100 protein-coding genes (1 of these 100 cut by a window edge) are annotated in these 111,367 nt (G+C 70.2%); 58 read left to right on the forward strand and 42 right to left on the reverse strand.

The genetic code is table 11. The annotated features are described in order from the left end of the window. The 3 genes from O9Y01_RS05645 to O9Y01_RS05655 form a co-directional block, all read left to right on the forward strand. Positions 1–525 (forward strand): tyrosine-type recombinase/integrase (locus O9Y01_RS05645; RefSeq protein WP_269630558.1); only part of this gene is annotated, 525 nt, incomplete at its 5' end. A 222-nt stretch (positions 526–747) separates the two neighbouring features. Then, positions 748–1,026, forward strand: a complete 279-nt coding sequence (locus tag O9Y01_RS05650; RefSeq protein ID WP_269630559.1) for a hypothetical protein — start codon at positions 748–750, stop codon at positions 1,024–1,026. 341 nt (positions 1,027–1,367) lie between these two features. Further along, entirely contained in the window at positions 1,368–1,988 is a 621-nt protein-coding gene (locus O9Y01_RS05655; RefSeq protein WP_269630560.1) for a hypothetical protein, read from the forward strand. 304 nt (positions 1,989–2,292) lie between these two features. Here the strand turns inward: O9Y01_RS05655 and O9Y01_RS05660 are convergent, their stop codons facing one another. Continuing rightward, positions 2,293–2,595 carry a hypothetical protein gene (locus tag O9Y01_RS05660; protein ID WP_269630561.1) on the reverse strand — a complete coding sequence of 101 codons (303 nt, stop codon included), beginning with the start codon at positions 2,593–2,595 and terminating at the stop codon, positions 2,293–2,295. 143 nt (positions 2,596–2,738) lie between these two features. Between O9Y01_RS05660 and O9Y01_RS05665 the strand changes: the two genes are divergently transcribed. Further along, positions 2,739–3,305, forward strand: coding sequence for a hypothetical protein (locus tag O9Y01_RS05665; RefSeq protein ID WP_269630562.1), 567 nt, complete (start codon positions 2,739–2,741; stop codon positions 3,303–3,305). A gap of 136 nt (positions 3,306–3,441) precedes the next feature. On the opposite strand, the gene O9Y01_RS05670 is transcribed toward O9Y01_RS05665, so the two are convergent. The 3 genes from O9Y01_RS05670 to O9Y01_RS05680 form a co-directional block, all read right to left on the reverse strand. Beyond that, positions 3,442–3,876: a hypothetical protein gene (locus O9Y01_RS05670; protein ID WP_269630563.1), complete on the reverse strand. Its 435-nt coding sequence runs from the start codon at positions 3,874–3,876 to the stop codon at positions 3,442–3,444. 236 nt (positions 3,877–4,112) lie between these two features. Then, complete coding sequence (locus O9Y01_RS05675) at positions 4,113–4,685, reverse strand: YceI family protein (RefSeq protein WP_269630564.1); 573 nt, start codon at positions 4,683–4,685, stop codon at positions 4,113–4,115. Between the two features lie 171 nt (positions 4,686–4,856). After that, positions 4,857–9,230: a chemotaxis protein CheB gene (locus O9Y01_RS05680; RefSeq protein ID WP_269630565.1), complete on the reverse strand. Its 4,374-nt coding sequence runs from the start codon at positions 9,228–9,230 to the stop codon at positions 4,857–4,859. A 229-nt stretch (positions 9,231–9,459) separates the two neighbouring features. Here O9Y01_RS05680 and O9Y01_RS05685 point away from each other — a divergent pair, with 229 nt between their 5' ends. The 4 genes from O9Y01_RS05685 to O9Y01_RS05700 are packed head-to-tail and all read left to right on the forward strand — an operon-like array spanning position 9,460 to position 13,634. Then, complete coding sequence (locus O9Y01_RS05685; protein ID WP_269630566.1) at positions 9,460–10,146, forward strand: ABC transporter ATP-binding protein; 687 nt, start codon at positions 9,460–9,462, stop codon at positions 10,144–10,146. Beyond that, positions 10,143–11,549, forward strand: a complete 1,407-nt coding sequence (locus tag O9Y01_RS05690; protein WP_269630567.1) for an ABC transporter permease — start codon at positions 10,143–10,145, stop codon at positions 11,547–11,549. The genes O9Y01_RS05685 and O9Y01_RS05690 overlap by 4 nt, the downstream gene beginning before the upstream one ends. After that, the gene (locus O9Y01_RS05695; protein WP_269630568.1) at positions 11,542–12,342 is read left to right on the forward strand and encodes an outer membrane lipoprotein-sorting protein; all 801 of its coding nucleotides are present in this window, start codon (positions 11,542–11,544) and stop codon (positions 12,340–12,342) included. Before O9Y01_RS05690 ends, O9Y01_RS05695 begins: the two co-directional genes overlap by 8 nt. A 5-nt stretch (positions 12,343–12,347) precedes the next feature. Continuing rightward, a complete protein-coding gene (locus O9Y01_RS05700; protein ID WP_269630569.1) occupies positions 12,348–13,634 on the forward strand; it encodes a hypothetical protein in 1,287 nt (428 codons plus the stop codon). A gap of 9 nt (positions 13,635–13,643) precedes the next feature. On the opposite strand, the gene O9Y01_RS05705 is transcribed toward O9Y01_RS05700, so the two are convergent. Then, positions 13,644–14,291, reverse strand: coding sequence for an NAD(P)-dependent oxidoreductase (locus O9Y01_RS05705; RefSeq protein ID WP_269630570.1), 648 nt, complete (start codon positions 14,289–14,291; stop codon positions 13,644–13,646). Between the two features lie 199 nt (positions 14,292–14,490). Between O9Y01_RS05705 and O9Y01_RS05710 the strand changes: the two genes are divergently transcribed. From O9Y01_RS05710 to O9Y01_RS05720, 3 genes are read left to right on the forward strand one after another with little or no spacing between them, the layout of a single operon-like run. Then, a complete protein-coding gene (locus O9Y01_RS05710; protein WP_269630571.1) occupies positions 14,491–15,423 on the forward strand; it encodes a LysR family transcriptional regulator in 933 nt (310 codons plus the stop codon). Next, entirely contained in the window at positions 15,420–16,607 is a 1,188-nt protein-coding gene (locus tag O9Y01_RS05715) for a CaiB/BaiF CoA transferase family protein (RefSeq protein ID WP_269630572.1), read from the forward strand. Before O9Y01_RS05710 ends, O9Y01_RS05715 begins: the two co-directional genes overlap by 4 nt. A 16-nt stretch (positions 16,608–16,623) precedes the next feature. Then, the gene (locus O9Y01_RS05720; protein WP_269630573.1) at positions 16,624–17,292 is read left to right on the forward strand and encodes a CAAX prenyl protease-related protein; all 669 of its coding nucleotides are present in this window, start codon (positions 16,624–16,626) and stop codon (positions 17,290–17,292) included. Between the two features lie 70 nt (positions 17,293–17,362). Here the strand turns inward: O9Y01_RS05720 and O9Y01_RS05725 are convergent, their stop codons facing one another. Together O9Y01_RS05725 and O9Y01_RS05730 are read right to left on the reverse strand one after the other, a co-directional pair. Then, positions 17,363–17,962 carry a TMEM175 family protein gene (locus O9Y01_RS05725; RefSeq protein ID WP_269630574.1) on the reverse strand — a complete coding sequence of 200 codons (600 nt, stop codon included), beginning with the start codon at positions 17,960–17,962 and terminating at the stop codon, positions 17,363–17,365. Positions 17,963–17,983: 21 nt separating this feature from the next. Beyond that, complete coding sequence (locus O9Y01_RS05730; protein WP_269630575.1) at positions 17,984–18,736, reverse strand: helix-turn-helix domain-containing protein; 753 nt, start codon at positions 18,734–18,736, stop codon at positions 17,984–17,986. 98 nt (positions 18,737–18,834) lie between these two features. Here O9Y01_RS05730 and O9Y01_RS05735 point away from each other — a divergent pair, with 98 nt between their 5' ends. The 7 genes from O9Y01_RS05735 (at position 18,835) to O9Y01_RS05765 (ending at position 27,195) form a co-directional block, all read left to right on the forward strand. Beyond that, positions 18,835–20,136, forward strand: coding sequence for an amidohydrolase family protein (locus O9Y01_RS05735; protein WP_269630576.1), 1,302 nt, complete (start codon positions 18,835–18,837; stop codon positions 20,134–20,136). A 101-nt stretch (positions 20,137–20,237) separates the two neighbouring features. Then, positions 20,238–20,708 carry a YiaA/YiaB family inner membrane protein gene (locus O9Y01_RS05740; RefSeq protein WP_269630577.1) on the forward strand — a complete coding sequence of 157 codons (471 nt, stop codon included), beginning with the start codon at positions 20,238–20,240 and terminating at the stop codon, positions 20,706–20,708. Positions 20,709–20,737: 29 nt separating this feature from the next. Next, a complete protein-coding gene (locus O9Y01_RS05745) occupies positions 20,738–21,160 on the forward strand; it encodes a hypothetical protein (protein WP_269630578.1) in 423 nt (140 codons plus the stop codon). Next, positions 21,157–21,942 carry a DUF2145 domain-containing protein gene (locus O9Y01_RS05750; protein ID WP_269630579.1) on the forward strand — a complete coding sequence of 262 codons (786 nt, stop codon included), beginning with the start codon at positions 21,157–21,159 and terminating at the stop codon, positions 21,940–21,942. Before O9Y01_RS05745 ends, O9Y01_RS05750 begins: the two co-directional genes overlap by 4 nt. A gap of 11 nt (positions 21,943–21,953) precedes the next feature. Beyond that, positions 21,954–23,867, forward strand: coding sequence for an MFS transporter (locus O9Y01_RS05755; protein WP_269630580.1), 1,914 nt, complete (start codon positions 21,954–21,956; stop codon positions 23,865–23,867). A 178-nt stretch (positions 23,868–24,045) separates the two neighbouring features. After that, positions 24,046–24,921 (forward strand): phosphate/phosphite/phosphonate ABC transporter substrate-binding protein, encoded by an 876-nt coding sequence (locus O9Y01_RS05760; RefSeq protein WP_269630581.1) that lies wholly within the window; start codon positions 24,046–24,048, stop codon positions 24,919–24,921. Positions 24,922–24,924: 3 nt separating this feature from the next. Continuing rightward, positions 24,925–27,195 carry a PAS domain-containing sensor histidine kinase gene (locus O9Y01_RS05765; RefSeq protein ID WP_269630582.1) on the forward strand — a complete coding sequence of 757 codons (2,271 nt, stop codon included), beginning with the start codon at positions 24,925–24,927 and terminating at the stop codon, positions 27,193–27,195. A 25-nt stretch (positions 27,196–27,220) separates the two neighbouring features. Here O9Y01_RS05765 and O9Y01_RS05770 read toward each other — a convergent pair whose 3' ends face one another. Next, entirely contained in the window at positions 27,221–27,751 is a 531-nt protein-coding gene (locus O9Y01_RS05770; protein WP_269630583.1) for a hypothetical protein, read from the reverse strand. An 89-nt stretch (positions 27,752–27,840) separates the two neighbouring features. Then, entirely contained in the window at positions 27,841–29,001 is a 1,161-nt protein-coding gene (gene tgt, locus O9Y01_RS05775) for a tRNA guanosine(34) transglycosylase Tgt (protein ID WP_269630584.1), read from the reverse strand. Positions 29,002–29,222: 221 nt separating this feature from the next. Between tgt and O9Y01_RS05780 the strand changes: the two genes are divergently transcribed. Together O9Y01_RS05780 and O9Y01_RS05785 are read left to right on the forward strand one after the other, a co-directional pair. After that, positions 29,223–30,095 carry a substrate-binding periplasmic protein gene (locus O9Y01_RS05780; RefSeq protein ID WP_269630585.1) on the forward strand — a complete coding sequence of 291 codons (873 nt, stop codon included), beginning with the start codon at positions 29,223–29,225 and terminating at the stop codon, positions 30,093–30,095. Further along, a complete protein-coding gene (locus O9Y01_RS05785; protein ID WP_269630586.1) occupies positions 30,095–30,694 on the forward strand; it encodes an IMPACT family protein in 600 nt (199 codons plus the stop codon). Before O9Y01_RS05780 ends, O9Y01_RS05785 begins: the two co-directional genes overlap by 1 nt. Positions 30,695–30,712: 18 nt before the next feature. On the opposite strand, the gene queA is transcribed toward O9Y01_RS05785, so the two are convergent. Both queA and O9Y01_RS05795 read right to left on the reverse strand, forming a co-directional pair. Continuing rightward, on the reverse strand, positions 30,713–31,777 hold the full coding sequence (gene queA / locus O9Y01_RS05790) for a tRNA preQ1(34) S-adenosylmethionine ribosyltransferase-isomerase QueA (protein ID WP_269630587.1): 1,065 nt from the start codon (positions 31,775–31,777) through the stop codon (positions 30,713–30,715). 109 nt (positions 31,778–31,886) lie between these two features. Further along, positions 31,887–33,797: a S8 family peptidase gene (locus tag O9Y01_RS05795; RefSeq protein WP_269630588.1), complete on the reverse strand. Its 1,911-nt coding sequence runs from the start codon at positions 33,795–33,797 to the stop codon at positions 31,887–31,889. Positions 33,798–34,007: 210 nt separating this feature from the next. Between O9Y01_RS05795 and O9Y01_RS05800 the strand changes: the two genes are divergently transcribed. Together O9Y01_RS05800 and O9Y01_RS05805 are read left to right on the forward strand one after the other, a co-directional pair. Beyond that, positions 34,008–34,403: a TraR/DksA family transcriptional regulator gene (locus O9Y01_RS05800; RefSeq protein WP_269630589.1), complete on the forward strand. Its 396-nt coding sequence runs from the start codon at positions 34,008–34,010 to the stop codon at positions 34,401–34,403. A gap of 43 nt (positions 34,404–34,446) precedes the next feature. Next, positions 34,447–34,827, forward strand: a complete 381-nt coding sequence (locus O9Y01_RS05805; protein ID WP_269630590.1) for a hypothetical protein — start codon at positions 34,447–34,449, stop codon at positions 34,825–34,827. Positions 34,828–34,876: 49 nt separating this feature from the next. On the opposite strand, the gene O9Y01_RS05810 is transcribed toward O9Y01_RS05805, so the two are convergent. Next, the gene (locus tag O9Y01_RS05810) at positions 34,877–35,425 is read right to left on the reverse strand and encodes a DUF2799 domain-containing protein (protein ID WP_269630591.1); all 549 of its coding nucleotides are present in this window, start codon (positions 35,423–35,425) and stop codon (positions 34,877–34,879) included. Positions 35,426–35,529: 104 nt separating this feature from the next. On the opposite strand from O9Y01_RS05810, the gene recG reads away from it, so the two are divergent. Then, entirely contained in the window at positions 35,530–37,689 is a 2,160-nt protein-coding gene (gene recG / locus O9Y01_RS05815; protein ID WP_269630592.1) for an ATP-dependent DNA helicase RecG, read from the forward strand. A 46-nt stretch (positions 37,690–37,735) separates the two neighbouring features. On the opposite strand, the gene O9Y01_RS05820 is transcribed toward recG, so the two are convergent. Next, positions 37,736–38,956 (reverse strand): cytochrome-c peroxidase, encoded by a 1,221-nt coding sequence (locus O9Y01_RS05820; RefSeq protein WP_269630593.1) that lies wholly within the window; start codon positions 38,954–38,956, stop codon positions 37,736–37,738. A 175-nt stretch (positions 38,957–39,131) separates the two neighbouring features. On the opposite strand from O9Y01_RS05820, the gene O9Y01_RS05825 reads away from it, so the two are divergent. Next, positions 39,132–40,787 carry a hypothetical protein gene (locus O9Y01_RS05825; RefSeq protein WP_269630594.1) on the forward strand — a complete coding sequence of 552 codons (1,656 nt, stop codon included), beginning with the start codon at positions 39,132–39,134 and terminating at the stop codon, positions 40,785–40,787. Between the two features lie 28 nt (positions 40,788–40,815). Here O9Y01_RS05825 and O9Y01_RS05830 read toward each other — a convergent pair whose 3' ends face one another. After that, on the reverse strand, positions 40,816–41,361 hold the full coding sequence (locus O9Y01_RS05830) for a peptidylprolyl isomerase (protein WP_430765612.1): 546 nt from the start codon (positions 41,359–41,361) through the stop codon (positions 40,816–40,818). 492 nt (positions 41,362–41,853) lie between these two features. On the opposite strand from O9Y01_RS05830, the gene O9Y01_RS05835 reads away from it, so the two are divergent. Beyond that, positions 41,854–42,204 (forward strand): FKBP-type peptidyl-prolyl cis-trans isomerase, encoded by a 351-nt coding sequence (locus O9Y01_RS05835; protein ID WP_269631373.1) that lies wholly within the window; start codon positions 41,854–41,856, stop codon positions 42,202–42,204. A gap of 22 nt (positions 42,205–42,226) precedes the next feature. On the opposite strand, the gene panC is transcribed toward O9Y01_RS05835, so the two are convergent. After that, positions 42,227–43,060 carry a pantoate--beta-alanine ligase gene (panC, locus tag O9Y01_RS05840; RefSeq protein WP_269630596.1) on the reverse strand — a complete coding sequence of 278 codons (834 nt, stop codon included), beginning with the start codon at positions 43,058–43,060 and terminating at the stop codon, positions 42,227–42,229. A gap of 31 nt (positions 43,061–43,091) precedes the next feature. After that, positions 43,092–43,901 carry a 3-methyl-2-oxobutanoate hydroxymethyltransferase gene (gene panB / locus O9Y01_RS05845; protein WP_269630597.1) on the reverse strand — a complete coding sequence of 270 codons (810 nt, stop codon included), beginning with the start codon at positions 43,899–43,901 and terminating at the stop codon, positions 43,092–43,094. A gap of 126 nt (positions 43,902–44,027) precedes the next feature. On the opposite strand from panB, the gene O9Y01_RS05850 reads away from it, so the two are divergent. The 3 genes from O9Y01_RS05850 to O9Y01_RS05860 all read left to right on the forward strand — a co-directional run bounded on the left by O9Y01_RS05850 (position 44,028) and on the right by O9Y01_RS05860 (position 46,826). After that, positions 44,028–44,948: a LysR substrate-binding domain-containing protein gene (locus O9Y01_RS05850; RefSeq protein ID WP_269630598.1), complete on the forward strand. Its 921-nt coding sequence runs from the start codon at positions 44,028–44,030 to the stop codon at positions 44,946–44,948. A 136-nt stretch (positions 44,949–45,084) separates the two neighbouring features. Beyond that, positions 45,085–45,933 carry a methylated-DNA--[protein]-cysteine S-methyltransferase gene (locus O9Y01_RS05855; protein WP_269630599.1) on the forward strand — a complete coding sequence of 283 codons (849 nt, stop codon included), beginning with the start codon at positions 45,085–45,087 and terminating at the stop codon, positions 45,931–45,933. A gap of 65 nt (positions 45,934–45,998) precedes the next feature. Further along, positions 45,999–46,826: a substrate-binding periplasmic protein gene (locus O9Y01_RS05860; protein WP_269630600.1), complete on the forward strand. Its 828-nt coding sequence runs from the start codon at positions 45,999–46,001 to the stop codon at positions 46,824–46,826. Positions 46,827–46,895: 69 nt separating this feature from the next. On the opposite strand, the gene O9Y01_RS05865 is transcribed toward O9Y01_RS05860, so the two are convergent. Beyond that, positions 46,896–47,147 (reverse strand): hypothetical protein, encoded by a 252-nt coding sequence (locus O9Y01_RS05865; protein WP_269630601.1) that lies wholly within the window; start codon positions 47,145–47,147, stop codon positions 46,896–46,898. 238 nt (positions 47,148–47,385) lie between these two features. Between O9Y01_RS05865 and O9Y01_RS05870 the strand changes: the two genes are divergently transcribed. Then, positions 47,386–47,712 carry a hypothetical protein gene (locus O9Y01_RS05870; RefSeq protein WP_269630602.1) on the forward strand — a complete coding sequence of 109 codons (327 nt, stop codon included), beginning with the start codon at positions 47,386–47,388 and terminating at the stop codon, positions 47,710–47,712. Between the two features lie 63 nt (positions 47,713–47,775). Here the strand turns inward: O9Y01_RS05870 and katG are convergent, their stop codons facing one another. Both katG and O9Y01_RS05880 read right to left on the reverse strand, forming a co-directional pair. Further along, entirely contained in the window at positions 47,776–49,980 is a 2,205-nt protein-coding gene (gene katG / locus O9Y01_RS05875; RefSeq protein ID WP_269630603.1) for a catalase/peroxidase HPI, read from the reverse strand. 167 nt (positions 49,981–50,147) lie between these two features. Next, entirely contained in the window at positions 50,148–51,482 is a 1,335-nt protein-coding gene (locus O9Y01_RS05880; RefSeq protein WP_269630604.1) for an aminotransferase-like domain-containing protein, read from the reverse strand. A 116-nt stretch (positions 51,483–51,598) separates the two neighbouring features. Here O9Y01_RS05880 and O9Y01_RS05885 point away from each other — a divergent pair, with 116 nt between their 5' ends. Next, positions 51,599–52,486: a DMT family transporter gene (locus tag O9Y01_RS05885; protein WP_269630605.1), complete on the forward strand. Its 888-nt coding sequence runs from the start codon at positions 51,599–51,601 to the stop codon at positions 52,484–52,486. A gap of 7 nt (positions 52,487–52,493) precedes the next feature. Here O9Y01_RS05885 and O9Y01_RS05890 read toward each other — a convergent pair whose 3' ends face one another. Continuing rightward, positions 52,494–53,162: a LysE family translocator gene (locus O9Y01_RS05890; RefSeq protein WP_269630606.1), complete on the reverse strand. Its 669-nt coding sequence runs from the start codon at positions 53,160–53,162 to the stop codon at positions 52,494–52,496. Positions 53,163–53,262: 100 nt separating this feature from the next. Here O9Y01_RS05890 and O9Y01_RS05895 point away from each other — a divergent pair, with 100 nt between their 5' ends. The 4 genes from O9Y01_RS05895 (at position 53,263) to O9Y01_RS05910 (ending at position 59,293) form a co-directional block, all read left to right on the forward strand. Next, positions 53,263–54,252, forward strand: a complete 990-nt coding sequence (locus tag O9Y01_RS05895; RefSeq protein WP_269630607.1) for a helix-turn-helix transcriptional regulator — start codon at positions 53,263–53,265, stop codon at positions 54,250–54,252. A gap of 149 nt (positions 54,253–54,401) precedes the next feature. Then, positions 54,402–55,946 (forward strand): methyl-accepting chemotaxis protein, encoded by a 1,545-nt coding sequence (locus O9Y01_RS05900; protein ID WP_269630608.1) that lies wholly within the window; start codon positions 54,402–54,404, stop codon positions 55,944–55,946. Positions 55,947–55,973: 27 nt separating this feature from the next. Beyond that, positions 55,974–58,601 (forward strand): 2-oxoglutarate dehydrogenase E1 component, encoded by a 2,628-nt coding sequence (locus tag O9Y01_RS05905; RefSeq protein WP_269630609.1) that lies wholly within the window; start codon positions 55,974–55,976, stop codon positions 58,599–58,601. A gap of 182 nt (positions 58,602–58,783) precedes the next feature. After that, complete coding sequence (locus O9Y01_RS05910) at positions 58,784–59,293, forward strand: Dps family protein (RefSeq protein WP_269630610.1); 510 nt, start codon at positions 58,784–58,786, stop codon at positions 59,291–59,293. Positions 59,294–59,359: 66 nt separating this feature from the next. On the opposite strand, the gene O9Y01_RS05915 is transcribed toward O9Y01_RS05910, so the two are convergent. Next, entirely contained in the window at positions 59,360–61,168 is a 1,809-nt protein-coding gene (locus O9Y01_RS05915) for an OPT/YSL family transporter (RefSeq protein WP_269630611.1), read from the reverse strand. 155 nt (positions 61,169–61,323) lie between these two features. Continuing rightward, positions 61,324–63,750 (reverse strand): Ig-like domain-containing protein, encoded by a 2,427-nt coding sequence (locus O9Y01_RS05920; RefSeq protein ID WP_269630612.1) that lies wholly within the window; start codon positions 63,748–63,750, stop codon positions 61,324–61,326. 336 nt (positions 63,751–64,086) lie between these two features. On the opposite strand from O9Y01_RS05920, the gene O9Y01_RS05925 reads away from it, so the two are divergent. Beyond that, on the forward strand, positions 64,087–65,634 hold the full coding sequence (locus O9Y01_RS05925) for a methyl-accepting chemotaxis protein (protein WP_269630613.1): 1,548 nt from the start codon (positions 64,087–64,089) through the stop codon (positions 65,632–65,634). A 140-nt stretch (positions 65,635–65,774) separates the two neighbouring features. After that, a complete protein-coding gene (locus O9Y01_RS05930) occupies positions 65,775–66,470 on the forward strand; it encodes a hypothetical protein (RefSeq protein WP_269630614.1) in 696 nt (231 codons plus the stop codon). Between the two features lie 117 nt (positions 66,471–66,587). Here O9Y01_RS05930 and O9Y01_RS05935 read toward each other — a convergent pair whose 3' ends face one another. Next, a complete protein-coding gene (locus O9Y01_RS05935; RefSeq protein WP_269630615.1) occupies positions 66,588–68,060 on the reverse strand; it encodes an aminotransferase-like domain-containing protein in 1,473 nt (490 codons plus the stop codon). Between the two features lie 151 nt (positions 68,061–68,211). Between O9Y01_RS05935 and O9Y01_RS05940 the strand changes: the two genes are divergently transcribed. After that, positions 68,212–68,532, forward strand: a complete 321-nt coding sequence (locus O9Y01_RS05940) for a DUF2917 domain-containing protein (RefSeq protein ID WP_269630616.1) — start codon at positions 68,212–68,214, stop codon at positions 68,530–68,532. A 94-nt stretch (positions 68,533–68,626) separates the two neighbouring features. After that, positions 68,627–70,255: a peptide chain release factor 3 gene (locus tag O9Y01_RS05945; protein WP_269630617.1), complete on the forward strand. Its 1,629-nt coding sequence runs from the start codon at positions 68,627–68,629 to the stop codon at positions 70,253–70,255. A 72-nt stretch (positions 70,256–70,327) separates the two neighbouring features. Here O9Y01_RS05945 and O9Y01_RS05950 read toward each other — a convergent pair whose 3' ends face one another. From O9Y01_RS05950 to O9Y01_RS05960, 3 genes are all read right to left on the reverse strand, one after another. Beyond that, positions 70,328–70,873 (reverse strand): porin family protein, encoded by a 546-nt coding sequence (locus tag O9Y01_RS05950; RefSeq protein WP_269630618.1) that lies wholly within the window; start codon positions 70,871–70,873, stop codon positions 70,328–70,330. A 561-nt stretch (positions 70,874–71,434) separates the two neighbouring features. Beyond that, the gene (locus O9Y01_RS05955) at positions 71,435–72,289 is read right to left on the reverse strand and encodes a substrate-binding periplasmic protein (protein ID WP_269630619.1); all 855 of its coding nucleotides are present in this window, start codon (positions 72,287–72,289) and stop codon (positions 71,435–71,437) included. A 178-nt stretch (positions 72,290–72,467) separates the two neighbouring features. Further along, on the reverse strand, positions 72,468–73,439 hold the full coding sequence (locus O9Y01_RS05960) for an MBL fold metallo-hydrolase (RefSeq protein WP_269630620.1): 972 nt from the start codon (positions 73,437–73,439) through the stop codon (positions 72,468–72,470). A gap of 175 nt (positions 73,440–73,614) precedes the next feature. On the opposite strand from O9Y01_RS05960, the gene ubiA reads away from it, so the two are divergent. Next, complete coding sequence (ubiA, locus tag O9Y01_RS05965) at positions 73,615–74,517, forward strand: 4-hydroxybenzoate octaprenyltransferase (RefSeq protein WP_269630621.1); 903 nt, start codon at positions 73,615–73,617, stop codon at positions 74,515–74,517. Between the two features lie 12 nt (positions 74,518–74,529). Here ubiA and O9Y01_RS05970 read toward each other — a convergent pair whose 3' ends face one another. The 4 genes from O9Y01_RS05970 to proC all read right to left on the reverse strand — a co-directional run bounded on the left by O9Y01_RS05970 (position 74,530) and on the right by proC (position 77,524). Beyond that, positions 74,530–74,982, reverse strand: a complete 453-nt coding sequence (locus tag O9Y01_RS05970; RefSeq protein ID WP_269630622.1) for an anti-virulence regulator CigR family protein — start codon at positions 74,980–74,982, stop codon at positions 74,530–74,532. Positions 74,983–75,193: 211 nt separating this feature from the next. After that, positions 75,194–75,736: a chorismate--pyruvate lyase family protein gene (locus O9Y01_RS05975; protein WP_269630623.1), complete on the reverse strand. Its 543-nt coding sequence runs from the start codon at positions 75,734–75,736 to the stop codon at positions 75,194–75,196. A gap of 109 nt (positions 75,737–75,845) precedes the next feature. After that, positions 75,846–76,661, reverse strand: a complete 816-nt coding sequence (locus tag O9Y01_RS05980; protein WP_269630625.1) for an alpha/beta hydrolase — start codon at positions 76,659–76,661, stop codon at positions 75,846–75,848. A 14-nt stretch (positions 76,662–76,675) separates the two neighbouring features. Continuing rightward, entirely contained in the window at positions 76,676–77,524 is an 849-nt protein-coding gene (proC, locus tag O9Y01_RS05985) for a pyrroline-5-carboxylate reductase (protein WP_269630626.1), read from the reverse strand. A 198-nt stretch (positions 77,525–77,722) separates the two neighbouring features. Between proC and O9Y01_RS05990 the strand changes: the two genes are divergently transcribed. Then, positions 77,723–78,415 carry a nitroreductase family protein gene (locus O9Y01_RS05990; RefSeq protein WP_269630627.1) on the forward strand — a complete coding sequence of 231 codons (693 nt, stop codon included), beginning with the start codon at positions 77,723–77,725 and terminating at the stop codon, positions 78,413–78,415. A gap of 61 nt (positions 78,416–78,476) precedes the next feature. Here the strand turns inward: O9Y01_RS05990 and O9Y01_RS05995 are convergent, their stop codons facing one another. Continuing rightward, the gene (locus O9Y01_RS05995) at positions 78,477–82,076 is read right to left on the reverse strand and encodes an L-glutamate gamma-semialdehyde dehydrogenase (RefSeq protein WP_442952717.1); all 3,600 of its coding nucleotides are present in this window, start codon (positions 82,074–82,076) and stop codon (positions 78,477–78,479) included. Positions 82,077–82,182: 106 nt separating this feature from the next. Between O9Y01_RS05995 and O9Y01_RS06000 the strand changes: the two genes are divergently transcribed. Next, entirely contained in the window at positions 82,183–82,656 is a 474-nt protein-coding gene (locus O9Y01_RS06000; protein ID WP_269630628.1) for an Lrp/AsnC ligand binding domain-containing protein, read from the forward strand. Between the two features lie 138 nt (positions 82,657–82,794). Next, on the forward strand, positions 82,795–83,589 hold the full coding sequence (locus tag O9Y01_RS06005) for a substrate-binding periplasmic protein (protein ID WP_269630629.1): 795 nt from the start codon (positions 82,795–82,797) through the stop codon (positions 83,587–83,589). A 21-nt stretch (positions 83,590–83,610) separates the two neighbouring features. On the opposite strand, the gene O9Y01_RS06010 is transcribed toward O9Y01_RS06005, so the two are convergent. Continuing rightward, complete coding sequence (locus tag O9Y01_RS06010) at positions 83,611–85,089, reverse strand: hypothetical protein (RefSeq protein WP_269630630.1); 1,479 nt, start codon at positions 85,087–85,089, stop codon at positions 83,611–83,613. Positions 85,090–85,399: 310 nt separating this feature from the next. Here O9Y01_RS06010 and O9Y01_RS06015 point away from each other — a divergent pair, with 310 nt between their 5' ends. Further along, entirely contained in the window at positions 85,400–85,588 is a 189-nt protein-coding gene (locus O9Y01_RS06015) for a hypothetical protein (RefSeq protein WP_269630631.1), read from the forward strand. A gap of 25 nt (positions 85,589–85,613) precedes the next feature. On the opposite strand, the gene O9Y01_RS06020 is transcribed toward O9Y01_RS06015, so the two are convergent. From O9Y01_RS06020 to O9Y01_RS06045, 6 genes are all read right to left on the reverse strand, one after another. Further along, the gene (locus O9Y01_RS06020; RefSeq protein WP_269630632.1) at positions 85,614–86,378 is read right to left on the reverse strand and encodes a hypothetical protein; all 765 of its coding nucleotides are present in this window, start codon (positions 86,376–86,378) and stop codon (positions 85,614–85,616) included. A gap of 191 nt (positions 86,379–86,569) precedes the next feature. Next, on the reverse strand, positions 86,570–87,202 hold the full coding sequence (locus O9Y01_RS06025) for a hypothetical protein (protein WP_269630633.1): 633 nt from the start codon (positions 87,200–87,202) through the stop codon (positions 86,570–86,572). 706 nt (positions 87,203–87,908) lie between these two features. Then, a complete protein-coding gene (locus tag O9Y01_RS06030; RefSeq protein ID WP_269630634.1) occupies positions 87,909–88,931 on the reverse strand; it encodes a hypothetical protein in 1,023 nt (340 codons plus the stop codon). A gap of 8 nt (positions 88,932–88,939) precedes the next feature. After that, positions 88,940–89,242 (reverse strand): hypothetical protein, encoded by a 303-nt coding sequence (locus O9Y01_RS06035; protein WP_269630635.1) that lies wholly within the window; start codon positions 89,240–89,242, stop codon positions 88,940–88,942. 588 nt (positions 89,243–89,830) lie between these two features. Further along, positions 89,831–92,104: a putative bifunctional diguanylate cyclase/phosphodiesterase gene (locus O9Y01_RS06040; protein WP_269630636.1), complete on the reverse strand. Its 2,274-nt coding sequence runs from the start codon at positions 92,102–92,104 to the stop codon at positions 89,831–89,833. Positions 92,105–92,318: 214 nt separating this feature from the next. After that, positions 92,319–94,391 (reverse strand): oxidoreductase, encoded by a 2,073-nt coding sequence (locus O9Y01_RS06045; RefSeq protein WP_269630637.1) that lies wholly within the window; start codon positions 94,389–94,391, stop codon positions 92,319–92,321. A 328-nt stretch (positions 94,392–94,719) separates the two neighbouring features. On the opposite strand from O9Y01_RS06045, the gene O9Y01_RS06050 reads away from it, so the two are divergent. The 8 genes from O9Y01_RS06050 (at position 94,720) to O9Y01_RS06085 (ending at position 103,009) form a co-directional block, all read left to right on the forward strand. After that, a complete protein-coding gene (locus O9Y01_RS06050; RefSeq protein WP_269630638.1) occupies positions 94,720–95,994 on the forward strand; it encodes a DUF4397 domain-containing protein in 1,275 nt (424 codons plus the stop codon). A 125-nt stretch (positions 95,995–96,119) separates the two neighbouring features. After that, on the forward strand, positions 96,120–97,064 hold the full coding sequence (locus O9Y01_RS06055) for a DMT family transporter (RefSeq protein ID WP_269630639.1): 945 nt from the start codon (positions 96,120–96,122) through the stop codon (positions 97,062–97,064). An 11-nt stretch (positions 97,065–97,075) separates the two neighbouring features. Beyond that, entirely contained in the window at positions 97,076–97,849 is a 774-nt protein-coding gene (locus tag O9Y01_RS06060) for a hypothetical protein (protein ID WP_269630640.1), read from the forward strand. A gap of 60 nt (positions 97,850–97,909) precedes the next feature. Beyond that, positions 97,910–98,665 carry a cytochrome b/b6 domain-containing protein gene (locus O9Y01_RS06065; RefSeq protein WP_269630641.1) on the forward strand — a complete coding sequence of 252 codons (756 nt, stop codon included), beginning with the start codon at positions 97,910–97,912 and terminating at the stop codon, positions 98,663–98,665. Between the two features lie 23 nt (positions 98,666–98,688). Beyond that, a complete protein-coding gene (locus O9Y01_RS06070) occupies positions 98,689–99,357 on the forward strand; it encodes a response regulator (RefSeq protein WP_269630642.1) in 669 nt (222 codons plus the stop codon). Positions 99,358–99,368: 11 nt separating this feature from the next. Next, complete coding sequence (locus tag O9Y01_RS06075; RefSeq protein ID WP_332108744.1) at positions 99,369–100,745, forward strand: ATP-binding protein; 1,377 nt, start codon at positions 99,369–99,371, stop codon at positions 100,743–100,745. 114 nt (positions 100,746–100,859) lie between these two features. Then, entirely contained in the window at positions 100,860–101,270 is a 411-nt protein-coding gene (locus O9Y01_RS06080; RefSeq protein ID WP_269630643.1) for a GNAT family N-acetyltransferase, read from the forward strand. Positions 101,271–101,419: 149 nt separating this feature from the next. Then, positions 101,420–103,009 carry a thioredoxin family protein gene (locus O9Y01_RS06085; protein WP_269630644.1) on the forward strand — a complete coding sequence of 530 codons (1,590 nt, stop codon included), beginning with the start codon at positions 101,420–101,422 and terminating at the stop codon, positions 103,007–103,009. 70 nt (positions 103,010–103,079) lie between these two features. Here O9Y01_RS06085 and gstA read toward each other — a convergent pair whose 3' ends face one another. Next, a complete protein-coding gene (gene gstA / locus O9Y01_RS06090; protein WP_269630645.1) occupies positions 103,080–103,688 on the reverse strand; it encodes a glutathione transferase GstA in 609 nt (202 codons plus the stop codon). Positions 103,689–103,965: 277 nt separating this feature from the next. Between gstA and O9Y01_RS06095 the strand changes: the two genes are divergently transcribed. Genes O9Y01_RS06095 through O9Y01_RS06105 form a run of 3 tightly spaced genes read left to right on the forward strand, consistent with a single transcriptional unit; the run spans position 103,966 to position 107,479 of the window. Next, positions 103,966–105,444, forward strand: a complete 1,479-nt coding sequence (locus O9Y01_RS06095; RefSeq protein WP_269630646.1) for an alpha/beta fold hydrolase — start codon at positions 103,966–103,968, stop codon at positions 105,442–105,444. Beyond that, positions 105,441–106,250 carry an ABC transporter ATP-binding protein gene (locus tag O9Y01_RS06100; RefSeq protein ID WP_269630647.1) on the forward strand — a complete coding sequence of 270 codons (810 nt, stop codon included), beginning with the start codon at positions 105,441–105,443 and terminating at the stop codon, positions 106,248–106,250. The genes O9Y01_RS06095 and O9Y01_RS06100 overlap by 4 nt, the downstream gene beginning before the upstream one ends. Continuing rightward, positions 106,247–107,479: an ABC transporter permease gene (locus tag O9Y01_RS06105; RefSeq protein ID WP_269630648.1), complete on the forward strand. Its 1,233-nt coding sequence runs from the start codon at positions 106,247–106,249 to the stop codon at positions 107,477–107,479. Before O9Y01_RS06100 ends, O9Y01_RS06105 begins: the two co-directional genes overlap by 4 nt. An 83-nt stretch (positions 107,480–107,562) precedes the next feature. Here the strand turns inward: O9Y01_RS06105 and O9Y01_RS06110 are convergent, their stop codons facing one another. Then, positions 107,563–107,868 carry a hypothetical protein gene (locus O9Y01_RS06110; RefSeq protein ID WP_269630649.1) on the reverse strand — a complete coding sequence of 102 codons (306 nt, stop codon included), beginning with the start codon at positions 107,866–107,868 and terminating at the stop codon, positions 107,563–107,565. A 237-nt stretch (positions 107,869–108,105) separates the two neighbouring features. On the opposite strand from O9Y01_RS06110, the gene O9Y01_RS06115 reads away from it, so the two are divergent. From O9Y01_RS06115 to O9Y01_RS06125, 3 genes are all read left to right on the forward strand, one after another. Then, positions 108,106–108,825 carry a helix-turn-helix transcriptional regulator gene (locus O9Y01_RS06115; protein WP_183102512.1) on the forward strand — a complete coding sequence of 240 codons (720 nt, stop codon included), beginning with the start codon at positions 108,106–108,108 and terminating at the stop codon, positions 108,823–108,825. A gap of 101 nt (positions 108,826–108,926) precedes the next feature. Further along, positions 108,927–109,127 carry a hypothetical protein gene (locus O9Y01_RS06120; RefSeq protein WP_269630650.1) on the forward strand — a complete coding sequence of 67 codons (201 nt, stop codon included), beginning with the start codon at positions 108,927–108,929 and terminating at the stop codon, positions 109,125–109,127. Positions 109,128–109,197: 70 nt separating this feature from the next. Continuing rightward, complete coding sequence (locus O9Y01_RS06125) at positions 109,198–109,635, forward strand: cysteine peptidase family C39 domain-containing protein (protein ID WP_269630651.1); 438 nt, start codon at positions 109,198–109,200, stop codon at positions 109,633–109,635. A 70-nt stretch (positions 109,636–109,705) separates the two neighbouring features. Here O9Y01_RS06125 and O9Y01_RS06130 read toward each other — a convergent pair whose 3' ends face one another. Together O9Y01_RS06130 and O9Y01_RS06135 are read right to left on the reverse strand one after the other, a co-directional pair. Further along, positions 109,706–109,984 carry a YkgJ family cysteine cluster protein gene (locus O9Y01_RS06130; protein WP_269630652.1) on the reverse strand — a complete coding sequence of 93 codons (279 nt, stop codon included), beginning with the start codon at positions 109,982–109,984 and terminating at the stop codon, positions 109,706–109,708. Further along, entirely contained in the window at positions 109,984–110,358 is a 375-nt protein-coding gene (locus O9Y01_RS06135) for a MerR family transcriptional regulator (RefSeq protein ID WP_269630653.1), read from the reverse strand. The genes O9Y01_RS06130 and O9Y01_RS06135 overlap by 1 nt, the downstream gene beginning before the upstream one ends. 91 nt (positions 110,359–110,449) lie before the next feature. On the opposite strand from O9Y01_RS06135, the gene O9Y01_RS06140 reads away from it, so the two are divergent. Continuing rightward, positions 110,450–111,367, forward strand: partial view of an NAD-dependent epimerase/dehydratase family protein gene (locus O9Y01_RS06140; RefSeq protein ID WP_269630654.1) — the 5' portion only. It continues 186 nt past the right edge of the window; 918 of the gene's 1,104 nt are visible here — the first part of the coding sequence; the start codon lies at positions 110,450–110,452; the stop codon falls past the right edge of the window.

Genomic DNA, 111,367 nt, shown 5'->3' on the forward strand with positions numbered 1-111,367 from the left:
AACTCGGCGACGGCGGCCTGGCGCTGCTTGCTCCATAGTGCGTACGTACCCATCAAGTCGTTGATGGATACGAGCATCCTAGGCGCGGCTCAGCGGATCAACATGACATGCCAGGACGCTTACGATCAGATGGCAACACGTGCCGTCGTCATGCAGCACAAGACGCAGCGACCGGTGCAGTTCGAAATCACGCAGGCCGCTCGGGAAGCGTTGCAGGCCTCGATCAAGCATGCCGGGCTGAAGTCGGAGGACTTCCTGTTCCCGAGCCGAATGCACGGCTCGCCTCCTCTGGGGGCTCGACAGTACGCACGGATCCTCGGGCATTGGGTCGACGAGCTCGGCCTGGATCGCGCCAACTACGGGACGCACTCGATGCGCAGGACCATGGCAACACTGATCTACCGGCGCACGAACCTGAGGGCTGTTCAACTGTTACTCGGGCACTCCAGACTGAAATCGACCGTGAGATACCTTGGCATCGAAGTCGATGACGCGCTGGAAATCGCCGAGCAGACCGAGATCTGACGCAATCGATGGCGGCTGCACCGACATCTTGTTCGGGCGGCCGCCCAGACTGACCGCTTTCTGTAGTCGGGCCGAGCTGGCTTTCCGGCCAGGGCCCCTCGTTATGCGGGCGTCGTATTTCGGTTAGGCTGCCAGCGGTCGGTCAACTGGCTGATGGAAACGAACTGCATTGGGTGCGCTGAACGTTGTGGCATGGGGCCGCATCCTACGAGGAACCTATCGATGCCGCTATTCACATTCATCGTCGACTTCGAGGGTGGGACATACGTTTCTCAGGTCATAGGAAGCACGCACTTCGAAGCCGCGTCCATGTGGGCTCGGGGCCAAGGTGGCAGCACATTTCATGAGGTGGCCGCGTTCAGCAAGGCCGCGGAGCCGGAACTGATCGACGCGATTGAGCGGGGGCCGACGCCGTTGGCCGGCCTGAGGCACGTCTGGTGCTACGAGGGACTGCTCGATGACAGACTCTTCCTGATCAACTGCGTTCAAACTGAGCAGTGAAAGACAAGGAGTCGGAAGAACTCGACAGGCCAGCGACAACGGCAAAGCGCGTTGCCTTGTTGCTCATTGGCCGGATGATGCTCCTGCGGCAGGTGTCGGCCAGAAGCGGAAGGCTGGCAGTGACTGCTTTGCCGCCGCATCAGCTTGGGGCCTTGATGCGTCGCAGCAGTTGCAACCCGTGCCGCATTTATCGAATTCTTAGTACCCTGGGCGCGACTGCAGACTGGGAGAAATCGCCAATGAATCAAAGGCTTGTGAAAGCTTGCTGCGGTGTTGTTATACGGACAGCGCCGATGTTATGCAGCAGTGTCTGTCTCCCCATAACACGTTAGACCAATCACATGACCGACTTCAAACTACCCGAAGAGTTCGTCAAAAACTCCAGGCTGATGCACGTTCAAAGCGTGCGAACTGCAACATCTATCGGTCTATTGGTCATGCAGTTCAATCGATTCGAGCATGACCTTGGAGAATTTCTCGCTGTATTTATGAAAAGAGAAAGTCAAGAACAATACTTTGAAAACATTGCGATCATGACAGCAGCACTAAGTTTTGGGCAAAAGCTAGACTTGCTTTCAGCTCTTTACTTAAATCGATACGAAGATCAATCGGCTCAATGTGACATTTTCAAGAGAATAATTTCTCAGCTTTCGAAATTTGAGGAGTACCGAAATGCGCTCATACATTCTCGATGGGGAACTCACACGTTCGGCGATTCGGAGTTCAAGCGCTTTAAGCCAAACATCAAAGGACGAAAGGGCTTGAGACAGGTTGCTGCGCTTGCCGATTGGCGTCAGATTCGAATGATGTGCAAGGAAATGCAGGAGTTCAATTGCACAGAGATGTTCGAGGTATACCGCGGCTGCGTCAAATACGAAGCAATGTCTGTCGAAACAATTGACAAGTTGAGCGAGCGTCTAACTGCACGCTCAAACGGACCGCTGCAAGCAGCGGCCGCTTAGCTGCACGTGGAATGGCTGCTCTGGGGCAGTGAATTCGCCACATCGTTTGCCCGCTCCGGGTCGATCTGAAACAGTCGCAGGACCTTGAAGCAGCCGCTCGGACGACCTGAGTGCAGGCGGAAGCATCGAACGACCGCTCCAACCGTCAGACCAGTCGGTCGGGACCTGTGCCGGCCAGCACCTGGATGACCGGGACGGCTCAGGGCCGGTCGTACGAAGTGCAGCACCGAGTGACCGAGGTCGCTGCAATGCCACCATTGGCAACGTGCGCTCCCTCAACTCGCGCCGCGAGCTCCGTCTAGCGCTAGCTGAAGACCGGCAAGCCCGTCAGCAGTTCAACGTCTTCAAGCTCTGCCTTGAACACTCGCCGAAGGGGCTCTCCACACCGCAAAGAGCCCAAGCCTGCTTCCTCGATGAGCTGCGCGATGAGGCGATGCAACTCTTCGGGGCTTCCTGCCTTGGGCGTCAGCGAGTGCCGCGATACATTGACGATCGACGTTTCGACATCCAGCGCCCTCTCTCTGACAGCGCATCGCCACTCCGCCGGGTCACTTTGCAGCACGCAAACGCCGGGCATGACTTTTCCGCGCCCATCCAGCCGCTTCATCCGTGCCTTCTGCTGCAACGGTCCAAAGCCACCACCCTCACGCCCCGGGCCGGCCGCCGAATGAGCCGGCATGTCTTCTGCCCCCGCGCTTCGCAGGCAAGACCTGACCCCGCCGCCCTGTCGCCCCCGGCAGAATCGACCGCATGACCCACCTCTCCATGACTCGCCGCCGGATGGCCGGGGCGCTGGCCCTGTTGTGCGTCGGCTCACCGGCAAGGGCGACGATGCAGGCCTCGATGCGGATTGAGGAACTCTTTGCAGAAGCCTACGCTGTAGGCGTCGTGAAGGTCCTGGAGGCTCGCGAAGTCTCGGCAGGCGGGCAGCCCTGCGGTGCGCGGTACCGGGGTCGCGTGGAGGGCGCCATCAAGAACACCGCAGATGGGGCCTTGTTCGAGTTCGGCTATGTCCCCTTCCTGAAGGTGGGGGCGAGCTATCTGCTGTTCCTGCGCCGGTACGCAGACATTCCCGTCGAGACCGCTCCGGCGTTCGCCGCTCGCTGCGAGTCGGTGCTGCCCTCTGCAGCGATCGTCGGGCAATGGCGTGGAGCGATGGAAGTGGCCGGCGACACCAGCTCGCCCGGCCAGCGGGACCGCTGGCTGATCCGCCCGCCCCGGCTCGTGGTGTTCCCCCCCGCCACCCGAAGCACGCTCGTGAATGGCCAGAAGCACCTGTACCTGGGCGACCTGCTCAAGCGCATGCCCGGGCCCTGAATGTAGGCCCTGAGTGATCGCCTGGAAGGCGAGCCGAAAAGTCGGGCATGACGGTCCGGCATGAAGTTCGGGTCGGACGGTCGGGCCGGACGCCCAGGCCGCGGCAGCAAGCCGTGGCCTGGGCTCCGCGAGGCGCTTACTTGGTATTCGGCGGAATGAACATCTCGCCGACCTTCTCCTTCTGGCCCTCGAAGGTGTTGAAGACCGTGAAGCGGATGCCGCCATCAGGCAGGCGGCCGCCCCACTTGCAGGTCAGGGTGTGGACCCAGGGCATCTTGGTGACGGTGGTCTGATCGAACTTGCAACGGTCAACGGGCTTGTTCTGGGCGTCCGTCCATTCGATGGAGGGCGTGTGCTTGCCCAGCTTCTTGTACGCCACATAGGCCAGCACATAGGCTTCCTCGGCCGGGTCGTTGACGTTGTAGACGGTCCAGATCACTTTGGGATTGACGAAGTTGTTGACTTCCACCGTCCCGGAGGTGTTCATGATGCCCACCAGGCCGGCGGTGTCCCCGGCCCAGGCGCCTTGTGCGGCGAGAAGTGCAATTGCTGCGCTGACCAGTCTCTTCATCGATGTCGTCCTGCTTGGTTCGTGATGACCAGGGCAGTCTAGGAGGGGCGGCGAGCGCCCCGGCCCGATAGGCGACGAAATGGAGAAAATCTTCACGCGCAGGTCACGCCCGGGCCGACGCAAGACCTGACCCCCGTGTCTTTGCACAACACTGCATGCGGCAGCCGGCTGCGTCCAGGCAGGGTGCCGCAGCAAGAGCCTGGCCCTGACGACCCGGCCCCTGCCCTGCCCGCGGTTCACTCGCGCGCCACGGCCTCCACCTGGATGCGCAGGTTCACGTCCATCTTGAAGCCCCAGTCCTTGCCCGCGGCCAGGCCGAAGGACTCGCGGTTGAAGCTGCCGGAGGCGTCCGCGCCGCAGAAGTCGCGCTTGAGCATGGGGTGCGGCATGCACTTGAGCTGGTGGATGGCCAGGACCATGGGCCGGGTCTGGCCGTTGAGGCTCAGCTCGCCCACCACCTGGGTCGGCACGCCGCCCTGGGCGCCCCCCTCGAAGCGGCCCTTGAAGACGGCGCGGGGGTGCTTCTCGACGTTGAAGAAGTCCTTGCCCGTGGCCCAGGCGTTCATCGCGTGCAGGCCGAAGTCGATGCTGGCCAGGTCCATCGTCACCTCCACGCTGCCGGCGCCGCTGGCCTTGTCATAGACGATGGTGCCGGCGCTTCGATTGAGCTTGCCGCGCCAATAGGACATGCCCATGTGGTCGGCCTCGAAGCTGGGGTAGGTGTGGGTGGGGTCGATCTCGTAGCTCACGGGAGCGGCCTGCGCAGCGGCAGCAACGAGCAGGGCGGAGACGAGCAGCAGGGGTTTCATCGTGGATCCTTGTGAAGCGGCTTGGCAGGGTCGCCATCCCTACGACGAAGCGGGGCGGCGGTTCTCGACAAGCCCGCATCATCGCCCGTCCACGAAGAAGGCAAAACGGCCGGCAGGGCTGGGTGCTGGCACCCGCCCGCGCCCGGCACGAGCGCCGGGCAAGCGGCAGGGTCAGGGGCTGCGCTGTGGCGCCTGCTCGATGCGCTGCAACAGGGCATCCGCGTCCACGGGCTTGACGAAGTGCGTGTCGCATCCGGCGCTGCGGGCCCGGTCCACGTCCTCCTTCAGGCCGTAGCCCGTGAGTGCGATGAGGGTCACGCCGGACATCGCCGCGCGTCCACGCAAGGTGCGCGCGACCTGGTAGCCGTCCAGCCCGGGCAGCCCGATGTCCAGGATGATCACGTCGAAAGGCTGCTGATCGGCCAGGGCCAGGGCGCGTGCGCCGTCAAAGGCCAGACACACCTCATGGCCGTGCAGTTGCAGGATGGCGCCCAGCATCTGCGCCGCGTCGACGTTGTCGTCCACCACGAGAACCCGCCGCGCCAGCGCGCTGGCACGCGGGGCTGCCGGCGAGGCCTGGGCCTGGGCGGGCGACTTCGGCAGCGGCTCCAGCAGGGGCAGATGCACGCTGAAGGTGCTGCCCTTGCCCAGGCCGGGGCTGGACGCGGTCACCTCGCCGCGGTGCAGCTCCACGAGCTGGCGTACCAGCGTCAGCCCCAGGCCCAGGCCGCCCTTGGCCCGGTCCAGGGTGCGGTCGGCCTGGCTGAACAGGTCGAACACGCGCGGCAGCATGTCCGCCGAGATGCCCGCGCCGTTGTCGCCGACCTGCACCAGCACCTGCCGCCCTTGCACACAGGCCTTGACCTGGATCTCGCCGCCTTCGTCGGTGTACTTCGAGGCGTTGTTCAGCAGATTGGCAAAGACCTGGGTCAGGCGCACCAGGTCGCCATTGATCAGCAGCGCTTCGTCCGGCAGCTCCACGCGCAGCACCTGGCCTCGCGAGTCGATCAGGGCCTGGCTGACTTCGATCGAACGCTCGATCACGACGCGCAACTCGACCGGCGCCAGCTCCAGCTCGGTCTTGCCGCGCGCGATGCGCGCCACGTCCAGGAGGCTGTCCAGCAGACGGCTCATCGCCTGCGTCTGCCGCTCGATCACGCCCACGGCCCAGGCCGCCGTCTCGCCCGAGGCGTCCTGGCGCGACAGCAGCTGCGCCGCATTGCGGATGGGGGCCAGCGGATTGCGCAGCTCGTGAGCGAGCATCGCCAGGAATTCATCCTTGCGGCGGTGCGCGTCCATCAGCTCGCGCTCCGCGAGCTTGCGGTCGTCGATGTCCAGCATCAGGGCCACATAGCCGGCGAACTCGCCATCGCCGCCGACATGCGGCACGCTGATGGAGCGCGTCCAGCGCGGCACGCCGTCATGGCGGCGCAAGCGGATGTCGATCTCCAGGCGCGCGCGCGCCGCATAGGCGCGGGTCTGCTCGGCCAGGTAGCGCTGGCGATCCTGCGGATGGACGAACTCCAGCCAGCCGCTGCCCAGCAGCATGTCCATCGTGGCCCCGGTGAACTCGGTGCAGGCGCGGTTGACGAACTGCGCCAGGCCCTGCCTGTCTTCCACCCGCAGCAAGGCGGGAATGTCGTCGGCCAGGCGGCGGAAGCGGACCTCGCTTTCGATGCGCCGCCGCTCGGTGATGTCGCGCTCGGTGGACAGGAGCGCCGCCGGCATGCCCTGCTCATTGCGCAGCGCGGACATGACCACCGACACATTGATGCGGTGGCCACCCCGCGTGCAGCGCAGGACATCCGCCGGCCCGGCAGCGCCCGCCTCCAGGGCCCGCCTCATCAGCCGCCGCGTCCCGTCCTGGTATTCGGGCGGCACGAGGTCGAAGATCGTCAGCTGCCGGGCCTGCGCCGCGGTGTAGCCGAAGATCCGCTCCGCCCCCTGGTTCCAGTTGAGGATGAGCCCCTGCGGGTCCAGCGTGAGCACCGCGTCGTTGGAATGGTCCAGCACCGAGGCCAGCTGGCGCACCTGCTGCGCGGCGTTGCGGATCACCGTGATGTCGATGTAGGTGGCCACCACGCCATCGACTTCACCGGTCTGGGTCAGGAAGGGCTGCAGGCGGCGCAGGTACAGCCGCCCGTCCGGGCTCGAGATCTCGGCGTCCGAGGTCTGGCGCAGGTCGAAGGTGCGGCGCGCCTCCTGTCCGAACTGCGGGTCCTCGACACGGCTGGCGATGTCGCTGAGCAGGCGGCCCTCATCGCCGGCACGCAGGCTGAACAGCTGCATGGCCGCGGGGGTGAAGCGCCGGATGCGCATCTCGCTGTCCAGCAGGATGGCGGCCAGCGCGGTGCTTTCCAGCAGGTTGGACAGGTCGTCGGCATGGCGCGCCATCTCGGCCATGCGCTCCTCGAGCTGCGCATTGACGGTGGCCAGCTCTTCGTTGAGCGACTGCAGCTCCTCCTTGGAGCTTTCCAGCTCCTCGGTCGAGGACTGCAGCTCCTCGTTGAGCGAGGACGCCTCCTCGCTGGCCAGGCGCAGCTCCTCGTTGCTGCGCTCCGCATCTTCCAGGGCCTGCGCCAGCTCGCGCCGGCTTTCTTCCAGCTCGCTCAGCCCCTCGCCCGCAGGCGGGACCGGCGCAGCCGGCCCAGGTGCGCGGCCCGAGGCGGTGAACGTCACCACGAAGGCACCTCGGCCCGCCTTGCCCTGCACGGGCTCGGCCTGGATGAGCACCTGCTTCGTGAGCAGGCCGTCCTGCAGGGCGATCTGGCGCGAGGTGGCCGCGCCCTCGGAGAAGGCCTGCCGGATCAGCAGGCGCATCGCGGGCTTCAGCTCCGACCGGACGGTGCGCAGCAGCTCCTGGGTGGCATCGCCCTGCGGTGCCAGGAAGCGCCCGGTGTCGCCGTGGTAGTGCAGGGCCCGGCCCTCGCGGTCGATGAGGACCGCCGCGCTGACCTCGCGGCCCGTCAGGTGCAGGCGCAACACATCGCCGGCCGCCAGCGAGCGGTCGGCGGCCCGGTAGGCCGATTCCGCGGCGGGGCTGAGCGGCGCCATGAAGCCTCGCGGAAGGTGGGAGCGCCCCCCCAGGCGCCGGTACACGCGCATCGGGCGGGAGACCGGCTCGAACAGGCTGCCGTGCCCGGTGAGGGACTCGGCCTTGCCCAGCCACAGCAGCCCGCCGGGCTTGAGCGCGAAATGGAAGAGCTGCACGATGCGGTCCTGCAGCGACTGCTCCAGGTACATCAGCACATTGCGGCACAGCAGCAGGTCCAGGCGCGAGAAGGGCGTGTCCCGCGCCAGGTTCTGCGGCGCGAACATGACGCTGTCCCGCAGCGGCTTGCACACGACGAAGTCGTCTCCCCGGCGGTCGAAGAAACGTGCGAGGCGCTCAGGCGGCATCGCGGCATCGATCGAGGCCGGATAGACGCCGCGCCGGGCGACGGCCAGCGCCTCCAGGTCGATGTCCGTCCCGAACACCTGCACGGCCGGCGGCAGCCCGCGCTGCTCCAGGGCCTCGATCAGCAGCATGGCAATGGAATAGCTCTCCTCGCCGGACGAGCAGCCGGGCGTCCAGACGCGCAGCGGCGGGGCGTCGGGCTGGCGCTCGGCCAGCAGGGCCGGCAGGAGGGTGTCCGCCAGCTCGTCCCAGGCCTCGCCATCGCGGAAGAACTCGGTCACGCCGATGAGGAACTCGGCGGCCAGGGCGGCGCTCTCCTCGGGGGTGTCGCGCAGCAGCTGCAGGTACTCGCTCAGCTGCTGGCAGCGGCTGCGCACCATCCGCCGGCGCAGACGCCGCCGCAGCATCCCCGGTCGATAGAGCTGGAAGTCGTGCCCCGTGCGATCCAGCACCAGGGCCAGGGCCTCATGGAGCAGGTCCTCGCTTTCGGCGCTGACGTCGTCGTCGCCGGCAGCATCGTCGGGGAGCGGCTGCGGCTGGCGCTTCAGATAGTCCAGCAGAGCCAGGGCCATGGCGCGCGGCGCCATCACCTCGTCCGCCGCGCCGGCGGCGATCGCGCTCTGCGGCATGCCGGGGAACTCGGCCGTCGCGGGCGTCTGGGCGAAGGTCCAGCCGCCTGCGGCCTTGATGGCCTTGAGCCCCGCGGTGCCATCGTGTTCGGTGCCGCTGAGCACGATGCCGATGGCGCGGGCGCCGGCATCCTCGGCCAGGCTGGCCATGAAGTGATCGATGGGGCGCAGGCCGGCGGCCCTGTCGACGGGCTTGTCCTCGAAGGACAGCACATTGCCCTGCACGCTCATCCAGCATCCGGGCGGCATGACATGGACGCGCCCCCCGCGGATCCTGTCGCCCGCCTGCACCTCCTGGGCGGGCAGCATGCCGGCACGCTGCAGCAGCTCGGCCAGGTAGCTGACGTGGTGCGGCGGCAGGTGGGTCAGCACCACGAAGGCCAGCCGCTCGTCCGGCACCATGGCGCCGAAGAACTCGCGCAACGCCTCCAGGCCTCCCGCAGAGGCCCCGAGTGCCACGATCATCGGGGGCCCCGGCGGGGAAGAGGAATCAGCGGGGATGTCGAGGGGCTCGTTCACGGTGCTCCGGGTGAGGGTTGCACCGCGCGCATGACGCCGTTCGCTGCGGAGGCCGCCCCGGATGGGTGGTTCTCGCACTGTGCCTATGCCTGTGCCCGGGCAGTCTACTCCCTGCGTGGTTCGCCTCGCCGGCATGCCCCACTTCGCGGGTGGGCCTCTGTCGACTCCATTCAATACCCCAGCCGCCCGAGCTGCGAGACTGCTGCGGCCGACACCATCACCCTCCACCATGGCCCCCATCGTTCTCCAGCAGGTCCAGAAGACCTACCGCATGGATGCCGTCAGCGTTCCGGCGCTGCGCGACATCAGCCTCCAGCTCTCATCGGGGCGCTTCAGCGTGATCGCTGGCGCCTCGGGCAGCGGCAAGACCACCCTGCTCAACATCATCGGCTGCCTGGACCAGGCGGATGCGGGCGAGGTGCAGGTGCTGGGCGAGTCCGTGCGCAGCCTCAGCGACAACCAGCTGGCCGACCTGCGCGCGCGGCGCCTGGGCTTCGTGTTCCAGAACTTCAACCTGCTGCCGGTGCTGAACGCCTACGAGAACGTCGAGTACCCCACGCTGCGCCTGGGCCTGTCCGCGGCGCAGCGCCGTGAGCGCGTGGGCAGCCTGCTGGAGGCCGTGGGCCTGGCCGAGTTCGCCCGGCACCGCCCGGGGCAGCTGTCCGGCGGGCAGCGGCAGCGGGTGGCCGTGGCCCGCGCCCTGGCCAACGAGCCCGAGCTGGTGCTGGCCGACGAGCCCACGGCCAACCTGGACAGCAGCACCGGCGCCACCATCATCGCGCTGATGCGCCGGCTGCAGCGCGAGCGTGGCGTGAGCTTCGTGTTCTCCTCGCATGACCAGCAGCTGCTGGCCGAGGCCGACGAGGTCTTCCACATCAAGGACGGCGTCATCGACCGCCAGGAGGTCCGCGCATGAACGCCACGACCTTCAAGCTGGCCCTGCGCAACCTGCTGCGCAACCGCCGCCGCTCCCTGACCACCCTGCTGGCCATGGTGGTGGGGCTGGGCGCCATCCTGATCTTCGGCGGCTACAGCCGCAATGCCATCCTGGGCATGGAGACGGGCTTCATCCAGCTCCACGGCCATCTGCAGGTGCAGCGCCAGGGCTACTTCCTCTACGGCAGCGGCAATCCGGCCAGCTACGGCATCAAGGATTACGAGGCCCTGATGCAGCGCATTCGCGGCGATGCGGTGCTGGGCCCCATGGTCAGCGTGGTGACGGCCAAGCTGGAGCTGGGCGGGCTGGCCGGGCATTTCGCCGCCAACCAGTCCACGCCGGTGGCCGCCGCCGGCATCGAGCCCGAGGGCCAGGCCGCGCTGCGCCGCTGGGACGAGTACGGCGCCGCCATGTACTCCGCCCCGCGGGACCTGCGCGGCAGCCCGCCCAATGCCGTCGTCATCGGCCTGGGCGTGGCCCGCAAGCTGCAGCTGTGCGCGGAGCTGCAGGTGGCCGACTGCCCGCCGCCGCCCGAGGCGGAGCCGAGCGGCACGCAGGAGGGCATCCCCGCCGACATCGCGGCCCTCAGCAGCGAGCAGGCCCAGGCGCGGCAGGCGGGCCCGCAGGATCCGGTGCAGATCGAGATGCTGGCCTCCAGCCTGCGCGGTGCGCCCAATGTGGTCGCCCTGCAGGTGCTGCGGGCCGAGAACTTCGGCCTCAAGGAATTCGATGACCGCGCCACCGTGATGCACCTCGCCCAGGCGCAGAAGCTGGTCTACGGCGGGCAGGCGCCGCAGGTGACGGCGCTGCAGATCCAGCTGAAGCACACCGCCGGGCTGCCACTGGCGCAGGCGCGGCTGAACGCCCTGCTGAAGGAGCCGGGCGTGAGCACGCAGGCCCTGGAGGTGCTGGACTTCATGACCCTGGCGCCCATGTACCGCCAGAGCCTGGAGTTCTTCGATTCCATGTTCGGCTTCATCGCCGTGCTGATCGGCGTCATCGTGCTCTTCACCGTGGGCAACACCATGAGCACGGCGGTGATGGAGCGCACGGTCGAGATCGGCACGCTGCGCGCCATCGGCGACCGCCGCAGCGGCATCCGCGGCCTTTTCCTGGCCGAGGGCCTGCTGCTGGGCCTGATCGGCGTGGTGCTGGGCCTGCTGGTGGCCCTGGTCGTCGCCGCGCTGATCAACCGCGCCGGCCTGAGCTGGACGCCGCCCGGCTATGTCTATGCCTACCCCATCCGCGTGCGTCTGCTGGGCGACTGGGGCCTGCTGCTGGGCAGCGCTGCGGGCCTGCTGAGCGTGGCCCTGCTCTCGGCCTGGTGGCCGGCGCAGCGGGCGGCGCGGCTGCAGATCGTCGAGGCCCTGCGCCATGTCTGAGGAGAAGACCGTGCCGATACTTCCATCCCGTCGTGAGTGCCTGGCCCTGGCCGCCTTGCTGTGTGCCGGAGGCCTGGCCCACGCCGCCACCGATCCCCAGGCCCTGCTGGCCGCCAGCGACGCGGTGCGCAACCCCGATCACGGCTTCGGCCTGACCAACACCCTGCTGGAGTACCGCCAGGGCAAGCAGACCGACAGCAGCACGCTGGCCGTCTATTCCAAGGCCGACGCCAGCGGGCAGTTCCGCAGCCTGGTCCGCTTCATGGCCCCGGCGCGCGACACCAGCAAGCTGATGCTCTACAGCGGCAAGGACCTCTGGTTCTACGACCCCGCCAACCGCGCCAGCATCCGGCTCTCGCCCCAGCAGCGCCTGCTGGGCCAGGCCTCCAACGGCGACGTGGTGACGGTCAACCTGGCCCGCGACTACCAGGCCACCGAGGCCGTGGAGGAAGAGGTCAGCGACGGCGACCGCCAGAAGCGGCGCAGCTACCGACTGAGCCTCTCCGCGCGCAATGCAGACGCCAGCTACCACCGCATCCTGCTGTGGATCGCCGTGGACGGCCTGCGGCCGCTGAAGGCGCAGTTCATGGCCGAGAGCGGCGCCCTGCTCAAGACCGCCTTCTACCGCCGCTACCAGACGCAGCTGGGCGCCGAGCGGCCCACCGAGACCGTCATCATCGATGGCCTGGACCCCAGCTGGGTCACCGTCATGCGCCTGAGCGACTGGGCGCGGCGGGACGTGCCCGAGGCCTGGCTGCAGCGCGACTACCTGCCGCGCTTCAAGCCGGAATGAGGCCCATGCCACGACACAGAGGCCTCGCCCTGGCCCTGGCCCTGATGGCTGGCACCGCCGCGGCGCAGGGCACGGTCCCCCCTGACGAAGACCAGGCCCTGCGCCTGGCCGACCTCGCCCCCGACGCGCCCGCCCCTCCTTCGGGCAAGACCTGGCACGGCCATGCCGAACTGGCCTGGGGTCGCGCGCTGCAGCGCAGCCTGGCGGGCCCGGAGACCTGGCAGGCGCAGCAGCGCCAATCCCTGCTGGTGCAGGGCGAGGTCCAGGCCGGCCCGGACCTGCGCTGGCTGGGCACCGCCCGCCTGGATCACAGCGATCCCGCGCAGGCGCCCTACCCTCAGGCCCTGCTGAGCCTGCAGGAGGCCTATGCCTCCTGGCGCATCAGCGAGCAGCTGCTGCTGGACGCCGGCCGCATCAACGCCCGACAGGGCCTGGGCACGGGCTACAACCCCAGCGACTTCCTGCGCAGCGGCGCCCTGCGCTCCCAGATCTCGGCAGACCCGGCCAGCCTCAAGACCAACCGCCTGGGCACGGTGATGCTGCGTGCCCAGCGCCTGTGGGAAGGCGGTGCGCTGACGGCGCTCGTGGCCCCCAAGCTGGCCGAGGCGTCCAGCCAGGCCGGGCTCAGTGCCGATCTGGGTGCCACCAACGAGCGCAGCCGCTGGCTGCTCAGCTGGAGCCAGCGCTGGAGCGAGGACCTGCAGCCGCAGTGGTCCCTCTATGGCGCGGACGGCCAGTCGCCGCAGCTGGGCTTCAACCTCAGCAGCCTGCTCGGGCAGGCCACCGTGCTCTACCTCGAATGGGCCGGCGGGCGGGCGCCCGACGCCATCGCGCAAGCCCTGACCCCGCCCGGCGCACCTCGCCACTGGCAGCAGCGCCTGGCCACCGGCCTGCGCTACACGGCCGGCAACAAGCTCTCGCTGACCCTCGAATGGGCCCACGACAGCGCCGCCCCCGATCGCCAGGGCTGGCAGCAGCTGCAGACCCAGCCCGCGGCCTACCTTGCCTACCGCCGCTGGGCCCACACGGCCCAGGCGCTCAACACCCGCGGCCAGTGGGGCCTCTACGCCAACTGGCCCGACCTGCTGGGCTGGCAGCATCTGGACCTCAATGCCCTGCTGCGCCTCAACCCCGAGGACCACAGCCGCATGCAGTGGCTGGAGCTGCGCTACCGCTGGCCGGGGCTGGACCTGGCGCTGCAGTGGCAGGCCCAGCAGGGCCGGCCGGGCAGCGAGTACGGCAGCCTGCCGCAGGCGCGGGCCTGGCAGCTGAGCGTGCGGGGCTATTTCTGACGGCAGCGTTCAATAGCCCAGCGTGAAGCGCTGGCGCACGAACTGCGGCTGCTCGGCCTCGGCCACCAGGGCGGCGGCCAGGTCGGCCACGGTGACGCGGCTGTGGCCTTCGGCGTCGAAGACCGGCTCGTCACGGCCGAGGCGGTAGACGCCCGTGCGATCGCCCGGCTCCAGGTGCATGGCGGGGGACAGAAAGGTCCAGTCCAGGCCCGCGCCCTCCTCGCCCTTGAGGCGGTTCAGGGCCTCGCGGGCGGCCAGGGCGCCGGCCTTCCATTCGGCCGGGAACTCCGGTGTGTCGACCAGCTGCACGCCCGGCGCGATGAAGAGGCTGCCGGCGCCGCCGACCACCAGCAGGCGCTTGACGCCCGCGGCCTTGACGCCGGCATTGATGGCGGCGGAGCCGCGCAGGAACTCGTCGTGCAGGTCGGCATGGCCCCAGCCGGGGTTGTAGGCGCTGATCACGGCGTCCACGCCACGCACGGCGGTGGCCACGGCGCTGGCGTCGGTGACGTCGGCCTTCACGGCCTGCAGACCGGGCTGGGCGGCCAGCTTGCCCGGGTCACGGACCAGGGCCCGCACCTCGTGGCCGCGGGCCAGGAGTTCCTTCAGCAGCGCGCTGCCCACAAAGCCGGTGGCGCCAATCAGAGCGATCTTCATACGATGTCCTTTCAGTGGGCGACCGCCATGGGTGACTGCGGCGGCCGCGGTGTTGCGATGGGATGAACTTTAAAAACTTCACAGTCCCGTGATAAGACGGCAGAATTCGCCAGCACTGTTTAGAAAATCTTCATGCTTGAGCTGTCGGAACACATGGAAAGCGCCATGCTTGAGCCGTTGAAACGCAGGGGGAGACGCCATGCTTGATCAGTTGAAGCGCATGGCCGTGCTGGCCACCGTCATCGAGCAGGGCAGCTTTGCCGGTGCCGCCCGCCAGCTGCAGACCAGCACCTCGGCCGTCAGCCAGCAGGTGCGGGCCCTGGAGCGGGACATGGGCGTGACCCTGCTGCACCGCTCCACCCGCAAGCTGAGCCTCACCCCCGCCGGCAGCCGCTTCCACGAGGGCTGCGCCGCCATGCTGGCCGCCGCGCGCGAGGCCCAGACGCAGCTGCACCAGCTGCGCGACGCGCCCGAGGGCGAGCTGCGGGTGGCCGCGCCCGTGGGCTTTGCCCGCCAGCTGGGCCCGGCCCTGGCGCCACTGCTGGCCACGCATCCCGCCCTGCGCCTGCACCTGGAGGTGGATGACGGCTTCACGGATCTCGTCGAGAAGCGCATCGACCTCGCCATCCGCTTCGGCCGTCTGCCCGACAGCGCCTGGGTGGGCACGCGCATCGGCGAGAAGGGCGTCTCGCTCTATGCCGCGCCCGCCTACCTCGCCCGCCACGGCGTGCCCACGCTGGAGACCCTGCCCGCGCACGACTGGCTGCTGCTGCGCCCCGACGCCGGCAGCCGCCACCGCCTGCCGCTGCCCGGGCCCGGCAGCCGGGTGCTGGAGGTCCAGGCCCGCGCCACCAGCAACAATCAGCTGAGCCTTCAGCAGCTCTGCGAGGCCGGCCTGGGCCTGGCCCTGCTGAGCCCCGGTGACGTGGGCGAAGCTGCGCAGTCCGGCCGCCTGCTGGCCCTGCTGCCGGAGCTGGCCTGGCCCGCCCTGCCCATCCACGCCCTGAGCCCGCAGCGCGACGCCCAGCCTGCCAAGGTGCGGCATGCCATCGCGGCGCTGCGCCAGTTCTTCCAGGCGGGCGGGCAAACTGCCGGCAAGCCCGCCACCGATCCCCATCGAGAAACCCCATGAACACCGACGCCCCCCTGCACGACGGCCCCCTGGCCGGCCTCAAGGTCCTGGAACTGGGTCAGCTGATCGCCGGCCCCTTCGCGGGCAAGACCCTGGCCGACTTCGGCGCCACGGTGATCAAGGTGGAGCCCCCCGGCAGCGGCGACCCGCTGCGGCAGTGGCGCATGCTCCATGAGGGCGAGAGCGTCTGGTGGCAGGTGCAGAGCCGCAACAAGCAGAGCATCACCCTGGACCTGCGCGAGCCCGCCGACCGCGCGCTGGCCCGCCGCCTGGCGGCCGAGAGCGACGTGCTGATCGAGAACTTCCGCCCCGGCCTGATGGAGGAATGGGGCCTGGGCTACGACACGCTCGCGGCCGACAACCCCGGGCTCATCATGCTGCGCATCAGCGGCTACGGGCAGACCGGGCCCTACCGCGACCTGCCCGGCTTCGCCGTGGTGGCCGAGGCCATGGGTGGCCTGCGCCACCTGATGGGCGAGCCGGGCCGGCCGCCGGTGCGCGCGGGCGTGAGCCTGGGCGACACCCTGGCGGCGCTGCACGGCGTGATCGGCGTGCTGCTGGCCCTGCAGGCGCGCCAGCGCACGGGGCGCGGGCAGGTGGTGGACGTGGCGCTGTACGAGTCTGTCTTCAACTGCATGGAGTCCCTGCTGCCCGAGTACAGCGCCTTCGGGGCGGTGCGCGAGCCCGCGGGCTCCGCCCTGCCTGGCATCGCGCCCAGCAATGCCTACCGCTGCGCCGACGGGCAGGTGGTGATCGGCGGCAACGGCGATTCCATCTTCAAGCGCCTGATGAGCGCCATCGGCCGCGAGGACCTGGGCCAGGACCCTGGCCTGGCCGGCAATGCGGGCCGCGCCGCCCGCGCGGACGAGCTGGACGCCGCCATCACCGCCTGGACCGTGCAGCGCCCCGTGGACGAGGTGCTGCGCCTGCTGCAGGCGGTGCGTGTGCCGGTGGGCCGCATCTACACCGCACGGGACATCGCCGAGGACCCGCACTACCGCGCCCGCGGCATGATCGAATCCATCACCACGGCCCGGGGCCTGGCGCTGGAGGTGCCGGGCGTCGTCCCCAAGCTCAGCGACACGCCGGGCCGGCTGCGCAGCCTCGCGCCCGCGCTGGGTGAGCACAATGCCGCCGTGCTGGACGCCTTGAACAGGCCACCGGCTGAACCCGGCAAGACCTGACCCCATCAACACCGCCATGAACCTCAGCCCCGCGGCCTGGGCCCGCATCCTGCCCTTCCTGCTCTTCCTGGGCCTGCTGGCCCTGCGCGGCGTCATGGCCGACATCGGCTGGCTGGACGCCCGCTGGATCTACGCCCTGAACCTGCTGCTGGTGGGCGGCCTGCTGGCCTGGAGCTGGCGCAGCTTCGGCGAGCTGCACCGCCAGAACCGGCCGCAGGGGCGCGAATGGCTGTGGAGCGTGGGCCTGGGCCTGCTGGTGTTCGTGGCCTGGATCCACCTGGATGCGCCCTGGATGCAGATCGGCGAGCCCACCGCCCCCTTCGTGCCCACCCAGGCCGACGGCAGCCTGGACTGGCCCCTCATCGCGGTGCGCTGGCTGGGCGCCACGGCCCTGGTACCGGTGATGGAGGAGCTGTTCTGGCGCAGCTTCGTGATGCGCTGGCTCGAGCATCCGCAGTTCGAGTCGGTGCCGCCGCAGCGGGTAACGATCAAGCCCGTGCTGATGGCCACCTTCGCCTTCATGCTGGTGCACCCGCTGTGGCTCGCCGCCATCGTGGCCGGCGTGGCCTATGCCTGGATCTACGTCCACACCGGCCGGCTGTGGAACGCGGTCATCGCCCATGGCGTCACCAACGGCGCGCTGGGAATCTGGGTGGTGGTGACGGAGAACTGGCAGTTCTGGTGAGCGCCACCCGGTAAGTGCCACCCGGTAAGCGTCACCGGGTAAGCGTCACTGGGTAGGGGCCCGGGCAGGGTCAGTGCGGGCCGCCCTGGGGCTCGTGCGCCTGCAGGGCCCGCTCGATGCGCCGGTCCGGCACCAGCCACACGATGGCCACGCCCACGAAGACGGCCTGCGCCAGCGCCGGCAGCACGAAGGCCAGGGGCAGCGCCAGGGCGTAGGCCACGGCGGACCAGCTCCCCTTGCGGTCCCGCCCCAGGGCGCGGGCCACGACCGAGTCCGGCCCCTCCAGCGCCAGGATGCAATGCGCCAGCAGCCAGTAGGCGATGGCCGCCATCAGCAGCACGAAGCCGTAGACGGCGGTGGGCAGGGCGCCGAAGTGGTTCTCGCCCATCCAGCCGGTCACGAAGGGCAGCAGGGACAGCCAGAACAGCAGGTGCAGATTGGCCCACAGCACGCCGCCGCTGACCTTGCGCACCGCATGCAGCAGGTGGTGGTGGTTGTTCCAGTAGATGCCCACGTAGACGAAGCTCAGCACATAGCTCAGCAGCACCGGCAACAGGGGCCACAGGGCCGCCAGGCTGTCGCCGTGCGGCACCTTCAGCTCCAGGACCATGATGGTGATGATGATGGCGATGACGCCATCGCTGAAGGCTTCGAGGCGGGACTTGTGCATGCGGGGCTTCCTCTCAGGTGCTCAGGACTGGACGTTCGGGCGGCGCTGCAGGTGGCGGAAGCGCTCGAAGAGCCAGCCGCGCATGCCCATCAGCAGGGTGTACTGGCGCTTCTCGGCGTCCGGCAGCTTCTGGTCCAGCAGGTGCTGGCGGGCGAAGTCCTCCGCCACGCGCTGCAGGCGCTCGTTGAGCTCGCGCGCCTTGGCCGGCGCCAGCTGGCCGTGGACCAGCATCAGCAGCTCGCCCTCGCCGTCGAAGCCACCGGCGTAGAAGTCCTGCATCACCTCCTCGCGGAAGTACTGCATCACCGGGCCCTGCGGCCGCCAGCGGAAGGTCTTGGCCACCTGCAGCTTGTAGCGGTTGAGCGGGCGCAGCTCGATGATGCCCAGGCGGTCCAGCTGCGCCAGGTAGCGCGTCACCTCGGCCTCGTCGAGGCGGTAGTGGGCGCCGATCTGCTCGGCCGTCCACTGGCTGAGGCAGCAGATGGCCATCAGCAGGAGCTTGTCGTCGGCCACCACGGCGCGCTCCTGGGCCAGTGTCAGCTCGCGGCGCAGGGGTCGGGCCTCGACCAGCCGGCGTGAGAGCTCGGCGAAATCGCAGCGCAGCACGCGGCAGATCTCGTCCACACGCGACAGCGGCATTTCGCCGCCGCTGGCGAACATGCGCTTGACGCTGGACTCCGACAGCCCCAGCGCCTCGGCCAGCTGGCCATAGCTGATGGACTGGGCCTTGAGTTCAGCCTTGATGAGGGTGAGCAGGTCGTGGGTACCGGACATGGCGCAACGGTAGCAGCAGACGCTACCGCCGGTGCCCCGGGATGGCCCGGCCTTGCAAATCCGGCGGCGGGCAAGGCCTGGCCCCCCAGCATGCCGGCATGACAGCGCATGAGCACCCCGCCGCCACCCGTGCCCACTTCCGCCCCGACCGCCGCCGCCTGCTGTGCTGCGGTGCCGCCGCCCTGGGCTTCTTCACCAGCCTCGCGCCTGCGCCCGCCCAGGCCTCCCCGTGGACCTCGCCCTGCCCCGACACGCCGCCCCGGCCCGCCCTGGACAGCGCGCTGCAGGACCTGCTCGCCCGCTGCTGGGACGGCCTGGACCCGGCCCGCGTGTGGGACGTGCACACCCACCTGCTGGGCAGCGGCGATGCCGGCAGCGGCTGCCGCCTGAGCCCCGTCATGGACCAGTGGTGGCACCCCATGGAGGTGGTGCGCAAGCGGGTGATCATGGACGCCGCCTGCGCCCGCCCGGCCGGCACCGGCCCGGCCGCCAGCACCGATCGCGCCTATGTGCAGCGCCTGCGCCAGCTGGCCGCCGACTTCCCGCCCGGGGCGCGCTGGCTGCTCTACGCCTTTGACGAGGCCCTGGATGCGCAGGGCCGTCCCCGCCCGGACTGGACCACCTTCCACACGCCCGACGCCTATGCGCAGGGCGTGGCCGCGGCCCATCCCGAGCGCTTCGGCTGGGTCGCCTCCATCCACCCCTACCGGCCGGACGCCCTGGAGCGCCTGGCCCGGGCACGGGCCGGGGGCGCCGTGGCGATCAAGTGGCTGCCCAGCAGCATGGCCATCGACCTGCGCGACACACGGCTGCGGCCCTTCTACGAGCAGCTCGCCGCCAGCCGCCTGCCGCTGATCGTGCACTGCGGCGAAGAGCACGCCGTGCCCGGCGCCGGCCGCGAGGACCTGGGCAATCCGCTGCTGCTGCGGGAGCCCCTGCGCCATGGCGTGCGCGTGATCGCCGCACACTGCGCCTCCCTGGGCCAGGCGCTGGACCTGGACCGGTCGCGCCCCCGGCGTGGCCCCGCCTTCGAGCTCTTCGCCCGGCTGATGGACGAGGCGGACGGGCGCCAGCGCCTGCTGGGCGACGTCTCGGCGGTGTTCCAGTTCAACCGCGAGCCCGAGGTCTGGCACACCCTGCTGAGCCGGCAGGACTGGCACGAGCGCCTGCTGCACGGCTCCGACTACCCGCTGCCGGCCGTGCGCCCCCTGCACCGGCTGGGGCGCCTGGTCGCGGCGGGCCTGCTGGAGAGGGCGGAGGTCCCCCACCTGGAGCGGCTGCGGGACGCCAACCCCCTGCTCTTCGACTTCGCGCTCAAGCGCAGCGTGCGCTGGGAGGGCCAGGTCTTGAGCCCGCGGGTTTTCGCCAGCGCCCACCATTTCGGGGCGGCGGTGTCATGAGGCGATACTTCGCCGGCCGGCTGGCAGTACTGACCAACATAGCGGAGGACCGGGCCCCGCGGCCGGCAGATCATGGGCCCAGCGACCTCCGGGAGGATCTTATGCAACACACCCAGTCCATCGTCCGCCGCGACACCGCCGCCTGGCGCCTGCAGGTCTGGATCTCCTTCGGCCTCAGCGTGAGCCTGTGCGCCATCGGCCTGGCCTGGCTGCCCGGCGAGGACCTGGACCGCGCCTTCATGGTGATGGGCTACATCTTCTGCCTCTCCACCGCCTTCGTGCTGGCCAAGTTCATCCGCGACAACCAGGAGAAGTCCGTCGACACGCCCATGTGGCGGGTGGTGGTCTGGAGCGCCTTCTTCCTGGCCATGGGCCTGACGGGCTGGGGCCTGTGGCGCATGGAGATCCAGCCGGTGTGGAAGGCCTACCTGCTGGTCTGCTGGTTCTACCTGATCTCCAACGTCTTCACCCTGGCCAAGATGCTGCGCGACGCCCATGACGCCGACATCGCCGAGGCCCGCTACCACGGCCGCCGCCCGGTGATGCACGAAGACACCACCCCGGCCGCCTGAGGCCTGGCCGCCGCTTGAAAGGACCGCTCATGACGCCCCTGCACCACCGCCTGCAGGCCTGTGCCCTGCTCTGCGCGGCCTTGAGCCTGCCGCTGGCCAGCCAGGCCCATGACCCTTCCGCGGACCTCAGCCTGGTCTCCATGCTGCCCGTGGCCGTCTCGGTCGCGGCGCCGGTGGCGATGCTCTCGGCCGGCACAGTGTTGACCGTGGTGGCCGTCGAGGCCAGCGCGCAGGGCACCGTCTGGATCCTGGAGCGGGCCTCGGACGGCGCCCGCATCAGCATCCGCTTTGCCGGCAAGGTGCTCAAGGGCGCGGCGCTGTCGGCGGGCACGGCGGTCACCGTCTCGGTGATCGCCACGGGCACCGTGCTGTCCATCGCGGGCGAGGCCATCTGCTTCATCCCCAACGAGATCGGCGCTTCTCTGCTTTACAACGAGAAAGTCAGCAAGTGAAGGCCGCCACCACCGCCCTGCTGCTGGCTGTGGTGGTGAGCACGGCCCAGGCGGGCCGCCCCTGCGAGGAGAAGCCCCTCACCCGGCCGCAGATCGAGCAGGGCATGGCCCTGGCCCAGCGCACGGCCCAGCAGCTGGACGCCAGCGGCGCACAGGTGCTGGTGCTGGCCCGCGCGGGGCAGGACCTGTCCAAGTACGGCCTGCAGTGGTCCCACCTGGGCCTGGCCTACAAGACGGAGCAGGCGGGCAGGCCGGTGTGGCGGGTGCTGCACAAGCTCAACCACTGCGGCACGGCCGATGCAGCCCTCTACCGCCAGGGCCTGGGCGAGTTCTTCCTGGACCGACCGCACCGCTACGAGGCCGCCTATGTCGTGCTCAGCCCCGCGCTGCAGCAGGCCCTGCTGCCGCTTCTGCGCGATCCCCAGCGCCTGCTGACGGTGCACGAGCATCGCTATTCCATGGTGGCCTACCCCTGGGCCACCCGCTACCAGCAGAGCAACCAGTGGGTGCTGGAGTCCATCGCCCTGGCCGCCGAGCCCGGCCTGCAGGGCCGCGCCCAGGCCCAGGCCTGGCTGCGCGCCCAAGGCTACCAGCCCAGCGACCTGCGCATCTCCACGCTCTCCCGCCTCGGGGCGCGCGTCGGCATGGCCAATGTGGCCTTTGACGACCACCCCAATGCCCAGCGCTTTGCCGGTCACATCGAGACCGTCACCGTCGATTCCATGTTCGCCTGGCTGCCCCGTGCGGGCCTGGGCGAGCGCGCCGTCCTCATCAAGCCCTGAAGAAGTCCGCCATGTCCGACGCCCACAACGCTCAAGACGACCACGCCCACGGCAACCAGTTCAGCCTGCTCGCCCAGCGCCGCTTCGCGCCCTTCTTCTGGACGCAGTTCCTCGGCGCGGGCAATGACAACCTCTTCAAGTTCGCCTTCACGGTGCTGATCACCTACCAGCTGCAGCTCACCTGGCTGCCGCCGGCGCAGGCGGGGCTGGCCATCGGCGCGCTGTTCATCCTGCCCTTCGTGCTGCTCTCGGCCACCAGCGGCCAGCTGGCCGACAAGCTCGAGAAGGCCGGCCTGATGCGCCGCATCAAGGAGCTGGAGATCGCCATCATGGCCCTGGCCGCCTGGGGCTTCTGGACGGTCAACGTGCCGGTGCTGCTGGCCTGCGTCTTCCTGATGGGCCTGCACTCCACGCTCTTCGGCCCGGTCAAGTTCGCCTACATGCCCCAGCACCTCGACGAGCGCGAGATCACCGGCGGCAACGGCATGGTGGAGATGGGCACCTTCGTGGCCATCCTGCTGGGCAATGTGGCCGGCGGCCTGCTGATCGCCACGCCGGAGGTGGGCCGGCATCACGTGGCGCTCGCCGCCCTGGGCCTGGCCGTGCTGGGCCGGCTCACGGCGCAGCTGATTCCTCACAGCCCCTCCACCGACCCGGGCCTGAAGATCAACTGGAACCCCTTCACTGAGACCTGGCGCAACCTGGTGCTGGCGCGCGAGCAGCTGGCGGTGTTCCGCTCGCTGCTGGGCATCTCCTGGATGTGGTTCTTCGGCGCCGTCTTCCTGGCCAACTTCCCGGCCTTCGCCAAGGAGGTGCTGCATGGCAATGAGCAGGTGGCCTCGCTGCTGCTGGTGGTGTTCTCCATCGGCATCGGCACGGGCTCGCTGCTGTGCGAGATGCTCTCGCGCCGCCACGTGGAGATCGGCCTGGTGCCGCTGGGCGCCATCGGCATGAGCGTCTTCGCGCTGGACCTCAGCGCGGCCTCGCAAGGCCTGCCGGCCGTCGCGCAAGCCCTGACCCTCTCCGAGTTCCTGGCCCAGCCGGCCCATTGGCGCGTGCTGGTCGACCTGTGCCTGCTGGCGCTCTTCGCCGGGCTGTACAGCGTGCCCATGTACGCGCTGATCCAGATGCGCTCGCAGCCCAGCCACCGGGCGCGCATCATCGCGGCCAACAACATCCTCAATGCGCTGTTCATGATCGCCAGCTCGCTGATCTGCGGCGTGCTGCTGGGCGCGGGCCTGAGCCTGCCGCAGCTCTTCGGCCTGCTGGGCCTGGCCAACGCGGTGGTGGCGCTGTACATCTTCCTGGTGGTGCCGGAGTACCTGCTGCGCTTCTTCGCCTTCTGCCTCTCGCGCCTGATCTACCGCTTCAAGCTCAAGGGCGACGAGCACATCCCGCTCAAGGGCGCGGCCGTGCTGGTGTGCAACCACGTCAGCTTCATCGACGCCGTGCTGGTGATGGCCGCCAGCCCCCGCCCCATCCGCTTCCTGATGGACCACCGCATCTTCCGCATGCCGGTGCTGGGCTGGCTGTTCCGCCTGGCCAAGTGCATCCCCATCGCCCCGCAGAAGGAGCACCCCGCCATCTACGAGGCCGCCTTCAAGGAAGCGCAGGCCGTGCTGGCCGACGGCGAACTGCTGGGCATCTTCCCCGAGGGCGGCATCACCCGCGACGGCCAGCTGCAGCCCTTCAAGGGCGGCATCATGAAGATTCTCGAGGCCCAGCCCGTGCCCGTGGTGCCCCTGGCGCTGCAGAACCTCTGGGGCTCCTACTTCTCGCGCATCGAGCAGGGCCAGGCCATGGTGCGGCCCTTCCGCCGCGGGATCTTCAGCCGCGTCGGCCTGGTGGCCGGGCCGGCGCTGGCGCCTGAGCAGGTGACGCCGGAAGGGCTGCAGCAGCAGGTGGGGCAGCTGCTGAGCGCCTGAACCCGCCGGCAGGGCTGCCAATGCCCTCTGTGGCCTCCTGCTGACAGCGCAGCGCCAGGCCGCGGCAGCCACCCCCTGCCCTGGTCAGAAAAGTCGCGCTTTTGCAGGGGCCGTGAGGCGGCCTGGCCGGCAGTTGGGGGCATCATGGCTGCTTCAAGAGCCGCCACCGAGGTGATGCATGCCCCGCGCCACGCTTCCTGATGCCGCCCGCCGCACCGTGCTGCGCCAGCTGGGATCGACCCTGGGCCTGGCGGCCCTGGGCGCGCCCGCCCTGGCGCAGGAGAAGGTCTACAACTTCTCTCCCGTCAACCAGGCCAGCATCCCGCTGATGGCGAGCTACTGGAACCCGATCATTGCCTACGTGTCGGAGAAGAGCGGGGTGAAGCTGGCGCTGAAGCTGGGGCGCACCTCGGCGGACACCACCAGCTATGTGCTGGCGCAGGAGGTGGACTTCGTCTTCAGCAACCACCTCTTCAGCCCTGAGCGCGAGCAACTGGGCTGGCGGGTCTTCGGCCGGCGCCAGACGCCGCCCATCCACGGGCAGATCATCGTGCCGGCCGACTCCCCCATCAAGGAACTGGCCCAGCTGGAGGGCAAGGACGTCGCCTTCCCCGGGCCCGAGGCCCTGGTGGCCTACAAGTTCCCCTATGCCCATCTGCTGAGTCGCAAGATCAATGTGCGGGTGGTCTTCGGCGGCAACATGGACGGCGCCCTGACCCAGCTGTACAGCGGCAAGGTGGCGGCCTGCGGCGTCAACTCCCAGCTGGCGGAAAGCCACGCCCGACGCGAAGGCAAGGCCTACCGCGTGCTGTGGAGCTCGGACGCGCTGCACGACCTGGCCCTGATGGCCTCCGCCCGCGTGCCGGACAAGGACATGCAGGCCGTGGCCCGCGCCTTCGTCAACATGCACAAGGACCCCCGCGGCCTGGCCATCCTGGAGCAGGGTTCGCAGGCCCTGGGCCTGACGGGCGAGGCGCATTTCATCGCCTCCGACGGCAGCGAGTACGCCGCCTACCGCCGCTTCTACCAGAGCGCTCCCGCCCAGTTGCGCTGAACCATGGCCCTCCGCTTCGGCGCCCTGCTGCCCCAGAGTCTGGTGGCCCGGGTCTTCCTGCTGCACTCGGCGGCGATGCTGCTGTTCGTGGGCCTGGGCTTCGGCGGCTTCGCCTGGTACACGGCGCGCAGCAGCATGGACCAGGCCATCATCGAGGTGGACACCCTGGGCGCGGTGATCAGCCCGGCGGTGGGCGAGTCCGCGGTGATCGGCGACTACGACACCATCAAGCGCCAGCTGGAACGCGCCATCGACCACCCGGCGCTGGACCGGGCCCAGTTCATCGACATGAAGGGCGCCCTGATCGACGTGCGCCGCCAGGAACACCCGGGCCTGGGTGCCCCGCTCTGGCTGCTGCAGCGGGTCAACGCGGAGCTGGTGGATGCCAGCCTGCCCATCAGCGTGGGCGGCCGGGACTACGGCGTGCTGCGCCTGAGCTTCCACACCCGGCGCGTGGCGGGGGAGATCTGGCGCCAGGCCCTGCTGTCCCTGGCCCTGGGCCTCACCGCCCTCGCCAGCGGCGTGGTGCTGGTGTGGTTCCCGCTCAAGCGCTGGCTGGGCAATCTGGGCCGCATCCAGGCTTTCGGCCAGCAGCTGCAGACGCAGGGCGGCGCCCTCGCGAGCATGGCCGACGACGACGCCGCGCCGCTGGAATTCCGCCAGACCTTCGAGATCCTCAACAAGGCCGCGGTCTCGCTGCAGGCCGAGCGCGCGCAGGCGGCGGTGACGCTGTCCGCCATTGCCGACGGCATCGCGACCACCAATGCGCAGGGCGAGCTGGTGCTGGTCAATCCGGTGCTGGCCGACTGGCTGGGCAGCAGCCCCCAGGAGCTGCTGGGCCGCCCCCTGCAGTCCCTGGTCCCGTACCTCCATGACGAGAAGGAGGAGGGCGACGAGGCCGGCGGTCTCATGGTGCTGGCGCGGCCGCGGGGGGCACCCCTGATCGTCTCCGTCAGCCGCTCCTCGGTGCGGGCGGGCGACGGCCAGGTGGCCGGCTGGGTCTACGCCCTGCGCGACGTCAGCGAGCAGCAGCGCCTGGCCGCGCAGCTGCAGGAAGAGCTGGCTGCCCGCGCCGCCGCCATGCGTTCGATGCGCGAGCTGCTGGAGCAGCACCGCAGCCGCGGCAACCTCTCCCACCTGCTGCAGCTGCATGACGACGAGGCGCCGTCCGAGATCGAGCACCTCTCCCGTCTGGTGGCCGATCTCGTCCAGCAGCTCAGCGGCCAGTCCGCCCAGCTGGAGGCGATCTTCGCCCTGAGCCCGGACGCCTTCGTGGCCTTCGACGCCGACGGCACGGTGCACTACGCCAGCCCCGCCTTCGAGACGCTCACCGGCAGCGAGATCGCCGACATCCTCGGGCTGGACACCGCCGGGCTGTCACGCGCGCTGCAGGCGCGCTGCGTGGATTCGCAGGCCGCGCTGTCCATCGATCAGCTGGCCGGGCGCCGTCAGACCATCGAGCTGGCCCAGCCGCGCGACCGCGTGCTGGAGCTGGCCCTGCACCGCGGCAGCGGCAGTTCCATCCGCCAGGTGCTGCACATCCGCGACCTCAGCCACCAGGTCGCGCTGGACCGGCTCAAGAGCGAGTTCGTCACCACCGCCGCCCACGAGCTGCGCACGCCCATGACCAGCATCTACGGTTTCTCGGAGCTGCTGCTGATGCGCACGCCCTCGCCAGAGCGCCTGAAGGAAGTGCTGGGCCGCATCCACCGCCAGAGCGAGGCGATGATGCACATCCTCAACGAGCTGCTGGACCTCTCGCGCATGGAGGCGCGGCGCGGCAAGGACTTCCAGTTCGAGCAGCTGGCCCTGGCGCCGGTGCTGACCGAGCTGGTGCAGGACTTCCAGCCTGCGGACGGCCGCGAACCGCCGCGGCTGCAGCTCGCCGCGGACGTGGGCGGCGCGCAGGTCCGCATCGACCGCGCGAAGCTGCTGCAGGCCCTGCGCAATGTGCTGTCCAACGCCTACAAGTACTCGCCGGACGGCGGCGAGGTGCGGGTGACGCTCTCGCGCACCCTCCGCGAGGGGCGGCCGGCCCTGCTGGAGATCGCGGTGCAGGACCAGGGCATCGGCATGACGGCCGAGGAGCTGAGCCATGTCAGCGAGCGTTTCTACCGCGCGGACAAGTCCGGCGCCATTCCCGGCACCGGCCTGGGCATGGCCATCGTCAAGGAGATCGTCGATCTGATGGAGGGCAGCCTCTCGCTGAGCAGCGAGCCCGGCGTGGGCACCTGCGTGACGCTGGCGCTGCCGGAGCGCTCGCTCATCGCGTGAGCCAGGGCGGCCCCCCGGGGCACGCTCAGGACGAGGCGCCCCCGTGCATCATGGCCCGCCACTGCTGGCGCCAGCGCTTGAAGAGCTGCTTGAGCTGGCGCTTGAGCGCGCGGGCCTGGCGCCACAGCAAGGTGGCATGCAGCCAGTCCAGCACGCCCTGCTTCCAGGCGGTCCAGCGCCCGTAGAGCCGTGCGAACCAGGGCAGGGCCATCAGCGTGGGCTGGGTCAGGTGGAAGAGGCGGGCCAGCAGGGCCGTGCCGCCGAACTTGACCGAGAGGATCAGGAGCAGGCCCAGCAGGGCCCGGCCCGAGGCCATCAGCCAGACCGCCAGCAGCTTGACGGGGATGGCCAGCAGGAAGGGCAGCGCCAGCACCACCAGCGCCGGCTTGGGCGGCAGGGCCCGTATGCGGTCTTCCAGCCACTTCAGCGGCGGCCACTGGGCCAGCCAGGCCATGAAGCGCTGCAGGGGCACCCAGCCCCATTCCTCGAAGAGGATGACGAGGGCCATCAGCAGACGGCCCAGCCAGCGCAGCGGTGCGATCAGCAGCTTGAGCATGAGCCCATGATGCGCCGCAGGGCGCCCTCTGCCAAAAGCCATGCGCGCGAAACGGAGGTGGCACTCATGGCTTCAGGCGTCGAGACGACTCAGACGCCGCGCGCGCGATCCGCCGTGAAACGGGCGCGGAAGCCTTCGAAGTCGCCGGCATCCAGCGCGTCGCGCACTTCCTGCATCAGGTTCAGGTAGTAATGCAGGTTGTGGATGCTGGTGAGCATGGGGCCCAGCATCTCGCCGCAGCGGTCCAGGTGGTGCAGGTAGGCGCGGCTGAAGCCGCCGCTGACCGTGCCGTCGGCGTTCGTCACGCCCTTGCAGGTGTAGCAGCTGCAGGTCTCGTCCACCGGGCGTTCGTCGCTCTTGTAGCGGCTGTTGCGCAGGCGAAGGTCGCCGAAGCGGGTGAAGAGGTGGCCGTTGCGTGCATTGCGGGTGGGCATCACGCAATCGAACATGTCGATGCCCTGGCGCACGCCTTCCACGAGGTCCTCGGGCGTGCCCACGCCCATCAGGTAGCGCGGCTTGTTCGCGGGCAGCTGGTGGCCGGTGTGGTCCAGCACGCGCAGCATGTCGGCCTTGGGCTCGCCCACCGAGAGGCCGCCGATGGCATAGCCCGGCAGGTCCAGCGCCACGAGGCCGGCCAGGGAGTGGTCGCGCAGGTTCTCGTACATGCCGCCCTGCACGATGCCGAACAGCGCGTTGGGGTTCTGCAGGCGGCTGAACTCGTCCTGGCAGCGCTTGGCCCAGCGCAGGCTCATCTCCATGGATTTGCGCGCTTCCAGCTCGGTGGTGATGTGGCCCTTGGTCTCGTAGGGCGTGCATTCGTCGAACTGCATGACGATGTCGGAGTTCAGCACCGTCTGGATCTGCATGGAGATCTCGGGCGTGAGGAAGAGCTTGTCGCCGTTGACGGGCGAGGCGAACTTGACGCCTTCCTCGCTGATCTTGCGCATCTCCCCAAGGGACCAGACCTGGAAGCCGCCGGAGTCGGTGAGGATGGGCTTGTCCCAGCGTTCGAAGCGGTGCAGACCGCCGAACTGCTTCATGATGTCCAGGCCCGGGCGCATCCAGAGGTGGAAGGTGTTGCCCAGGATGATCTGGGCGCCCATCTCCTCCAGCGAACGCGGCATCACGCCCTTGACGGTGCCGTAGGTGCCCACGGGCATGAAGATGGGGGTCTGGACCACGCCATGGTTGAGCGTCATGCGGCCGCGGCGGGCGCGGCCCTCGGTCTTGAGGAGTTCGAACTTCAGCATGGCGCGATTGTCGCAGGGGTGGTCCGGGGCGCGGCAAGCGCGGCGCGGACCGGCATCACCCGCGAATGGACGGAGGTGACTTTCCACACCCTGCAGCCGCTCCTACACTGGGAGAAACAGGGAGACACCCGGCGGCGGCCTGCGGCTCGCGGCCCTCATGGCGGTGCGCGCTCATGCGTCTCTTCTCCCTGACTTCCCTCACTTTCCTGGCGGCCCTGGCGATGGCAATGCTTGCGGCCCTGCTGCCGGCCGGCGCGTCGGCGGCAACGCCCACAACGGCCTCGTCGACGCCCCCGCCGCCCTGCGGCCCCTTCACCCTGGCCTTCTACGAGCTGGGCCTGCTCTACCACCATGACGAGGCCGGCGGCTTCTCCGGCATCGACAAGGACGTGGTGCAAGCCCTGCAGGCGCGCAGCCAGTGTGAGTTCAGGACCCTGCTGGAATCGAGGGTGCGGATCTGGGACCGCATGGCGGCTGGCAGCCTGGATCTCAGCGTGTCGGGCATCCCCACACCGGAGCGCGAGCGCTTCGCCGACTTCGTGCCCTACTTCCAGACCCGCAACTTCGCCCTGATGCGCCGGGAGCTGGCCCAGCGCCTGCCCACGCCCGAAGCCTTCCTGGCGGACAAGGCGCGGCGGGCCGTCGTGGTCAAGGCCTTCCGGCATGGCCCGGGCTTTGACAGCTTCATCGGCCAGTTGCGAGAGCAGGGTCGCCTGCTCGAGGCGGCGGACTTCGACACCGTGCTGCGCCTCTTTCTGGCCCGCCGGGCGGACCTGATGCTGGCCCTGCCGACCTCCTGGAGCCCCATGCTGCAGAAGCCCTCGCTGATGAGCCAGCTGAGCGTACTGGACTGGGCGCCTCAGGACCGCGTCGTCCACGGCCTGATCATGTCGCGGGCCCGGCTGCCGGAAGCCGAACGCCAGCACCTGCGTCAGGCCCTGGAATCGCTGGTTGCCGACGGCACCATCGACGCCATCATCCGCCGCCACGTGGGCGAGCGCATGGCCCGGGAAATGCGCCTGGACCTGCCGCCGCCAGGTGCGGGTGTGCGCAAGGGCAAGGGCGGCGAGGCCGGTGGAGGGACAATGCCCTGATGCCCTTCAGCCTGGCCACCCCCGTCCACAGCGAACTGATCATCAAGAAGAGCCGCTTCCTCGGCTGCGTCGAGCCCTGTGCCGACCGCAGCCGCGCGCAGGCCCGCGTGGCCGAGCTGAAGCAGCAGCATCCCGGCGCCGCCCATGTCTGCTGGGCCCTGCTGGCCGGCGGCCAGTCCGCGGCCAATGACGACGGCGAGCCCGGCGGCACCGCCGGCCGCCCCATGCTGGACGTGCTGCGCCACCAGGACCTGGACGGCGTGCTGGCCACCGTGGTGCGCTATTTCGGCGGGGTCAAGCTGGGCGCGGGCGGCCTGGTGCGGGCCTACACCGACAGCATCGCCCAGGCCCTGCTGCAGGCGCAGAAGATCCCCCGCGTGCGCCAGACCCGGCTGCGCTGCACCCTGCCCTATGCGCTGGAGGGCCTGCTGCGCCGCGAGATCGAGCTGGCGCAGGCACAGCTGCTCGATGTGCAGCATGGCGCCATGGTCGAGATGAACCTGTCCCTGCCCGAGCCGCAGGCCGCCGCCTTCCAGGCCCGGCTCAACGAGGCCTGCCAGGGCCGCCTGGGCTGGCTGGCACCGGACGACGGCGCCTGAGCCCGGCCCGGGCGGCGCTCAGCCCTCGCGCCGCTCCAGCAGCATCGCGTCTCCGTAGCTGAAGAAGCGGTAGCCCTGGGCAATGGCGTGGCGGTAGAGTGCCATGATGTGCTCGTAGCCCGCGAAGGCCGAGACCAGCATCATCAGCGTGCTCTTGGGCAGGTGGAAGTTGGTGACCAGGCGGTCCACCACGCGGAACTGGAAGCCCGGCGTGATGAAGATGCTGGTCTCGCTGGCGCCCGCCTGCAGGCTCCCGCCGCGGGCCGCGGACTCCAGCGCGCGCAGCGTGGTCGTGCCCACCGCGACGACCTTGCCTCCTCGGATGCGCGTCCGGGCGATGGCCTCCACCGTGGACGCGGGCACCTCGAAGCACTCGCTGTGCATCTGGTGCTCGGCGATCTTCTCCACCCGCACCGGCTGGAAGGTGCCTGCGCCCACATGCAGGGTCACATGGGCCGTGTCGACGCCACGGGCGGCCAGCGCGGCCAGCACGCCTTCATCGAAGTGCAGGGCGGCCGTGGGGGCGGCCACCGCGCCGGGCTGACGGGCGAAGACGGTCTGGTAGCGGCGCACGTCGTCCGCGCTGTCCTCGTGGCTGATGTAGGGCGGCAGCGGCACATGGCCGTGCCGCTCCAGCAGCTCGAAGGGATCGCCCGAGAGGCGCAGGTGGAAGAGCCCGTTGTCGGGGCCGCAGCGGCCCAGCACCTCGGCGTCGAAGGCCTCGGCGAAGCGCACGACGGCGCCCGGCTTGGGGCTCTTGCTGGCCCGCATGTGGGCCCAGACCTCGCGCGTGCCGGGCAGCACGCGCTCGATGAGGGCCTCCACCGCGCCGCCGCTGGCCTTGGCGCCGTACAGGCGGGCCTTGATGACCTTGGTGTCGTTGAACACCAGCAGGTCGCCGGGGTTCAGCAGCCCGGGCAGTTCGCGGAACACGCGGTCCACCGGGGGCAGGCTGCGGCCGTCCAGCAGGCGCGAGGCGCTGCGCTCAGGCGCAGGATGCTGGGCGATGAGTTCAGGCGGGAGTTCGAAGTCGAAGTCGCTGACGCTGAATTCGCGCGCCGCGTCGAGGGGGGTGCTGCTCATGGGATTGAGGGCCGGACAGACCCGTGCCAAACAGGGAAGGCCCGGATTGTTCCATGTCCTGGGCACCCCAGGCTCGACCTGGGGGCTCAGGAAGCCCCCAGGATCTGTCTTACTTCAGCTGCACGCTGACCGAGTTGGTCGTGCACACCGTCTGGTTGCTGACGGGATCACGGACCTCGATGTAGCGCGTGTAGTTGCCGGCCCAGGAGGCCTGCGTGACGAAGGAGAAGGTGCTGGGCACCGGACCTGCCAGGGCATTGCTGGTGTCCGTCACACCGTTCTTGGTGCCGTACCAGTAGCCCTGGGCGCCCGAGGGCAGGTTCTGGCCGTTCACGAAGTAGGACACCGTCTGTCCCGCCGATGCCACCGTGGTGTTGGTGGACAGGCTGCAGGACGGCGGTGCGACCAGTTCCACCTCCACGGTGTTGGTGCTGCAAAGCGGTGCTCCGTCGGCGCTGCGGATCTCCATGCGGCGCGTGTAGTAGCCCTGGTCCACCGGACGGTTGGCGTAGCTGAAGGTCGACGGCACCGGACCAGCATCGGCGTTGCTCAGGTCCACGGCACCGTTCCTGGTGCCGTACCAGTAGCCCCGTGCCCCTGCAGGCAGGCGCTCGCCGGACACGGTGAACGAGAAGTAGTCCCCGCTCTTGATGCGGCTGCCACTCACGCTCAGCGAGCAGGCCAGCGGACGGATGCTCGCCGCCGCCTGCGGGCTGCCGGACCCGGCGTTGCTGATGGATTGACCGGAGGCATACGCCAGCACGCGGCTCTTCATCTGCGCCGGCGTGAGCGAGGGGTTCTCCTCCAGCATCTGCGCGACGATGCCCGTCACATGGGGCGCGGCGAAGGAGGTGCCCTCCGTGGCCTGGTACACCACATCGGTCATGCCGGCCGGCTTGGTGGGCAGGTTGGTCGAGGCGATCCCCACGCCAGGCGCGAACAGCGACACGCAGCGCCCGTAGACGGCCCGGTACTGGTTGCGGGACGAGCGACCATACAGGCTGGAGACATTGATGACCGGCGTCTGCTCAGACAGACGGCCCGGAGAGAACAGACAGGCGTCCTGATCCGTGTTGCCGCCCGCCACCACGATGTGGAGGCCACGGCCGACGGCACGGCGGATGGACTCCTCCATCGCCGCAGCGCCCGTGACATCCGGCGTGGTGGTCAGGCTCATGTTCACGACAGCAGGCCGCACGGCATTGGTCGACAGCCAGTCCACGGCCTTGGCGACGTCGTCCTCCGCGATGATCTCGCCGCTGTTGAGGTTGGAGCAATGGGCCACCTGCACGGCATGCAGCGTGACCCGCTTGGCGACGCCGTAAGTCCTGGAGCCCACGATACCCGCCACCTTGGTGCCATGTCCGTGGCAATCGCGGCCATCGCCATAGTTCTTGCTGGCCTCCGGCGTGCCCACGGGATCGGACAAGGGCGAATAGCTGCCGCCGACGCGCCCTTCGAACTCCGCCAGCGCGCCATAGATGCCGGTATCGACCACATAGACATGGACACCCGCCCCGGTGAACCGATAGCTGTAGCGCTGGTCCAGCGGCTGCGATGGGGGCTGATCCAGCGTATCCAGGTTCCACAGCGAATCGCTGGGCAGGGACTGGTCAGTGGCCAGCTGCAGCACATGATTCGGGCTCACGCACTTCACGCGTGAATCCTTGGCCAGGGTCTGGGCTTCGCCGGCCGTCAGGTTCTCGACCGAGAAACCTTGCAGGCCCTGCTCGAAGACATGCCTGAGCTTCAGGGCCGGCGGCAGCGATGCGCCTGCGGCCTGCGCCCGGAGCTGAGTACGCCGGGAGGCCAGCTCGTCCTTGATCCGCAGGGCCACTTGGGACGGTGCCCCGACATCGTTCAGCTGCACGATGTAGCCCAGGCTCTTGCCTGGATCGGCTGGCGCGGCAATGTACTTGCCGCCACCGTACGCAGCCCCGCACCCCTCGGCCCACGCGCCACCGGCGGCGAGCATGGCGACGGCGCCCATCAGCGCCGTCTGCATTGTCTTGTGATTCACGAATTCTCCCTGGATGTTGATGGATGACCGCTGGCCTGACACGTCAAGTCAGCGCGCGCAATGTACAGGAGACCTGTGACCTGGTGACCACCAGGAATCCGCTCCGGCTCGAGCCCGAAGCGCTGCCCCAGGGACCGCCATGTCCGTTGACCTGCATCAAGGCACCCTGCCGCACCTCGCGGGAACATGATTGCCAAGGAGTCCCGCACGATGAGCACCTTCCTCACCACCGACCAGCGCAGCCTGCTGGCCTCAGTCCTTCTGGAGCAACAAGCCCTTCTTGAGGCGGAGCTGAAGCTGCAGCTGGGCGGCGAGGACCGCGTCACCCATGCCCGCGAGCAGCTGCTGCAGGACACCGACGGCGAGACCGCCCACGAGGCGGACCGCGAGGTGGACCTGGCCCGCAGCGACGCCACGCTGCTGGCCCTGCGCCAGGTCGATGCGGCCCTGCAGCGCCTGCAGGAGCCGGACTTCGGCCACTGCGCGGACTGCGGCGCCGCCATCGCCTTCGAGCGCCTGCGCCTGAGCCCGCAGGTCACGCGCTGCATCGAGTGCCAGTCGGCCGCCGAGACCCGAGGCGGCGGCGCGCACCACGCCACGCTCTGAGCCCGCCCGGAATTCCCAACCCTTTCATCCACAGGAGCCCCGCATGAGCCTTTTCCACGCCGTCGTCTGGCTGGACCACCACAGCGCCAACATCCTGCAGTTCGACGCCGAGCATGTGCAGGCCGAGAAGGTCAAGGCGCACACGCACCACACCAAGCAGCACGGCAGCACGGTGCGCAGCGAGCATGAGTTCTTTGCCGACGTCTGCACCGCCCTCGCCGGCATCACGGAGATCCTGGTCGTGGGTTCGTCCACGGCGCAGAAGGACTTCAAGCACTACGTGGAGAAGCACCGCGCGGCGCTGCTGCCGTCCATCGTGGGCTATGAGTCGGTCGACCATCCCAGCGACAAGCAGCTGGTCGCCCTGGCCCGCCAGTACTTCCTGAAGCACGACCGCATGGCCGGCGTGCCGACGCCGACCTGAGCGGTCCGCGCCCGTCCCCCTCGAACGCCCTGGCCCGCCAGGGCGTTTGTCATGGCCGGGGGGCGGACAGCATCTCCATGCGCTGGCGCTGGCGCAGACGCATCTGCTCGCTGTCCAGGTCGCGCAGCTGCGCACGCAGGTGCTTGCGCTCGTCGTCGGTCGTGGCGTCGCGCAGCTTGCGCTCCAGGCGATCGATCTCGCTGGCATTGCGCTCGAGCTGCTCGCCCAGGGCGTGGATGCGCCTGCCGGTGTCATAGGCGCGCTCGAAGTCGTCGCCCTCCGGCTGGTCGCGGCACACCCCGCGGTAGAAGGTGCCCCGCAGGCCCAGCTGCCAGCCGTTGGCCGGGCGGCAGTAGCGGCGCAGGCCGTCGATCCAGCCCTCCTGCCAGCGCGTCTCGTCCGGCTGGATGCCGATCTTGCCGCAGGCCTTGGCATGGTCGTCGATGCGGTCGCGTGCCTGGCCGTCGCGGCCGTCCTGCATGCCCTGCTGGTACCAGTCCGCCCGCTGGCATTCGCTCTCGCTCATGCTGGCGCAGCCGCCCAGCGAGGCCGCCATGGCCGCGGCCAGGCTCCATCTCCACGCACGCTTGCTGATCATTCCCGGGCTCCTCGGTTCATTGTCAGTTCTGGCTCCAACGCATCTTCGCCGATTCCGGCCGACCGCCGCCCTCGGCACCCCCCGGTTTAGGCAGAATGCCGCCCATGTCCGCCACGCCCGAATCGTCCCCAGCACCGCAGGCTCCGCCGGCCGCCGCGGTGGCCAAGTCCGGCCCGAAGAAGGCCATGGAGAAGCTGGGCCTGAAGCGCGACATCGACCTGGCCCTGCACCTGCCCCTGCGCTACGAGGACGAGACCCGCCTCGTTCCGATTGCCCAAGCCGGCGAAGGCGAGACCGTGCAGTGCGAAGGCGTGGTGCGTGAATGCCGCGTGGAGCTGCGCGGCCGCCGCCAGCTCATCGTGCGGCTGATGGAAGACGGCGCGGACACCCGGGGCCGCGCGGCCGAGCTGACCCTGCGCTTCCTGCACTTCTACCCCTCGCACCAGAAGAGCCTGGCCGTGGGCACGCGCGTGCGCGTGCGCGGCGAGATCCGCGGCGGCTTCTTCGGCCGCGAGATGGTCCACCCCACCTTCCGGACGGTGGACGAGGACACCCCGCTCGCCACCTCACTCACGCCCGTCTACCCCACCAGCGCCGGCCTGCCCCAGGCCTATCTGCGCAAGGCCATCGCCGCGGCGATGAAACGGGCGCCGCTGGAGGAGGTCCTGCCCGCCGGCACCGTGCCCAGGCCCCTGCCCTCGCTGCGCGAGGCCCTGGACTACCTGCACCATCCGCCGCCCCTGGCCCGCCTGGGCAGCCTGGAAGACCACAGCCACCCGGCCTGGCAGCGCCTCAAGTTCGAGGAGCTGCTGGCTCAGCAGCTGAGCCAGATGAAGGCCCAGCGCGAGCGCGCCCGGCTGCGCGCGCCCATGCTGCCCACGCGCCCGGGCGGCCTGCAGGAGCAGCTGCTCGCCGCCCTGCCCTTTGCACTGACCGGGGCGCAGCGCCGGGTCTGCGAGGAGATCGCGCAAGACCTGGCACGCCCCCAGCCCATGCACCGCCTGCTGCAGGGCGACGTGGGCTCGGGCAAGACCGTGGTGGCGGCCATGTCCGCCGCCATCTGCATCGCCGCGGGCTGGCAGTGCGCGCTGATGGCGCCCACCGAGATCCTGGCCGAGCAGCACTTCCGCAAGCTGATCGGCTGGCTGGAGCCGCTGGGCATCCAAGTCGCCTGGCTGACGGGTTCCGTGAAGGGCAAGGCTCGCCAGAAGATGCTGGACGCGGTGGCCGACGGCAGCGCGCAGCTGGTGGTGGGCACGCACGCGGTGATCGAGGACAAGGTCCAGTTCCGCTTCCTGGGCCTGGCCATCGTGGACGAGCAGCACCGCTTCGGCGTGGCCCAGCGCCTGGCCCTGCGCAAGAAGCTGGAGTCCTCCAGCGGCGAGATGCCACCCGGCTATGGCGACCACGTGCCGCACCTGCCCGCCCAGCGCTCCGGCATCGAGCCGCACATGCTGATGATGAGCGCCACGCCCATCCCCCGCACCCTGGCCATGACCTATTTCGCGGACCTGGACGTCTCCACCATCGACGAACTCCCGCCCGGCCGCAGCCCCATCGTGACGCGCGTCTTCGCCGATGGCCGGCGCGACGAGGTCATCGCCAAGATCGCCGACGCCGTGGCCGAGGGGCGCCAGGTCTACTGGGTCTGCCCGCTGATCGAGGAGTCCGAGGCCCTGGACCTCAAGAACGCCACCGAGACCCACGCCGAGCTGAGCGCCGCCCTGCCCGAGCGCATGATCGGCCTACTGCACGGCCGCATGCCGCCGGCCGAGAAGGCCGCGGTGATGTCGCTGTTCGCCTCGGGCGAGATGCAGGTGCTGGTGGCCACCACCGTGATCGAGGTGGGCGTGGACGTGCCCAATGCCAGCCTCATGGTGATCGAGCATGCCGAGCGCTTCGGGCTCTCGCAGCTGCACCAGCTGCGCGGCCGCGTGGGGCGGGGCTCGGTGGCCAGCGTCTGCGTGCTGATCTACACGGGGCCGCTGTCCCAGACCGGCAAGGAGCGCCTGCGCGCCATGGCCGAGACGACCGACGGCTTCGAGATCGCGCGGCGCGACCTCGACATCCGCGGCCCCGGCGAGTTCATGGGCGCGCGCCAGAGCGGTGCCGAGCTGCTGCGCTTCGCCGACCTCCAGGAAGACGCGCCCCTGCTGCAGGCCGCGCGCCGCCTGGCGCCGCAGCTGCTGGATGCGCACCCGGCCGCCGCCGCGAAGCATGTGGACCGCTGGCTGGGCAGCAAGGCGGAGTTCCTCAAGGCCTGAGGCGCCGGCGGGCTGGCAAGACCTGACCCTCGGCGTGCCCTGCGCCTCAGCGGCAGCCTTCGCGGGAGGGGGTGCCGATCGGGTGGCCGTCGCTGAGCGTTTCCAGGAAGCACTGCAGGTCCCGCAGGTCCGAGGGACTCATGCGCGGCGTGGCGCTGCCGAAGGGCGCCTGCGTGTTGACGTTGCCGCGCAGTGCCTCGGGCAGGTCGTCAAAGCGCTGCACCACGCCGTTGACGGTGGGGTACCAGCGGGCCGGCTCGCTGTCCCGCGTGTTGTAGAAGTCCAGCACCTGCGCCAGCGAGGTGAAGCGGCCGTTGTGGAAGAAGACGGGCCGGCGCGCCACATTGCGCAGATTGGGCGTGCGGAAGGCGCCGCAGTAGGCCGGCACGTTCAGGTCCTGGCGCTGCGGCCCGCACAGGCCGAGGTCGAAATGGGCCGGGTCGCGGTTGGCCGGCAGGTCCGGATTGCGCGGCACGCCCAGGGTCGCATAGCCGAAGTTGGTGAAGCGCGGCTGCTGGCCTGAGTTGGTCACGATGTCATGGCAGCTCATGCAGTTGCCCTTGTCAGGATCGCGGAAGAGCTGCAGGCCACGCTGCTCGGGCGGGCTCAGCTGCTCCAGGCTCTGCAGCACCCGGTCGTACTTGCTGTCAAAGGGATGGAACTGGGCGCTCTCGCGCTGGAAGGCCGCCAGGGCCTGGGTGGCCTGCGTCAGCTTGAGTTCGTCGTCGGCCGTCTCGCCGAAGACCTGCACGAACAGCGGCGCATACGCGGCACGGCGCAGCTTGCCGGCGAGGACGGCGACGCTGCCGTTGTCCATCTCCAGCGGATTGAGAAAGGGCAGCCGGGCCTGGGCCTCGAGGCTGGCGGCACGCCCGTCGCTCATCAGGCCGCCCCGCAGGCTGGCCAGGCTGCCGTCGGCCCGGCTGAAGGCGGGCACGCCATCCAGGTAGCGCAGGGAGGGCGCGGCGCGCAGGCCGAACTCGGTCTCGAAGGCGCCGCCCACCTGCACGGCCTGCGCGTTGGAGGGCCCGTGGCTGAACGCCGGATCGTGGCAGGTGGCGCAGGACATGCGCCCCGAGCCGCTGAGGTTGCGGTCGTTGAAGAGGCGTTCGCCCAGCTGCACGCGGGCCTGGGCCTGGGCCGTGGCATCCGGCCCGGTGGAGCCACCACCGCCGCCACCGCCACCCCCGCCGCCACAGGCCACCAGGGCGCTGAAGGCCCCGATCGAGGCGGCACGCAGGACGAAGGACAGGGCAGGCGATGACATGGCGCGCATTGTGGTGCGTGCAGGCGTCCGATGGCGGAGTCCTAGGGAAATTACTCAGCGTCCCGTTGCACCGGGCCGCGTCCAATGCGCGAAACATGGTCTGCACGCGCCGGCGTGGCCGAACATACGACCGGATTCGCAGGACCGAACCCGCACGACTGAGCGAGAGGATCCCATGGCACGACAAGAACAGCGCCGCCGCCTGCTCCTGGGCGCCGGCATGGCCGGCCTGCTGCAAGCCTGCGGTGGCGGGGGCGGATCGCCCAGCCCCTCGCCGGCCCCAACGCCCACGCCCACGCCCACGCCCACGCCCACGCCCACGCCGACTCCAACGCCGACTCCAACGCCCACGCCGACACCGACACCAACGCCGACGCCCACCAGCGATCCCGCCTGGGCCTTCTACGGCGGCAATGCCCAGCACACGGCTCAGGCGCGCGTCGCCACGCAGGCGCTGCAGCGCGTGCTCTGGACCCTGCCCGTGGACCGCCAGCCGCCCTACCGCGCCGGGGGCTTCCTGCTGATCCACTACGGCACGCCGGTGATCAGCGCCGCCAACACCGTGATGGTTCCTGTCAAGACCAGCACCGCCGGCGACTTCATCGTCGATGCGCGCAAGGGCAGCGATGGCAGCCCGCTTTGGACGCTGAGCACCGACTACCTCCTGCCGGCCAGCAGCTGGACACCGGCCTTCAACATCGCCCTGGACCGACAGGGCCGGCTGTACGTCCCGGCCAAGGGCGGGCGGCTGCTGCAGCGGGACCAGGTGGACCAGGCCAGCGGCACCGTGCGGACGCTGGTCTTCTACGGCAGCGCCAACTATGACGGCGCCCCGGCCAGCTTCGACAACACCGTGCTGATCAACACGCCGCTGACCGTGGGGCCGGATGGGGCCGTCTACTTCGGCTTCATCGCGCGCGCCGGGGCCCCGCTGGGCCTGCGCGGCGGCATTGCACGCATCGCGGCCGATGGCTCGGGAAGCTGGAAGTCCGTGGCTGAGCTGTCGGGCGATCCCCTGGTCGTGCAGCCCGCGATGAACGCGGCGCCCGCGCTGTCAGCCGACGGCCGGACGCTCTATGTGGCGGCCAACACCGATCCTGCCCTGGGCAGCCAGACGGGCTGGCTGCTCGCACTGGACGCCGCCACGCTGGCTCTGAAGGCTCGCCAGGCCCTGCTCAATCCGGCCAACGGTCAGCCGGCGCGCGTGAGTGACAGCAGCACCGCCTCGCCCACCATCGGCCCCGATGGCGATGTCTTCTACGGCGTGCTGGAGACCGCCCGCCAGGACCACAACGGCCGCGGGTGGCTGCTGCATTTCGACGCCACGCTCACGCAGCGCAAGACACCCGGCTCCTTCGGCTGGGACGACACCCCGTCCATCGTGCCAGCCACGGCGGTGCCGGGCTATGCGGGCGCCTCGTCCTATCTGCTGCTCGTGAAGTACAACAACTACTACGGCATCGGCAGCGGTGACGGCCAGAACTGCATGGCGCTGCTGGACCCGCTGACCACGCAGCCCGATCCAGTCTCACCCGCGGTGAACGTGCTTCAGGAGGTGATGACAATCGTGGGGCCCACCGCAGACCCCGAGACGCCCGGGGGCGTGCGCGAATGGTGCGTGAACTCCGCGGCGGTGGATGTGGCCGGCCACGCCGCGCTCGTCAACTGCGAGGACGGCTTCCTCTACCGCTGGGACTTCCGCAGCAACACCTTCAGCGAGTCGGTGCGGATGAACGCCGGCGTGGGCCAGGCCTACACGCCCACCCTCGTGGGGCCGGACGGGCGGGTGTACTCCATCAACAACGCGCAGCTGCACGCCATCGGTCGCTGATGGAGCGGGGCGGGACCGCCCGCCGGCCTCAGCGCACGCGCTGCACCCAGTAGACCAGCACCTCCTGCTGCGGCTCGATGTCAGAGGCGCTGTAGTAGTAGGTCGGCTGGCCGTTGATGGCGTAGACCGTGCTCATGCCAGAGATCACCCGCCCGAAGACGGTGTAGCCGGGCTTGCTGGCGCTTTCATAGTCCAGGGTCCGGCTGTTGTCGACCACGTTGATGAAGAACTGCGAGGTCGCACTGTTGGGATCGCTGCGGCGCGCCATGGCCACCGTGCCCACCAGATTGCTCAGGCCGTTGTTGGACTCGGACACGATGGGCGAGTAGGTCGGGGACTTCACCCGCATGCCGCTCGTGTAGCCGCCGCCCTGGACGACGAAGTCGCGGTCCACATGGTGGAACAGGGTGTTGCTGTAGAAGCCGTCCGAGACGTAGCGCAGGAAGTTGTTGACCGTGACCGGTGCGTAGCCCGGGTAGAGCTCGATCACCATCTCGCCGCTGCTGGTGAGCATGCAGACGGTGGGATAGCTGCTCGCCGCCGCCGCGGCCAGGCCGGTGCTGCTGCAGCTCATGGTGGGCGGATAGGGCTGGGGATTGGGCCGCGGATAGGGGCCGCCGCCATTGCCGCCACCGCTGTGGTACTCCGCGCCGCCGCCGCAGGCGCTCAGGATCAGGGCAGCGGCCGCCACGGCGGTGCGCAGGATCAGGGTGCTCATCGGTTTGTCCTCCTGGTTGGAAGGCTCAACGCGGCAGGGCGCGCGCCCGATGACCGCCGTCCGCCGCTGCTCGCACACCTGTCAGCTCTGCCAGCAAGGCTTCTTGACAGGCCCTCGCTACACTGCGCCGCGCGCCGGCTCTGCCGGCGGCGCACTTTGCAGCCACACCTGGCATCCAGCGGCCGACCCTCTGCGGCGGTCGCCCCTACCCTTTTTCGCCCCATGAACAAGACGTTTCTTCGCCGCTCCCTGCTGATCGGCTCCGTGGTGATCACGGCCGGCCTTGCCGCCTGCGGCGGCGGCGGCGGCGGTAACAGTGTCTTCAACGACACCTCCGGCTCCTCCGCCATCACCACCCTGCAAAGCACCGACACCGTGGTGGGCACCGGGCTCGTCGCCACCACCGGCAAGAAGGTGACCGTGCACTACACGGGCTGGCTCTACGACGTCAAGGCGGCCGGCACCAAGGGCAGCAAGATCGACAGCTCCCTGGACCGTGGCCAGCCCTTCACCTTCCCGCTGGGCGCGGGCGAGGTCATCGCCGGCTGGGACCAGGGCGTGCCGGGCATGAAGATGGGTGGCAAGCGCACCCTGGTCATCCCCGCCAGCCTGGCCTACGGCAGCGCGGGCAGCCGCAACGGCGTGGTCCCGCCGAATGCGGCGCTGGTGTTCGAGGTGGAGATGCTGGGCGTCCAGTGACGCCCGGCGCTCGAGGCCTGGCTCAGGCCTCGATGTTGTCGATCAGCCGGGTGCTGCCCAGCCGGGCGGCGGCCAGGGCCACCAGGGGCTGGCCGTCCTCGGGCGTGCCCAGGTCGTGCTGGCGGCGCAGCACCACGTAGTCTGGCTGCCAGCCCGCCTCGCGCAGGGTCTGCAGCGCCTCGGCCTCCATGGCCGGGAGGTCCCGCTCGCCGGCCTGCCAGCGGGCGATCAGGGCCTTCAGGGTGCGGGACAGCAGCAGGGCGTCGGCCTTCTGTGCCTCGCTGAGGTAGCCGTTGCGCGAGGACAGGGCCAGGCCGGCCTCGTTGCGGCAGGTCTCGCCACCCAGGATGCGGATGGGCAGGGCCATCTGCTGCACCATGCGGCGGATCACCATCAGCTGCTGGTAGTCCTTCTTGCCGAAGACGGCCACCTGCGGCTGCACGATGTTGAAGAGCTTGGCCACCACCGTGCTCACGCCGGTGAAGAAGCCGGGCCGGAAATGGCCCTCGAGGATGTCCGCCAGCTCGGTGGGCGGCTGGACCTTGTAGCCCTGGGGCTCGGGATAGAGCTCCTTCTCGGAGGGCGCGAAGACGAGGTCGCAGCCCACGCCGGCCAGGAGTTCGCAGTCGCGCTCCAGGGTGCGGGGGTACTGGTCGAAATCCTCGTGCGGTGCGAACTGCAGCCGGTTCACGAAGATGCTGGCCACCACCACGCCCTGCGGCCCCACGGCCTCGCGGGCCTGGCGCACCAGGGACAGATGCCCCTCGTGCAGATTGCCCATGGTGGGCACGAAGGCGACGGGGCCGCGGCCCTGCAGGGCGGCCCGCAGGCCGGCGATGTCGTGGTGGATCTGCATGATGGGAAGCGTACTCGGGTCAGGCACCGGTTCAGAAACCGTGCACGGCGTCTTCCGGGAAGGTCCGGGCCTTCACTTCGGCGACGTAGCGCTGCACGGCCTCCTGCACCGAGGCGGCGCCCTGCATGAAGTTCTTGACGAAGCGGGGCTTGCGACCCGGCGTGATGTTGAGCATGTCGTGCAGCACCAGCACCTGGCCCGAGCAGCCCACGCCGGCACCGATGCCGATCACGGGGATGGGCAGGCTCTGGGTGAGCTCGGCGGCCAGGGCCGCGGGCACCATCTCCAGCACCAGCATCTGCGCGCCGGCCTCGACCAGCTCCTGCGCATGCGCGCGCAGGCGGGCGGCCGAGGCCTCGTCCCGGCCCTGCACCTTGAAGCCGCCCAGGGCGGTGACGGTCTGCGGGGTGAAGCCCAGATGGGCGCAGACGGGAATGCCGCGCTCGACCAGGTAGCGCACCGCCGGGGCCGTCCAGCCGCCGCCTTCCAGCTTCACCATGTGGGCGCCCGCCTTCACGAGCGCCGCGGCGCTGTGCCAGGTCTCGGCCAGGGTGCCCTGGTAGCTGCCGAAGGGCAGGTCACCGACGATGAAGGCCGTGCGGCGGCCGCGGGCGACGCAGCGCGTGTGATAGACCATCTCCTCCAGCTCGACCGGGGCGGTGGTGGGCTGGCCCTGCAGCACATTGCCCAGGGAGTCCCCCACCAGCACCACGTCCACGCCGGCCTCATCCTGCAGATGGGCGAAAGCGGCGTCATAGCAGGTCAGCATGGCGATCTTCTCGCCGCTGGCGTGCATGTCCAGCAGGCGCTGCAGACTGACGGGTTTGCGCTCGGTCGTCATGGCGTGAAGCCCTCACGGTTGATCACGGTTGAAAAAGCTGCGGCAGTGTAGCGGGGCGCTGCGGGTTTGCACCGAGCCCGGCAGAATGTAGGGCTCATACCCTAAGGCCTTCAGGAGATCGATAGCATGACCCTCACCGAGCTCCGCTACATCGTCGCCGTGGCCCGGGAACGCCATTTCGGCCGCGCGGCCGAAGCCTGCTTCGTGTCCCAGCCCACGCTCTCGGTGGCGATCAAGAAGCTCGAGGAGGAACTGGACGTCAAGATCTTCGAGCGCGGCGCCAGCGAGGTGACGGTCACGCCGCTGGGCGAGGACATCGTCCGGCAGGCGCAGTCGGTGATCGAGCAGGCCAGCGCCATCAAGGAGATCGCCAAGCGCGGCAAGGACCCGCTGGCCGGCGCGCTGCGCCTGGGCCTGATCTACACCATCGGCCCCTACCTGCTGCCCGAGCTGGTGCGCCACACCATCGAGCACTACCCGCAGATGCCCCTGATGCTGCAGGAGAACTTCACGGTGAAGCTGCTGGAGATGCTGCGCACCGGCGAGCTGGACTGCGCCATCATGGCCGAGCCCTTCCCCGACACCGGCCTGGCCCTGGCCCCGCTCTATGACGAGCCCTTCGTCATCGCCATGCCCGCCAGCCACCCGCTGGCGCAGCGCGAGTCCATCAGCGCCGAGGAGCTCAAGGCCGAGACCATGCTGCTGCTGGGCACCGGCCACTGCTTCCGCGACCACGTGCTGGAGGTCTGCCCCGAGTTCGCCCGCTTCTCCAGTGACGCCGAGGGCATCCGCAAGAGCTTCGAGGGCAGCTCCTTGGAGACCATCAAGCACATGGTGGCCTCAGGCATGGGCATCACCGTCGTACCCCTGCTGAGCGTGCCCAAGGAGCCCAGCCCGCACCTGCGCTACGTCCCCTTCAGTGCCCCGGTGCCCAGCCGGCGCGTGGTGCTGGCCTGGCGCCGCACCTTCACCCGCTACGAGGCCATCGCCGCGCTGCGCAACGCGGTCTACGCCTGCCCGCTGGAGGGCGTGGCGCGGCTGTCCTGAGCCTGGCCCTGAACAGGGCGGCCGGCGCAAGAAGCGGGTCGCCGTCGGCCGGGCCGCTGGCCAGAATGGGCCCATCGCCTGCTAGCCCCCCAATGCCATGGACACGCCCCTGCCGACTGCCCCACCCGAGCCCGCCGTGACGGATACCGACCCCCAGCGTTACGCCCGCGCCCGCCAGGCCATCGAGACCATCGTCCGTGAGCCTCAGGCACCCAGCCTGGAAGCCCTGGCCCGGGCGGCGGGCCAGAGCCCCTTCCATTTCCAGCGCAGCTTCGTGCAGCTGGCCGGCATCAGCCCCAAGGAGCTGGCCCAGGCCCTGAGCCTGGAGCGCGCCAAGAGCGCCCTGCAGCAGGCCGCGCCGGTGCTGACGGCGGCGCTGGACGCGGGGCTCTCCGGCCCCTCGCGCCTGCACGACCTCTTCCTGAGCCTTGAGGGCCTGACGCCCGGGGAGTTCAAGGCGGCGGGCGCCGGGCTGCAGGTGCACTGGACCTGCTTCGACAGCCTCCTGGGCCCGGTCTTCCTGGCCGCCACCCCGCGCGGCGTGCTGCGCATGGCCTTTGTGCAGGACCAGGCGCCGGAGCAGGCCCTCGCCGCCGCCCAGGCCGAGCTGCCGGCGGCCCGCTGGGTGCCTGACGACACCGGCCTGGCCGGGCTTTCGGCGGAGGTGCAGCGGCGGCTGTCCGGCGCCGCCCCGCAGCAGACCATCGGCCTGCTGATGAGCGGCAGCCCGCTGCGCCTGCAGGTCTGGCGGGCGCTGCTGCAGGTGCCGGAGGGCCAGGTCCGCTCCTACACCCAGCTGGCGCAGGCCGCCGGCGCCCCGCAGGCGGTGCGCGCGGTCGCAAGCTGTGTGGCGGCCAATGCCATCGCCTACCTGATCCCCTGCCACCGGGTGATTCGGGCCAATGCCCAGTTCGGCGAGTACCGCTGGGGGCCCCTGACCAAACGGGCGCTGCTGGGCCTGGAGCTGGCGCGCCACAGCGGCTGAGTTCCCCCGCAAGGGGCGGGCAATTTGACACCTGGCGGCCCCTGGGCTGGGCTAAGCTTGGCGCCATGAAAAGCCAGCCAGGGGGATGCAAAGCGACACTGCGCGCGCAGTCCCTGCCGCCGTCGCACGAACAGACCGCGCTGCGCCGCCTGTGCCTGCTGGCGCCGCTGGGTCTGCTGATGGGCGGCCCGGGCCGCGCCGCCCAGCCCCCGGGCCGGGAGCTGCGCATGGCCTTCGGCGAGCGCATCCCGCCTTTCTGCCTGCCGCAGACGGAATCGGGCATCGAGGTGGATGTCTTCCGCGAGGCCCTGGCCTACAAGGGCTACCGCCTGAAGCCCCTGTTCTACCCCTTCGCCCGGGTGCCGAGGGCCTTCAAGACCGGCGAGGTCGACGCCACCATGACCGACCTGGGCGAGGACCTGGGCCGGCAAGGCGGCCACTACGGTGACAGCGCCGTGCTCTATGACAACGTGCTGATCAGCCTGCAGTCACGCCGGCTGCGCATCCAAAAGCCCGAGGATCTGGCCGGCCTGAGCGTCATTTCCTTCCAGGGGGCCCTGCGCCGCTTCCCGGAATGGCTGGAGCCCGTGCACCAGGCCGGCCGGCTGGTGGAGATCAATGACCAGGCGCTGCAGGTGCGCACCCTCATGCGGGGCCGCTATGACCTGGTGCTGTCCGACCGCAGCATCTTCCGCTACTTCAGCCTGCAGCTGCGGCGCGAAGGGGAGGCCCTGCAGCCGGTGACCGAGCATGTCTTCACCGTGGCCAATCCACATGACTACCGCCCGGTCTTTCGCGACGCCCGCGTGCGCGACGACTTCAACGAAGGCCTGCGCTGGCTGCGCAGCACGGGGCGCTACAAAGCCATCTACGAGCATTACCTGGCGGAGTGATCAGCCTGGTAAGCCGGCGCTCACATTCACGCAAATAAAGGCCTGGACTGGCGCCCGAGGCCCCGGCGCTCAGAGCACCTGCACCGAGCCGGCGCGCACGCGAGCCTCGAACTGGACCTGCACGGCCTCCCATTCCTCGTAGGTGGAGTCCGAGACCTCCAGGCCGTCGATGCCCTGGCCGGGACGCAGCAGGGGGCGCGCCAGCAGGCCCAGGGCCTCACGCCCCACCCGGGTCCAGCGCCAGGCCTCGCCGAAGGCGCCCTTGGCAGCGGGGGCCTCCTTCGAGGCGGCAGCGAAGCGGGTAGCAGTGGCGTGGAACATGGCGACCTCTCGTGTTGCAGTGCACGAAGTGTCGGGCTCGAGCGCCGGCATCCCCCATCCCACTGAAGTGGCCCCCACGCCTCCCCCATTAGAGGGAGACGCGCAGCTCCGCATTCGAGTGCTGAACGCCGAAAGGGCGCGGTGACCGCCGCGGACCGTTGTTTGCCGGTGCTTGCGCGGGCAACAAATTACTGTACATTCATACAGTACTCAAAACGTCTAATCAAGGAGCCGCGCCATGCATCTGGATCTCAACAATCCTCGCAGCATCGTCAGCTGGTGGCAGGTCTACCCGGAACGTCACGGCCCGCAGCTGAGCGCACTGGCCCGGCTGCAGCCGCAGTTTGCCGCCAGCATCCGGGAGGCCCGCCGCCTGATCGACGACGACCCCCTGCTCGCCGAGCGCCATGCCGCCGCGCAGCGCCGCCAGGCCCTGGTGCGGGGCTGGGTGCCCAGCGCGGAAGACCGCGAGCTGGACCAGCTGGCCGAGCAGGCGGCGGACGAAGACACCTCCGCCGCCCCGCCCGAGCCGGAGGAGCCGGCTGCCGCCAGCGCCTGGCACTGAGCGCGGCCGGGCCCCGGGGCGCCGAGCGCTCCTGCGGGCTCAGGCCAGCTCAGTCAGGCCAGTTCAGGCCAGTTCAAAGCGGTCCAGGTGCATCACCTTGGACCAGGCCGCCCCGAAGTCCCGCACAAAGGTCGCCTGCGCGTCGTGGCTGGCATAGACCTCGGCCACAGCACGCAGCTGGGCATTGGAGCCGAGGACCAGGTCCACGGCCGTGGCGGTCCAGCGGAGCTCGCCGCTGCGGCGGTCGCGCCCTTCCAGCACATGAGGATCCGCCGCGGAACGGGCCCATTGCGTGCGCATGTCCAGCAGATTGAAGAAGAAATCGTTGCTGAGCACGCCCGGCCGGCCGGTCAGCACGCCGTGCGGGCTCTGGCCGTGGTTGGCGCCCAGCACCCGCAGGCCGCCCAGGAGCACGGTCATCTCCGGCGCGCTGAGCGTCAGCAGCTGGGCCTTGTCGACCAGCAAGGCCGCTGCCGCCTCCTCCAGGCCCGGCTTGACGTAGTTGCGGAAGCCGTCGGCGCGCGGCTCCAGCACGGCGAAGGACGCCGCGTCAGTCTGCGCGGCACTGGCGTCGGTGCGGCCGGGCCGGAAGGGCAGGCTCAGGGGCTGGCCGGCGTGGGCGGCGGCCCGCTCCACGGCGGCATCGCCCGCCAGCACGATCAGGTCCGCCAGTGACACCCGCTTGCCGCCGGTCTGCCGGGCGTTGAAGCTTTCCTGGACGGCGCCCAGGGTGGACAGCACCCTTCCCAGTTGCTCAGGCTGGTTGACGGCCCAGTCCTTCTGCGGCGCCAGGCGGATGCGGGCGCCGTTGGCCCCGCCACGCTTGTCGCTGCCGCGGAAGGTGGCGGCCGAGGCCCAGGCCGTGCCGACCAGCTCCGCCGTCGTCAGCCCCGAAGCCAGCACCTGGGCCTTGAGCGCGGCCACGTCCTGGTCGTCGATCAGGGCATGGTCCACCGCCGGCACCGGGTCCTGCCAGATCAGCGTCTCCTGTGGCACCAGCTTGCCCAGGTAGCGGGCGCGCGGGCCCATGTCGCGGTGGGTCAGCTTGAACCAGGCGCGGGCGAAGGCGTCGGCAAAGGCCTGCGGGTCCTGGTGGAAGCGGCGGGCGATCTTCTCGTAGGCCGGGTCGAAGCGCAGGGACAGGTCCGCCGTGGTCATCATGGGCGGGTGCTTGCGGCTGGGGTCGTGGGCGTCGGGGATCAGGTGCTCGGGCTTCACGTCCTTGGCCACCCATTGATGGGCGCCGGCCGGGCTCTTGGTGAGGGCCCATTCGTAGCCGAAGAGCATGTCGAAGTAGCCCATGTCCCAGGTGGTCGGGTTGGGTTTCCAGGCGCCCTCGATGCCGCTGGTGGTGGTGTGCACGCCCTTGCCGGAGCCGAAGGCGTTCTTCCAGCCCAGGCCCATCTCCTCCAAGGCGGCGCCTTCGGGCTCCTGGCCGACCAGGGCCGGATCGCCCGCGCCGTGGGCCTTGCCGAAGGTGTGGCCACCGGCGATCAGGGCCACGGTCTCCTCGTCGTCCATGGCCATGCGGGCGAAAGTCTCGCGCACGTCGCGGCCCGAGGCCACGGGGTCGGGGTTGCCATTCGGGCCTTCCGGGTTCACGTAGATCAGGCCCATCTGGACGGCGGCCAGGGGACTGGCCAGCTCGCGCTCGCCGCTGTAGCGCTGGTCGCCCAGCCAGGTGGTCTCGGGGCCCCAGTCGATGTCCTGCTCGGGCTCCCAGATGTCGGCCCGGCCGCCGCCGAAGCCCAGGGTCTTGAAGCCCATGGACTCCAGCGCCACATTGCCGGTCAGCACGAGCAGGTCGGCCCAGGACAGCTTGCGGCCGTACTTCTGCTTGACGGGCCACAGCAGGCGGCGGGCCTTGTCCAGGTTGCCGTTGTCAGGCCAGCTGTTGAGGGGGGCGAAGCGCTGGGCGCCGGTGCCCGCGCCACCGCGGCCGTCGGCAATGCGGTAGGTGCCGGCGGCATGCCAGGCCATGCGCACGAAGAGCGGCCCGTAATGGCCCCAGTCCGCGGGCCACCAGTCCTGGGAGTCGGTCATCAGGGCCTTCAGGTCTGCCACCACGGCGTCCAGGTCCAGGGTCCTGAATTCGGCGGCGTAGTCGAAGTCCTCCGCCATGGGACTGGCCTTGGGCGAGTGCTGGTGCAGGATGCCCAGCTGCAGCTGATTCGGCCACCATTCGCGGTTGCCCTTGGCGCCGGCCAGGGACTGCGCGGCCCCGGCACGGGCTGCGGAGGCAAAGGGGCACTTCATTTCGGTCGACATGCGCATCTCCTCGGTCGTTCATGCGGAAAAGGCAGTCTAGGAACGCCGATTGCCGGCGGCAATTCAAGGATGCCAATCGCAGTGATAGCGACGATTCAACGTGCCCTGCCCTGCACCGCCGCGCCAGCGTTGGCCGCTGCGTTCAGGCGAACTCGCAATCCGGGGCATCAATAGCTGCGGGCATCGATGACCTCCCGCACCAGGCCCAGGGCCCGACGCAGCTGCGGCAGGGCCACGGACCCCAGGGCCAGGCGGATGGCATGGGGCACGACGGCGCCGGTTGCGTAGGGCTCGGCCGTCGACACCGAGACGCCCCGCCGCAGCAGGTCCATGGCCACCTGGTCGGCCCGCACTTCCTCGCCCAGGGGCAGCCAGACGAAGTAGGAGCTGGCATGCCCACGGCGCTTCAGGGGCCCCAGCAGCTCCGCCGCCAGGGCCTGGCGCTCCCGGGCGTCCTCGCGCTTGCGGGATTCCAGGCGAGCCACGGTGCCGTCTTCCAGCCAGGCACAGGCCAGGGCGCTGGTGAGGCCCGGCGTGCTCCAGCTGCTGGCCCGCAGGGCGCGCTCCAGACGCGGCGCCAGGGCGGCGGGCAGGGCCACGAAGCCGGTCCGCAGCCCCGCGGCCACGCTCTTGGACAGGCCGGTGACATAGACCGTCAGCTCCGGCGCCAGGGCGGCCAGCGGCGGCGGCGCCTCGCCGGCCAGGTAGGCGTAGGCGCCGTCCTCGATCAGCAGCAGACCCTCGCGCCGGGCCAGGGCAACCAGCTCGCGACGCCTCCTGAGGCTCATCACCCAGCCCAGCGGGTTGTGCATCGTGGGCATGGCATAGACGGCCCGCACGCGGCGGCGGCGGCAGGCCTCGGCGAGGGCGTCCAGGTCCGGACCCAGACCGGCGGCGGGGATGGGCAGCAGCTCCAGGCGCAGGGCCTCGGCGATCAGCTTGAAGCCGGGGTAGCTGAGGCTGTCCACCGCCACCACCTCGCCGGGCTGCAGCAGGGCCAGCGCCGTGAGCATCAGCCCATGCTGGGCACCTTCCACCCACAGCACCTCGGCCCCCGCCACCGCCAGCCCCCGGTCCGCCAGGTGCCGGGCGGCGATCTCGCGCTCATGCGGGCGCCCGCCCAGGGGCTGGTAGCGCAGCAGGGCGTCCAGGTCCCCGCCCTGGGCCAGCTGGCGCAGGGCGCTGCGCAGCATCTCGGCCTGGCCCGGCAGCGAGGGGTAGTTGAAGCTGAGGTCGACCATATCGGCCGCCGAAGCCAGCAGGTCCACGCCCTGGCCCGGTGGCAGGGCGGTCTCCTTGACGAAGGTGCCGCGCCCCGTCTCGCCGCTGACCAGGCCCATGGCCTCCAGCTCCGCGTAGACACGGCTGGCCGTCACCAGGGCCAGGCCTTCGCGGGCGGCCAGCTGGCGGTGGGTGGGCAGGCGGCTGCCGGGGAGCAGGCGGCCCTCGCGGATGTCAGCGGCCAGCTGGTCGACCAGCTGCTTGTAGCGGGCTCGGGGCATGGGGCGGTGTATCCATGACAATTTTTTGATTGTATTGATTGACCTGCCTAGCATGCGCCGCATACCTCGCCGGACAGTCCGGCGGTTTCGGAACGGCAGACAGCAGGGAGGCCTTCATGGCGGCGCAGGGAACACAGGGCAGGCCGGGCAGCGGCTGGATCCACGGCTTCATCGGCATGCTGATCTTCAGCGGCTCCATGCCCGCCACGCGCGTGGCCGTGGCGGACTTCGACCCCGTCTTCCTTACCGTGGCCCGCGCCAGCCTGGCCGGCGTGCTGGCGCTGCTGGCGCTGGTCCTGACGAAATCGGCCTGGCCGGCGCGCCCGCAATGGCGGCCGCTGGGCGTGGTCTCCGGCGGCGTGGTGCTGGGCTTTCCCTTGCTGACGGCGCTGGCCCTGCAGCAGCTCAGCTCCGCCCATGCCCTGCTCTTCCTGGGCCTGCTGCCGCTCTCGACCGCGGGCTTTGCCGTGCTGCGCGGCGGCGAGCGGCCCCGGCCGGCCTTCTGGCTCTGCGCCGTGCTGGGCAGCAGCCTGGTGGTGGGCTACGCCCTGAGCCGTGGCCCGGCGCTGCAGGGCTCGCTGATGGCGGACGGGCTGATGCTGCTGGCCGTGCTGGTCTGCGGCCTGGGCTATGCCGAGGGCGCGCGCCTGGCACGCAGCCTGGGCGGCTGGCAGGTGATCTGCTGGGCTCTGGTGCTGGCCCTGCCGCTGAGCGTGCTGGGCGCCTGGCTGCTGCTGCCCGCCAGCTTCAGCGGCGTCAGCGACAGCGCCTGGCTGGGCCTGGCCTACGTGAGCCTGTTCAGCATGCTGATCGGCTTCGTGTTCTGGTACCGCGGCCTGGCCCTGGGCGGCATCGCGGCCGTGGGCCAGCTACAGCTGCTGCAACCGCTGTTCGGCCTGGCGCTGGCGGCGGGCCTGCTGCACGAGGCCGTCAGCGCGGGCATGGTGGGCGTGACGGTGGGCGTGCTGGGGTGCGTGGCGGTGGCGCGCCGCCTGGCGGCATAGGCGGCGCTCAGGCCGGGCGCGTCACGGCGCTGTACAGGGTCCCCATCGCCAGCCCGACCAGGCACAGGCCCATCACCCCCGACAGCAGCACCGCCCCGCGGCCGCCCTCGCGCTGCCAGCGCCGCGAGCCCAGACAGGCCAGCAGCACGGTGCCATACACGGCGATCTGGTTGCAGGCAATGATGCTGCCCAGCAGCAGGCCCTGCGCCGCCAGGCCGCGCTCGCTGCTGCGCAGGAAGCCCGGAAAGACCGCCAGCATGAAGGCATAGGCCTTGGGGTTGAGCAGGCAGTTGGCCATGCCGCTGAGGAAGATGCGGCCCGGGGACTGCGTCGCCACGGGCGCCGGCGTGGCTGCGGCAAGGGGCGCGGGCACCGCACGCCAGCCCTGCCAGGCACCGCGCAGCATCTGCAGGCCGATCCAGCCCAGGTAGAGCGCCCCCGCCCACAGCAGGACCTCGAAGGCACCCGGCAGCAGCATCAGCAGGGCGGACAGGCCGCTGAGGTTCAGCAGCACATGCACCACGCCGCCCGCCACGATGCCGCCCAGGGCGAGGAGCCCGGCCCGCGCGCCGGACTGCAGGGCGTGGCCGGCGATATAGGCCATGTCCATGCCGGGCAGCACGATGATGCCCAGGGTGAGCAGGAAGAAGAGCCAGAGGCTGTGCGAGGCGTCCATGGGGAACTCCGGAAAGACGGTGAGACCGTGCGGGGAATGGGAGCCACTGTAGAGTCCATACAGGACAAAATCCGCCCTGATTCAAAACCACCCACCGAACATGGCCCGCGCCCCCAGCCCGCCCTCGCCTGACGGCCATCCCGCCGGCCGCCTGCTGAGCCTGCTGGAGCTGCTGCAGTCCCAGCGCCAGCGCAGCGGGCCCGAGCTGGCCGCCCTGCTGGGCGTGGACGCGCGCACCCTGCGCCGCTACATCGCCCAGCTGCAGGCCCTGGGCATCCCCATCCACAGCCAGCGGGGCTGCGACGGCGGCTACGGCCTGCGGCCCGGCTACAAGCTGCCACCGCTGACCTTCAGCGCCGATGAGGCCCTGGCCCTGGCCATCGGTCTGCGCGCCGCCCGTGAGCTGGGCCTGCAGGGCGCCCTGCCGGCCATCGCCAGCACGCAGGCCAAGCTGGACCGGGTGATGCCCGAGGCCCAGCGCCAGCGCATCCAGGCCGTCAACACCAGCGTCGCCCTGGACCTGGGCCGCGGCGGCAGCAAGGGCTCGGCGGGCCACGAACTGCTGACCCTCAGCGCCGCCGCCGCCTCCGGCCAGCGCGTGGCCCTGCACTACCGCGACCGTGACGGCCGGGGCAGCGAGCGCGAGCTGCACCCGTACGGCATCGCCTGGCGCAGTGGCACCTGGTACCTCGTGGCCTGGTGCCGCTTGCGCAAGGACCTGCGCAGCTTCCGCCTGGACCGCATCGAGCAGGTGCGCGCCCTGCCCGCCACCTTTGCACGGCCCGAGGGCTTCGACGTGCTGGCCTATCTCGACAAGACGCTGGCCCGCCTGCCCCGTCGCCATGCAGTGGACGTGCTGCTCGGCGGCCCCGGCGAGCCGCCGCCCGTCATCGAAGCCAGCCTGGGCGAACCCGAGTCGCAGGCCGAGGGCTGGCGCCTGCGCGCGCAGGTCGACGACCTGGACTGGATGGCCCGCGAGCTGGCCCGCCAGCCCTGTCGGGTGCGCGTGCTGGCGCCGCGCGCGCTGCGTGAGCGCCTCGCCGCGCAGGCCCGCCGCTTGCTGATCGATTGCACCGAACCGGGCCTCTGACACCCCTCGCCGGCCCCCCTTTTTCGGCCGCGCATTCGTGACATCCGACACTGGCCCTGTCAGCCCCTGCGATTGACGCTGCCCTGGGCCCGGACCTAACTTGTTCGGCACGCAACGGCCGCTTCGTGCCGTGCCCAAGGGAGTCCGTCATGATCCAACTCGCCCACCTGCAGATCGGCACCCGGCTGAGCATTGCCTTCGCCCTGGTGATCTCGCTGCTGCTGCTGATCCTCGGCGTGGCCTACCAGGTGCTGTCCCGCTCGGGGCAGACCATGGAGCGCCTGGTCGACGACCGCTACGCCCAGATCGCCCTGAGCACCGAGATCAAGGACGTGGGCGACAAGGGCATCATCACCGTCGGCCGCCTGCTGCTGACCGAGGAGCCCGAGCGCACGAAGCAGTACATGAGCGAGTACGCCGCCCTGCGCAGCCGCAACACCGAGAACTTCAAGAAGCTCGAAGGCCTGCTCAACAACGACACCAGCAAGGCGATCTTCAAGGAGCAGACCGAGGCCCGCCAGGCTTACGGCGCGGCCCTGCGCAAGGTCTTCGAGCTGCTGGCCGCGCGCCAGCGCGAGGCCGCGCTGAGCCTCTACCAGGGCGATCTGGTGGGCCTGCAGGTGCGCTACTACGCCCTCATCGACAAGATGGTCGAGTACCAGGCCCGCAGCATGGTGGCCGACGTCAACGAGGCCCGGGATGACGCCACCCGCGCCCGCCTGGAGATGGCCGCCATCACCCTGCTGGCCGTGCTCTTCGCGGGCGCCACGGCGGTGATGATCACCCGCTCCATCACCCGCCCCATCCGCCATGCCATCGAGCTGGCCGAGTCCGTGGCAGCGGGCAATCTCACCTACCACCTGCGCGTGGAGCGCAAGGATGAGGTCGGGCGATTGATCGCCGCCCTGCAGCGCATGGTGGACAGCCTGCACCGCATCGTCTCCGAGGTGCGCTCGGGTGCTGACACGATCGCCAGTGCCGCCCTGCAGGTGGCCGATGGCAACCAGGACCTCTCCGCCCGCACCGAGCAGCAGGCCAGCGCACTGGAGCAGACCGCCTCGGCCATGGAGCAGCTGACCTCGGCCGTCAAGCTCAGCGCCGACTCCGCCAGCCAGGCCGACCGCTCGGCCCACAGCGCCTCCGAGGTCGCGGTGCAGGGCGGGCAGGTGGTGGGCGAGGTCATCAGCACGATGAACCAGATCGCCGGGGCCTCGCGGCGCATCGTGGAGATCATCGGCGTGATCGACGGCATCGCCTTCCAGACCAACATCCTCGCGCTCAATGCCGCCGTGGAGGCCGCACGGGCGGGCGAGCACGGCCGCGGCTTCGCGGTGGTCGCCACCGAGGTGCGCAACCTGGCCCAGCGCAGCGCCGTGGCCGCGCGCGAGATCAAGGGCCTGATCGACAACTCCGTGCAGCAGGTCGACCAGGGCAGCCGCATGGTCGAGCAGGCCGGCCAGACCATGCAGCAGGTGGTGGACAGCATCCAGCAGGTCAGCCGCATCGTCGCCGACATCAGCCGCAGCAGCCGCGAGCAGAGCCTGGGCATCGAGCAGGTCAACGAGGCCATCGTGCAGATGGACGACAACACGCAGAAGAACGCGGCCATGGTCGAGCAGAGCACGGCCTCGGCCCGCTCGCTGCAGGACCAGGCCCACCAGCTGAACGACATGGTGCGGACCTTCGCCCTCTGAAGGCCGCCCAACGAGGGAGAGAACACCATGAGCACCCCCCTGCCGCTGCCGCATCCCGACTGGGCCAAACGCAGCCGATTCCATCTCGCGGGCGAAGCCCTGCAGTCCCGGCCACAGCCGGCCGGCCCGGCGGCGGACCCGCTGCGGGTGGAAGCCTACGTGGAGCAGGTGCGCCGCGAGGGCCACCGCCACGCCCTGCTGGACCCGCTGCAGGCCAGCCCGCCGCTGCCCGCCGAGACCCTGCAGGCCGCCGCCTTCGGCCTGGAGGCCACGCAAGACCTGACCCCCGCGATGGCCGCGCAGTGGGGCTGCACCCAGGTCGCCGGCCTGCAAAGCCGCCTGCTGGCCCTCTACACCGGCGCGCTGAGCCTGGACTGCTCCGCCCTGCGCGACGACACCCGGCGCCGCTGGCTGCTGTCCCGCTTCGAGGCCGCGGCCCCGGCGCCCGAGCCTCACCAGGCCCGGCAATGGCTGGAGCGTCTGATCGAGGTCCAGGCCTGGGACCAGTTCCTGGCCCAGCGCCTGCCGGATGAAAAGCGCTTTTCGCTGGCCGGCTGCGAGGGCCTGGTCCTGCTGCTGGACGCCTTGTGCGAGTCGGCCGCGGCCCAGGGCGTGCAGGCCGTGGAGATGGGCATGCCGCACCGCGGCCGTCTGGCCGTGCTGGCCCTGCTGCTGCAGCAGCCGGTGTCTGACATCCTGGAGGCGCTGGACCCCGAGAGCCGCCGCCCGCGGCCCGACCTCGCCTACCACCAGGGCGCGCAGGCCCGCCTGGACACGGCCCGCGGCACCCTGGCCCTGCGCCTGGCCCCCAATCCCTCGCACCTGCAGAGCATCCAGCCCGTGGTGCTGGGCCGCACGCGGGCCAGCCAGGACGCCGCGCAGGGCCTGCCCCGTGCGCAAGCCGCCCTGGCCCTGCTGCTGCATGGCGACGCCGCCTTCGATGGCCAGGGCATCGTGGGCGAGAGCCTGCTGCTGTCCCGCCATCCGGCCTACGAGGTCGGAGGCTGCATCCATGTGCTGATCAACAACCAGGTCGGCTTCACCACCCCCCATGCCGCCGACCCGCTGCACCAGCGCTATGCCAGCGACGCCAGCCGCGTGATCGATGCCCCCGTGCTGCGCGTGCGCGCCGACGCCCCCGAGCAGCTGGCCCGCGCCGCCGAGCTGGCCCTGGACTACCGCATGGCCTTTGGCGCCGACATCGTGATCGATGTCATGGGCTTTCGCCGCATGGGCCACTCGGAGCACGACCAGCCCCTGCTGACACGCCCGCAGCTGCAGCGCCTGGCCGAGGCCCATCCCACCGCCGCCGAGCAGTACGGCGCCGAGCTGGTCGCCCGCGGCCGCTGCGAGCCCCAGCAATGGCTGGCGCTGCGATCGCAGGCGCCGCTGCGCGCCCTGGCCCGCTTCGGGCGTCTGGCCCGCGAGCCCGTGCGCCCGCATTCGCCGGTCGCCGAGCCCAGGCCGTCGTACGACGCGCGACCCGCCCTGCCCGCCCTGGACGCCACCCAGCTGCAAGTGGCCCTCACCCGGCTGCGTACCGTGCCCGAGGGCTTCGCCCTGCACCCGCACCTGGCCCGCCTGCACCAGCGCTGGGAACGCCTGGCGCGCCAGGAGGCGGGCGCGGTGGACTGGTGCCTGGCCGAGAACCTGGCACACGCCACGGTGCTGGCCAGCGGCCAGCCCGTGCGCCTGGCCGGCATGGACGTCGAACGCGGCACCTTCATGCACCGCCATGCCGTGTGGCATGCCCAGGGCGAGCGCATGGACCGGCATGTGCCCCTGCAGTCGCCCAGCCGCGGTGCCGCGCGCTTCGAGATCGTCAATTCGCCGCTGAGCGAGGCCGCGGCGCTGGGCTTCGAATACGGCTACAGCCTGCAGCGCCCCGAAGTGCTGACGGTCTGGGAGGCGCAGTTCGGCGACTTCGTCAACGGCGCGCAGATCTACCTCGACCAGTACATCGCGTCCGGCGAGGCCAAGTGGGGCCTGGCCTCGGGCCTCACCCTGCTCCTTCCTCATGGGCATGAGGGCGTCGGGCCCGAGCACTCCAATGCGCACCTGGGCCGCCTGCTGCAGCTGTGTGCCGAGCAGAACCTGCGCGTGGCCTGCCCCTCCGACAGCGCGCAGTACTTCCACCTCCTGCGCGAGCAGGCCCGGGCGCAGCCGCGCCGGCCGCTGGTGGTGTTCACGCCCAAGAGCCAGTTGCTGCAGGACCCGCTGAGCCACGCGCCGCTGGAGCGCCTCATGGAGGGCGGCTTCCGGCCGCTGCTGCGCGTGCTGGCGGCAGCCGAGGGCTGCGAGCGGGTCTGGCTGTGCAGTGGCAAGCTGCGCCACGAGCTGGCCCGCGCCCTGCGCGACGCCGGGGATCCCTGCACGGCCCTGTGGAGCCTGGAACAGCTCTATCCCCTGCCTGCCGAGGCCCTGCGCGACGCCCTGGCCGAGCTGCCGCACGTGGGCGAGCTGCTGTGGATCCAGGAGGAGCAGCGCGCCCAGGGCGCCTGGCCCCTGCTGCGCGAGGCGCTGGAGGGCGCATGCCCGCCGGGCGTCGCGCTGCGCTGCATCAGCCGGCCGGACCGCGCCGCGGGGCCCAGCGCCTCGCCGCGCCAGCACCGGGCGGAACAGCAGCAGCTGTGGATGCAGGCCCTGGTCCGCTGAGGAGGTCTCCGGAGGACGGAAAGGCAAGACCTGACCCCGGCCCCGGCAAGGCCTGACCCCCGGGCATCGAATCTGCCTATGACGGCCATCAAGCGGGCCAACTGGCCCGCCGGCCTGCGCTGCGGTAGATTGCGACATCCGCCCGACGCTCGACCGCGCCCAGGCGCCCACCAGGAGGATCCATGGCCAAGAAGCCCGCAACCGCACCGAAGTCCGCACCCAGCCTCAACATCGGCATCTCCGACAAGGACCGCGCCGCCATCACCGCCGGCCTGTCCAAGCTGCTGGCCGACACCTACACCCTCTACCTGACCACGCACAACTTCCACTGGAACGTCACCGGCCCCATGTTCAATTCGCTGCACGCGATGTTCATGGGCCAGTACACCGAGCTGTGGAACGCCGTGGACCCGATCGCCGAGCGCATCCGCTCCCTGGGCCACGTGGCGCCGGGCAGCTATGCCCAGTTCGCCAAGCTCAGCAGCCTGAAGGATGCCCCCGCCACGCCGCCCAAGGCCCTGGAGATGGTGCGCATCCTGCAGGAAGGCCACGAGGCCGTGGCCCGCACCGCGCGCAGCCTGTTCCCGGCGGTCGAGAAGGCCTCTGACGAGCCCACGGCCGACCTGCTGACCCAGCGCATCACCGTGCACGAGCAGACCGCATGGATGCTGCGCAGCCTGCTGCAGGACTGAGCCCCTGCCTCTGAAACGACAAGAGGCCCCGCGGGGCCTCTTGTTCATGGTGCGGGGGACGCTGCGTCAGAGCACGGCCAGCAGGCCCGCCACGCCCAGGCCCAGGGCCGCGAGCGCATCGCCCGCGATCAGGCCGCCGCCGACCAGCGAGGTCGAGCTCATGTCTGCCGGCAGCTCCTCCTCGCCCGGCTGCGGCACCGGCTTGGGCGCGAAGGTGTTGATGGCACTCGACACCACGCCGCCCGCCGCGAACCAGGCCGAGGTGGCCAGGTTCACGAAGCCGCCGAAGGACGAGGCATAGGGGCTGGGCAGGACCACCGCGTCCAGCATGAAGTCCGTGCCGAAGCCCAGGCGCGAGCCGGCCGCGAAGCGCTGGTAGGCGCCGTTGGCCTTGATCCACTTGCGCAGGAATTCCGTCACCAGGCCGATGGCGATGCCGATCAGGATGGCGTCGGTCTGGTAGGGCTTGGGGTCGGTCAGGCTGCGCAGGGCGCCGACGAACTTGTAGGTCATGGCCGAGGTCCACTGAGCCGGGGCCTGGTCCTTGCTCATCACGGTCTGGTCCAGGTTCAGCACCGGGTAGGCCGTCATGAAGAGCTTGGCGATGGCCACCGCCATCACCGCGCCCAGCAGCAGGCCCACGACCTGGAAGCGGAACTGCAGCGTCCGGTTGGAGCCCAGGCGCCAGCCGGTGGAGCGGTCTTGCTGCATGTCGCCGGCCACGCTGGCCGAGACGAAGACCACCATGGCCGCCATCAGCGCCAGCATCGGGTCCTTCAGGCCCAGGCTGGCCAGCACCAGCACGGTCACCACGAAGGAGGAGGAGATGGGGTTGGAGTCCGTCAGCCCCAGGGAGATGCCGCAGACGATGACGAAGAGGTAGCACAGGGCCACGGCCAGCAGCATGAAGCCCAGGGGCTCATGGAAGAACTGCACGCCGCAGACCACCGTGGCCACGGTCCACACGCCCACCCAGGCGAGCAGGCGGGGCATGCTGGCGCGGGGGCCGGTGCGCTGCTCGTCCGGCACCACCACGCGTTCGCCCGGCTGGGCCAGGCGGCGCACGACGCGGTAGAAGATCAGCGAGAGGTCGATGACGGCCGCGCCCAGGATCATGCCCAGCGCAATCAGGAAGGCGATCTTGCGGAAGGGCTCGCCCTCGTGCAGCCAGCCGATGCTGATGAAGTAGGGAGACAGGCCTTCGAAGACCAGGCCGGCCACGATGGCCGGGATGCCCACGCGGGCGCCGACGATCAGGCCGGCGCCGAAGGTGGAGGTGGACAGCTCGATCGTGCCCATCCAGGCCACCTTGGCCGCCGCGATGCCGCCCACCAGGCCCGCGCCCAGTCCGCCGAACAGGCGGGACACCGACTGGCGCAGCAGCACCGGGTCCGTCAGCGCACGCAGGATGTTGGCCACCGCCAGACCCGAGGGGAAGGTCAGCTGCATGCGCTCGACCAGGATGGGCGTGTACAGCATGCCGATGCCGGCGGCCATCATGCTGATGCACAGCATGTACAGCACCAGCTGCCAGTCGGGCACCTGGGGCATGCCCATCCAGGTCATGGCCTGGATCAGGGTGCTCATGGCCATCATGCCGGCCACGGAGGCGGCCGTGGTCTGGATGTAGTTGGCGCCATGGCGGCCCTCGGGCCCGTAGCCGTAGGTGATCACCGAGCCCAGGATGCCGGCCAGCACCTGGCCGCCGACGAAGAAGCCGATGGAGAAGTTCATGAAGGCGGCCGTGACGCCACCCAGGGGTCCGAGGATGAACATGCCGACCGCGGCCAGCAGGGTGTAGTAGCCCCAGCTGCCGACGGGCGGCAGCCAGGCCCAGCGCCGGGTGTCGGGCTGGATGAGAGAGGATTGGGACATGGTGCTTCCGGATTGGGGAATGGCCGCGACTGTAATCGCCGTGTAAGCCCGTCACCACGGGTCTTCCCCCCCCCTGCCCCGGTCCGGACCGCCGCCCTGATCTGCCGCAAGAAGCCGCCTGCCAGGGCGGCAGGCGGGCTTGGCGGCCGCTCGGATCAGGGGTAGCTCAAGGTCAGCGTGTAGCGCTGGGTGGTACTGCTGCCCGAGTAGGAGACCACCTTGATGTAGACCGTCTGCGCGCTGCTGCCGTTCGTGTAGCTCACGCTCTCGCTGCTGCTGCTGCCCTCGGAGGCGACCAGCGTCGTGCCGCTGCCGTTGACGAGGTAGAGGTCGTAGTCGGTCGTGGAGGGGCCGACCATGTCCACGCGCAGCTTCTTGCCTGCGGCCAGGCTCAGCTTGAAGAAGTCCTTGTCGCTGCTGCTGCCCATGGTGCCGCTGAGGGTCGTCTGGCCGTTCACCACGTTGGCGCTGGCGATGGTGCCGTTGGACTCGGTCTCGTTGAGCGTGGCGCCGGCATTGCTGACGCTGAAACTCACGCTGGAGGAAGCCCCGACGTTGCCGGCAGCGTCATAGGCGCGCGCCACCAGGGTGTGGCTGCCGTTGACGAGCGTCGTGGAGTCCAGCGCCAGGCTGTAGGGAGCGCTCGTGTCGCTGCCCTTGACGTTGCCGTCCACCACGAAGTCCACCCGGCTCACGCCCACGTTGTCGCTCGCGGTGGCAGACAGCGTGAGCGTGCCCGCCGTGCCGCTGACCGCTGCGCTGGCCGTCGGGGGCGTGGTGTCCGCGCTGCCACCGCCGGAGGTCTGGGTGACCCAGATGGGCGCGGACCACAGGATCTTGCCGTCGTCCTGCGTGACCTTGGCGTAGTAGAAGTGCTCGCCCACGGCTGGCGTGACGGTGGCCGTGGCGGTGCTGGCCAGCGTGCTGACCGTGCCGTTGCGCCTGGGCACGCCCTCGATGATCTGGACGCTGGCCACGCTGCGGCCCGCGCTGTTGGCAAAGCCCACGCTCAGCTGCAGCGGTCCGCTGTTGCTGAAGCGCTCGCCCATCAGATGGCCGTTGGCCTGCAGCACCAGCTGCGAGTTCTTGTCCATGGTGGCGAACACGCGGCGGGCCTTGAGCGCATCCAGGAAGGCCGTGCGGCCCAGGGTCGTGCCGTTGGGAATCAGCACACCGGTGCGGTTGGTGTAGGACTTGCCCCAGTTCGCGCAGTGGTTGTCCTGGTTGCTCGCCGGCGCGACATGGAAGCCCCGCTCCAGCAGCAGGTTGAAGGCATCCTCGTAGCTGCTGCGGCCGGTTTCGGTCTCGCTGGTGTTGCTGGAAAAGGCCGAGGTGTTGAGGATCTCGGCCAGCACCATGACCTCGTCCCCGTCGGCGCTGTAGGCCAGGGCCGTGCCGTTGATGGCGAACTGGCCGGAGGTCTCGGGGTGGTTGAACTGGCCGATCAGGCCCTGGCTGCGCATCACCCCGTACAGCGCGGCGTAGTCGCTCTTGGCCACGTAGCGGTCGCCGAAGAGCTCGTTGCCGCTGCTGTATTCCCAGGCAAGGAGCTCGTTGCTGTTGAAGATGTTGAGGTGGCCGCCATTGTTGATCACGCCCCACTCCAAGCCGTACAGCGCCAGGAAGCCCGGATTGGCCGCGTTGAAGCTGCTGGCTGCCGAGAGGCCGGCCTGGTAGCGGCTGCGCGCGGTGGCGGGGCTGGCGGAGGTATTGGTCCCGGAGGAGCCGTCGAAGTAGTGGTTGTGCTCCGAGGTCATCAGCACGTCCAGGCCCGCATTGCGGCCATAGACAAAGGCATCGGTCGGGCCGTAGGCACCGGTCTGTGCAGGCTGGGACGAGGTGCAGCTGCCCACCGCGCCGCCGCCGTCGGAGTCATTGGTCTGGCTGTGCAGGTTGGCGTAGTAGACGGTGAAGGGCAAGGCGCCGGTCGCCGCGACCGACTGGATGCGTGCCCGCGGCGACTCTCCCGCCTCCGGTGCGGTACGCAGCGGCGCGAAGGCCGGCATCTGCGGGCCGGCCGGACGCCCGACCTGGAAGCCCCAGCGCTGCTGCACCTCATGCCCCTGGGCCCGGGCCCAGAGCGCAGTGCGGCGGGCCTCGCCGCTTGACGGCGCAGCCTGCGCCACCTCGCCGGGCACCGCGACGGCCGTCAGCCGCGCCTCGTAGCGGCCTTCGGGCAAGACCTGACCCTGGGCATCCAGCCCATCCCAGGCCTGCATCAGCGTCAGGGGCCGACCGCCCCAGACCGCCTCGCCGACCAGCACGCGGCGCTGCTGCTGGCGCTCGTCCACCAGGGCGATCTGCCAGGCAAACACCTGCCCGGGCGCCATGCCCGGGTAGCTGAGGTTCACCGCCAGCTCGCGTGCCGCCTGGCCGTTGGCCGTGCGGTACGGCAGGTAGAGGCTGGCATCGAATTCGTGGTGATCCGGAAACTTGGCGGCCGGATTGACCAGGCCCTGAACCTCCTCCTGCTTCGCCGGAAGCGGCGTGCTGCCGCCCGGGGATTCACCCGAGCAGGCACTCAGCAGGGCGGCCGCGAGGGCCACCGGCCACAGGGCGGAGCCCCGGATTTGAGAGAGCAAAGGTTTGCGCATACGTTTGCGCACGCAGGCGACCGCAGTCGCAGAGACGGATTTCATGGGGACCAGGCCTTCCGTTGTTGTCGTGGATGGGTGCAGGCGTCCTCGGCGCCGGCGGGCCGGACTGTGCGGGGAGCGCGCGCCGGGATCAATGAGGGTTTGCAGAGCCGGTGCATTCACCAATTCGTCAAGAAGTGGACTGCGTGCTGGCCCCGCCCTTCACGCGCCGCCCGCACTTGATCAAGCTCAAGTGCCGACCCCCGGGTTCCCCCTAGGCTGTCGCTTGGTCGGGGTCGTGGGCCCGGCAGCAGGACGGCCTCGCGCCGATGGAGGTCCCCGATGCGATTGAATGAACCCGTGACCCAGCGAGAGCACCTGTTCCAGGACGAGCTGCTCGTCTCCACCACCGATGCCCAGGGCCGCATCACCCACTGCAACGCCGCCTTCTGCAGCGTCAGCGGCTACAGCTACCAGGAGTTGATGGGCCAGCCGCACAACCTCGTGCGCCATCCCGACATGCCGGAGGAGGCCTTCAAGGACATGTGGTCCACCATCGGCCGCGGCCGCCCCTGGACCGGCATCGTCAAGAACCGGCGCAAGAATGGTGACCACTACTGGGTGCGCGCCAATGTGACGCCCATCCTGGAGCGCGGCAAGCCGGTGGGCTATATGTCGGTGCGCGAGGCGCCGACGCGCCAGGAGATCCAGGACGCCGAGCAGCTCTATGCCCGCCTGCGCGAGCAGCAGCGCAGTGGCATCCAGCGCATCCGCCTGCATGCCGGCCGGGTGCGGCGCACCGGGCTGCGTGACCTCCCCGCCCGCTGGCACCGGCTCAACATCACCCAGCGGCTGATCGCGGGGCTGAGCGGCATCGGTCTGGGCGCTGCGGCCGCGAGCTGGCTGCTGCCCGGCTGGGGGGCCTGGGCGCCTGTGAGCGCGGCCCTGCTTGGCAGCGTTTGGCTGGTGATCTGGTTCCAGATCGACATCCAGCAGCGCCTGGACGATGCCGAGGAAGCCGCCAACCGCATCGCCAGCTGCAACCTGGTCGACGGGGTGGAGAACGTGCACCCGCATCCGGTGAGCGCCATCACGCGGGCACTGAGCCAGATCCAGATCAATCTGCGCGCCGTGATCGGCGACGCCCGCGAAGAGGTGCGGGGCACCGTGCAGACCACGGCCGAGCTGGCGCGGGCGGGGCAGGACCTGTCGGACCGCACCGAGCACCAGGCCAGCGCCGTGCAGCGCTCGGCGGCCAGCATGGAGCAGATCGCCACCACGGTGCGCCAGACGGCGGACACCGCCAGCCAGGTGGCGGCGCAATCGACCTCGGCCGCCGGCGCGGCCCAGCGCAGCGGGGATGCCGTGGGGCGCGTCAACAGCGCGTTCACGGCCATCGAGGCCTCGTCCCGGCGCATCGGGGACATCGTGCAGGTCATCGAGGGCATCGCCTTCCAGACCAACATCCTGGCGCTCAACGCCGCCGTGGAGGCCGCCCGCGCGGGCGAATCGGGCCGCGGCTTCGCGGTGGTCGCCAGCGAGGTGCGTGCCCTGGCCCAGCGCAGCGCCACCGCGGCCAAGGAGGTGCGCCAGGTGATCCAGGCCTCGGTCGAGCAGGTCGCGCAGAGTGCCCGCGAGATGGACGAGGCCAACGAGACCATCCGTCGCACCGTCGGCGAAGTGAACCGCGTCGGCACCATGATGGCCGAGATCCGGCGCGCCACCACCGAGCAGTCCAGCGGCATTGCCGAGGTCAACACCGCGGTCACCACGCTGGACCGCATGACCCAGGAGAACTCCGCCATGGTCGAGCAGACCACGGCGGCGGTGGAGGCCCTGCTGCAGCGCTCGGACACGCTCAAGCGTTCGCTGGAGGTGTTCAGGGCCTGAGCGTAGGCAGCCGGCGCGTCCCGGCGCTTTCTGACCGCACGCAGCTCGCCCTGGTGGGGCGGCGCCGCAGGCGCAGCGCTGGACAATGGCGGCCGGACGCCGGGCGCTTGAGCCGTCCGCCCGCCCGCACCAGGAGTTCCATGCAGACACGACGCTTCTTCACCCTGCTCTGGCGGGTCAATGCCCTGATCATCCTCGTGGTCGGACTCCTCGCGACCGCCCTCCTGGCAGCCGCCGGCTATCTGCTGCTCAAGGACGCGATGCGGACACGGCATGTGGACGACATAGCCAGCACGGCGTTGGGCGACGTCCGGGACAGCCGGGCGGAGCTCGGTGCCTTCGGCCCCATCCACGGCAGTCCGCTGCTGCGCGCGCCGCTGACCGTGCAGCAGACCTATGCGCTGGGCTCGGGCTCCAAGGAAGCCGGCTCCGTGCGGAACTATCTCTACGTCGACCCATCCCGGCGCTCGGCCCACTGGCTGCTCCCGTCAATGGACAGCGTCATTCTCAGTTCCGAAGCGCTGCCTTCCAGTGAATACGGGAGCAAGACGCGGGAGGCCGTCGCCTACGTCCATGTCACCGTCAGCGTCGACAGCAGCGGCGACGAGCGGCTCTCGGCCTCGGACGCCCAGCAGATCGCGGTGTCGGCGCCGGACGGCAAGGGCTACCGCCTGCTTGCCGACAAGGCAGACCGGCTTCTGGACGCCCGACTGCTGGACAGCGGCCGGCTGTTCATCCTGTATGCCAAGGGCAAGAAGCTGACGGCCATCGAGCTGGATGCACGCGATCTCTCGTCGCCGCTGGTCAGCTACGAGCTGCCGGCCTCGATCCAGTAGCGGGCTGCCCAGGCCTTCGATGGCAAGACCTGACCCCGCGCAGGGGCCCTGGCCGCTTCAGCGCTTGCCGGCAGCGTCCGGGGTCAGGGGCGCCTCGCTGCCCCTGGCGGTGCCGGCTCAGGCCCGCCGCAACAGCTCGCAGGCCAGCTGTCCCACCCGCGCCAGCGCCTGCGGGTGGCGATCCGTCCAGTCGGCGCCGACGCCGATGCGCACGCAGTTCTTGAAGCGCTCGTGGGCGCTGAACAGCCGCCCCGGCGCGACCAGGATGCCCTCGGCCTGGGCGGCCTCGAACAGCGCCTGCGCGTCCAGGCCCCGCGGCAACTCCACCCACAGCAGGAAGCCGCCGGGCGGGTCGCTCACCCGCGTGCCGGGCGGGAAGTGCTCGGCCAGCAGACTGCGGGCCTCTTCCAGCCGTGCCGCCGCCCAGCTGCGCAGCTGGCGCATGCCCGCCAGATAGCCGGCCTGCGCGAGCAACTCGGCCATGGCCAGCTCGATCACCGCCGTCTGGGCACCCTGCACGTTGTTGAGCTGGCGCAGGCGCGCGGTCCAGCGCCCGGCTTCCACCCAGCCCAGGCGCAGGCCCGGCGCCACCGTCTTGGTGAAGGAGTCGCACAGCATGACGTGGCCGGTAGTGTCGAAGCTCTTCACCGTGCGCCGCAGCTCGTCGCTGAAGACCAGGTCGTTGTAGACCGCATCCTCGATGACGGCGAAATCGTGCTGGCTGGCCATCTGCGCCAGCCGCCGGCGCTCGGCCAGGGGCATGCAGCTTCCCAGGGGATTGCTCAGCGTGGGCACCACCAGCACCGCCTTGACCGGCTGGGTGTCCAGCGCCAGCTGCAGCGCGTCCAGTGACAGGCCGTGGCGCGGATGGGTGGGGATCTCCAGGGCCTTGAGGTGCAGGCTCTGCAGCAGCTCCAGGAAGGAGTAGTGCGTGGGGGATTCGATGGCCACCACATCGCCCGGCTGCGTCACGGAACGCAGGCACAGGCTGATGGCTTCCATGCAGCCGGCGGTCAGGGTGATGCGCTCCGGATCCAGGCTGCAGCCCAGGCCCAGGGCATAGCGCGCCAGCGCCTGGCGCGCCACCTCGTGCCCGTTGGGGCCCGGGTATTCGCACAGGAGATGGCGGTGGCGCTGCACGGCGCGCACCAGGGTGCGGCGCACGCGATCTGCGTCCAGCATGGCCGCCCCCGGCGTGCCGCTGCTGAAGCTCACCAGCGCCTGGCGGTCCTGGAGCCCCAGCAGGCGCTGGCCCAGCACGTCCACATGCACCGGCTGCGCCCGCCGCGGCACCCGGCCCACCGTGGGCTCGGGCAGCTGGGTCGAGCGGCTGGCCGCGACAAAGAAGCCCGAGCGCGGCCGGGCGACAACCAGACGGGCGTCCTCCAGCCAGTGGTAGGCCTGCACCACGGTGCTGAGCGCCACGCCGTACTGGCGGGCCGTCTCCCGCACCGAAGGCAGGCGCTGGCCGCGCGCCAGGCTGCCCTGGCGTATGGCCTCGGCCAGGGTGTGGGCGATGCGCAGGTACAGCGCGCCGCCCTCCTGCGGACGGGCGGTGGCGGGGGATTCAGGCAGCGCTGCGGCAGTCATCACGGGATTGTGTACTGGCCGGCAAGCGGGCAGGCAGTACAGATGCCCGGCCCCTCAACCCATACAGATGGCTCGACCACGCCACTGTCCTGCCGGCCTTCGCCGCGGCCTGTGTCTGGCGGCCGGGCCGGGGCGCCGCGACAGTGGAGGCATGGACACCACCCTGCCGCCCCCCTCCTCGCGCTCATCCACCCACGCCCTGCGCCCCGCGCCCAGGGCGGCCGCGGTGCCGGAACCCCTGCCGGCCAGCCAGCTGCTGGTGCTGGCCGCCAGCGGCCACAGCCAGGCCCTGGACTGCCCCGCCGGCGGTGAGCTCCGCATCCTGCAGGGGCGGGTGTGGATCAGCCGTGAAGGCCACGCCGAGGACCTGTTCCTGGACAGCGGCGAGGTGCTGCGCTTGCAGGAAGCGGCCCGCCTGCACCTCAGCGCCGAACAGGCGGCACCGGCCTGGGTGCGCCTGGCGCCCGAGTGAAGCCGGGCCCTGCCCTGCGATAATCCGCGCCTTCCCCAAAAAAGGTCTGGCCAGCGCGCGGTGTCGTCCGCAGCGGGCACGGACTCCCGAACCCATGTCCACCGAGCTGTCCACCCGCATCGAGACGGAAGTGCGCCGCCGCCGCACCTTCGCCATCATTTCCCACCCTGACGCGGGCAAGACCACGCTGACGGAAAAGCTGCTGCTGTTCTCGGGCGCCATCCAGATCGCCGGTTCGGTGAAGGCGCGCAAGGCCAGCCGCCATGCGACCTCGGACTGGATGGAGATCGAAAAGCAGCGCGGCATCTCGGTGGCCTCCTCGGTCATGCAGATGGAATACCGCGACTGCGTGATCAACCTGCTGGACACCCCGGGCCACCAGGACTTCTCGGAAGACACCTACCGCGTGCTGACGGCCGTCGATGCGGCCCTGATGGTCATCGACGCGGCCAACGGCGTCGAGCCCCAGACCCGCCGCCTGCTGCAGGTCTGCCGCGCCCGCAACACGCCCATCCTCACCTTCGTCAACAAGATGGACCGCGAGGTCCAGGAGCCGCTGGCCCTGCTGGACGAGATCGAGCGTGAGCTGGGCATGGCTGTGGTGCCCTTCACCTGGCCCGTGGGCATGGGCAAGCAGTTCCATGGCGTGATGGACCTGCGCCAGGAGCGCATGCGCGTCTTCGCCCCCGGCGAGGACCGCGTGGCGGGCGACGAGGAAGTGCTGGCTGGCCTGGACAACCCGGCCTACGCCGAGCGCTTCGGCATGCAGTACGACAACGCCAAGGGCGAGATCGAGCTGGTCAACGAGGCCGCACCGACCTTCGACCTGGAGCAGTTCCTCACCGGCAAGCAGACGCCCATGTTCTTCGGCTCCGCCGTCAACAACTTCGGCGTGCAGGAGGTGCTGGACGCGCTCGTGGAGCTGGCCCCGGCCCCTGGCGAACGCGGCGCCATGCAGCGGGTGGTCAAGCCCGAGGAGCCCAAGTTCAGCGGCGTGGTGTTCAAGATCCAGGCCAATATGGACCCGGCCCACCGAGACCGCATTGCCTTCCTGCGCGTGGCCTCGGGCCACTTCGAGCGCGGCATGCGGCTGAAGGTCGTTCGCTCGGGCAAGGAGCTGCGCCCCAACACCGTGGTGAGCTTCCTCTCGCAGCGCCGCGAGCTGCTGGACGAGGCCTTCGCCGGCGACATCATCGGCATCCCCAACCACGGCGTGCTGCAGCTGGGCGACACCATCACCGAAGGCGAAGCCCTGCAGTTCACCGGCCTGCCCTTCTTCGCGCCGGAAATGTTCCGCTCCGTGGAGGTGGCCGACCCGCTCAAGACCAAGCAGCTCAAGGCCGGCCTGCAGCAGCTGGGCGAGGAAGGCGCGATCCAGGTCTTCCGCCCCGTGGCCGGCAGCGTGCTGCTGCTGGGCGCCGTGGGCCAGCTGCAGTTCGAGGTGGTGGCCCACCGGCTGGAGCACGAGTACGGCGTCAAGGCGCGCATCACGCCCAGCCGCTTCCAGGTGGCGCGCTGGGTGACCTGCGACGATGAAGCCGAACTCAAGCGCTTCATCAACGCCAATGACTTCCGCATGGCCTACGACGCCGTCGATGCGCCCACCGTGCTGGTGGAATACGCACCCGAGCTGCGTGCCATCGAGGCCAACTGGCCCAAGATCAAGTTCCACGCCCTGCGCGAGCACGCCGGCCTGGTCTTCCAGCAGCGCCTGGACGGCTGAGCGCGTCGCGCCTGCCGGAGCAAGGGGCTGCCGCGGCAGCCCCTTTTGCATGGCGGACTGGCCCTTCAGGCCTCAGAACTGGTACTGCAGGGCCAGGTAGTAGGCGTTGACCTTGCTCTTGCCATAGCGCTCGGCACCGAGCTTGAAGGCCCAGCCGCTGCCCAGGCCGTAGCGCAGGCCGGCGCCCAGGGTCGGATCGGTCACGGTGTCCAGGCGGCGGCCGGTGGTGGAGCCCACCATCTTCGTGCGGCCGATGCCCGCGCGACCGAACACGCCCCAGCCCTCGCTCAGCGCCAGGGTGCCTTCCACGGCAAGGCCCACGTGCCGGTCGGGGATCTGGTAGGCGTCCGTGCGGCCGAAGAGCTCGGGAAAGCGGATGAAGCTCAGCTCGCGCGTGAAGCCCTCCACCGCCAGCTGCTCGCTGACGCGCCAGCCCACGGCCATACCCAGCGATGGGTCGGCGCCCTCCTTGTAGGCCGGCCCGCTGCCATCGGCCTTGCCGACGGACAGCGCCACATAAACGCCTGGTTCCGCGGCCCGGGCCGAAGCCGCGAAGCCCCACGCCAGGGCGATGCCGGCCATCGCCAGGGCCCTGCGCCACGTCTTGTGTCTGCTCATGGTGTCTCACTCCTCCTGTGTTCGTCGGAGCGCGAGCATAGGGCGTGGGACCCCGCCGGAGCGGCACTCCCCCTCCGTCCCCCCCTTCGCCCGGGCGCAGCTCGCCCAGGCCCGGTGCCCGTGGCCGGGCAGGACCCGTGGTGCGCACGGTACTGGCAAGCCCTGAGCGCAGCGCGCCAGGCATCTGGCACAGTGGCCGCCATCTCGCGGCCTGGCTGGCGCACCTGGGGCGCCGCACCCACAACGCCTTGCAGCTGCTGCTGGTGCTGGGATCGCTGCTCGCGCTGGTCGTGCTGCTCAATGCGCTGAGCGTGGGGCTGCTGGGCTATCCGGACCTGCGGGTGATCGGCCACGACTCCGACGCCCACGTGCTGCACTGGTACGCCGACCGCTTTGCCGGCCAGTCCAGCAGCGTGCAGCTGCTGAGCATGCCGCTGTGGGTCTACCGGCTGCTGATGCTGGCCTGGGCGCTGTGGCTGGCACTGACCCTGCTGGGCGTGCTGCGCTGGGCCTGGGCCCACTTCAGCGAGGGCGGCGTGTGGCGGGCGGGCGGCCGGGCGCTCAGTCCGCCTTCCAGTCCTGCTGCCCGTAGCGGGACAGGATGCGCGCCAGTCGCTTGCTGCGGCGCAGCTCGGCGATGCCCTGGTCGAAATGCTCGACCAGCTGCGCGGCGTTGGGCAGGCGCGGGCTGAAGCCCACATAGACCGGCGAGGCCTGCTGGCAGCCGGCCTCGCGGATCTTGTCCTGCAGGCGCAGCTGCTTGACCAGCATGTGCATCACCGCCGCGCTCTCGATGACGCCGTCCAGGCGCCCGCGGGCCAGGTTGCGCGCATTGACCTCGGCGGGATTGGCGCCGCGGGTCAGCACCACGCGGGCCTTGTTCTCCGGCCGGCTGATCCACTCGCCGAAAGCGAACTCGTATTCGTAGCCCGACACCACGGCCACCTGACGGAGCCCGTCGAGGTCGGAGGCCTGGCTGAAGCGCAGCGGGTTGCCGGCGGCCACGTAGAGGCAGTCGGCCGGCTCGCCCACGGCTTCATGGCCGATCAGCAGCCCCAGGCGCTGGGCCTGCTCGCGCGTCAGCTCGGGAGCGATGGCGGCCTGCCCCTCGCGCACCTGCTGCAGGGCGCGGTCCCAGGGCACGATCTGGTATTTCAGCTGCCAGGTGGGCGGCGCGAAGATCTCGCGCAGCATCTCCACCACATAGCCCGGCCTGTCGCTGTCGGGCTGGCAGTTGTAGGGGCACCAGGGGTCGGACAGCACCAGCAAGACCTGCCCCCCAGGCGCAACGCCGCTGGCCTGCGTCGCGGGCATGGCGCCCGCCCCCGGGGCCCCGGACTGCGCCCAGGCGCCCGGGACCCCGACCAGCAGGGCCCCCAGCAGCCACACCCAACGCCCGACAGCACGCAGGTTCAAACGCTTCTCCTTGGCCGGCCAAGGCCGACGCAGCCGCCCCATTCTTGATGAGTCGCCCTGCGCAGGCAAGCGCGGGTCGGCCAGGGACCGGCACTTTCCCGGCCCTTCGTGAACACGGCCATGAACACAACCGTTTGCAGATGCAGCCGAAGCGCCAGCGGCGCGGGGCAGCGCCGGCTCAGAACTTGGTGCTGTAGTTCGCCGGCAGCCAGGTGTAGCCCTTGCCATCGGCGCGCAGCTTGCCGATGCCGGGGAAGCTCACATGCGCCACGGCCACGTAGTAGCCCTTGGCCGCGGCCTCGGCATAGGCCTTCTTGCGCTGGGGCGCGGCGGCCTTGGAGTCGCTGTCGAACTGGATGGTCACGCTGGGGTCGGGGAACTGCACGGCGGCCACGTGCATCAGGTCGCCCCAGAAGGCCATCTGCTGGCCCTTGCTCTCGATCACGTAGATGCTGTGACCCGGCGTATGGCCGGGCGTCGGCACCGCGCGGATGCCAGGCAGCAGCTCCGTCGGGCCGCTGAAGGGCTTGAAGCGGCCGGCGTCCACATAGGGCTTCAGCGACATCTGCGCCCCCTCGAAGCCGCTCTTGGCCTCGGCCGGGGCCTTGTCCATCGCTTCCTTGCTGAGCCAGTAGTCGGACTCATGCTGGTCCGCGCGCACGACGGCATTGGGGAAGGCCGCCTTGCCGGCCGAGAGCAGGCCGCCCACGTGGTCGCCGTGGAAGTGGGTGATGTAGATCTCGTCGATCTCCTCCGGCTGGTAGCCGGCCGCCTTCAGCTGGAGCAGCAGACGGCCCAGCGTGGGGCCGAAGAGGCCGGCCGCGCCGGTGTCGATCAGGACCAGCTTGCTGCCCGTGTTGACCAGGAAGGCATTCACCGAGGTCTCCACCGGCGCCTTCAGGTAGGCGCGGCTGAGGGCCTTCTCGACCTGGCCGGGCTTGGCGCCGGTCAGCAGCTTGTCCACCGGCAGGTCCACGGTGCCGTCGTTGAGCGCGGTGACCTCGAAGTCGCCCAGGGCCAGGCGGTAGAAGCCCGGTGCCTGGTTCTTCTGCTGGGGGGCGGCTGCCAGGGCCGGCAGCGAGACGGCCAGTGCCAGGCCCAGGCCCATGCAGATGCGGGACAGTTGCGGGATGGTTGCGCGTGCGCTCATGAAGTCCTCCGGTTGGGAATGCGGCCGAGCCTCTCGCCCGTGCGACAGGCCCGCATACAAGGTGCAGGACGCCCGGGAAGCCCGGCAGTCCTGGCGGGAAGGCAGCATAGCGGCGGCGCATTCGGCCCGCCACGCCAGGGGCATTGCCGTCGCCAGACCGGGTGACAATGCCTGCATGAGTTCCGCCGTCCCTTCCCGACTGAGCCTCTACCTGAACCTGATCCGCTGGGACCGTCCGGCCGGCTGGCTGCTGCTGCTGTGGCCCACGCTGGCCGCCCTGTGGATGGCGGCGGACGGCTTTCCCGGCTGGCACCTGCTGGCCGTGTTCACCGCCGGCACGGTGCTGATGCGCTCGGCCGGCTGCTGCGTCAACGATGTCGCCGATCGCGACTTCGACAAGCACGTCAAGCGTACTGCCCAGCGGCCGGTGACCAGCGGCGCGGTCTCGGTGAAGGAGGCGCTGGTCGTGGGCGCCGTGCTGGCCCTGCTGGCCTTCGGCCTGGTGCTGACGACCAACGCGCCCACCATCCTGCTGTCCTTCGCGGCCCTGGCCGTGACCCTGCTCTACCCCTATGCCAAGCGCGTGGTGAACATGCCCCAGGCCGTGCTGGGCGTGGCCTTCAGCTTCGGCATCCCCATGGCCTTCTCGGCGGCCCTGGGCGGCAGTGAGTGGAGCCTGGCGGCCATCCAGGCGGCCGTGCCGAAGTCGGCCTGGGCCCTGCTGGTGGCCAACCTGTTCTGGGTGCTGGCCTACGACACCGAGTACGCGATGGTCGACCGCGACGACGACCTCAAGATCGGCATCAAGACCAGCGCCATCACCCTGGGCCGCTTCGACGTGGCGGGCGTGATGGCCTTCTACGCGGTCTTCCTGGCGTCCTGGGCCTTTCTGGGCCTGCGCCTGGGCCTGGGCAAGGTCTTCCTGCTGGGGCTGGCCGTGGCGGCGGCCCAGGTGGCCTGGCACTACACACTGATCCGCGACCGCAGCCGCGAGGGCTGCTTCCGCGCCTTCCGCGCCAACCACTGGGTGGGCTTCGCGATCTTCGCCGGCACGGTGGCCGACCTCAGCCTGCGCTGAGCGGCACGGGGCTCAGTCGAAGACCGAGTTCAGCACCGCGGCCACCACCAGGGTGGTCACGGCCACCAGCACCAGGTCCTTGCCGCACACCTGCCACTCGTAGCCGGGGTAATGCGGCAGGCGCTGCTGCAGGGCGGGCGGCGGCAGGCGCTTGGCAATGCCCGGAGGCAGGGGCTTGCCGCGCGCCAGGTTCTTGCGGATGCCCGGCGGCAGGTCGGCATAGCGTTCGCGCACGCCGGCCTCGCGCACCCACAGGCGGGCGTCGCCCACGCTGATGTTGACGCTGACCAGACCGCCGGCGTCGCCGCGCACGCTCACGCTCGTGCCGTCGGCGCGCTCATCGCGGTCATTGCGGTCCTCGTGCTTGTTGCGCCCCTTGCCGTGACCACGGCCCTCGGGCGGATTGGCGAGGGCGGGCAGGGCCAGGGGCGTGAGCAGCAGGGGCAGCAGGTGGCGGCGTTGCATGGGGACTTCCTTTCTTGTGAGCCGGGCGCCCCGGGGCACGAGGCACGGCGGATGTGCGCATTGTGGACCGCAGCGGGCCTGACGCGAACGACCGAGAACCTCAGCGCGAGGCGCTGCGTGCACTCGCCGCGCACGTGGCCAGGGATGGGCAAGTCATGACATCCGCTGCATCGAGCAGATCAGGTCAGGCAGGGACGGTGGCGCTACAGGCTCAGCGCGGCCGCTTGCCCGGCTTGAACGCCGCCACCGCCGGCACGAACAGCTCCATCACCCGCAGCGGCGCCCCGCCCCGGCGGAAGACCGAGTTGCGCGACCACAGCATCTGCGCGGGCGGCAGCTCGCCCGTCGCGGCCAGCCATTGGCGCGCCATCTGGCGGCGGGTGTGGCCGAAGCGGGCGAGGCGGCGGGGCTGGAGCTCGCTGCGCTGGATGCGCGGGTCGTCATAGAGCAGGTGGGCCAGGGGCCGCGAGCCCAGACCCTTGAGCGCCTTCCAGGGGCCGGCCAGCGAGGACTGGTGCAGCGCCGAACGGGCCCAGACCAGGGGCTGGCCGTCCACGCGCAGCAGCACCTCGCGCACCACCGTGCAGCCGCGCCGCGGCAGGCCCAGGGCCTGGCGCTCGGCCGCGCGCAGCGGCGTCACGCCCTGGCGCAGCACCTGCACTTCGAAGCGCTGGCCCAGGCGGGCCAGACGGCGGCTGAGGCTGCCGGGCGCGCACAGCCAGTCACGCAGGGAATGGCGGGAAGCAATGCCCATGTCAGACGGCAACAGGGGGCCAGGCGGGATCGTCCGCCAGGCGGGAGAGTTCGGGATTGGCGCTCACGGCGCGTGAGTGTAGGGCCGCGGCGGCGGCCCGCACCCGGTCTCAGCGCGGCCGCGACTCGATGAAGGCCAGCGTCGCGTCCACCATGTCGGCGTCCTGCCCCCAGAAGCCATGCGGTGAGCGGCCCTCGCAGGCGTCGGGGCCGCTGACGGGGCCCTGCCCGCCGCTGATCAGCTGCGTGCGGGCCGAAGCGCCGATGCGCTGCGCCACCCGCTCCTGGCCGCTGGGCGGCGAGCGCGGGCAGCTGTCGTCGACATGCCCCAGCAGCAGGGTGGGCTGCTGGATGCGATCCAGCGGCAGGTCGAAGACATGGTGGCCCGCCCAGGACTTGCGCGCAGAGACGCTGGTGCTCAGCACCGAGCTCAGCACCAGGCCGTCCGGCGCCGTCTCGCCCGAGAGGCGCGCGGCAGCGTTGACGGCCGAGATGCTGCCGCGGCTGGTCCCCAGCAGCCAGACCTCGCGGGCGCCCTGCCCTCGCAGCCAGCGCAGCACGCGGCCGATGTCCTGGGCATGGGCGGGATCGATGCGGAAGCCGGCCAGGCCGTCATCGCCGCGGTAGTCGGCCGGCGCGTCCAGCGTCACCACCTCGTAGCCCCGCGCCTGGAACAGCGGCCGGGCGCGCAGCAGGGCATTGCCCTTGAGCTGCGTGGGGCAGCCCGCGGCGTCCAGACCCACGTGCCCGTGGCCGCCGGCAAGCAGGACGAGGCTGATGCCACGCGCCGGCGCAGTGGGCGCACTGACCGCGAACGGCAAGACCTGACCCTCGTGGGCGCTGATCTGCTCCAGGCGGCCACAGTCCGCGGCCGCCAGCAGCGGCCACGCCAGCGCCGCCAGGACCAGCGACGGCTTCATCCGCATGCCGCCTCCCACGATCAGGCGCCGCCCTGGCTTCCAGCGCCGCCGTGCACGGGCGGGGCGAACTCCTCGCCCAGCTCGCGGGCCCGCCGCTGGGCGGCCTTCACGGCCTGAACGATGGCCGGGCCGACGCCCGCTGCCTGCATCGCGCTGATGGCCGCATGGGTGGTGCCGCCCTTGGAGGTGACACGTTCGCGCAGCACGGTCGGCGAATCGCCCGACTGCAGGGCCAGGGCGGCGGCGCCGGCGCAGGTGGCCAGGGCCAGCTCGCGGCCCTGGGCCTCGCTGAGGCCCATCTCCTGCGCGGCCTGCACCAGGGCCTCGACCACATAGAAGAAATACGCCGGGCCGGAGCCGGACAGCGCCGTCACGGCGTCCAGGTCGGACTCCTGCGCCACCCAGACGGTCCGTCCCGTGGGGGCCAGCACGGTCTCGACGAGCTCGCGATCCCCGGCCGTCACCGCCGGCCGGGCGAAGAGTCCGGCGATGCCCTGGCCGATCAGCGCTGGCGTGTTGGGCATGCTGCGGACCACGCGCTCGCTGCCGGTGGCGCGGGCGATGTCCTCCGAACGGATGCCCGCCATCACCGAGAGCTGCAGGGCCTGCCCCAGCAGGCCGGCGCAGGGCGCCGCGGCCTCGGCGAACAGCTGCGGCTTGACCGCCCAGACCACCAGGCCCGCCCGGGCCAGCGAGGCGTCCGGGGCCGCCAGGGCCTGCAGCCCCAGCTCCGCCGCCAGCTTCTGGCGCTGCGGCTCGTAGGGCTCGACGACGAGGAGGGAATCCGGCGAGCGTCCGGCGCGCAGGAGGCCGCCCAGGATGGCGCTGGCCATGTTGCCGCCGCCGATGAAGGCCAGGGTGTTGTTCATGGAGTCGGTGTCAGGGAGTGGAGGGATGACGGTGCCGGCGCCCGGCGGCGCTGCGCCGGGGCCAGTGTAAGAGGGGCATGGGCCGGTGCAGACGGGGCCGCCGGACAGCCGGGCGGCACCGGTCTTGGGGATAACGTCGACTTGGCAGGGATGGTCCACCTGCTTAAGCTCGCGCCCGGAGTCACGAGAGGAGACCAGATGAAGACCAATCAAGCCCATCCCCTGCCGCCCATGGAGTCCCTGGCGCATTACCGCGAGCTGCCTGCCGACGAGATGAAGGCCCGCGCCCTGGCGCACTACGAGCAGCAGAAGCGCCGCCGCACCGTGCGCGACTTCGACAGCCGCCCGGTGCCCCGCGAGGTCATCGAGCATTGCCTGCTGGCCGCCGGCACCGCGCCCTCGGGCGCCAACCAGCAGCCCTGGCATTTCGCGGTGATCGAGGACCCGGCGCTCAAGCGCCAGATCCGCGAGGCGGCCGAGGAGGAAGAGCACGCCTTCTACAACGGCCGCGCCCCCGAGGAATGGCTGCGCGCCCTGGCTCCGCTGGGCACGGACCCGAACAAGCCGTTTCTGGAGGAGGCCCCGCTGCTGATCGCCATCTTTGCGCAGAAGTACGGCGTCGATGCGCAGGGCGAGCGCTTCAGCCACTACTACGTGCCGGAGTCGGTGGGCATCGCCACCGGCTTCCTGATCAGTGCCCTGCACGACGCCGGCCTGGCCACGCTGACGCACACGCCCAGCCCCATGGGCTTTCTCAACGGCCTGTGCCGGCGCCCGGACAGCGAAAAGCCGGTGATCCTGCTGGTGGTGGGCTACCCGAAGCCGGGCTGCCAGGTGCCGGTGCACGGCGGCCTCAAGAAGCCGCTGGCGCAGATCAGCACCTGGCTCTGAGCCGGGCCGTCTTGCCCGGGACGATGTGCCGGGCAAGACCTGACCCCCGCCAGGCCGCGTCTCAGTGCATGCCCGCCAGCAGCGCCGCATTGCCGCCGGCGGCCGCGGTGTTGATGGTGAGCGTCTGCTCGGCCGCGAAGCGGTACTGCTGGCGCGGGTTGGCGGCGTCGGCGGCGGTGATCAGCGGCAGGATGGCGCCCTGGCGCTCGGCCAGGCGGCGCAGCACGGCGCGGGCCAGGGCGATGTCGTTCGCGGCCACCACCACGCCGGCCAGCGCGGGTGCGCTCAGCAGGCCATGGGCCAGGTCCACCGGCAGCACGGCCACGGCGGTGCCGGGCACGCCCGCCTGCACCAGGCGCTGGCGCAGGGCCTCGCAGCGACCGTCGCCGACCAGGGCGACGGCATTGCCGGCCACCAGGGCCCCGCCCAGGGCGGCGGCGATCTGGGCGTCGTCGGCCCCCTCGCTGAGCACGGCAAAGACACCGCGGCCATGCAGGCGCAGCTCATTGCTCTCGCCCGTGGGGCCGGGCAGGACCTGGTCCTGCAGGCCATGCTCGGCCTGCTGCGCATGGGCACGCAGCACGGCGGCCACCGGGCCTTCGGCGCCCTCCGCGGCACGGCGCAGCACGGCCACGCGCTGGGCCAGCTCGACCGAAGCCCAGGTGGCCTGCGCGGCCTGCAGGGCAGCCAGACGGCTGCTGAGCTGGCTGGCATCGGCACTGCCTGCGATCAGCCCGCCGCCCACGACCGGCGCCGCGCCGGTCTCGGCGCAGAAGCGGTGCAGGTAGTGGCGGCCGCCGGCCTTGGGACCGGTGCCCGACATGCCTTCGCCGCCGAAGGGCTGCACCCCCACCACCGCGCCGATGATGTTGCGGTTGACGTAGATGTTGCCCACACGCGCCTTCTCGGCCAGTCGCAGGGCACGGCTGTCGATGCGGGTCTGGATGCCCATGGTCAGGCCGTAGCCCAGGGCGTTGATCTGCTCCAGCACGCCGTCGACCTCGCCACTCCAGCGCAGCACGTGCAGCACCGGGCCGAAGATCTCCTGGCCCAGGTCTGAGACCTTGGCGATCTCAAAGGCCACCGGGCGGATGATGCGCGGCAGCTTGTCATGCACCGGTGCCTCGGCGATCAGGCGGGCTTCGCGCTTGAGGCGCTCCACATGGCGGGCGATGTTGTCGAAGGCCTCGTCATCGATCACCGGGCCCACGTCGGTGGCCAGCTCGGCCGGCTGGCCCACCCACAGCTCCTGCACAGCGCCCTTGATCATCTCGATCACGCCGTCGGCGATGCTCTCGTGCACGCACAGCAGGCGCAGGGCCGAGCAGCGCTGGCCGGCGGAGCGGAAGGCGCTCTGCACCACGGCATCCACCACCTGCTCGGGCAGGGCGGTGGAATCCACCAGCATGGCGTTGAGGCCGCCGGTCTCGGCGATCAGCGGGACGATCTCGCTGCCGTCCTTGGCGGCCAGGGTCTTGTTGATGATCTGGGCCACGACGGTGGAGCCGGTGAAGCACACGCCCGCGGTCAGCGGATGGGCCACCAGGCCGGCACCGACGGTCTCACCGGGGCCGTGCAGCAGCGCCAGCGCATCGGCAGGGACGCCAGCCTCGTGCAGCAGCTCGACGGCCTTCAGGGCCACATAGGGCGTCTGCTCGGCCGGCTTGGCGGCGACGGCATTGCCCGTCACCAGGGCCGCGACGACCTGGCCCGCGAAGATGGCCAGCGGGAAGTTCCAGGGCGAGATGCAGACGAAGACGCCCCGGCCCTGCATCAGCGGGGCCTGGCTCTCGGCCTCGTCGGCGTAGTAGCGCAGGAAGTCCACTGCCTCGCGGACCTCGGCCACGCAGTCGCCCTGGGTCTTGAAGGCTTCCTTGACCAGCAGGGCGCAGAACTCGGGCAGGCGCGCTTCCATCGCGTCGGCCGCGCGGCGCAGGATGGCGGCACGCTGGGCGACCGGCGTGGCGTTCCAGCCCTTGAAGCCCGCCTGCAGACGCTCCATGGCGGCGCCGATCTCCCCCGGCGTGGCCTCGGCCACCGGGCCGACCACGGTCTTCTCCAGCGCGGCCAGCAGGGGCTGGCGCTGGTCCAGGGCGGTCAGGTCCACGCCCTTGGAATTGGCGCGGCCACGGCCGGATTCATCGCGGTAGAGGTCCAGCGGCAGGGGCAGCGCGCCGCGGCCCTGCACCTGCGCCAGCGGCGAGCCCAGCAGCTCCTGCACGTTGACGCTCGGGTCGGCCAGTTGGTGGACGAAGGAGCTGTTGGCGCCGTTCTCCAGCAGGCGGCGCACGAGGTAGGCCAGCAGATCGCGGTGCTCGCCCACGGGAGCGTAGACGCGGCAGGGGATGCTGGCGTCCTTCAGCACCTCGCGGTAGATACCCTCGCCCATGCCGTGCAGGCGCTGCATCTCGAACTTGGCACCGGCCGTGCGGGCCATCTGCACGATGGCGGCGATGGTGCCGGCGTTGTGGCTGGCGAACTGCGGGTAGATCACGTCGGCATGCTGGATCAGCGCCTGCGCGCAGGCCAGGTAGCTGACGTCGGTGTGCTGCTTGTGCGTGAACACCGGGTAGGCGGCCAGGCCGTTCTCCTGGGCGCGCTTGATCTCGCCGTCCCAGTAGGCGCCCTTGACCAGGCGCACCATGAACTTCAGGCCGTGCTTGCGGGCGATGGCGGCCACCTCGTTGACCACGGCCAGGGCGCGGGTCTGGTAGGCCTGCACGGCCAGACCGAAGCCGCGCCACTGCGGGAAGTGCGCGGCGATGCGGGCCGACAGCGCGTCCAGCACGTCCAGCGAGAGCTCCAGGCGGTCGACCTCCTCGGCGTCGATCGTGAGGTTGATGTTGGCCTGCGCGGCCTTCTCGATCAGCACCCACACGCGCGGCAGCAGCTCGGCGAACACGCGCTCGCGGTGCAGCACTTCGTAGCGCGAGAACAGGGCGCTGAGCTTGATGGAGATGCCGTCCGAGCCCTCGGGCGACTCGGCCTTGCGGCCTGCGGCGATGGCCTCGATGGCGTTCACGTAGGCGGCGTGGTAGCGGCGCGCGTCGGCCTCGGTGCGGGCGCCCTCGCCCAGCATGTCGTAGCTGAAGCGCAGCTGGGACTGCACGCGGCGGGCGTCGTCCGCCTCCTTCATGGCTTCCTGGATGTTGCGGCCCAGCACGAACTGGCGGCCCAGCAGCTGGATGGCGCGCACGGTGGCGGCGACGACAGTCTGCGCGCCCAGGCGGGTCAGCAGGCCGCCCTGCCCTTCGTTCTCGGGCAGGAACTTCTTGGACAGCGAGATGGCCGTGGCGGAGAGGCTGGCCAGCATCTTGTGCGGGCCCTCGGAGCCACCGTCGAAGCTGCCGCGGCCCAGCTGGTCGGCCGTCAGGGCGATGGCGGTGGGGGCGTCCGGCACACGCAGCAGGGCCTCGGCCAGGCGCATCAGGGCCAGGCCCTCGCTGCTGGTGATGGGGTACTCGCGCAGCAGGGACTCCATGGCCCAGAAGGGCGCCGGGTTGTTGCGCACCTGGTCCACCCAGGGGGCGGCGGTGGCGATCACCGCGTTCCAGTCCAGGCCCCGGCCCAGGCTGGCCGCCAGGGCTTGCACCACGGGGATTTCCTCGCGGTACGGGTCCGGCAGGCGGGCGTGTTCGGGCAGAAGTGTGAAGGCGGTCATGGAGATCCCCTTTTGAACGCGGTCGAATTAGTGAAAGCCTGAACTTTATGCAGGTTGAAGCTGAATTAAATTCAGAACATCAACCCACCTGCAGTAGAAAGTTCATATGGCCAGCCCCGACACCGGTCTCGACACCATCGACGCCCGCATTCTGCGCGTGCTGCAGCAGGACGGGCGCATTTCCAACCTGAAGCTGGCCGAGGCGGTGCACCTCTCCCCCACGGCCGTGCTGGAGCGCGTCAAGCGCCTCACCCGCGAGGGCTACATCCTGGGCTACGAGGCCCGGCTGAACCCGGCCAAGCTGGGGGCCTCGATGATGGTCTTCATCGAGATCCTGCTGGACCGCACGGTGCAGGATGTGATGGACAACTTCAAGGCCGCCGTGCAGGCCCGGCCCGAGATCCTGGAATGCCATCTGGTGGCCGGCGGCTTCGACTACCTGCTCAAGACCCGGGTCTCCGACATGGGCGCCTACCGCGAGTTCATCGGCAGCGTGATCTGGACCCTGCCCGGCGTGCGCGAGACCCGCACCTACGCCGTGATGGAGGAGGTGAAGAACAGCACGGCCCTGCCGATCTGAAGGGCGCGCGGGTCCACAAGCCCCGCCGGGCTGGCTATATTCAGGGAGCCCCGCCCGCCTGTCGCGGGGGGCAGGAGGCAGCAGAACATGCGTTGGGATCGCGCAGGAAGCACCGGCCGCCGAGGCCGGGCATGGCTCATGGCCGTCGGCCTGCTGGGCGCCCTTGCCCCGGGGACGGGGCGGGCCCAGGTCCCGGACGCCGGCAGCCCGTCGGTGCTGCAGCTGTGTGCCGAGGACGAGAACTCCTACCCCTGGCTGCTGCGCGACCGCAGCGGCCTCAACATGCTGATGGTGCGCCTGCTGGGCCAGCGCCTGGGCCTGCGCTTCGAGGTCACGCTGCTGCCCTGGCGGCGCTGCCTGCTCTCCCTGCAGGAAGGCGGTGTGGACGGTGCCTTCAAGGCCAGCTTCCAGCCCGAGCGGCTGAAAATCGGCCGCTACCCCATGCGGGGCGGGCAGGTGGACGTGGAGCGCGCCATGCTGGAGGAGAGCTACCACCTCTACCGGCTCAAGGGCAGCGCCGTGAGCTGGGACGGGCAGCAGCTCAGTCAGCTGGATGGCGCCGTGGGCGCGCAGGCCGGCTTCTCCATCGTGGCCTGGCTGCGCCAGCAGCAGCTGCCCATCGAAGCCTCGGCCAAGGCGCCCGACGCCATCCTGGCCATGCTGCAGCGCGGCCGAATCGGTGCCGCGGCGCTGCAGACCAGCCAGGGCGACTACACCCTCAGCCGCAACCCGCAGTTCGCCGCGCAGATCGAGCGCCAGGGCCCGCCCCTGGTCAGCAAGCCCTACTACCTGCTGCTCTCGCATGCCTTCGTGAAGCGCCACCCGGCCCTGGCGGAACGCATCTGGGACGGCGTGGCCGCAGTGCGCGAGTCCGCCGAGTACCGCCAGGCCCTGCACCTGGCGCTGGCCGGCGCCGCGGCGGCGTCGCCCTGAGGCCCAGCGCCCCGCGCGGGCTCAGCGCGTCGGGAGGGAGAAGCGGTAGTCCAGGCCCAGGGTCAGGTTGCTGGCGCTGAAATGCCCCCCGGTGTCGCCCCGGCCCAGGGTGCGTCCCAGGGAGGCATTCAGGGCCAGGCGCTCGTCCACGATCCAGCGCAGGCCGGCGCTGACCTTGGCCACCTTGCCGTGCACATTCGCGCCGCCCATCAGCTGGCCGAAGAGCTGGTAGCGGTCCTCCCGCGCGAGCGCCGTCTGCAGGCCCAGGCCGGCCAGGATCTCGGCATAGCCGGGATAGCCCAGGTAGGCGTTGTAGGCGCCGGAGGCCTGCAGCGGCAGGTACCAGTGCGCGTCCAGGGGCAGGTCCAGCTGCAGGCCCATCATCTGCAGCGCCGGACGCGCCTGCTCCCGGTAGCTCAGGTGGAAGGCGGTGTGCTGGAAGACCGACAGCCGCAGGCCCTGGTAGCGCGCCGGCCCCACGGCGTCGCCGGACTGGCCGGACCGCAGGTGCCGGGTGAGCGCCAGGCCGAAGGTCTGGTTGCGCGAGCTGCCGCGGGGGGCCGTCATGTAGCCCAGCGTGAAGGCCAGGCCCAGGTCGCGGTCCAGGGCGTACTCGAGGCCCAGGCGGGGATAGACCAGCAGGCCCGAGGCCGTGTCGATCACCTCCGGGGCATAGCCCCCCGAACCCAGGCCCAGCTGGCCATAGAGCGTCAGCGCCGGCGAGAGCCGCCAGCGCTGGCCCGCGCCGCCCAGCAGCTGGTTGTACAGGGGCATGCCCCGGTAGCCCATGCCCAGGGAGGCGAACCAGTAGCTGTCCTGCGCGAAGAAGTGGGCGAACTGCAGCTCGCCCAGCCCCACCGTGCGCTTGTTCGAGCCCTGCGGATCCTGCTGGCGGTAGTTGTCCAGCGAGAGGGTCAGCATGCTCTCGCCCATCTCCTGCGCCGCGCGCCGGTCGTCCCCGGATGGCAGGGCCTGCCCGTGGCCCGCGTGGGGACCGGTGAGGTAGCGGAAGGGGAACTCGATGAAGACGTTCGCCTGGCTGCCATCGATCAGCGACTGGCGGAACTTCAGCCGCGACAGGCTGGCCCCCACCGAGAAATCGCCGAAGTCATAGCCCAGGCCCAGGTGCCCCTTGATGAAGCCGCCGGTGCCCGACAGCAGCTTGCTGTGCTCGACGCTGCGCCCGCCCCCGCCCCCGCCCGCGGACAGGCCCGCGGTGACATACCAGGGCCCGGCCAGCGGATAGCGGGCCAGCACGCCGAGATCGGCCGCGACGAAGCCGCCGTACTCCCCCTTGAACAGCGGCGCATAGAAGCCGGCGCCCAGCTTGATGCCCTCCATCACCTGCTGATGGAAATGAAAGCCCATCAGGTCCAGGGGGCGGTCGCCGGGCACGTTCACGCGCTGGTATTCCAGTCGCAGGGAGGCCTCGCTGGCCTGCAGGCCGCCGGGCGCGGCCTGCTCCGACCGGGCCTGCGCGCCCAAGCTGGCCAGTGCCATGCCGATGCAGCAAGCCAGGAGACGAGATGACGGTGAGCGAGCCATGCGATCCATCCAGAGTGCAGGACACGCCGGCCCCCTGCCGGCCCGTCAGAGGGCCAGCGGCGCCGGATGCCATGAGTTCATTGAAATTGGTCGCGATGGTAAGGGCTAGGCGGCCCCCTGCGCAGCCGCCCCCGCCGCGAGGCGCCTGGAAGTGGGGGGGAACGCGGCCCCGTGCCGGCCTCGTTTCACTTGCCGATGCGATGTCGCCTCATAACTTTCATGATGCGCGTCTTGTTCACTCCAGGGGCGCACGGTGCCGGATGCCATGAACGAAGCACCTCCCGGGCCCACGCTGCCCCTGCTGGCGCCCGCCCCGCGGGAGTGCGGCTGGTTTGGGTCCAGCATGGAACTGCGGGAGGGGCTGGAGGTGCAGGATCTGGGCGACCTCGGGACCGCGCTGCCGGCAGCAGGCTGGCCCGACATCCAGCAAGCGCCGGGCCGCGAGGCGGCTTGACGCCGCTGCGGCCTGGCAGGCGTGCTCAGGGCCGGGGCCCCAGGATCAGACGTGGCCAGTCCTGGCGCTGCAGGTCCTGCAGCACCAGGCGCGCCGCCGCCTCGGCGCGCTGGCGCTCGGCCTCCGTCAGCAGGTTGGCGCTGCGGCAGTGGCCATGGAACGCGCATTGGAGGCGGTCGAACAGCACGGTCTCCTCCGTGTTGCCCAACACCTCCCGCACAAGCCAGCTGCTGGCATGCCAGGCCTGCCAATCATCCAGGCCATGGCGCTGCTCGAAGACCGCACGCAAGCCTGCGTCCGCCCAGATCGTGAACTCGACCGCACGAGCCTGTGGATTGGTCAGCACGTCGACCACCACAGGGAATCTGCCCGAGAGCGGGCGGCCCGGCATGACCAGCTCCGCGTACTCGGTCGGACGGATGCCGGCCTTGCGAAACTCACGGATCAATTCGAAGCCCTGGCCGGCGCTGCAATAGTCAGCGAGCCGCCGCAGCTCCACCCCTTGCTCCGCAGGTGCCGCCTTGGCCTGGCGTGCGTTCAGCTCCGCCAGCTCCTCTGGCGCGATGCCGGGCACCGAAGCCGGAGCAGGGCGAGCCGCCGCCACGCGCTGTTCCTCGTAGTTGGCGCGAGCGGAAGTCAGCTTGGCGCACTGGAGATCGATATGCAGGGCGACGGTCTTGTCCCGTACCGAGGCGGTGGGCGACAGCGCTCGCCTGTACCAGTCCAGCGCGGAGAGGGAAAGCAGGCCCTGCCGCGGCCTCTCGACCTCGCCACGACCGACCGGCCGCATGTCTGACTGGGCACTCGCCGACGCCGATGGCGGCTCCGCGGGCGCCAGCCGGGAGGCCGGCCCCGCGACCGGCTTGGCGCTGGAGGGCAAGGCAGCGACGCGCTCCTCCGTGGGTGGTGCAGTCCGGGCGAAGCCATAGAGCACGGCGACAGCCAGCGCTGCCGCACCCAGTCCCCACAGACGCCGACGCTTCACTGGGCCTTGCATGTGGCGACGCCCAGCAAGACCTGGCCCGCCTTCTCCTCAATGCCCGCCAGCCGGCAAGCCGTTGGCGGGACCGAAGGGAAGATCCAGGTCAGAACGGGAAAGGCGCCCTTCACCGTGGATTGGCAGTACTTCATCATCCTTGCAATGTAGATCTCCGGCAGCTCGCCAGCCCCTGGACATGGGAGTTCCAGGCCCTCCGCTATTTTCTGCGCGTCCTGCCTGAACCCGGCCTCGGTCGCACTCGACGTCCCTGCGCCCTCTCCTCCTGGTCCGGGGCCGGGTGTGGGTCGCTCCACAGCCCCTCCAGGGTTCGTGCCGGGGTCCCAACTGCCGTTGGTGCCCGAGCCATTGCCACCATTGCCCGTCCCATCCACCTCAACCGTACAGGCGGGCTTGCCCTGCCGGTCCATCGGACAGTTGGGACTCGGCGTGCCGCTGCCAGCACCGTTGCCGCTGCCGGTGCCGGTCTGCGATCCGGCCGCCATGCGCCCGCCGTCTGGCGCTGTGGTGGCGGGCCGCGTGAGCTTGCCCGGCGCCGGCTTGGCGGGCGATTGCGCAAGCACGGTTGCGGATCCCAACAGGCATGTTGCGCCGATCAGCGCCCGGATGACTTTCATGGAGTTCTCCCTCGTGTGGTCGTCAAGATGGTTCAAGCACACAGGGGAAACGGGCTGTTGGACTTCTGAAGTGCCGGTCTCCGCGCATGTGCGCCTTGCACGAACCAAAAATCCTAACAATATATTTATAAAACACGGTGAGAGTTCGCCCGCAACTTCGCGGCAGTCGAGGCTACGGCAGGGGCCCGGCTGGGCCGGCTCCGGCGTCGTCGCGCCGTGTCAAGGCAGCTTGCCGCTTCACTGTCCGCAGCCAACGCACAATTGCCTGGCCGCCTTCGGGGCGGATGGGGTTCCGGACTGCGCGCACAGGCAGGCCGCGCCAAGCAGTGCCAGCACTGTCTTCATCGAGTGTTCTCCCTTTGGACTGGCCCCGCTTCTTCGAGCTGTGGACCTTTGCGCTCCTTCTGCCGCCCCTTGTCATGGGCAGCAGCCTCCGGCGCCTTCTTGAAAGGCCCGCATGCTATCGGCCCCCAACAGATGGGACTGCTGCAGGTTCTGACAGTCGCCATTCAAGCAGGTGGGTGTCCTGCGCCAAGGGCAAGACCTGACCCCAGCGCTGCGCCCTCAGGCCCGCTGCAGGGCCTTCACCACCGCCAGCTTGGGCTCCGTGGCCACGGGCTGGGGCAGCTCGAAGGCCTCTCATCCCGAGGCAACGCATGCCCCGCGAGGACACAGGGAGCCACATCAATCAGCCGATGGGCATGGGTCAGGCCTTGGGGGCGCGCCTGCGCCTCGTCAAGGCTGCAAAGTATTGATCGGCCAAGGCAAGGACCTGCGCATCCGTGCTGCCTTGCATCGGTGGCACCGACTCTCCCAGATAGGCCGCCTTCGCTGCCGCAGACTTGGCGGGATTGCCGGGATCGGCCTGCCATGCTTGCAGGAGGCGTTGGCGTGCAATCTCCTCAAGACTGCGCCTGAGCCGCCGATCCTCTGCCGGATCTGCTGCGGGCTCACTGGCGCTACGCAGCAGGGCATCGCCCGCTGCTTCTCGCTGCAGCCGACTCGCATGAGCAATTTCGCCGAGCGCCAGGACTGCAAGTGCCGCGTCATCGCCTCGCTCGGCCTCGCGAAGCACCTGCCGCGTCACCCACGGTTCGCGGACGCCGGCAGAGAACAGTGCCATGCCAGCTCCATCGACTCCCTGTCGCACCGCCACTTCCAGCAACTGGCGTCGCCGTTGCTTGAGATCTCCTGAGAGCGCTTGGCAGTGCGAATGATCCTGCTGCATGGTTGACAGGAGTAGATCCATGAAACTCCGGTCCTTGTGCATCAGGATGCCCTGCGTCTGCAGGTCGGACAGCTGTTGTCGCATCCGCTCCATGTCCTGAGGCAGACGCTCGCAACGCTGCAGGATACGCACCAGTTCGTAGGCCGCTGGCCCATCCTGCTCGCGAACCGCTTGATCCAAGGCAGCCATCAAGCCGCTGGGGTAGCGAGACCAATCCGTCAAGAAAGTGGCAGGGGCCTGCGCGCCAGCTTTGCCGTCCTGCGCCCGCCCGTCGTCCGAGAGCGGCGGCGGAGGCGCCGCACCGGTCGCTGCAACACGCGTCGATTGTCGCGTCGGCTCCTGCGTCGCCGACTCTGCATGCCAAGGGGTATCCCCATCGGGCAGCTTAGACGCCGAGAGTTTGCCCAGGCACCCAGCCACAGCGACGAGCGTGACGATGGCCAGCGCGACACCCGCCACAACAGTCCTCGGGAGCTTCCCCCGTCGTCGATTCGCGTCCATGGCTGCCTTCATCCGCCATTCACGGCCTTGGTTCGGCACGAGTTTCCCACTGCTTCGTTGTAGCGAGTATCAGCGGCCTGGTCTTCCTTTGCCTTGTCCTGGCAGACGCGGCGCTTCTCAGGATTGCTGGACACCCAATCCGCCGGAATGTTGATGTTGCCGCCCGTTCCCGCGTAGCTGCCGCCAATGCCGATAGTGCCTGTGGGGTCTGGATAGTTGCTGGCGCATCTCGCTATGGCCCTGTCATACGCCTCATCCGTCTTCTTCTGTGCTGCGTCTTGAGCCGCCCAGCACTGCTGGAACTTTGCCATTCTCGGATCCACCGGCCCCGGGGCCCCGCCCCCAGTCGCCGTGCCTCCAGCACCATCCCCACTCATTGCACCTCCCGGCACCCCACCCGGCTCCGGCGGCGTATAGCTGCCACCCCCGCCCGAACTCGAGCCGCTGGAAACAACCACGCATTGCGATTCTCCGGCGCCATCCACAGGGCAGCTGCTGCCCTCGGACTCCGACAGCGACGCCGTCTGCCCGCTGCCCGGCCGGGCGGGCACGGCCGGCAGCTTGCCGGCTGGGGAAGTGGGGCGGGCCGCCTTGGGGGCGACCGGGGTGCTGGACTGGGCCTGCGCCGCGCCATGCGCGCACAGGCAGGCTGCGCTGAGCAATGCCAGGACTGTCTTCATCGAGTGTTCTCCCTTTGGATTGGCCCCGCTTCTTCGAGCTCTGGGCCTTTGCGCTCCTTCTGCCGCCCCTTGTCATGGGCAGCAGCCTCCGGCGCCGTCTTGAAAGGCCCGCATGCTATTGGCCCCCAACAGATGGGACTACTGCAAGTTCTGACAGTCGCCATTCAAGCAGGTGGGTGTCCTGCGCCAAGGGCAAGACCTGACCCCAGCGCTGCGCCCTCAGGCCCGCTGCAGGGCCTTCACCACCGCCAGCTTGGGCTCCGTGGCCACGGGCTGGGGCAGCTCGAAGGCGTCGGCGGGCATGGGGCGGCCGTAGTGCCAGCCCTGGGCCCAGTCGCAGCCTTCGCGGCGCAGCCATTCGGCCTGCTGGGCGGTCTCCACGCCCTCGGCGAGCACGTCCAGGTTGAGGCTGTGGGCCAGGACGATGACGGTGCGGGCGATGGCGGCAACGTTGTTGTCCTCGCCCAGCTCCTGCACGAAGCTGCGGTCGATCTTGAGGGTCTGCACCGGCATGCGCTTGAGGTAAGCCAGCGAGGAGTAGCCGGTGCCGAAATCGTCGATGGCCACGCGCACGCCGCGATCCGCCAGCTGGTTGAGCAGGCGGATGGCCTGCTCGGCGTCCTCCAGCAGCAGGCTCTCGGTGACCTCCAGCTCCAGCGCCGTGGCCGGGCAGCCGGTGCTCATCAGGATGAAGTCCAGGGCCAGGATGAAGTCGGGCTGGCGCAGCTGGCGGGCCGAGACGTTCACGGCCACCTGCTGCGGCTTGCCGGGCTGGCCCTGCCAGCGCGCGGCCTGGGCGCAGGCCTGCTCCAGCACCCAGCGGCCGATGGGCACGATGAGGCCGGTGTCCTCGGCCAGGGGGATGAACTCGGCCGGGGAAATGGGCCCGCGGGTGGGATGGCGCCAGCGCAGCAGGGCCTCGGCGCCGATCAGCTGGCCGTCGGACAGCCGCACCTGAGGCTGGTACTCGAGCCGGAACTGCGCTGCCTCATTGGCCAGGCGCAGGGCGTGGGTCAGCTCGAAGCGCTGCTGCACGGCCTGGGTCAGCTCGGGGCGGTAGGACTGCACGCTGTTGCGCGCATGGCCCTTGGCACGGCACATGGCGGCCTCGGCATTGCGCAGCAGCTCGTCCACCGTCTGGCCATCGGTGGGGAAGAGGGCCAGGCCGATGCTGGCGCCGATGTTGAAGCGCTGCAGGCCCACGTGGATGGGCTCGTCCATGGCCTGGATCAGGCGGTCGCCCAGGCGCAGGGCGGCGGATTCGTCGTCCAGCCCGCCCAGCACGATGGCGAATTCATCGGCGCCCACGCGGGCCACGGAGTCGCTGGCGCGCACCACGTTGACGAAGCGCTCGGCCGCCGTGCGCAGCACCTGGTCGCCCGCGGCGTGGCCGGCGATGTCGTTGACGTCGCGGAAGTCGTCGAGGTCGATGAAGAGCACCGCCACCTTGCCCTGCGCACGCTGGGCCTGGCCGATCTCGCGCTCGATGCGGTCGCGCATCAGGGCCGAGTTGGGCAGGCCGGTGAGGCGGTCATGCAGGGACTGGTGCAGCAGCGCGGCCTCGGTGGCCTTGATGCGGGAGATGTCGGTCAGCACGCTGAGGTACTGGAGGCCCTCGCCCTGGCCGGCATCGGGGTCGACGCGCACCACGGTGGCCCACACGGGCACCGGGTCGCCGCTCTTGTGGCGCACCATCAGCTCGCCGCTCCAGTGGCCCTGGCTCTCGACCTGGGCATGCAGGGCGAGCAGCTGCTCGGGGTCCTGTTCGCCGTCGCGCCAGAGCTGGGGCACCTCGCCCAGCAGCTCCTCGCGTTCGTAGCCGCAGATGCGGCTCAGCGCGGGGTTGAGGTCCAGCACCCGCAGCTCCTCGTCGCAGACCAGGATGCCCTCGCCGCAGTGGGCGAAGACGGTCTCGGCGCGGCGCGCCTTCTCGCGCGCCAGTTGCAGCTCGGTGACGTCGCGGCCGATGGCCATGCGGCCGAGGAAGTCCTCGCCGTCGTGGATGTCCACCTGCACCACGTCCAGGCACTGGCGCTCGCCGTTGGGACGCTGGTACCAGCTGAGCTGGCGGTCGCGCTTGCGGGTCCAGTCCAGGCGGATGCCGACTTCGTCATCCCGGCGGCCCAGCAGCTCGGCCTCATGGCGCCCTACGGCGGCCTCGAAGGCCGGGTTGCAGCCCTCGTAGGCCCCCAGGGCGTTCTTCGAGAACATGGGATCGGGCACGGCGTTGAGGAAGGCCCGCAGCCGGGCGCGCTCCTGGCGCAGGCGGCGCAGCTCCTCGCGCCGGCGCTGCAGGCGCTGGCGCTGGTGCAGGAACAGGGCCAGCACGCCGCCCATGCTCAGGCCACCGGCCACGCAGGCCAGGCCCAGCCACAGGACGGGGTCCTGGGCATTGAGATCGTTCCAGCTGGGGAGCAGGCCGCCTTGCGCATGGGCGCACAGCGGCAGCAGCAGCGGGCTCGCCATCAGCGGGCGGCGACGCAGAAAGCGCATGGAGCGGCAGACCTTTCGCGAGTCCCGTCAGGCCCAGGGCCTGCGGATCGCTTTATTCATCGGATCGAGCGCCGTCCAACAGCACGTGACGCCCCCTCTGGACGCGACTGTCAGGCCAAAGTGATCCGAACGGCACGCCGTCTAGGGTTTACCGGGAGCGCATCACTCCGGCATCAGCGAAAAGTTGCACGCTTGAGCAGGAGCGCCCCGGCGCTCACAGCCGGGCCGCCAGCTCCACACCCTGACGAATGGCACGCTTGGCGTCCAGCTCGCCGGCTTCCAGTGCGCCGCCGATCAGGTGCACGCGGCGGCCGGCCGCCTCCAGCGGCGCCTGCAGCTCGCGCACCGGCTCCTGGCCGGCGCACAGCACGATGGTGTCGACCTCGATCAGCTGCAGGTCCTCGCGCTTCTCGCCATAGCTGACCCACAGGCCCTCGGGCGTGATGCGCTCGTAGTTGACGCCGGCCACCATCTGCACGTTCTTCATCTTCAGCGCGGCGCGGTGGATCCAGCCGGTGGTCTTGCCCAGGCCGGCGCCCAGCTTGCCCTTCTTGCGCTGCAGAAGCGTGACCTCGCGCTGCGGCGCCTCGGGTGCCGCCCGCAGCAGGCCGCCGCGCGTCTGCGCCGGATCGCCCACGCCCCAGTGCTTGCGCCAGGCCTCCGGATCCAGGGCCAGCGAGTGGCCGGCCTCCAGCAGGAACTCCGACACGTCGAAGCCGATACCGCCCGCGCCGACCACGGCCACGCGCCGCCCCACGGGCTTGCGCTGCAGCAGCACGTCCACATAGCTCAAGACCTGACCCCGTGCCTCGCCCTCGGTCTGCCCCTCGATGCGCGGGTTGCGAGGCGCCACGCCGGTGGCCAGGAGGATCTCGTCGTACGGCTTCAGGTCGTCCAGGCCCACGCGGCGGTTGAGGTGCAGCTGCACGCCGGTGGTCTCGATGCGGCGGCGGAAGTAGCGCAGGGTCTCGTTGAACTCCTCCTTGCCGGGCACGCGGCGGGCCAGGTTGAACTGGCCGCCCAGCTCAGGCCCGGCCTCGAACAGGTCGACTGCATGGCCGCGCTCGGCCAGGGTGGTGGCTGCCGCCATGCCGGCCGGGCCTCCGCCCACCACGGCCACGCGCTTGCGCGGCTGCTCCTTCTGCAGGGGGATCACGCGCAGCTCGGTCTCGTGGGCCGCGCGCGGATTGACGAGGCAGCTGGCGATCTTCTGCTGGAAGGCATGGTCCAGGCAGGCCTGGTTGCAGGCGATGCAGGTGTTGATCTCGTCGGCACGGTCCTGGCGGGCCTTGCGCACGAAGTCGGCGTCGGCCAGGAAGGGGCGGGCCATGCTGACCATGTCGGCGCTGCCCTCGGCCAGCACCTGGTCGGCCACCTCGGGGGTGTTGATGCGGTTGCTGGTGACCAGGGGCGTGGTGATGCCCTCGGAGCGCAGCTGATCGCGCAGCTTCTTCGTCACCCAGGCGAAGCCGGCGCGCGGCACGCTGGTGGCGATGGTGGGCACGCGGGCCTCATGCCAGCCGATGCCGGTGTTGATGATGTCCGCCCCCGCAGCGGGCAGCTCGCGCGCCAGCTGCACGACCTCCTCCCAGCTGCTGCCATCCGGGATCAGGTCCAGCATGGAGAGGCGGTAGATGATGATGAAGTCCCGGCCCACGGCCTCCCGCATGCGGCGCAGGATCTCCAGCGGCAGGCGCATGCGGTTCTCATAGGCGCCGCCCCAGCGGTCCTGGCGCTGGTTGGTGTGGGTCACCAGGAACTGGTTGATGAAGTAGCCCTCGGAGCCCATCACCTCGACGCCGTCGTAGCCGGCCTCGCGGGCCAGCTTGGCGCAGCGCACGAAGGCGCGGATCTGGCGCTCGATGCCGCGCTCGCTCAGCTCCCGCGGTGTGAAGGGCGAGATGGGGGACTGGATGCGCGAGGGTGCCACGCACAGCGGGTGGTAGCCGTAGCGGCCGGTGTGCAGGATCTGCAGGGCGATCTTGCCACCCTCGGCGTGCACGGCGTCGGTGATCACGCGGTGGCGGCGCGCCGCGCCGCTGGTGGCCAGGGTGCCGGCAAAGGGCTTGGCCCAGCCCTCGATGTTGGGCGCGAAGCCGCCCGTGACGATCAGGCCCACCTCGCCCCGGGCGCGCTCGGCAAAGTAGGCCGCCATGCGCTCGAAGTGCTTGCGGGAGTCCTCCAGCCCCGTGTGCATGCTGCCCATCAGCACCCGGTTCTTCAGCTGGGTGTGGCCCAGGTCCAGCGGGGCCAGCAGATGCTCGTAGGCCATGGCGGTCTCCTTCATGCTTGTTATTGCGCGGGGCAGGCCACCGCAGGCGGCCCGAGGTCGCGGCTGATGCTAGCAGCGGCCCCCGTGCGCCCCATGGCGGGCAACCCTGCTTTGGAGAGCCGGCTCTAGGCCTGGCCGGCGGCCGGCGCCAGGGGCCGGCACGGGACTTGCCGCGCCGGATTTCAGGGGCAGCAAATCTTTACGGATTGGCCCTCGCCCAGGCTCACCGACAGCGTCAGGCCATCTCATTACAATCGCCCGCAGTCGACGCCGGCAGCCCCGGGCTGTCGCGTACTCGATTCATGCGCGCCCCAGGGGCGCGAACGGAGAACTGGAGCGTTTGATGAGATTCACTCGATGGGCGAGCGCGATCGCCATGATCGGCACCCTGGCGCTGAGCGCCTGCGGCAGCGGCGGCGGCGGCAACGACGGCAACACCAATGTGCGCCTGCTCAATGCAAGCGTCGGCTACTCCTCCCTGGACCTGAAGGTCAATGACACCAAGGTGAGCTCGGGCGTCAACTTCGGCACCGTGTCCAACTACGGCAGCATCAGCACCGGCAGCAACACCTCCGAGCTGCTGGTCGCGGGCACCACCACCCTGCTGTCCGCCCCGGGCCTCAGCAACCTGATCAAGGACGGCAACTACTCGCTGATCGCCTTTGGCGCCAGCGGCTCCCTGTCGACCCGTCTGCTGAACGAGTCGGAGCCCGAGCCGGCCTCCGGCAGCACCAAGCTGCTGACGCTGAACCTGTCGCCGGACGCCGGCACCGTGGACGTCTACGTGACCGCCCCCGGCGCCTCGCTGGACGATGCCACCCCCCTGGCCGCTTCCCTGGTCCCGGGCAATGGTGACGCCTACCGCACCATCACCTCGGGCACCTACCGGATCCGCGTGACCTCGGCCACCAACAAGAAAGACCTGCGCCTGGACATCCCCAGCGTCAACCTGGACTCGGCCAAGGTCAACACCCTGGTGCTGACCAGCGCCACCGGTGGCGTGATGGTCAACGGCCTGCTGCTGGCCCAGCAGGGCGCCGTGACCAAGTACGAGAACGGCCTGGCCAAGGTGCGCGCTATGTCGGCCCTGACCCGCGACGACAGCGCCACGGTCAGCTTCAATGGCACCAAGGCCCTCGAGAACAGGCCTGCTCCGGCTCGCTCCAGCTACTTCGACATCACCGTGACCAACGGTCTCAAGGTCGACTGGAGCGTGAACGGCACGGCCCAGGCACCGCAGACCGTGGCCCTGGAACGCAGCGGCGTCTACGGCATCCTGCTGTGGGGCGATGCCGCCGCTCCCACGCTGACCGCGCTGAAGGAAGACAACTCGCTGCCCACCGGCCTCAACCAGGCCAAGGTCCGCGTCCTGAACAGCGTGAAGGGCCTGGGCAAGGTGTCCCTCTACATCGACGCCCAGCCGCTGATCGCCGACGTCGAGCCGGGTCAGCTGTCCAGCAGCATCCTGCTCTCGACGACGAGCGAAATTCAGTTCGACGTCCGCGCCGGCGCACCGACGGTCTTCCTGTCCAAGAAGACGCTGACGGCCAACAAGGTCTACACCATCTGGCTGACCGGCACGCCCGGCGCCCTGGAAGGCACCTGGATCGATCCCTGATCCAGCCAGCCCGGCTCCCCAAACCCCCTGCGCCTCCCGGCCAGGGGGTTTTTTCTTGGGCGATCGGCAGCGGCGAGGCGCGCTGCTGACAGCATCCGGCCGCCCGCGCTGGCAAGATGCCGGACATGCCCACCGCCTCCCCGCCCTCCCGGCTGGCCCTCATCGCCGGGCTCCTGGTCATCCTCGCCTGGGGCCTCAACTTCCCCCTGCAGAAAGCCCTGCTGGCCGCCATGGGGCCAGGGGGCTTCCTGTGCCTGCGCTTCACCCTGATGCCGCTGCTGGTGATCGGCCTGCTGCTGCAGCGCCACGGCCTGCGCTGGCCCCGCGTGTCGCGGCAGGACGCCTGGGCCCTGGCGCGCCTGGGCCTGCTGGGCCAGGGGCTGCACCTGATGTTGTCCAGCTTCGGCGTGCACTGGTCCACGCCCTTCTCCAGCTCGGTGCTGCTGGCCTGCGGGCCCATCTTCACGCTGCTGATCCTGCGTGCCTACGGCCTGGAGCGCCTGCGGCGGGCCCAGTTGGTGGGCATCGCGCTGGCGGTGGGCGGGGCCCTGCTCTTCATGTCGGACAAGCTGCTGGCGGCCGACTGGCGGGCCGGCGGCGGGGACCTGGTGCTGCTCGTCGCCGCCGCGCTGTTCTCCTACTACACCGTAGCGGCCAAGCCCCTCATCGAACGCCATGGCGCGGTGCTGGTGATGTGCTACGCCAGCCTGGCCGCCACGCCGCCGGTGCTGCTGTACGCCGTGCCGGCCGCGCTGCAGACCGACTGGGCCGGCGTCACGCCCGGGCTCTGGCTGGGGGCGTTGTGGGCCGTCGTAGGCATCGGCTTTGGCAGCTGGCTGGCCTGGGGCTGGGTCAATGCGCAGCGTGGCGTCGCCCGCACGGCGCCCCTGATCTACCTGATGCCGCCGATCGCCGGCCTGGCCGCCTGGGCGGCGGGGGGCGAGCAGTTCGGCGCTGCCAAGCTGGCAGGCGCCGCCCTGACCCTGGCCGGCGTCGCCTGGGCCCAGTTTGCCCCGCAGGCCAGTGCCACGCGCCAGGCCGCTGACGCCCAGACCCCGGTGCTGGACTGAGGCGAACCCACATGGCCCTGGGCACCCCGCATTGGCGCCGTCTGCGTGAGATCTGGCGCAGCGCCGGCTGGCCCTGCCAGGACCTGGTGGAGGTCGAACTGCTGGCGGCCGGCCTGCTGGAGCGGCTCAGCGAGGGGCCGCGGGAACGGCTGCGGGTCACCGACGCCGGCATCCAGGCCCTGGCCGCCACCCTGGACCGCAACCGCCAGGCCCGCGATGCGCATGAGCAGCTGGTGGGCCGCGTGGCCCTGGAGCTGCAGCGCGGCGGGCGCGTCGTCTGGCGCGGTCTGAGCCTGCGGGCCGGGCTGCCCGGCGAGGCGGCGCCGCCTGCCGAAGCCGGCACGCTGATCGACGCCGCGGCGCCAGTGCCCGCCGCCCGGCCGCGCTGGGTCAATGCCATGCCTGACGTCTTCTCCATCCGCCACACCACGGTGCCGGACTACCTGGACGTGGCCGTGCACGAGATCAAGGTCAGCCGCGCCGACTTGCTGGGGGAGCTGCGACGCCCGGCCAAGTCCCAGGCCTACCTGGCCCTGAGCAGCCAGTGCTGGTTCGTGCTGAAGGCGGGCATCGCCGAGCCGCATGAGATCCCGCCCGAGTTCGGCGTGCTGCTGGCGCACGCCCAGCACCTGGAGCTGGCCCGCCCGGCGCCGCGGCGACCGCATCAACCCGATTTCGCCACCTGGATGGCCCTGGCCCGCCATGCCTGCGAAGCGCCGCCTCAGGACGACGCGCAGGGCCGCCTGGGCGAGCCAGCGCCCGGCGCGCCGCCCGAGGACCGTTAAGAAAACGCTCATCTGCGGCGCCCACCATGAGCCCATCGAAAGCCAATGCTGGAGAGCCTCATGGACATCACACAAGACCCGCCGCGCGACAGCGGCATGCCGGACGCAGCGCGCCCGGCACAGCGCCGGATCCTCGACGCCCCGACGCGCCTGGTGCACTGGGCCCTGGCCCTCAGCTTTGCCGGGGCCTACGTCACGGCCGAGCAGGAGGCCTGGCACGGACTGCACATCAGCTTCGGCTACACCGCCCTGGGTCTGGCCCTGTGGCGGGTGCTGTGGGGCCTGCTGGGCCCACGCCGCAGCCGACTGTCCGCCCTGCTGAACCGCGTCCGCGGGGCCTGGCAGGGGCGGCCGGAGGCCAGCCGCCTGCTGGGCGCCGGGCAGGCTGCGGCGGCACTGGGCCTGCTGGGCCTGGCCCTGCTGAGCGGTTTCAGCGGCCTGGCCCTGGACCAGGAATGGCTGGGCGAGGCCCTGGAGGAGCTGCACGAGGCCAGCGGCGAGATCATGCTTTTCGTCGTGCTGCTGCACCTGGGCCTGCTGGCGGGGCTGTCGCTGATGCGGCGCCGCAATGCCTTCGCGCCCATGTTCAGCGGCCGCCAGGCGGGCCCCGGCCCGGACCTGGTCCGCCACAGCCTCTGGCCCCTGGCCCTGGGAATCGCGACCCTGATCGCCGCCTTCTGGGCCTGGCAGTGGAACAGCGGCGCGCTCGCCCGGGGCGAGGAGCGGCACGGCGGCCATGAGCGGCAATCGGTGCATGATGGGCGGCACGACAAGGGCGAGCACCACCGCGGGCGCTCGCACGACGACGACGACTGAGCCCCCCGGAGACCGCCCCGACCATGCGCATCCTGCTCGCCGAAGACGACACCCTGCTGGGCGACGGCCTGCGCGCCGGCCTGCGCCAGCAGGGCTTCCAGGTCGACTGGGTGCGGGACGGCGCCGCCGCCGAGCGCGAGCTGCGGGCCGAGCCCTATGCCGCCGCCGTGCTGGACCTGGGCCTGCCGCAGCTGGACGGCCTGGAGGTGCTGGCCCGCATCCGCGCCGCGGGCGTGGCACTGCCGGTGCTGGTGCTGACAGCGCGTGACGCCGTGCCGGACCGCATCCGTGGCCTGGACCTGGGCGCCGACGACTACGTCATCAAGCCGGTGGACCTGCACGAGCTCGCCGCCAGGCTGCGCGCCCTGGTGCGCCGCGCCCATGGTCAGCCGCAGGAGCGCCTGCAGGTGCAGGACCTGGTGCTGGACCCCGCCGCACGCAGCGTGCAGCGCGCCGGCCGGCCCGTCGCACTGGCCACGCGGGAGTTCGACCTGCTGCAGCTGCTGATGCTGTCAGCCGGCCGCGTGCTCTCGCGCGAGCTGCTGGAACAGCAGCTCTACGCCTGGGGCACGGAGGTGGAGAGCAACGCCATCGAGGTCCACATCCACCACCTGCGCAAGAAGCTGGGTCCCGGCCTGATCCAGACGGTGCGCGGCGTGGGCTACCTGCTCAGCCGCGAGCCCCTGCCCTGAGGCGGCCAGCCATGAGGGCCCTGCTCCATCCCCGTTCCCTGCAGGCCCGGCTGCTGGCCCTGGTCCTGGCCCTGGTGCTGGGCCTGTGGGCGCTGAGCAGCCTCAGCACCGGCCTGGATGCCCGCCATGAGCTGGACGAGCTGCTGGACGCCCACCTCGCGCAGGCCGCCGCCCTGCTGGTGGCGCGCCAGTCAGGCGTGCCGCACGAGGGCGCGGCCGCGGAGCCCCGGGAGCTGCGGCCCGAGGCACCCAGCCTGCACCGCTATGCCTCCAAGGTGGCCTTCCAGGTCTTCCATGAGGGGCAGCTGGTGCTGCGCTCCGCCAATGCGCCGGCGACACCCCTGCTGCCCCTCGCCGACGCTGCAGGCTTTCGCAACGTGCAGCGCGAGGGCCAGGCCTGGCGCATCTTCGCGACCCAGGGCGCGGAGGGCGACATCCTCGTGCTCGTCGGTGAGCAGCTGCAGTCGCGGGCCGACATCCTGCACGCCGTGCTGCGCGGCATGCTGTGGCCCCTGTTGCTGGCCCTGCCGTTGCTGGCCCTGGGCCTGTGGTGGGGCGTGCACCGCGGCATGAGCCCCTTGCGCGAACTCGGCCGCCAGCTGCGCGCCCGCTCTGCCGCCGAGCTGCAGCCGCTGCAGCTGCCGGCCGCCCCGCTGGAGATGCAGCCCCTGCTGGAGGCCCTCAACACCCTTTTCGCCCGCATCCAGGCCCTGATGGAGAGCGAACGCCGCTTCACCGCCGATGCGGCGCACGAGCTGCGCACCCCCATCGCCGCCATCCGAACCCAGGCCCAGGTGGCGCTGGCGGCGGGCGGGGACGAAGCCACGCGGACCCATGCCCTGCAGGCCACGCTGGCCGGATGCGACCGCGCGGCACGGCTGGTCGAGCAACTGCTGACCCTGGCGCGCCTGGAGACCGGCCAAGGGCCCGCGCTCCAGCCTCTGGACCTGTCAGCCCTGGCCCGCCAGGCCCTGGCCGAGCAGGTGCCTCGCGCCCTGCCGGCCCGCCAGCAGCTGGCCCTGGAGGGCGGCGACACCGTCTGCCTCGTCATGGGCGACAGCACCCTGCTCGCCGCCCTGCTGCGCAATCTCCTGGACAACGCCCTGCGCTACAGCCCCGAGGGCGCCCGGGTGCAGCTGCAGCTGGGCCGGCAGGCGGGCGAGGTGCTGCTGTGCCTGGAGGACAGCGGGCCCGGACTGGACGAGGCGGCGCTGGCCCGGCTGGGCGAGCGCTTCTTCCGCCAGCTGGGCACCGGCCAGGAAGGCAGCGGGCTCGGGTGGTCCATCGTGCGCCGCATCGCGGCGGTGCATGGCGCGCGGGTGGCGGTCGACCGCAGCACGGCGCTGGGGGGCTTGCGCGTGCAGCTGTGGCTGAAGGCGGCGCGCTGAACCGGCCCCTGGGGCGCACACCGCACCCTCGCGCCTGCGCCGGGGCCCATGCCCTTTGGATTGGCGCTGCTGGCTTGCCAGAATGAGCCGCCTTCTCCGCAGTACGAAAGCGCCATGTCCACCGACTACACCCTGCTCCGGCAGACCCCCAGCGTCCAGACCTACCGCCACCTGCGCCAGCAGGCCGGCCTGAGCGACAAGAGCGACACCGCGGCGGCCCGCGGCCTGCGCCAGACCCTGTTCGCCGTGCAGCTGCTGCAGGGCGAGGAGGTGGTGGGCATGGGCCGGGTGATCGGCGACGACGGCTGCTTCTACCAGGTGGTGGACATCGCCGTGCTGCCCGCCCACCAGGGACGCGGCCTGGGCAAGCGCATCATGACCGCGCTGTGCGAGTGGCTGCATGCGCGCGCGCCGCGCACCGCCTACGTCAGCCTGATCGCCGACGGCGAGGCCCACCGCCTCTATGCCCAGTTCGGCTTCCAGCCCACGGCCCCGGCCTCGATCGGCATGGCACTGAAGCTCTGAGCTGGACTGGCGCCGGCCGCCGCCCCGGTCGATATGCCCTTTGCGCAGATCGCCCGGACGAGCCCGCATAGGCAGGGCCGCGAGCTTGGGTTCACAATGCGCCCTTCTTCACCCGACACCGGCCTTCCACGAGGGGGCCGCATGAACGCATGAAGCTCCCTGCCTCCCTGCGCCCCTCCTCGCTGGCCTGCGCCGCCCTGCTGAGCCTGGCCACCTTCAGCCCCTCCCTTGTCCTGCCCGCCAGCGCCGCCGCGCCCACCGCCAGCAGCGTGGCCTGGCAGGAAGCCGCCGGCGATGCCGACATCGAGAAGGCCTTCGCCCAGGCCCGCAGCGAGAAGAAGCCTGTGCTGCTGTACTGGGGCGCCAAATGGTGCCCGCCCTGCAACCAGCTCAAGGCCACGCTGTTCAACCGCCAGGACTTCATCGAGCAGACGCGCAGCATCGTCGCCGTGCACCTGGACGGCGACGTCCCCGGCGCGCAGAAGCTGGGCACCCGCTTCAAGGTGCGCGGCTACCCCACCCTCATCCTCTTCAGCAATGACGGCCAGGAGCTGACCCGCCTGCCCGGCGAGGCCGATGCCGCCCAGGTCATGAAGGTGCTGCAGCTGGGCCTGGCCGGCGGACGCCCGATCAAGTCCGTGCTGGCCGACGCCCGCGCCGGCAAGAAGCTCAGCGCCAACGAGTGGAAGCTCCTGGGCTTCTACTCCTGGGAGACCGACGAACAGCAGCTGGTGCCCGCCGCCCAGCGCCCCGCCCTGCTGGCCCAGCTGGCCGCCGCGGCGCAGGGCGTGGACGCCGAGACCGGCTCGCGCCTGTGGCTCAAGGCCCTGGCCGCGAATGAGGACGGCAAGAGCCTCAAGGTCGATGCCGCCCTGGCCGAGCGCGTGGGCAAGGTCCTGGCCAATGCCGCCGAGGCCCGCGCGCAGACCGATGCGCTGAGTTACGGCGCCCCGGAGATCGTGCGCAGCCTGGCCCCCAAGGCCGGCCCCGAGCGTCAGGCCCTGCTGGCCCAGTACGAAGCCGCGCTCAAGCGCCTGGAAGCTGACACCAGCCTCTCCCGTGCCGACCGCCTGGCGGCCCTGAGCGCCCGCGTGGAGCTGGCCCGCATCGACCTGCCCAGGGACGAGCGCCACCCCAAGCTGAATGCCGCCCTGCTGCAGGAGGTGCGCGAGGCCGCCGCCCGCCTCGACAAGGAAGTCACCGACGGCTACGAACGCCAGGCCGTGATCACCGAGGCCGCCGGCCTGCTGGGCGTCTCGGGCCAGTGGGAGCAGAGCGATGCCCTGCTCAAGGCCAGCCTGTCCAAGAGCCACTCGCCCTACTACCTGATGAGCATGCTGGGCGGTAACGCCAAGAAGCAGGGCAGGAAGGACGAAGCGCTGCGCTGGTACGAGGAGGCCTTCAACAAGAGCGAGGGGCCCGCCACCCGCCTGCAGTGGGGTGCCAACTACCTGGCGGCCCTCGTGGAGCTGGCGCCGCAGGACACGGCCCGCATCGAGAAGGTCGCCGGCCAGCTGTTCGCCGAGGCCGAAAAGGACAAGGGCGCCTTCTACGAACGCAGCGCCCGCTCGCTGAAGAAGGTCGGCAATGACCTGCAGGCGTGGAACAAGACCGGCCAGCACGAGGCCAGCCTGGGCAAGCTGCGCGGGCAGCTGGAGGGCATCTGCGCCAAGGTCGACACCGCCGACCAGCAGCGCGCCACCTGTGAAGGCCTGCTGAAGCCTGCAAAGAAGGGCTGATCGCCCGGCGAGCACCCACAAGAAAGGCGCCTCCTGCGAGGCGCCTTTTTCATGGGGGAGGCGAGGCGGCTTACTTGAGCAGGCCCTCGGCCTTCATGGCTTCCTGCACGGCGGGACGGTCAGCCACGCGGGCGCGGAAGGCGCCCAGCTGCTTCAGGCCGCTGATGTCCACGCCCACGTACTGGCCCCAGTTGCTCACCACGAAGAGGTAGGCATCCGCCACGCTGAACTGGCTGCCCAGCAGGTAGTCGCGGCCTTCCAGCTGGCTGTCCACCCAGGCCAGGCGCTTCTGCAGGGCTTCGCGGAACAGCGGCTTGGCGTCTTCCGGCGTGGCCGGGTTGAACAGGGGCGAGAAGCCCTTGTGCAGCTCGCTGGTGATGTAGTTGAGCCATTCCTGCAGGCGGTAGCGCGGCCAGCTGCCGTTGGCCGGGGCCAGCTGCTTCTCGGGCACCAGGTCGGCCAGGTACTGGACGATGGCCGGGCCTTCGGTCAGGCGCTCGCCGTTGTCCAGCTCCAGCACGGGCACCGAGCCCTTGGGGTTGATGGAGAAGAAGTCCGTGCCATCGGCCAGCTTCTTGGTCTTGGTGCTGGCCAGGACCGCCTCGAAGGGCAGGCCTGCCTCGCGCAGCACGATGTGCGGGGACAGGGAGCAGGCGCCGGGGCTGTAATAGAGCTTCATTGAACGTACCTCCAGATACGGTTGCTTGGGGCGTGAATTCGGCCAGACCTGCAGGAGTGGGTCCTGCGGGTGCGGAGCGCAACGATACGCCGGAGTGACACGGCGCGTGAGAAAGCCCTCGGCTGCAAGTCGTCGCAAAAGCTGCTACCGCCCGGCCCCGGATTCCCGCCAGTCGCCGCCCTGCGCTGCCATTCGCCGCATGGCCGTCCCGGCCGCCGGGTGCCCTTCTCATAATTCGCCCAGGCAAACAGGACCGCCGGGTCCGAGGAGGAAGACGATGAAGATCTGCCGAACACGGCATGGAGGACGCCTCGCCGTGCTGGTGGGCGTGCTGGTGGCGCTCATGAGCGCCCAGCACAAGGCCCAGGCGGCCACCCGCGCCTGCCGCATCGAGGGCATCCCCAACGAGCTGCAGTGCGGCATGCTCAAGCGGCCGCTGGACCCCGCCCGCGCCGACGGCCCGCAGGTCGAGGTCCACTACCTCGTGGTGCCCGCCATGGCCCGCAACAAGCAGCCCGACCCGGTGCTGATGCTGGCGGGCGGTCCCGGCCAGAGCGCCATCGGCGTGGCGCCCCTGGTGATGAGCCGCCTGGCGCGGCTGAACAACCGGCGCGACCTGGTCTTCATCGACCAGCGCGGCACGGGCAAGTCCGCGCCGCTGCAATGTGCCGACGACTCCCGGCTGCCCATGGCCGAGAGTGCCGACGAGGCCGCCAGCCTGCGCCGCGTCGAGCAGTGCCGCGAGCAGCTGCAGAAGCTGCCCTACGGCGACCTGCGCTTCTACACCACCACGATCGCCATGCAGGACTTCGATGCCGTGCGTGCCGAGCTGGGCGCCGAGCGCTGGAACCTGATCGGCGGGTCCTACGGCACGCGGGCCGCGCTGGAGTACCAGCGGCAGTTCCCGCAGCATGTGCGGCGCACGGTGATCGACGGCGTGGCACCGCCGGACCTGGTCCTGCCTGAAAGCCTGTCCGTCGACGTGCAGGCCGCCCTGGACGCCGAATTCAAGGCCTGCGAAGGCGAGCCGGCCTGCGCGAAGCGCTTCCCCCAGCTGCGCCAGCAGTGGACCCAGTTGCTGGCTTCGCTGCCGCGCACGGTGACGCTGAGGAACCCGCTGACGAACGAGCCGGAGTCCTTCACGCTGACGCGCAACCAGCTGCTGCGCACCATCCGCGGCCCGCTGTACGTGCCTTCGATGACCTCCCTGGTGCCCGCCGCCATCCAGGCCGCCAGCAAGGGCCAGTTCGAGGCCCTGGCCGGCCTGGGCGGCATGATGAGCAGCAACAAGGCCACACGCCTCGCCCTGGGCATGCACTTCTCGGTGATCTGCGCCGAGGACTTCCCGCGCATGGGCAAGGGCGCCGAAGCGCTGGGCAGCGACATGGGCCGCGTGGAAGCGGAATCCTACGACCGCATCTGCAGGAACTGGCCCCGCGGCGAGGTGCCGGCGGCCTTCTACCAGGTGCCACCCGCCCAGACGCCGGTGCTGCTGCTGTCCGGCGGCGCCGACCCGGTGACACCGCCGCGCCACGCCGAGCGCATCGCCAAGCTGCTGGGCGCCAAGACCCAGCACATCGTGGTGCCGCAGGCCGGCCATGGCGTGATGAGCCTGGGCTGCATGGGCGAGGTGCTGTACCGCTTCATCGACGCCAAGACCGACGCCACCGCCCTGCCCCAGGACGCCGCCTGCGCCATCAAGATCCCCAGGCCGCCCGCCTTCCAGCCCATCATCCGCACGGAGGTGCAGCCGTGATCCGCATCGAACAACTCTCCAAGCAGTTCATCACCCAGGCCGGCGGCAAGACGCTCTTCAAGCGCCCGCCCAAGCGCATCGTGAAGGCCGTGCAGTCCCTGAGCTTCCATGCGCCGGACGGCCGCATCACCGGCCTGCTGGGCCCCAACGGCGCCGGCAAGACCACGACGCTGCGCATGCTGGCCGGCCTCTTTCCGCCTGACCAGGGCAGCCTGGCGGTCGACGGCATCGACGTGCTCAAGAACCCCCGCGCGGCCCTGGCCCGCATGGGCATCCTGGGCGACGCCCATGGCCTGTACCCGCGCCTGACAGCCCGCGAGAACATCATCTACTTCGGCCGGCTGCAAGGCATGGAAGGCGAGGCCGCGGCTGCGCGCGCCGACGCGCTGGCCGAACTGCTGGACTTGCGCCGCATCCTGGACCGCCGCACGGAGGGCTTCAGCCAGGGCGAGCGCATGAAGACCGCGCTGGCCCGCGCCCTGGTGCACGATCCGGCCAACATCGTGCTGGACGAACCGACCAACGGCCTGGACGTGCTCGCCACACGAGGCCTGCGCGACGCCCTGCGCCATCTGCGCTCCCCGGCCGGCGGCAGCAAGTGCATCGTGTTCTCCAGCCACATCATGCAGGAGGTCGAGCAGCTCTGCGACCACGTGGTGGTGATGGCACGCGGACGCGCCGTGGCCCAGGGCAGCGTGCCCGAGCTGCTGGCGCAGACCGGCGAGACGCGCTTCGAGGAGGCCTTCGTGAAGCTGGCCTTTGCCGACAGCACCACCGATGACACCACCGAGGAGGCCCTGGCATGAGCGAGAACCCGAGCCCCGTTTCCAAGGAGCTGCTGATGAGCCCTGCACGCCCTCCCCTGTCCTTCCTGGCCCATGCCCGCATCGTGCTGTTCAAGGAACTGGTCGATGCGGTCCGTGACCGCCGCACCCTGCTGCGCATGCTGGTCCCGGCGGTGCTGATGGGCCCGCTGATGCTGATGGCGCTGTCCGGCCTGATCGCCTCGCTGGAGGAACGCGCCGAGAAGCGCGAGCTGATGGTGGCCGGCCTGGAGAACGCCCCGACGCTGGAGAACTACCTGCTGCGCCAGACCTACGCGCTCAAGGCCGCACCGGCGGACTACGAGCAGAAGCTGCGCGCCACCCAGTTGCTGGAACCGGTGCTGGTCGTTGGCAAGGACTTCGAGAAGCAGCTGCTGGAGGGTGACCGCCCCACGGTGGAGGTGGTCAGCGACAGCGCCAACCAGCGCGCCCAGGTGGCCGTGGGCAGCGTGCAGCGCCTGCTGCGCAGCTTCAACCAGGAGCGCGCAGGCCTGAACCTCGCCCTGCGCGGCATCTCGCCTGAACTGCTGCAGCCCGTGGGCATCGAGGAACGCGACCTGGCCAGCACCCAGGCCCGCGCGACCCGCATCACCAGCATCGTGCCCATGTTCATCATCATGGCCGTGCTCTACGGCGCGCTGACCGCCGCCCTGGACAGCACCGCCGGCGAACGCGAGCGGGGCTCCCTGGAGCCCTTGCTGATGAACCCGGCCTCACCGCTGGCCCTGGTGCTGGGCAAGTGGGGCGCGGTGGCGCTGTCCGGCGTGGCGGTGGCGGCACTGTCCAACCTGAGCTTCCTGCCGGCGCAGTACCTGATCCAGAGTGACAGCCTGCAGGCCATGTTCCAGTTCGGCTGGGGCGAGGCCCTGCGCTGCCTGGCCGTGCAGCTCCCGCTGGCAGCCGGCGTGGGCGCCCTGCTGATGGCGATGGCCGTGCGCACCAAGACCTTCAAGGAGGCCCAGGCCAGTGCCACTCTGGCCATGACGCTGATCAGCCTGGCGCCCATGGTGGGGCTGATGAACCCCGGCGGGGAGGCCGCCTGGTACTACTGGGTGCCGGGCCTGGCCCAGAACACGCTGATGCTGCAGGTGCTCAAGGGCGAAGGGCTGAGCCTGGCCAAGGTCCTGCCCTCGGTGCTGGTGTGCGGTGCCATGACCCTGGCCGGCCTGCTCTTCATTGCCCGCTCGATGCGCCAGGCCGTGGCCCGCTGAGCCTCACCGGCCGACACGGCAAAAGGCGCCTCGCAGGAGGCGCCTTTTTTTGTTGGAGGCAGGCAGAAAAATGACGCGCAGGATCAGTGCATCAGGCTGAGCGCCCGGTGCACTTCCTGCTGCCAGGGCAGGGCATGGACGATCTCGTTGAGCTGGCGTGCGGAATCAACCGGCGCCAGCACCTCGCCGCGCGGATTCAGGAACTGCAGATTGGTCACCAGCGACATGGGATCCACCATGGCCACCACGCCAACCGGCAGGCGGACCCAGTCCCAGGCCACCCCTGCCGTGCCATGCTGCCATTCACCTTTCCAGAGCGTCTGGCCCATGGCCGGGTGGTCGGCATCGCCCGGCACCAGAACACGGGTGCTGAGGTGGGCGAGTTGCAACTTCGGAGTGGCGTCCGTCGCGCACAGCAGGCGGGGCCAAGCGTAGACAATCCAGGCAGGTGTCATCGACAGGACTTGCTTGTTGTGGAGGATGACGGTCGGTGCTGCGCATCATCCTGTAAGCGCAGCCTGCTGGGACCTGCAAGTTGTTGCTAGCTGTAAACCCTAGCAGAACAGGCACCTCTAGCACTGACAATTCCCGGACAACTCCAATCTTCCCGAGGGATCCCCGGCCTCATGCTGCAAGGCAGTTTTCAATCGGTGCTGGAAGCCAAGAATCGCGACGAGTTCCGCGAGGAAATCGTGCGGTTTGCGCAGAACCTGGGATTTGAGACCGTCACCGCGACCGTTGTCCTGGATCGCGGGCCCGGCAATGCCGAGTTCATGTCCATTGACAACGCGCCGGTTGGTTTCAACGAAATCGCCTACGACCCCTCGCTTGGCAAGTTAGATCCGGTGATGCAGCACGTCAAACGACACAGCGTGCCCATCATCTGGAGCCAGTTCACCTATGTCCAGCATGGGCGCGGCGATCTATGGGAAGAACAGGCGCGATTCGGTTACTGCAGCGGCGTTTGCCTCGCGCTGCACCTGCCCGAAGGCCGGCACTTCATCATGGGCGTCGACCGGCGTGAATCCCTGCCGTCTGACCACCAGCAGCTCACGCGCGTGGTGGCGGACCTCCAGCTGTTTGCCGTCCATGCCCAGGAAGCAGCCTGGAACGTCTTCCTTCCCGAAGGAGCCTCGCTGGACCAGCAGCTTCCCAGCCTCACGCCTCGTGAGCTGGAATGCCTGCGCTGGACCATGGAGGGCAAGACGGCCTGGGAGGTCGGCGGCATCCTGGGCATCAGCGAGCGCACAGCCGTGCTGCATCTCAACAATGCAATGCACAAGATGGATTGCAACAACAAGCACCAAGCCGTCCTGAAGGCCCTGCGCCTGGGGTTGATCCGCTAAGGATCATCCCTAGGATGTAATGTGTGACAGTGGCCGCAGAAGGCTTCCAGTGATCCAATTGGCCAAACTAGCTTCCATTTGGAGCCAACTGGAGATTTTTTATGAATACTTTCCAAGAACTGAGCGCAAGCGAACTGGAGTGGGTTGCCGGCGGTGAAGACCCCTCGCCCAAGGGCACCTGGCTGAGCACCGGGCAGGATCCGTCCCCCAAGGGCACCTGGCTGGTGGCCGAGCAAGACCCCTCGCCCAAGGGCACCTGGCAGACGGCTGAAGAAGATCCCTCTCCCAAGGGCACCTGGTAAGCCGCCCCATGAAGTCCCCCCAAGAGGCTGGCATTTGCCAGCCTCTCGTCTTTCTGCCTTCCACCGCTACATGCCCCCGAGCGCCCGACGGCCCGGCTTGATGCGGCGCTGCGTGGCGCGCTGGCTGGGCCAGCGAAACCTGGCAAGACCTGACCCTGCGCGGCATGGCGCCCTGGCTCCCCTGGCCTATATTGCCGGCCACTATGGCCTGGCGGCGGAGGGCCTGATCGAAGCGCGCCCGGCCGGCAGCGGCCTGGAGGCGCTCTGCTTCCACGCCCTGGGCCTGGGCTTGAAGAGCCGGGTCGTGCGCCTGGACGCCGGCTCCCTCAACCGGCTTCAGCTGCCCTGCCTTGTGCGGCACGTGCAACTGGGGTGGATGCCGCTGGTAGCCGTTCACGAGGAGCATGTCACCGTGCAGCACCCGCAGCAGGGGCGTCTCAGCCTGCCCCGCGAGGCCTGGGCCATGGCCTTCATGGGCCTGGCGCTGGAGTTTCAGCGAGCCTCCTAGGCCCGCCTTCTGCAGTGCCACCGGCGGGTCTGAACGGCCCGCATGCCGCTGCGCGGAGCCACGGGCCGGATCAGGCGGGCGGCAGGGGCGAGGTCTGCTCCTCCATCCAGCCGAGCCAGCGCATCGCCTGCTCACGGCTCTCGCCGCACATCAGCTCGGAAGGCTGCAGGGAGCCGCAGACGGCCGGCCGCTCCGGCCGGCCGAAGATCTTGCAGCGGTCCTGATCATCCAGCTGCACGCAGCGCACGCCGGCCGGCTTGCTGATGCCATTCACCAAGGGCATGCCGGGAATGGGCGAGCTGATGGAAGGCGCGATGCAGCAGGCCGCACAGCGGGAACGGCACTCCATCAGCCCTGCTCCACCTGAAGGCGCAGCGGGCAGGCCCGCGCGAGTTGATCCGCCAGCTGGGCCCGCAGGGAACGCAGCTCGTCGAGCCTGGCGTCGATCTGTGCCAGCTTGCCCTGCAGCAGGGCCTGCACCTGGACGGCGTCCAGCCCGCCGGCCTGCAGGGCGTCCATCTGGCCCAGGACTTCGCGGATCTCCGCCAGGCTGAAGCCCAGGCCCTGGGCCAGGCGGATCAGGGTCAGGCGCGCCGCCGCTTCCGGTGCATAGCGACGATAGCCCTTGGCGGTGCGCAGGGCGTGGAGGAGGCCCTGGCGCTCGTAGAAGCGCAGGGTGTCGTGGCTGAGGCCGCTGAGTGCGGCAAGTTCGCCGATGAGCATGTCCGGGCAGTCGAGGCAATGAAGCGAATGTGCTTGACCCTGGAGTGTAGTCAAGGCTCGAGCATGGCGCTTTCCACTTCCGCGTTCCGCCATGTCCACCCCCATCCTCATCACCGGCGCGAGCGGCCAGATCGGTCGCTGGCTCCTCCATGCCTTGCTCCAGCGAGCCCTCGCACAACCCCTGGCACTCGCTCTGCGTGATCCCGTCGCGCAGCTGGAGAGCCTGCGCCGGTGGTTGTCAGCCCGCGGCATTTCCGACGCCCGGCTGGCCCTCCTGGCCGCGCATCCCTACCGGCTGGAGGACGTCGCCGCTGCGCAGGCGCTGGTCCGGGCGCAGCGTCCCCACACGCTGCTGCACCTCGCCGCCCGTTTCGAATGGGGGCTGGATGCCGACGAGGCGCGGCGCGCCCAGCTGCAAGCCACCGAGGCGCTGTGGGAAGCCCAGACCGACCCCCAAGGCCACGCCGGCCGATTCGTGGCCCTGGGCGGCTACATGACCCAGCATCGCCCGCAACTGGACAAGCTGGGCATCCGCCCCGAGGGCCCGGTGGATTGGCAGCGCATCTACCGTCGAATCGGCGGCTATGAGGCCAGCAAGCTGGAGACCCAGGTCCACATGAGCGCGCTGGCCCGGCGCCTGGGGCGGCCCTGGCTGTGCGTGCATCCGGCCACCGTCTGCGGGCATTCGGTCGAGGGAGAACTGCCTGCGCACGCGGCGCTGCATGCGCTGTGCCGCCAGCTGATCCGCGGTCGCCTGCAGGCACTGCCGGGCTCTCCCCGGCACCTGCTGCCTCTGGTCAGCGTGGACGAGGTGGCCGGCTTCCTCGCCCATCTGGCCCTGGACCCGGAGGTCCGCTCCGGCGACTTCCTGTTGATGGATCCGGCCTCCCCGCCCTTGCACGACCTGATCCGGGCGCTGGCAGCCTCGTTGAACGTGAAGGCCCCTCGCTGGGCCCTGCCCGTCGCCCTGATGCAGCGCCTGCTGCGCCTGCCCGGCGTCGCTGCCTGG

The organism is Pelomonas sp. BJYL3, assembly GCF_027257975.1.
Classification (GTDB): domain Bacteria; phylum Pseudomonadota; class Gammaproteobacteria; order Burkholderiales; family Burkholderiaceae_C; genus Roseateles_B; species Roseateles_B flavus.

Bases quoted from the DNA above. Each gene is read 5' to 3' on its own strand.
- O9Y01_RS05950 (WP_269630618.1), bottom strand. From the start codon at position 70,873: ATGAGCAGACACAAGACGTGGCGCAGGGCCCTGGCGATGGCCGGCATC.
- O9Y01_RS05735 (WP_269630576.1), top strand. From the start codon at position 18,835: ATGACAGCGCATGAGCACCCCGCCGCCACCCGTGCCCACTTCCGCCCC.
- O9Y01_RS05730 (WP_269630575.1), bottom strand. From the start codon at position 18,736: ATGTCCGGTACCCACGACCTGCTCACCCTCATCAAGGCTGAACTCAAG.
- O9Y01_RS05860 (WP_269630600.1), top strand. From the start codon at position 45,999: ATGAAAAGCCAGCCAGGGGGATGCAAAGCGACACTGCGCGCGCAGTCC.
- O9Y01_RS06020 (WP_269630632.1), bottom strand. From the start codon at position 86,378: ATGCGGCCGGTCGGTCGTGGCGAGGTCGAGAGGCCGCGGCAGGGCCTG.
- O9Y01_RS06120 (WP_269630650.1), top strand. From the start codon at position 108,927: ATGAATACTTTCCAAGAACTGAGCGCAAGCGAACTGGAGTGGGTTGCC.
- O9Y01_RS06010 (WP_269630630.1), bottom strand. From the start codon at position 85,089: ATGGCACTGGCCAGCTTGGGCGCGCAGGCCCGGTCGGAGCAGGCCGCG.
- O9Y01_RS06050 (WP_269630638.1), top strand. From the start codon at position 94,720: ATGAGATTCACTCGATGGGCGAGCGCGATCGCCATGATCGGCACCCTG.
- O9Y01_RS05960 (WP_269630620.1), bottom strand. From the start codon at position 73,439: ATGAGCGCACGCGCAACCATCCCGCAACTGTCCCGCATCTGCATGGGC.
- O9Y01_RS05655 (WP_269630560.1), top strand. From the start codon at position 1,368: ATGACCGACTTCAAACTACCCGAAGAGTTCGTCAAAAACTCCAGGCTG.
- O9Y01_RS05710 (WP_269630571.1), top strand. From the start codon at position 14,491: ATGCTTGATCAGTTGAAGCGCATGGCCGTGCTGGCCACCGTCATCGAG.
- O9Y01_RS05785 (WP_269630586.1), top strand. From the start codon at position 30,095: ATGCCCTTCAGCCTGGCCACCCCCGTCCACAGCGAACTGATCATCAAG.
- O9Y01_RS06065 (WP_269630641.1), top strand. From the start codon at position 97,910: ATGGACATCACACAAGACCCGCCGCGCGACAGCGGCATGCCGGACGCA.
- O9Y01_RS05945 (WP_269630617.1), top strand. From the start codon at position 68,627: ATGTCCACCGAGCTGTCCACCCGCATCGAGACGGAAGTGCGCCGCCGC.
- panC (WP_269630596.1), bottom strand. From the start codon at position 43,060: ATGCAGATCCACCACGACATCGCCGGCCTGCGGGCCGCCCTGCAGGGC.
- O9Y01_RS06000 (WP_269630628.1), top strand. From the start codon at position 82,183: ATGGCCAGCCCCGACACCGGTCTCGACACCATCGACGCCCGCATTCTG.
- O9Y01_RS05685 (WP_269630566.1), top strand. From the start codon at position 9,460: ATGGCCCCCATCGTTCTCCAGCAGGTCCAGAAGACCTACCGCATGGAT.
- O9Y01_RS06085 (WP_269630644.1), top strand. From the start codon at position 101,420: ATGAAGCTCCCTGCCTCCCTGCGCCCCTCCTCGCTGGCCTGCGCCGCC.
- O9Y01_RS05675 (WP_269630564.1), bottom strand. From the start codon at position 4,685: ATGAAACCCCTGCTGCTCGTCTCCGCCCTGCTCGTTGCTGCCGCTGCG.
- O9Y01_RS06025 (WP_269630633.1), bottom strand. From the start codon at position 87,202: ATGAAAGTCATCCGGGCGCTGATCGGCGCAACATGCCTGTTGGGATCC.
- katG (WP_269630603.1), bottom strand. From the start codon at position 49,980: ATGTCGACCGAAATGAAGTGCCCCTTTGCCTCCGCAGCCCGTGCCGGG.
- tgt (WP_269630584.1), bottom strand. From the start codon at position 29,001: ATGCTGAAGTTCGAACTCCTCAAGACCGAGGGCCGCGCCCGCCGCGGC.
- panB (WP_269630597.1), bottom strand. From the start codon at position 43,901: ATGACGACCGAGCGCAAACCCGTCAGTCTGCAGCGCCTGCTGGACATG.
- O9Y01_RS06070 (WP_269630642.1), top strand. From the start codon at position 98,689: ATGCGCATCCTGCTCGCCGAAGACGACACCCTGCTGGGCGACGGCCTG.
- O9Y01_RS06075 (WP_332108744.1), top strand. From the start codon at position 99,369: ATGAGGGCCCTGCTCCATCCCCGTTCCCTGCAGGCCCGGCTGCTGGCC.
- O9Y01_RS05800 (WP_269630589.1), top strand. From the start codon at position 34,008: ATGAGCACCTTCCTCACCACCGACCAGCGCAGCCTGCTGGCCTCAGTC.
- O9Y01_RS06105 (WP_269630648.1), top strand. From the start codon at position 106,247: ATGAGCGAGAACCCGAGCCCCGTTTCCAAGGAGCTGCTGATGAGCCCT.
- O9Y01_RS05900 (WP_269630608.1), top strand. From the start codon at position 54,402: ATGATCCAACTCGCCCACCTGCAGATCGGCACCCGGCTGAGCATTGCC.
- O9Y01_RS05770 (WP_269630583.1), bottom strand. From the start codon at position 27,751: ATGCTCAAGCTGCTGATCGCACCGCTGCGCTGGCTGGGCCGTCTGCTG.
- recG (WP_269630592.1), top strand. From the start codon at position 35,530: ATGTCCGCCACGCCCGAATCGTCCCCAGCACCGCAGGCTCCGCCGGCC.
- O9Y01_RS05805 (WP_269630590.1), top strand. From the start codon at position 34,447: ATGAGCCTTTTCCACGCCGTCGTCTGGCTGGACCACCACAGCGCCAAC.
- O9Y01_RS05760 (WP_269630581.1), top strand. From the start codon at position 24,046: ATGCCCCGCGCCACGCTTCCTGATGCCGCCCGCCGCACCGTGCTGCGC.
- O9Y01_RS05925 (WP_269630613.1), top strand. From the start codon at position 64,087: ATGCGATTGAATGAACCCGTGACCCAGCGAGAGCACCTGTTCCAGGAC.
- O9Y01_RS05930 (WP_269630614.1), top strand. From the start codon at position 65,775: ATGCAGACACGACGCTTCTTCACCCTGCTCTGGCGGGTCAATGCCCTG.
- O9Y01_RS06030 (WP_269630634.1), bottom strand. From the start codon at position 88,931: ATGGACGCGAATCGACGACGGGGGAAGCTCCCGAGGACTGTTGTGGCG.
- O9Y01_RS05720 (WP_269630573.1), top strand. From the start codon at position 16,624: ATGAACCTCAGCCCCGCGGCCTGGGCCCGCATCCTGCCCTTCCTGCTC.
- O9Y01_RS05865 (WP_269630601.1), bottom strand. From the start codon at position 47,147: ATGTTCCACGCCACTGCTACCCGCTTCGCTGCCGCCTCGAAGGAGGCC.
- O9Y01_RS06115 (WP_183102512.1), top strand. From the start codon at position 108,106: ATGCTGCAAGGCAGTTTTCAATCGGTGCTGGAAGCCAAGAATCGCGAC.
- O9Y01_RS05660 (WP_269630561.1), bottom strand. From the start codon at position 2,595: ATGAAGCGGCTGGATGGGCGCGGAAAAGTCATGCCCGGCGTTTGCGTG.
- O9Y01_RS06040 (WP_269630636.1), bottom strand. From the start codon at position 92,104: ATGCGCTTTCTGCGTCGCCGCCCGCTGATGGCGAGCCCGCTGCTGCTG.
- O9Y01_RS05995 (WP_442952717.1), bottom strand. From the start codon at position 82,076: ATGACCGCCTTCACACTTCTGCCCGAACACGCCCGCCTGCCGGACCCG.
- O9Y01_RS05810 (WP_269630591.1), bottom strand. From the start codon at position 35,425: ATGATCAGCAAGCGTGCGTGGAGATGGAGCCTGGCCGCGGCCATGGCG.
- ubiA (WP_269630621.1), top strand. From the start codon at position 73,615: ATGAGTTCCGCCGTCCCTTCCCGACTGAGCCTCTACCTGAACCTGATC.
- O9Y01_RS05715 (WP_269630572.1), top strand. From the start codon at position 15,420: ATGAACACCGACGCCCCCCTGCACGACGGCCCCCTGGCCGGCCTCAAG.
- O9Y01_RS06130 (WP_269630652.1), bottom strand. From the start codon at position 109,984: ATGGAGTGCCGTTCCCGCTGTGCGGCCTGCTGCATCGCGCCTTCCATC.
- O9Y01_RS05885 (WP_269630605.1), top strand. From the start codon at position 51,599: ATGGCGGCGCAGGGAACACAGGGCAGGCCGGGCAGCGGCTGGATCCAC.
- O9Y01_RS05975 (WP_269630623.1), bottom strand. From the start codon at position 75,736: ATGGGCATTGCTTCCCGCCATTCCCTGCGTGACTGGCTGTGCGCGCCC.
- O9Y01_RS05650 (WP_269630559.1), top strand. From the start codon at position 748: ATGCCGCTATTCACATTCATCGTCGACTTCGAGGGTGGGACATACGTT.
- O9Y01_RS06005 (WP_269630629.1), top strand. From the start codon at position 82,795: ATGGCCGTCGGCCTGCTGGGCGCCCTTGCCCCGGGGACGGGGCGGGCC.
- O9Y01_RS06015 (WP_269630631.1), top strand. From the start codon at position 85,400: ATGAACGAAGCACCTCCCGGGCCCACGCTGCCCCTGCTGGCGCCCGCC.
- O9Y01_RS06080 (WP_269630643.1), top strand. From the start codon at position 100,860: ATGTCCACCGACTACACCCTGCTCCGGCAGACCCCCAGCGTCCAGACC.
- O9Y01_RS06060 (WP_269630640.1), top strand. From the start codon at position 97,076: ATGGCCCTGGGCACCCCGCATTGGCGCCGTCTGCGTGAGATCTGGCGC.
- O9Y01_RS05740 (WP_269630577.1), top strand. From the start codon at position 20,238: ATGCAACACACCCAGTCCATCGTCCGCCGCGACACCGCCGCCTGGCGC.
- O9Y01_RS05670 (WP_269630563.1), bottom strand. From the start codon at position 3,876: ATGAAGAGACTGGTCAGCGCAGCAATTGCACTTCTCGCCGCACAAGGC.
- O9Y01_RS05850 (WP_269630598.1), top strand. From the start codon at position 44,028: ATGACCCTCACCGAGCTCCGCTACATCGTCGCCGTGGCCCGGGAACGC.
- O9Y01_RS05820 (WP_269630593.1), bottom strand. From the start codon at position 38,956: ATGTCATCGCCTGCCCTGTCCTTCGTCCTGCGTGCCGCCTCGATCGGG.
- O9Y01_RS06055 (WP_269630639.1), top strand. From the start codon at position 96,120: ATGCCCACCGCCTCCCCGCCCTCCCGGCTGGCCCTCATCGCCGGGCTC.
- O9Y01_RS05895 (WP_269630607.1), top strand. From the start codon at position 53,263: ATGGCCCGCGCCCCCAGCCCGCCCTCGCCTGACGGCCATCCCGCCGGC.
- O9Y01_RS05935 (WP_269630615.1), bottom strand. From the start codon at position 68,060: ATGACTGCCGCAGCGCTGCCTGAATCCCCCGCCACCGCCCGTCCGCAG.
- O9Y01_RS05825 (WP_269630594.1), top strand. From the start codon at position 39,132: ATGGCACGACAAGAACAGCGCCGCCGCCTGCTCCTGGGCGCCGGCATG.
- O9Y01_RS05870 (WP_269630602.1), top strand. From the start codon at position 47,386: ATGCATCTGGATCTCAACAATCCTCGCAGCATCGTCAGCTGGTGGCAG.
- O9Y01_RS05980 (WP_269630625.1), bottom strand. From the start codon at position 76,661: ATGCGGATGAAGCCGTCGCTGGTCCTGGCGGCGCTGGCGTGGCCGCTG.
- queA (WP_269630587.1), bottom strand. From the start codon at position 31,777: ATGAGCAGCACCCCCCTCGACGCGGCGCGCGAATTCAGCGTCAGCGAC.
- O9Y01_RS05880 (WP_269630604.1), bottom strand. From the start codon at position 51,482: ATGCCCCGAGCCCGCTACAAGCAGCTGGTCGACCAGCTGGCCGCTGAC.
- O9Y01_RS05695 (WP_269630568.1), top strand. From the start codon at position 11,542: ATGTCTGAGGAGAAGACCGTGCCGATACTTCCATCCCGTCGTGAGTGC.
- O9Y01_RS05690 (WP_269630567.1), top strand. From the start codon at position 10,143: ATGAACGCCACGACCTTCAAGCTGGCCCTGCGCAACCTGCTGCGCAAC.
- gstA (WP_269630645.1), bottom strand. From the start codon at position 103,688: ATGAAGCTCTATTACAGCCCCGGCGCCTGCTCCCTGTCCCCGCACATC.
- O9Y01_RS06125 (WP_269630651.1), top strand. From the start codon at position 109,198: ATGCCCCCGAGCGCCCGACGGCCCGGCTTGATGCGGCGCTGCGTGGCG.
- O9Y01_RS05765 (WP_269630582.1), top strand. From the start codon at position 24,925: ATGGCCCTCCGCTTCGGCGCCCTGCTGCCCCAGAGTCTGGTGGCCCGG.
- O9Y01_RS05940 (WP_269630616.1), top strand. From the start codon at position 68,212: ATGGACACCACCCTGCCGCCCCCCTCCTCGCGCTCATCCACCCACGCC.
- O9Y01_RS06095 (WP_269630646.1), top strand. From the start codon at position 103,966: ATGAAGATCTGCCGAACACGGCATGGAGGACGCCTCGCCGTGCTGGTG.
- O9Y01_RS05725 (WP_269630574.1), bottom strand. From the start codon at position 17,962: ATGCACAAGTCCCGCCTCGAAGCCTTCAGCGATGGCGTCATCGCCATC.
- O9Y01_RS05755 (WP_269630580.1), top strand. From the start codon at position 21,954: ATGTCCGACGCCCACAACGCTCAAGACGACCACGCCCACGGCAACCAG.
- O9Y01_RS05665 (WP_269630562.1), top strand. From the start codon at position 2,739: ATGACCCACCTCTCCATGACTCGCCGCCGGATGGCCGGGGCGCTGGCC.
- O9Y01_RS05705 (WP_269630570.1), bottom strand. From the start codon at position 14,291: ATGAAGATCGCTCTGATTGGCGCCACCGGCTTTGTGGGCAGCGCGCTG.
- O9Y01_RS05745 (WP_269630578.1), top strand. From the start codon at position 20,738: ATGACGCCCCTGCACCACCGCCTGCAGGCCTGTGCCCTGCTCTGCGCG.
- O9Y01_RS06045 (WP_269630637.1), bottom strand. From the start codon at position 94,391: ATGAAGGAGACCGCCATGGCCTACGAGCATCTGCTGGCCCCGCTGGAC.
- O9Y01_RS05905 (WP_269630609.1), top strand. From the start codon at position 55,974: ATGAGCACCCCCCTGCCGCTGCCGCATCCCGACTGGGCCAAACGCAGC.
- O9Y01_RS05910 (WP_269630610.1), top strand. From the start codon at position 58,784: ATGGCCAAGAAGCCCGCAACCGCACCGAAGTCCGCACCCAGCCTCAAC.
- O9Y01_RS05890 (WP_269630606.1), bottom strand. From the start codon at position 53,162: ATGGACGCCTCGCACAGCCTCTGGCTCTTCTTCCTGCTCACCCTGGGC.
- O9Y01_RS05915 (WP_269630611.1), bottom strand. From the start codon at position 61,168: ATGTCCCAATCCTCTCTCATCCAGCCCGACACCCGGCGCTGGGCCTGG.
- O9Y01_RS05970 (WP_269630622.1), bottom strand. From the start codon at position 74,982: ATGCAACGCCGCCACCTGCTGCCCCTGCTGCTCACGCCCCTGGCCCTG.
- O9Y01_RS06135 (WP_269630653.1), bottom strand. From the start codon at position 110,358: ATGCTCATCGGCGAACTTGCCGCACTCAGCGGCCTCAGCCACGACACC.
- O9Y01_RS06035 (WP_269630635.1), bottom strand. From the start codon at position 89,242: ATGGCAAAGTTCCAGCAGTGCTGGGCGGCTCAAGACGCAGCACAGAAG.
- O9Y01_RS05700 (WP_269630569.1), top strand. From the start codon at position 12,348: ATGCCACGACACAGAGGCCTCGCCCTGGCCCTGGCCCTGATGGCTGGC.
- O9Y01_RS05780 (WP_269630585.1), top strand. From the start codon at position 29,223: ATGGCAATGCTTGCGGCCCTGCTGCCGGCCGGCGCGTCGGCGGCAACG.
- O9Y01_RS05990 (WP_269630627.1), top strand. From the start codon at position 77,723: ATGAAGACCAATCAAGCCCATCCCCTGCCGCCCATGGAGTCCCTGGCG.
- proC (WP_269630626.1), bottom strand. From the start codon at position 77,524: ATGAACAACACCCTGGCCTTCATCGGCGGCGGCAACATGGCCAGCGCC.
- O9Y01_RS05830 (WP_430765612.1), bottom strand. From the start codon at position 41,361: ATGAGCTGCAGCAGCACCGGCCTGGCCGCGGCGGCGGCGAGCAGCTAT.